Below are 107,745 nucleotides of genomic sequence, written 5' to 3'. Positions count from 1 at the left end.
AAATGTGGGAGCGGGCTTGCCCCGCGAAGCGCCGCGCGGGCGGCGCTCGATGTCTGCGACCATGCACCTCTCAAGTCGAACACCGCGAAGCCCCGCGCGGGCGGCGCTCGATCTTGAGAACGCAGCAAATCTCAAACCATGCACCAGAAATCCTAACCGCCCCCGAACCCTACCAATCCGCCCCCTGCCCCAGCAGCTCCAGCGCATGCTGACGCAACTCCAGCAACCGCGGGTCATCCCGCCGCCGCGGATAGGGCCGCCCGACCTTGAGCTCAGCGAGCACCCGCGCCGGCCGCGCCGAGAACACCAGCACCCGGTCACACAGCAGCAGCGCCTCTTCGACGTCATGGGTCACCAGCAACGAACTGTAGGCCTGTTGCTGCCACAAGCGGATCAGCTCGCTCTGCATGGCGATACGGGTCAGCGAGTCGAGCTTGCCGAGCGGTTCGTCGAGCAACAGCAGCCGTGGCTCGTTGATCAGCGCCCGGGCCAGCGCTGCCCGCTGCGCCATGCCCCCGGACAACTGCCGCGGATAGGCATCGCGAAACTCCAGCAAGCCGACCTTGCGCAACGTCTCGTCGACCCGTGGGCGCTGGGTCTTGAGCTGCCCACGGGCCTGCAGGCCGAGCGCGACGTTGTCCCAGACGCTACGCCACGGATACAGCGTGGGATCCTGGAACACCAGCACCCGAGAAGGGTGCGGGCCCTCGATGGCGCTACCATCGGCCAGCAGCTGGCCGTGTTGCAGGCCTTCCAGCCCGGCGACCAGGCGCAGCAGGGTCGACTTGCCACACCCGGACGGCCCGAGCAGGCCGACGCTTTCCCCCGGCTGCAAGTGCAGGTCGACGTCGTCGAGCACCGGCAGGCGCTGGTCGCCCAGTTCGAAGGCGTGGCTCAGGCCTCGGATATCCAGGGCCATGCCGCTTTCGCGAGGGACGGTGGCTTGGGCGGGGTTCACCATTTGACGGCTCCTTTCTGCCAGGACAATACCCGGTCGCGGACGATGAACAACAAGGTGATCAGGCCCGAGCAAAGCAGGGCCATCACCAGCAGCGCGGCGTACATGTTGGCGTAGGCCGCCCAGCCCTGAGCCCACTGCAGGTACCAGCCGAGTCCGGCCTTGACGCCCATCATTTCGGCTACCACCAGTACCGAGAACGACGCGCCCAGACCCATGAACAGGCCGACGAACACATGCGGCAGGGCGGCGGGGATCGCCACCCGCAAGACCAGGAAGCGTGAGTTGGCCCCCAGGGTCCGGGCCACTTCGTAGTAGGCCTTGTCGACACTGGCGACGCCCGACCAGGTCAGCACGGTGACCGGGAACCAGGTCGCCAGGGCGATCAGGAACACACTCGCGCTCCAGCTGGAGGGAAAGAAGAAAAAGCAGATCGGCAGCAGCGCCGTGGAGGGCACCGGCCCGAGGATGCGCAGCACCGGGTGCACCCAGTAACCGATGCGGTGTGACCAGCCGATGGCCACCCCGGCGATGAAGCCGGCGACGCCACCGAGCACCACGCCATTGAGCAGTAGCCACAGCGAGTGCAGCAGGCTTTCGCCCAGGCGCGGCCAGTCGTCGAGGAACACTTCGATCAGCGCCTGGGGCGGGGCGAAAAACGGCACCGGCAACAACACCACCTTGGCTGTCACCAGCAGCCACAGGCCCAGCAACAGCGGCAACGCCACCAGCCAGGCACCGGCCGGGCGCAGGCGTTGCACCACACGGCTGAACGGCCCCGGCAGCAGGGCGATCAGCACCAGCAGAGCGCCCACCGCCACGCCGGCGACGGCCAGCTCACGGGTGTAAGGCCAGGGCTTGCCGCCGTCCGGATACAGTTCGGTGAACAGGCCCAGGACGATCCAGGCCAGCGCAGCCAGCAGGCCCGCTCGCCATGCCGGCGCATGCGCCGAGGTGCCGGGCCGGGATTGCTCAAGCGAATACGTCGGCATGGACACCCTCCGCGAACGCCAGTGGGTCGGTACGGGGGCGCAGCACTTCGATGTTCTTCAGGTCGCGGGCATAGACCGCGATCTCCTTCACGAAGGTGTTGCCCACCGAGTAGTAGCCGTGTGTGTGCTCGGTGAGGATGGCATGCACCTCCTCGCGGGAGGTATTGACCGCGAACTTGAGGAACTCCTCGGCCACCGCATCGGGGTTGCGAGAGGCCCAGGCATGCGCCTGCAGGATCGAGTGGGTGATGGCCGCCGCCACTGGCGTGTCGTCGCGGGCCAGCTTGCCACTGACGCCGACCACGCAGCAGCTCATGTTGGCGTATTCCTCGACCATGTTGGTGGCCAATTCGGCGAAGCCCGGCTGTTGCTTGACCCGATACATCAGCGGGTCCGAACCGCTGGCGGCCTGGATCTCGCCTTTTTGCAGGGCGACGCTGAGCAGGTCGATCGGGTAGACCCGCCAGGTCACGTCACGCAGGGGGTCGACGCCGTGGCGCTTGAGCATCAGGGAGAAGAAGTTCTTGTCCGCCGCGGCCATGTCGGTGACGCCGATGGTCGCGCCTTTCAAGGCCTCGAAGGACTTCGGGCCGTTGTCCAGGGTCAGCAGGCGCAGGCAGCCGCCGTGGGTGCCTGCGGTGAGCTTGACGTCGAAGCCCTGTTCCAGCGCCTTCAGCCAGCGCAAGGCCATGCCGGTGGCGGCGTCGGCCTTGCCGGTGGCCATGGACTCGAGCAGCACTTCGGTGGAGTTGCCGAAATTGACGAACTCCACATCCAGGTTATGGCGCTTGAAGATGCCCTGGCTGTCGGCCACGGCCACCGGCGCCAGGCACACCGCATTGAGGTTGGTGGCCAGCTTGATCTTGCGTGGCTCGGGCAGCACCCAGCGCGTGCTGTCCAGGTCCAGGCCGCTGCCGACCGGTTGGCTGGCGTGGTCGGGCTGAGCGCCTTGATCGTGGCTGCCGTGGTCATGGTCGGCGAAGGCCAGGCGGCTGGCGAACGCGGCAGCCGTCGCGGTGCCTGCCAGGGCGATGAGTTGACGACGGCTTAACGAGGAGATGGGCATGGCGCCTCCATTGCGATAAAGGGGGCAGGCACCACGTGGTCGGGTAGCGTGCGCGTCTGGCGGTGAGGTTCCTGTTCAGAACCAAACGCTATGGGCGCTTAAGCTAGAGGCTTTCCGTCTTTCAGTGAAATTCAATTTAGGCATAACCTAATATGCGTAAAAATGATTTTATGCGGTGGCCGCCATTCCTCGGCAAACACCCCTGCGGTTGACCTGCCGGCGTTTTGATGGTCATCTGCGCGCCTGTTTCAGGTGCCCCCTGCCGCCGTGCATGGGGTGAAACGGGAAGCCGGTTCGTCATCGCGCGATGATCAGTCCGGCGCTGCCCCCGCAACGGTATGCGAGCGAAGCATTCGACAGACCACTGTGCCAAGGCATGGGAAGGTGAATGCTTCATGACCCTCGCGAGCCCGGAGACCGGCCTGAAGCATCGTTTGGCAAACCCGCGGTGGGCGGGCGCAGGCCGGTTTCCGTGGGCGCGTGCGCCTGCGATTTCCCTATGCGTTGTTCCCTCCGGGATTCATTCATTCCTGCTTCAAGTGGAAAGACATGTCCCGTTATTCAGTGTTCACCTCCCTGCCAGGCACGTACTTGCGTGCAAGCCTGGTGCCTTGTGTATTGCTTTCCTTCGCGGCCCAAGCCAACGACGATGACCAGGCGCTGGCATTGCCGGCGACCGCGATCACCGGCAATGCCGAGCAGAGTCCGCTGCTCGACCTGCATACACCCGGCAGCACAGCCTCGCGGCTGGGCCTGACGCCGCTGGAAACGCCGGCCAGCGTCACCAGCATCGGCAGTGAGGAAGTTCTTGCGCGCAACAACCCCAGCGTGCAGAGCGCGGTGACCCGCTCGGTTGGCATCACCTTTCTCGGCACCCCGGGTGACGGCGGCACCGGGCTTTCAGCGCGCGGTTTCAGCGGTCACAGCGCGATCATGCAGTTGTATGACGGCACCCGCCTGTACGTGGGCGCCGGCACCGTGACATTCCCGGTCGATACCTGGTCGGTCGAGCGCATCGATGTCCTGCGCGGCCCGGCCTCGGTGCTGTACGGGGAGGGCGCGACCGGCGCGGTGGTCAACGTGGTGCCGAAAAAACCGTTCGAAGGCGACATCCGCAACCACCTGCGCCTGGGCTACGGCTCCGACGACCGCCGGCAAATGGCGCTCGACAGTGGCGGCTCCTTGACCGATACCCTCAGCTACCGGCTCAACCTCAACAAGCAGGCCAGCAATGGCTGGGTCGACCGCGGTGACTCGCAGAGCCTTGCCGTGAGTGGCGCTTTGCGTTGGCAGCCCAGCGACGACCTGAGCTTCACCCTCAGCCATGACTACGGCGACCAGAACCCGCAGCGATATTTCGGTACGCCCCTGGTCGATGGGCACTACCGCGAGTCGCTGCGCGACCACAACTACAACGTCGACAACGCCGAGGTGCACTACAACGACCAGTCCACGCGCCTGGTCACCGACTGGGTGATCAACGACCACCTGACGGCCAGTAACCAGCTGTATTTCCTCAAGGTCCAGCGCCGCTGGCGTAACGCCGAGGCCTATACCTGGCTGCCGGGTGACCAGGTGCGACGCAGCAACTTCATCAGCATCAAGCAGACCGAGGAGCAGATCGGCGACCGCCAGACCTTCACCTTGCAGCACTCGCTGTTCGGCCTGGACAGCCAGACGGTGGTGGGCGCCGACTACAACTCGATTCGTTTCGTGCGCAAACACGACTTCGGCAACACCCACACCGATACCGTGCCATTGGCCGGCTCCGGTGGCGGCGGATACGTCAGCACCGACCCGTTCCGCTCGCGTGAGGCCAACCAGGCCAGGCAGTTCTCGCTGTTCGCCGAAAACCGCACGCAGTTAACCGAACGCCTGTCGCTGATCACCGGCGTGCGCCACGATCAGGTCCATCTGGACCGCACCGACCTGGATGCCGACTCGCGCACCGATCGCAGCCTGGATGGCAACAACTGGCGGGCAGGGCTGGTGTTCGCGCTGACCGAGGACCTTTCGCTCTACGGCCAGTACGCCACCAGCACCGAAGGCGTGGGCAACCTGTTGACGCTCAGTGCCACCCAGCAGCAGTGGGACTTGAGCACGGCGAAGCAGACAGAAGTGGGGATCAAGCAGATGCTGGCCGAGGGCCGGGGCGAATGGACGCTGGCGGCGTACCACATCGTCAAGAAGAAGCTGCTCAGCACCGACCCTGCCAACCCGACCCTCCAGCAGCAGGTCGGCCAGCAATCCTCGGACGGCCTGGAAGCCACCCTGGAGCTGCGCCTGCCCTACGACGTTCAGCTCTCGGCCAACGCCGCCTGGGTGCGCGCCGAATATGACGACTTCGCCAGCGGCAGTGACGACTTCAGCGGCAACCAACCGGTCAGCGTCCCGCGCCGCTCGGCCAACCTGTGGTTGAGCAAGGATTTCGCCCAGCGCTTCAGGGCTGGGGCGGGTGTGCGTTATGTCGACAGCCGATACGCCGACAATGCCAACACCGTCAAGGTGCCCGGCTACAGCGTAGTCGACGCAAGCTTCGACTGGCAGGTGCAGCCGGACCTCACCCTTGGCCTGCAGTTGAACAACCTGTTCGACCGCCAGTATGCCGTTACCACCGACAACAACGGCCTGCAATGGTACCTGGGCGAGCCGCGGTCGTTCTTCGTCACGGCAGACTACAGCTTCTAGTGGCTACGGCGTCACGCTCACCGTGGCGCCGCTTCCCCGTCAGCCAGGGCGAAAGCCACCGCTGCCCGCGCGTGTAGTTCGGTGGTGTCGAGCAGGGGCAGGGTGCTGTGCTCCGGTTTGATCAGCAGGCCGATTTCGGTACAGCCGAGGATGATTGCCTGGGCGCCACGTGCGGCCAGCGATTCGATCACCGCCTGGTAGAGTTTGCGCGATGCCGTGGCGATCACGCCGACGCACAGCTCGTCGTAGATGATCCGATGCACCCATTGCCGTTCGGCGGCCTCGGGCACCAGTACCTCCAGCCCCATGTTGCGCAAGCGCTGTTTGAGGAAGTCCTGCTCCATGGTGAAAGCCGTGCCGAGCAGGCCCACTTTCGTCGCCCCGATCTCGCGTGCCGCTTGCCCGGCTGGCTCGGCAATGTGCAGGAAGGGAATGGCCACCGCCGCCTCGATCTGCGCCGCGACCTTGTGCATGGTGTTGGTGCAGAGCACCACGCAATCGGCGCCGCCCGCCTCGAGTCGCCGCGCTGCATCCACCAGGATCGCCGCTGCATCGTCCCAGCGCCCGGCATGCTGGGCCTGCTCGACAGGCCCGAAGTCGACGCTGTAGATTAGCGTTTGCGCCGAACGTAGCGGCCCCAGGCGATCACGCACCTGCTGGTTGATGAGGCGGTAGTATTCGGCGCTGGACTCCCAGCTCATGCCGCCGATAAGGCCGATGGTGCGCATGCGGTGCTCCCGTTAGTGTCAATCGTTCACCAGGAAGTGTCCGGTGCCAGCCAACGACGGTCTATCAGGAAATTTCACATGCTGAGCCAGCGCCTGCTGGGCGATACGCTGTGCCTGCAACTTTTGCCGCGCGCGGCCTACAGCGCCAGTGACCCGGTGCGCTGGCATTCGCTGGGCATCACCCTGGAGCGTCAGCAGGGCGTGCATGCGATCGACTCCGACCGGCGTGTCGACTTCGACACCTTCGCCGGGGTGCTGGCGCAGACACCCGTTGGCGTCGATGTGTTTTCCGAGTCCGCCAAGGGGGGCGAATATCTGGTGCTGCGCCTGGAAGCCGCGCAGGCCCAGCGGCTGCTGCCGGCGATCGATCGGCGCGTGCAGTTCACCGGTCAGCGCCAGGCCCTGCAGCAGGCGATGCAGCTGCGGCGGCTGTTGCTTGCGCCGCAAGCCGACCGACTGGCACTGGAGGAGGGGACGATGGGCCTCATCGCACAGGCTGGGGCGCCGAGGGTGCAGGCCAAGGTCGAGGCCAAGGCGTTCACCCAGGTACTGGACCGGATCGGCGACGAACATCAGCAACCGTTGAGCCTGGAACAGCTGGCCAGCACCTACGGCCACAATGAGCTTCGCTTCCTGCGCGACTTCACCCAGGCCATTGGCCTGACGCCCCATGCGTACCTGGTGCAGATCAGGCTGCAAGCCGCTCGGCACTTGATCGAACGGACCACAAAGGACCTGGCCGACATTGCCCTGGAGGCGGGTTTTGCGCACCAGTCGCACATGGGCAGCGCGTTTCGCCAGCACCTGGGCATGACGCCTGGGCAGTATCGCCGGCAAGCTGACGCCTACCGTTAGGGCGCCGTTGCCTTCGGGCTCGGTTCGCCGCTGCGATTGCGCCGTTCGTTCAAGCGAGTAGCGTTTGTCTTGCGAACAATGGCGGCTCCAGTCTTAAGGAGTCTGTCATGCGCCTGCTCTACGCCCCTGTTTTCCTCTTTGGCTTCATCGCCACCGCGCTGTGGCTGGCAAACCGTCATGTCCATCCGGGGTGGCTCGCGCTGCTACTGGCGGGTGCGGTGTTGCTGTCCTGCCTGTGCGAACGCCTCATGCCATACCGCGCTGCCTGGAACGGATCGCAAGGCGATGCCAGGCGCGACCTGTGCCATGCACTGGTCAACGAGTCGCTGAACATCGCCGGCATCGCGGCGATCCCGTTGCTTGCCCATTGGCTGCCTGCTCTGGATATCTGGCCCGCCGACTGGCCGCTGGCGGTGCAACTGCTGGTCGCCATCGTGCTGGCCGACCTCGGCATCACCCTGGTGCACTACGCCAGCCACCGTAGCCCCTTGCTCTGGCGCCTGCATGCGGTGCACCACAGCGTGACGCGCCTGTATGGCTTCAATGGCTTGATGAAGCATCCCCTGCACCAGATGCTCGAGGCGCTGGGCGGGACCCTGCCGTTGATCCTGCTGGGCCTGCCGCTGGAGGTAGCGTTGTTGCTGGCCTTCAGTGTGTCGATCCAGCTGTTGCTGCAGCACAGCAACGTCGACATGCGCATCGGCTGCCTGCGGCATGTGTTCGCCTGGGCGCCGGTGCACCGCTTGCACCATCTGAAGTACGGCACCACGGGCGACGTGAACTTTGCGCTGTTCTTTCCGCTGTGGGATCGGCTGCTCGGCACGGCATTGCATCTGCCGGGGTATCGGCTGGCAGAGGATGATCTGGGCATCGGCGATCGCCCAGACTACCCGCAAGGCTATCTGGCGCAGTTGCGTGAGCCGTGGGTAAACGGCGATACCGAGGCGCCTGCGGTGTTGCCGGTGACCCTGCGCCAGGCGCTAGCCGAGCGTGCGTAGGCGCAACTGATGCAATGCATTGCCTGGGCTGAGGCCGAAGTGCCGGCGCACGCTGCGGGTGAAGTGCGCCGAGTCGGCGAAACCCGCTGCCAGCGCGGCTTCGGTCAGGGCCGCGCCTTCCAGCGCCAGTCGCAGGGCCACGCGCAGGCGCTGCCACAGCACCAGGCGGCGGATAGACAGTTCCAGGGTGCCGTTGAACAGGCGCTGCAGCTGGCTTATCGAGAGCGCAGCAGTGGCGGCCAGCTCGCGAGCCGACAAGGCCTGGTCGTCCAACGCGCGGATGCGTTGCACGGCTTTTGCCAGGCGTGGGGGGAGGGGGCGACGTGGCCATCGCTGCAGGCATTCGGCCAGGCGCTGCGGGGTTTGGCCTGCCTGCGCGTGGATTTCGTGGAAGTCGTGCAGGGTGAACGCCAGGGGTTCGGCGAACAGGGTCAGGCAGGGCACGCCGTGGCTGAGGATGGCGTGCGGCTGCTGTGATGGGATCAGCACCGCCGGGCTGCTGTGGTCCTGCTCGCCCAGGCGCACCTGCACGGGGCCGTCGAGACCGAGCAGCAACTGGTGGGCGTAGTGGCGGTGGCTGTCGGTGCGGCCCAGTGTGCTCAGTAGCACGCAGTGGTCGCTGCCCAGCCAGATTTCGCCTTGCCAGGGTTGGAGGGGGTCTTGTTGGAGCAACGTCGGGCCTCCTGAAGTCGAGGTAAGGCAGTACGGGCCAGTGTGCGCCATTCGCGGGTAAACCCGCTCCTACAGGGGGTCAATTTCTTACAGACCAATGGGGATCCTGTAGGAGCGGGTTCATCGGGGCGCCGAACCGCCGCGAAGGGGCCGGTCCAGGCAGTACAGCGCAAAAGCCTCACCTTGCCGGCAAGCCTGATTCAAAAAGAATGCACCGTAAAGGGTCGTCTGGTCATTTACCATACCCCCTCGTCACACTGCCCGCCGGAGCCAACCCATGACCACTCCCTCATTCCGCACCCCCGTCGCCCAGGACGCCGAGCGCTGCTACGCCATCGAAATCGGTGCCTACGAGGGCGACGAAGCCGCCACCCTTGAAAAGATCCGCACCCGGATCGCCCAATACCCAGACGGCTTCCTGCTGCTCGAAGCACAAGGCGGCATCGCTGGCTTCATCAACAGCGGCTGCGCCCATGAAGTGGTGATGTCCGATGAAGCCTTCAAGGAGCTGGTCGGCCACGATCCGCTGGCGCCGAATGTGGTGATCATGTCGGTGGTCGTCGACCCGGCCCATCAGGGCAAGGGCTACGCCAAGCAACTGATGACCGAGTTCGTCGCCCGCATGCGCGCCCAGGGCAAGGCCAGCATCCACCTGATGTGCAAGGAGCAGCATGTCGACCTGTACCGCAAGATGGGCTACCAGTACGTGCGCCCGTCACCCTCGGACCACGGCGGCATGGCCTGGCATGAAATGCTCATGACGCTTTAAACACCCAGGCGCGGTGTGTGTAGACTGTCGTCCTGATCCACGACAAGGAACTCGTCATGCTACCCACCCCGGCCGAAATCGACGCGCTGCTACGCTTCCTGCCGCTGCTGTATCCCGACGGAGTGGCCATCGAGGCCTATACCTTCCGGGAAAATCACCCTTATCCGATCTACGCCAAGGTGGTCGACGAGTTCTATGAGCAAGCGCGTCTGGACTGCTGGCTGGTCATCGACTACCGCGCCACCGGTGATCGCCTGATGAGCGAGCCGGGCGCCATCGAGCAAGCGAGCCTGGAGCAGTTGTGCAGCCTGGTGACCTATTACGTGCGCGGTGAGCGTTTTTGCGATGGGCACTGGGGCTCGATGATCGCCAAGGGCTATGTGAAGCGTCTGCTCCTGCGCTTGGCGCAACTGCGCGAGGCTATGTAAGTGAGCCGATTAGGGCCGCTACGCGCCCCAGACGTCTCAACTGACTTTTTGTACAAACCCCTTGGATCTGACGCCTGACGTAAAATAGAATCACTCCCATTTACGCCTCCGCAGAGCCTTCCCCATGACCGATGCCGCGCCGTCCCAGGAGCACAGCCTGCCAGCCCTCTATCGCGACCACCGCGGTTGGCTGGAAACCTGGCTGCGTCGGCGCCTGGGCAATGCGTGGGATGCCGCCGACCTCAGCCAGGACACCTTCCTGCGTGTGCTCACCAGCGCCCAGCCGTTGGCCGACATCCGCGAGCCACGCGCCTACCTGCTGACCGTGGGCAAGCGCTTGTTGAGCAATTTCCACCAGCGGCGCAGCCTGGAACAAGCCTACCTGGACGCGCTGGCGCAATTGCCCGAGCAGAGCCTGCCATCACCGGAGCAGCGCTGGATCCTGCTGGAAACCCTGCACGCGCTCGACGAATTGCTCGACGGCCTCAAGCCGCCGGTGCGCAGGGCGTTTCTCTGGAGCCAGCTGGAAGGGCTGGGGTACAGCGAGATCGCCGTGCGCCTGGCTGTGTCCGAGCGCACGGTCAAGCGCTACATGGCGCAAGCGTACGAACATTGCCTGCTGGCAGAACTGTAATGTCGGCCGTCAACGGTAATACTCGCGAAGTGGTACGCGCCGCCGCACGCTGGCTGGCGCTGGTGGAGTCCGGCGCGGCTGGTGACAGCGACCTGCAGCGCCTGGCCCAGTGGCGGGCCAGCGATGTCCAGCATGAGCAGGCCTGGCAAAAGGCGATGCAACTGCGCCAGCGCTTTTCCCAGTTGCCCGGCGAGCTGGCCCTGGCCGCCCTCGACCGCCCGCAGGCCAGCCGCCGGGCGTTGCTCAAGCAGGCATTGGCCGTGGCGGCATTGCTGCCCACGGGCTGGATGCTGGCGCGGCAGTTGCCGCTGGAAACCTGGACCGCCGATGTGCACACCGGGGTAGGGGAGCGCCGGCAACTGGCCCTGGCCGATGGCACCTACCTTGAGTTGAACACCGACAGTGCGGTCGACATCGACCTGGCGGCGCGTCGGCTGAAGCTGTTACGCGGCGAGGTGGCGGTGACCCTGCCGGCTGGCCTGGGCCTGGCCGTCGAATTGCCCTTCGGCCAGGTCGCGGTCAGCTCCGGCGAGGCCTGCCTGCGCTTGTTCGACGAGGCTTGCCAGGTTTCTCAGGTCAACGGCTCGGCTACCCTGCAACCCCTACGCGGTGGCGCCCTGGCGTTGCAGGCCGGCCAGCAGGCCAGGCTGTACGCCCAGGGCGCAGGGCCGGTAAGTACGCTGGACGAATGGCCGCTGGGCTGGCGCGATGGGGTGTTGCGCCTGGAAGACCGCCCCCTGGGCGACTTGCTGCGGGAACTGCGCCGTTATCGCCCTGGCGTGTTGCGCTGGGCGCCGGCGCTGGAGGCGTTGCGTGTCACCGGCACCTTCCGCCTCGACGAGCCCGATCGCGTGTTGGCCCTGCTGGCTGCCAGCCTGCCACTGCAGGTGCAGATGCGCACCCGCTACTGGGTCACCCTGGCGCCGCGAGAAAATCGTGCTTGAGGCTGTCCCCTTTTTTTTCCTCGCCGGTCATTACCGGTAGAGGAAAATCAAAGGAGCCTTGTTCAATGCCTGCAGTAAAGTCTTGCCGCCTGATGGGTGTCGGGTTCGCCATGAGCCTGTTGCTCAACGCACCCACCTGGGCCGATGAAAGCGTTCGCCGTAGCTATGAAGTGCCGTCTGGCAGCCTGGGCGCTGCGCTCACCCGCTTCGCCGACCAGGCTGGCGTCAGCCTGTCGCTGGACCCGGCCCTGGTCGGTGGCCGGCACAGTGGCGGGTTGTCGGGCCGCTACAGTGTCGATGAAGGTTTCCTGCTGCTGCTCCAGGGCAGCGGCCTGCAACTGCAGCCGGTCGGCGAGGGGGCGTTCACCCTGGTGCCGGCGCCCGAGGGGGCCAACGCCTTGGAAATTGCCCCGACCAGCATCGTCGGCGCCCAGGCCCTGGATAACGACGGCCAGCCCTACGCGGGTGGCCAGGTGGCGCGCAAAGGGTCGCAGGGCCTGTTGGGCTCGCGGGACTTCATGGAAACCCCGTTCAGCATGACCACCTACACCAGCGAACTGGTAAAGAACCAGCAGGCTCGCACCCTTGGCGACCTGGTCTCCAGTGATCCGTCGGTGCGCGCGACCAACCCGGCTGGGGGGCGCTTCGAGCAGTTCACCATTCGCGGTTTCAGCCTGTTCAACAGCGATGTGTCGTACAACGGCCTGTACGGCATCCTGCCCACCTATTCCATCGATATGGAGATGGCCGACCGGGTCGACATCATCAAGGGCCCCAGCCAGCTGATCAACGGCATCTCGCCACGCGGCAGCGTCGGCGGCGGCATCAACGTGGTGCCGAAGCGTGCCGGCCACAAGCCTCTCACCGAGTTCACCGGCAGCTACGCCTCGGGCAGCCAGGTGGGCGGCGCGGTGGATATCGGCCGCCGGTTCGGCGAGGGCGATCAGTTCGGCCTGCGCTTCAACGGCGTCAAGCAGTCCGGTGACACCGAGTGGGACCACCAGAGCGTCGACCGCGAGATGGCGGTGCTGGGCCTGGACTTTGGTGGCGAGCGCCTGCGCCTGTCGGCCGACCTCGGCCACACCGAGCGCGACACCGATGCGCCGCAGGAGCGGGTGCTGGTCGGCGCCAATGCCAAGGTGCCGGATGCCAATGACGTGCGCCACAACTACGCCCAGGCCTGGAGCAAGGCGCGCACCAACGACACCTTCGGCGCCTTGAACGCCGAGTACGACATCAGCGAATCGCTGCTGGCCTATGGCGCGGTCGGCGCGCGCAAGAGCCACCATGACTTCCTTCGCCACAACGTCTCGGTCGTCAACGATGCCGGCGACTTCACCGTGCAGCCGCGCGATTTCACCCGCGACGAAACCGTGCGCACCGCCATGGCCGGGTTGCGCAAGTGGTTTCATACCGGGCCGGTCAGCCATGAACTGAACTTGGCTGCCAGCTACTTCTACATGGACTTCACCAATGGCGGCGCGCGTTATGCCTCGGCGCCCAGCAACCTGTACGACCCGGTACCGACCCCGACGCCGGGCACGCCGACGCGCATCGATGCCGAGGTGTACACCGAAAACCGCTTTTCCGGCGTCGCCCTGGCCGACACCCTGGGCTTCTTCGATGACCGCCTGTTGCTGACCCTCGGTGCCCGGTGGCAGCGGGTCCAGGTCGATGACTGGAGTGACGGCGTGAAGGGCGACACGGCCTATGACGAGGAGAAGCTTTCGCCGTCGGCTGGCGTATTGCTCAAGGTCACCGACCAGCTGTCACTGTATGCCAACTACATGGAAGGCTTGAGCCAGGGCAAGATCGCCCCCTCGACGTCGATCAACGAAGACCAGATATTCGCCCCCTTCACCAGCCGTCAGGTCGAGGTGGGCGCCAAATACGACCTGGGGCGCGTGGCCTTCACCGCCAGCGCCTTCCGCATTCGCCAGCCGGCCTACGAGACCAACCCCGGGACCCGCGTGTTCGGCCCCAATGGTAAGCGCGACAACCGCGGCATCGAGTTGAGCGTGTTCGGTGAGCCAGTCGAAGGCGTGCGTTTGCTGGGTGGGGTGATGTACATCGACAGCGAACTGACCGACACCGTGGGTGGCGCCTACGATGGCAACCGCGCCCCGGCGACGCCCGAGTACAACGTCAACCTCGGTGCCGAGTGGGATGTGCCAGGTGTGAACGGGCTGACCCTGACGGCGCGTGGCATCCATTCCAGCTCGCAGTACCTGGACCAGGACAACAGCAAGCAGATCGATGGCTGGGAGCGGTTCGACCTGGGGGCGCGCTATGCCTTCAAGGTCGACGCCACCGAGGTGACCTTGCGCGCCAGTGTCGAGAACGTGCTGGATGACCGCTACTGGGCGTCGGCGGGGGCATCGGATGACAGCGAACCGGGGCTGACCTTGTCCACGCCACGGACTTATCTGCTGTCGGCCACAGTGGGTTTTTGAGGCGTACGGCGGGAGGGTAGTGGTGTTTTCGAGACCGAGCGCCGCCCGCGCGGCGCATCGCGGTGTTCGATTCGAGAGGTGCATGTTCGCTGACATCGAGCGCCGCGCGGGCGGCGCTCGATCTATATAACGCAGATAATCTTGCGGCGAACCCCAGGGAACTAACTACTTCCTTCAATAAAATAACACCGCCATCAATAATTTAATGATAAATCACCCTCCGGAAAACCCTCCCTGCGCGCCGGCTGTTTGTCCAATCGCGCCAGCGTTCGCATAACCAAAATTTATCGTTGACCCCCCAGAAAAGTTTCGTCTATGCTGCGCCGACAAATAGTAGACAAAGAGTAGACATTCTTCCTAGGCCCTATGAATCATGGGCTTAAACCTAGATTTGGCGCCCTAGGCCCAGGCCGTTCCGAGGGTCTGCTTGCCGTGGTCCTGCCACTGCGGGCAGCGCCCAATCATCGGTTTCACGCCAATGCCAATGGCGCAAAAACACAACATCCAAACATCCCGCACAGGTACGTGCGGCACATAACTGTGCGCGCTCGATGTTTGGCTGGCCGACTGTCTTTAGGCACTAAAAATAATTAATACCACAGGAGACTTTTCACGGTGAGCAACAATACTGTTTCCATCGAGGACGCACCGTTAAACAACTTCCACCAGTTGATGACGTTGTGTGCAGGCGGTGGCTGGATTCTCGACGGCTATATCCTCAGCATCATCGGTGTGGTGATCGTGCAGTTTTCCGATTACCTCAAGCTCGATTCGTTCTGGCAGGGCATGGTCGCGGCGTCGGCCATGCTCGGCACCTTCTTCAGCGGCTTCCTCGGCGGCTGGCTGACCGACAAGCTCGGCCGCCGCCGCCTGTTCTTCGTCGGCCCCATCCTGTTCATCGTCGGCTCGGTCGGCACCTTCTGGGTCGAGTCGGGCATCGCGCTGTTCATCCTGCGCTTTCTGGTCGGGATCGGCGTGGGCCTCGAATACCCGGTCGCCGGCTCGCTGTTGACCGAGTTCCTGCCGCAGAAACACCGTGGCCAACGCCTGGCCGGGCTGACCATCCTCTGGTTCGCCGGCGCCGCGTTGTCGTACATGGTCGGCAACTTCATCCTGGCCAACGGTGGCGATGAAGCCTGGCGCATGGTGCTGGCCAGCTCCGGAGTGCTGGGCGCGTTGCTGTTCATCATCCGCCTGCGCACGCCCGAGTCGCCGCGCTGGCTGGTGAGCAAGGGGCGCTTCGAGGAAGCCGAGCGCATCATCAAGCAGGTCTATGGCCCGTCGTACTCGCTGGCCAACATGCCCGAGCAGGCCGTGGAGAAAAAGGTGTCGCTGGGTGCGCTGATGCGTTCGGGCTATGGCAAGCGCATGCTATTCGTCGCGGTGTTCTGGAGCGCTGCGGTGGTACCGATGTTCGCCGTGTATTCCTTTGCCCCGGTGGTGCTGCAGGCTCTGCATCTCAAGGGGGACTGGGCGTCCTACGGCTCGGTGCTGATCACCTTGCTGTTCGTGGTCGGCTGCATCCTCGCCACGCGCATGATCGACTCGCTCGGGCGCCGCCCGCTGATCATCCACAGCTTCCTCTGGTCGACCCTGGCGCTGTTGGGCCTGGGCTTGTTCGCCGATGGCTCCGAGGTGCTGGTGCTGGCGTTGTTCGGTGCCTATGCGCTGTTCATCGGCGGAGCCCAGGTGCTGGAACTGGTGTACCCCAACGAGCTGTTCCCCACTGAGATCCGTGCATTCGCCGTCGGCATGGGCTCGTCGATGTCGCGTATCGGTTCGGCGGCGGGCACCTGGCTGGTGCCGATCTCGCTGCAGAGCATCGGCATCGGCAATACCATGCTGGTCGCGGCACTGGTGTCGCTGGCAGGCTTGGTGGTGTCGGTGTGGCTGGCCCCGGAAACCCGCGGCATGAGCCTGGAAATGGCGTCTTCGCTGGAGCGTTGAGGCGCGACGCCGCCGCAGGCGCGCTTGCGGCGGCGTGGCTTTCAAGCGGCATCGTGGCCCGTTATAGTCCTGCCATGGTCAGTACAGCCTCGTAACGGAAATACGCGCCTTGAGCCGAAGTTCGAACCTTCCAACCCCTGCCGACTGGGTCATCCGCAACGCCCAACCCGGCAGCGTCGAGCGCATCGAGGCCTGGTTCGGCAGCCACGGCTACGACCCACACCGGCACGACACCTATTCCATCGGCCGCACCCTGGCCGGGGTGCAGAGCTTTCACTACAAAGGCTCGCTACGCCATGGCGTGCCGGGCAACACCCTGGTGCTGCACCCCGACGAAGTCCACGACGGCATGGCCGGCACCGAGGCGGGCTTTCGCTACCGCATGGCCTACATCGATCCGGCGCTGATCCAGAACATCCTGGGTGGCCAGCCGCTGCCATTCATTGCCGGCGGCCTGTCGAGTGATCCGCGCCTGTACCAGGCCAGTGAAGCGTTCGTGCAAGCGATGGACGACCCGCTGGATGCGCTGGAAGAACAGGACGCCCTCTACGACCTGGCAACGGCTTTGCAGGCCGTGGCTGGCAAGCCCCGTGGCCGCAAACGCCTGGACTATCGTTCGGCCGAGCGTGCCCGGGGTTTCATCATGGAGCACCTGCACCTGGGCATTACCCTGGACATGCTCGAGCAGGCCAGCGGTCGCGAGCGCTGGAGCCTGTCGCGGGATTTCCGCACGCTCTACGGCACCAGCCCCTATCGCTTCGTGACCCTGCGCCGCCTGGACCTGTTCCGACGACTGATCGTCGATAGCTTTCCCCTGGTCGATGCCGCGCTTGCCGCAGGCTTTCACGACCAGAGCCACATGACCCGGCATTTCACCCGTTGCTACGGCGTATCGCCCCTGCGTTGGCTGGAGCGGCTGCGCGCCAGTCGCTAAACGTGCAGGATCGTACAAGAAGGCGACCAGCGCCGCTCTATAGGCTGACGGCTCCAACCATCGAGGAACCATCATGTCCAACCAGCAAACCCTTTCCAGCCCTGTCGACCTGCTGCACAAAGCCACGCTGATCGAGCAGCAGTGGAGCCCGCGAGTCGTCGCTGAAATGAACGACTACCAATTCAAGGTCGTGCGCATCGAGGGTGAATTCATCTGGCATGCGCACCCGGAAACCGACGAGGCATTTCTGGTGCTTGAAGGCGTGCTGCGCATCGACTTGCCCGACGGTTGCGTGCATGTGCGGCCAGGTGAGCTGTTCGTCGTACCACGCGGCGTCCAACATCGTACAGCGGCGCAGGGTGAGGCGAAGCTGATGATGATCGAGCCGAGGGGTGTGCTCAATACCGGTCACGAGGGTGGGGAGCGCACGGCGCAGAACGACGTCTGGATCTGATTTTTCCTTTCTGGTTAAGCGGGCAATAGAAAACCAATTATTAATTGAAATTTGGTATTAGATAGCGATCTTATTGGTTTTTGTGCGGAAGTAAGCGGGAATTGGCATAGATAGCGCGATATATTGGTTCGCTGGCGAAAGGGCCGGTAACTCCACCGAAGGCACAGGGCACCCACATGGAAGCATTAGGAATGGACTTCGCCCACGATGACGTGGTGCCCCGGCATTGCCATGCCCAGGACCAGCTCATCTACGCCGCCAGCGGTGTCATGCAGGTACGCAGCGACGCCGGCAGTTGGGTCGTCCCGCACCACCAGGCCCTGTGGGTACCGGCTGGGGTCAGCCATGAAATCCGCATGGTCGGCGAGGTGTCCATGCGCACCTTGCTGGTCGGCTCGCAGGTTGCCCAGTGCCAGCTGATCGCGGTGTCTGGCCTGTTGCGCGAACTGGTGCTGGCTGCCTCGAAGATGTTCGGCCAGCCCGACGACGCAGTGCATGTACGTGCGCTCATCCAACGCGAGCTGGACGCGGCAGTGAAGATCGAGGCCCATGTGCCGCTGCCGCAGCATGCCAGGCTGCGCGCCTGGTGCCAGCGGTTTCTTGCCGACCCGGCGCAGGAGCAGACCCTGGAGCAGTGCGGCGAACAGCTGAGCATGAGCGCCCGCAACGTCGCCCGATTGTTCCAGCGTGAACTTGGCATGTCCTGCGGTGACTGGCGCGCCCGTGCCCGGGTGATGCTCAGCCAGCAGCGCCTGGCCGAAGGTGTGCCGGTGATCAACGTGGCCCTTGAACACGGCTACCAGAGCGCCAGTGCGTTTTCGGCTGTGTTCAAGCGGATTCTCGGCCATTCCCCGAGTGACTGGCAGGCCAGGGTGCAGGGGGCCGCACACGCGCGGCGGCACTGAACCCAGGCTGCGCTTGTCCCGTTTGCGCGGGCGTTTGTCCCACTGGCGGCAGAAGGGCTGCGATCCCCTCTTTAAGCTTGCGTCACGACCCTTGAAGTGATGTGACGTGATGCATAACCCGCAGTCCCTTTCCTTGCCCAGGTTGCTCGGCGCGGTTGGCCTGTTGGCCGCGCTGTCCGCCTGCGCCGAACGAATGCCAATGGCGCCACCTGATGCGTTGACCTCCTTCGACGTGTTGTCCGACTTGCCCGCCGGTGTCAGTGATCGACCGCTGCCCGAGCGCTGGTGGGCGTTGTACCAGGAGCCGCAGCTCGACCGCTGGGTCGAACGAGCCTTGGCGCGCAACCAGGACCTGGCCCAGGCCGAAGCCAACGTCCGTGCCATGCTGGCCGGCATCGGCGAGTTCGCAGCCAGGCGTTGGCCCGGTACCGAGGTGAGCATGGCCGCTACCTACGGCAAGAGCGCCGACGACCAGACGCTGGCCGAAGCGACCGACAGCCATGCGCCGATGCAATGGCAATTCAACCCTGCCATCGAACTGGCCTACCAGGTCGATATCTGGGGGCAGGTACGCAATACCATCGAGCGTGCGCGGGCCGAGGCCGAGGCGAGTCGCGCGGCCATGGAGCAGGTGCGCTTGCAGGTCGTGGCCCAGACCACGCGGGCCTATGTCGACCAGTGCGTGTATGGCGCCCGCTTGCAGGCAGCACGGCAGTCGTTGCAGACGCTGGAGCAGAGCCTGCGACTCAGCGATCGTCAGCGCCAGGCCGGCCTTGCGACCGAACTGGACGGCGTGCGCCTGCTGGGCCTGCGCGACCAGGTGCAGGCACAACTGCCGGTGCTGGAAGCGCGCCGGCGCATAGCCCTGTTCGAGTTGGCCCTGCTCGGTGGCGAGGCGCCGACGGTGGTGACGGAGCAGGGTGATACCTGTCAGCACATCCCGACCCTCAAGTCGCCGTTGCCCGCGGGTGACGGCTGGCATCTGCTGGCGCGTCGCCCGGACGTGCGCCAGGCCGAGCGTGATTGGCAGGCGGCCGCCCTGGATGTCGATATCGCCAAGGCAGATCTCTATCCCAAAGTGAGATTTGGCGCATCGCTGAGCGCATCCGATCACCGCATTTCGCAACTGGGCGGCAGCCGATCGGTGATGGTCGGCATCGGCCCGCTGATCAGCTGGGAGTTTCCCAACATCAAGGCCAACCGCGCCCGCGTCGGCAAGGCGCAGGCATTGCAGCAGGCGCAAGTGGCGCACTACCGAAGCGTGGCACTGGCGGCGCTCAAGGATGTGCGCCAGGCCCTGGCCCGTTACGACGGCGAGCGCCAGCACAGCCAGGCGCTGGATGCCGCCCTGGCACACAGCCAGCGTGGCTTCGACCTGGCGCAAACGAGTTACCGCGCAGGTGCCGTCGATGCCCTGCAACTGCTCGATGCCGAGCGCGACCTGATCGCCGTGCGCGCTCGCCACGTCCAAGCCGAGGGCCGTCTGGCGCATGCGCAGATCGATCTGTTCCAGGCCCTGGGCGGGCGCTGGCAGGCAGCCACGACCGCCACATCGGGGTCATTCAACGAAACTGGAAAGCAACCATGAACGTAGCCGTTGAAAAGCCACTGCCCGCCGTAGGCGAGCCCGTTGACATGACGCCAGAGCGCAAGCGCGCCCGCCGCCGAGTGGCGCTGATCGCCGGAAGCGGCGCAGGGCTGTTGCTCCTGGCGGGGTTGGCCGGCTACTGGTTCAGTACCGGTCGCTACCTGGAGACTACCGACGACGCCTATGTCCGCGCCGACTGGGTGGCGATGAGTGCGCGAGTACCGGGCTACGTGGCCAAGGTCGAGGTCGACGACGATCAACCGGTCAAGGCCGGCGACGTGCTGGTGCGCCTGCAGGATCGCGACTACCGCGCCCGGCGCTTGCAGGCCGAGGCTGAGGTCGCCGAGGCGCAGGCGGCCCTGGCTGCCGCCCAAGCCCAACAGCAGGTTGCGGCCGAGCGTATCAACCAGCGCCGGCAGGCCATTGTTCAGGCGCAGGCGGCCGTGCAGAGCGCCGAGGCCGAACACCGGCGCAGCGACCTGGACAGGCAGCGCTACAGTGGCCTGGTGCGCGACAATGCTGCCACCGTTCAGCGCCTGGAAGCAGCCACCGCCAGGGCCGTCCAGGCACGTGCGAGCTGGCAGGGCGCCCAGGCCCAATTGCGCGAGCAGCGCTCGCAGCTGGCCATGGCCCAAGCCCAGGCCTTGCAGGCGGCCGCGACACTCAAGCAGCAGGGCGCCGCCCAAGCCCGCGCCCAGGCGCGACTGGCCCTGGCCAGCCAGGACGAGGAAGACACGCTGATCCGCGCGCCCATCGACGGTGTGGTCGGTCAGCGCCGGGTACGCGCCGGGCAGCATGTGGTCGCCGGCCAGCCGATGCTCGCCGTGGTGCCGTTGCGGCAGGCTTACGTGGTCGCCAACTACAAGGAAACCCAGTTGGGCCGGATGCGCGTCGGCCAACCGGTGCGGATCAGCATCGACAGTTATGCCGAGCACGCCCTGAGCGGCCACGTCGCCAGCTTTTCGCCGGCCTCGGGCAACGTCTTCGCCTTGCTGCCGTCGGACAACGCCACGGGCAACTTCACCAAGATCGTCCAGCGTTTTCCAGTGCGCATCCTCCTCGACCCCCCCGTGCAGGACTTGCAGATCCTGCCAGGCATGTCGGTGGTGACCACGGTCGACACCCGTGGTGCGGAGCGTGGCGATGAGCGCTGAACCTGCGGTATCGACGCGGGCCTGGGTGGCCGTGATCGGTGGTCTGTTCGGTTGCTTCATGGCCGGCATGAACGTGCACGTCACCAGCGCGGCGCTGCCGGAAATCCGCGGCTCGCTGGGGGCGAGCTTCGAGGAGGGGTCGTGGATCTCGACCGCCTACCTGGTGGCGGAGATCGTGATGATCCCGCTCACGGCCTGGCTGGTCGAGGTGTTCTCGATGCGCCGGGTGATGTGGACCGGCTCGTTCATCTTCCTGCTGGCATCGATCGCCTGCTCGTGGGCGCCCAACCTGGAGGCCATGATCATGATCCGGGTGGTCCAGGGTGCGGCTGGCGCCGTGCTGATTCCGCTGTCGTTCCAGCTGATCATCACCGAGTTGCCCGCCAGCAAGATGGCCATGGGCATGGCGCTGTTCAGCCTGGCCAACAGTGTGGCCCAGGCGGCTGGGCCGTCGATTGGCGGTTGGTTGACCGATGCCTATTCATGGCGCTGGATCTTCTACCTGCAGCTGTTCCCAGGCATCGCCCTGTTGGCGGCGATCGCCTGGTCGATTGACGCCAAGCCGCTGAAGCTGGCGTTGCTGCGCCAGGGCGACTGGCTGGGCATCGCCGCCATGGTGATCGGCCTTGGCGGTCTGCAGATCGTGCTGGAGGAGGGCGGGCGCCTGGACTGGTTCGCCTCGCCGCTCATCCTTGGCATGTCGCTGGTCGCCGCCATTGCGCTGATGGTGTTCGTCGTCACCCAGTTGCTGGGCAAGCGCGCCTTCATCAACCTGCGCCTGCTCGGCCATTACAACTTTGGCGTTGCCAGCGTGGCCATGTTCATCTTTGGCGGTGCCACGTTTGGCCTGGTGTTCCTGGTGCCCAACTACCTGTCGCAGATCCAGGGCTTCAGTGCCCGCGATGTCGGCGTGGCGCTGATCGCCTACGGTGGGGTGCAGCTGTTGCTGGCGCCGCTGATGCCGCGGCTGATGGCCTGGACGAGCGCCAAGTTCATGGTGGCCAGCGGCTTCCTGATCATGGCCCTGGGCTGCTGGCTGGGCGCGGGCCTCACGGCGGACAGCGCCGACAACGTGATCATCCCGTCGACCGTGGTACGGGGGATCGGTCAGCCATTCATCATGGTGGCGTTGTCGGTGCTGGCCGTCGCGGGGCTCGACAAGCGTGATGCGGGCTCGGCGTCGGCGGTGTTCTCGATGTTGCGCAACCTTGGCGGGGCGGTCGGTACGGCGGCGTTGACCCAGCTGGTGGCCACCCGCGAGCGCTACCACAGCGAGCGCGTCCATGAACACATCACCGCGTTTTCACCGGCGTTGCACGAACGTCTCGGACAAGCGATGCAGACCTGGCTGCCACACCAACAGCAGATGCTCGAGGCGCTGGCGGCGACGGTGCGGCGGGAGGCGTATCTGATGGCGTACAGCGATGCGTTCTATCTGTCGTGCCTGGCGTTGCTCGGGTGTGCGCTGGCGGCGTTGCTGCTGCGAGCCAAGCGGAGTGGGTAGGGCGTATAGGCTACGTTATTTTCAGACGCGTCCTACACGCTCATGGTGGCGAATCCCTGGTTGGAGAAATATCCTACGAGTCGTGTCGATGCGCGTCTGATTGTGCCGGGAAACATGGCCCCCTAGGCTTTCTCGGTCGCTGGCAATTCAGCGATCGGGGTGTGGAAACCCTGGCAATTCCTGAGAATGCGGCTGTCGTCATGGCGGTTGTACGCGGAAGGCCGCATGGCCTACCGGGGTTCTCATGGCCTGGTTTTCCACTCCGTGTACAACTGCCACCCTTACGTGTGGAAACGAAGGGGTGCGGTAATTCCATGAGAAGCCGACAATGAAGAAAATCGTCCCCGACCCACCGCAACTCCACGATCTCCCCGACGGCAAGACCCTCAGCAACGCGATCATCGAACGCCTGGTGCCGATGGATCATGTGGTGTTGAACATCACCCACTACCTGACGTTGGCCTACAATCACAGCCGCTATGCCATCGAGTTCATCGAAGACCCCGCCATGCGCGAATCGATGACCAACGGCCTGCGCGCCATGCAGCTCGCCTGGGCCCAGGCCGATGCCCTGGCGTTGGCGCTGGAGCGTAATCCCAGCCTGCATTGAGGCAGGCCTCACCGGCCTATTCGCGGCGCGGCGCCCCGATAAACCCGCTCGTACAGGCACATCACCCTCTGTAGGAGCGGGTTCACCCGCGAACACCGGCAACGCCGGTGCCATCCACCACCGTATTCACGGAATCGAAACGGAGAACCCTAAGATGATCGATGACATCACCCGCGCCAGAACGGCAGGTATCGAAACCTTCGACCTGTTCCGCATGCAACCCGGCATTCCCTTCGAGCACGCCATGAACCAGCTCTCGGTGCTACTCGGCTGCATCCGCCACCTGACCACCGAGGCCGAGATGGAAGGCGACCGCATCGCCGGTAGTGCCGCACGCATCCTCAGTGAGCTGGCCAAGGCTCTGGTTGATGACCTGGAGCGAGGAATACCCCCAAAGATGACTTCCCCAACCCCATAAGGGCCCGGAATCCCGGATCGTACGTTAGTTCTGATGGCAAGCCAGGCCCCCGTTATCCCAGCCAAAAGCCAGAGCAGCAGCGGTGGGGGAGTCGGCTTGCCGGCTGTCAAGCCGCCCAGATCAACGCATCAATTCATCAACCCCAACCCACCCCCCTTCAAACTCCTCCATCGCATCCAGCATCGCTTCGCGAAAGTAAGCCCGTGAAGCCCGGTCGAACAGCAAGTAGAACCCCGGCGACTCCTCACTCCCGACATTCACCACGATCACGTTGATCCGCGCCGCCGAGGTCTGCGCCACGGCCCCGACCGGAAAGGCCTGGGCGCGCAAATCGACCCCGCACAACTTGGCCATCACCGCACTGCACTGCTGCCCACTCAATTGCAGCCAGGCATGGCTGTCCTGGCGTGGCAACAGGTAGTTGCGCGAGGCATCCTGCACCCACTGCGCTTCCTCGGCGGCCACCGCAGCGCCCACGTCGGCGAGGCTGCCCAGCAGCAGGTACTCACTGGCCGACAGACGTGCGACCCAGGCACCGTCATCCTGGCGCAAGGCCTGGTTGGGCTGGGGCGGCAACTGGTAGCCACGCTGGTGCAGGTAGGCGCCGCTGTCGCCGCCGCGGAAACCGACCCGCGCCAGGTCGGTCAGGTCGCTGAGGGCGCAGGTCTGCAGCAGCTCGGCGCGTGGGCTGCGGGGAATGTAGGCTTCGGCTTTCAGGCTGGTCATACTCAGAGCTCCTGGCGCGCGTTGTCGGGATCGAAGAAGGGCAGTTGCACCACCTTGGCATTGACCATCTCGCCGCCTTCCACGCGGATCGGGATGTGCATGCCGGGGGTGGCCTGGTGGGCGCCGGCATAGGCCAGGCCGATGATCTGCCCGAGGGTCTGGGAGTACTCGCAGGAGGTGACGTTGCCGGAAATGTCCGCGCCATCCAGCACCAGGTGGCCTTCCAGGGGTTGCTTGCTGCCCTTGGGCAGGGTGAAACCAACCAGCTTGCGCTTGAGCGGCTGCGCCTCGAGGATCTCGATCGAGCGCTTGCCGACGAAGAACGGCTTCTTGCGGCCGATGGCCCATTGCATGTCGATTTCCGCCGGATGGGTCATGCCGTCGGTGTCCTGGCTGATGATCACGTGGCCTTTTTCCAGGCGCAGCAGGCGCTGGGTCTCGACTCCGAACGGGCGGATGCCCAGCCCGGCGCCGGCCTGCATCAGCGCGTCCCACAGGTGCTCGGCATGGCGTGCCGGGACGTGCACTTCGTAGCCCAGTTCGCCGACGAAGCCGACGCGCAGGATCCGCGCGGCGATGCCGGCCACCTTGCCCAGGCGCACGCCCAGGTAGGGGAAGGCTTCGGCCGACAGGTCCACACCTTCACAGACCTTCTCCAGCACCTGGCGCGACAGCGGCCCGGCCAGGTTGACGGCAGCGAGGGCGGCGGTGACGTTGGTGATGTCGACGTCCAGGCGCCATTGCGCATTCCACTTGAGCATCTGCTGGTAGATGCGATCGACGCCGCTGGTGGTGGCGGTGACGTAGAAGTGTTGCTCGGCCAGGCGTGCGCAAACGCCGTCGTCGATCACCACGCCGTGCTCGTTGGTCATCAGCGCATAGCGGGTCCGGCCGATCGCCAGCTTGGCGAAGCCGAAGGTGTACAGGCGCTCGAGCAATTCGGCAGCATCCGGGCCGCGTACATCCAGCCCGCCGAGGGTGGAGACGTCGATCAGCCCGACCTTTTCCCGCACATGGCGGGCCTCTTCCTGCATGCAGCGCTCGCGCTCGCTGGCTGCGCCGTAGTAGGCCGGGCGCTGCCAGATACCGGCGGGCATCATCTTCGCACCCGCCTGGACATGGCGCTGGTGCATCGGCGTCTGCCGGTAGGGATCGAAGGCGCGCCCGGCGACATGGGCGAGCTTCTCCGCCTGGAACGGTGGGCGGGCGGTGGTCACGCCGGTCTCGCCGATGCTGCGGCCAGTGGCCTGGGCTACCAGGCGGGCGGTCGGCAGGGCCGAGTGGCGGCCCTGGGACGGGCCCATGCCGACGGTGGAGAAACGCTTGACCAGTTGCACGTCGCGGTAGCCGCTGCGGGTGGCGTTGACGATATCGCGCACTTGCAGGTCTTCGTCGAAGTCGACGAAATCCTTGCCCTTGGGGTGCGGGAAGATCGGCCAGGGGAAGTTGACCCGGGCCTCTGCACGTAATGCCGACACTTGCGGAGCCGGCAAGCCAAGGGCGCCCAGTGCCTGGGCTGCACCACGGGTGGCATCGGCGAGCACGTTGTCGAGATGGTGGTGACCATTCACCGAGCCCGCGATGTCGAGCCCTTCGGGCAGGTTGCCGAGGGTGAATTCGTCGCGGTTGACGTCGTAGGCAAGCTTGCCGCCCGCCTGGCACAACAACTGGTACACCGGCATGTAGCCAGCCGACATGCACAGCAGGTCGCAGGCCAGGCGCAGGCCATGGTCAGCCACTTTGCCCTGGCCGGTGATCGGGCGGATGTCGACGCCGCTGACATGGCGCATGCCTGCCTCATGCAGGGCTTCGTACACGGTGCTGCCCAGGTGCAGGGGGATGTCGCGGCGCTTCAGCTCGCTGGCCAGGTTGGCATCGGCGGGCGCGGCGCGCATGTCCACCAGCGCGGCGATGGCTACGCCTTGCTCTTGCAGGTCCAGGGCGGCCAGGTAGCCGTCATCGTGACCGGTGAGGATCACCGCACGCTGGCCCGGTTTGACCGCATACAGCTTCATCAGCCGCTGGGCGGCGCTGGTCAGCATCACGCCGGGCAGGTCGTTGTTGCGGAACACCACCGGCTGGTCGAACGATCCTGCGGCTACCAGGCAGCGCGTGGCGCGGACTTTGTACAGGCGGCGATGCTGGATGACTGGCAGGTAGTTGTCGGTGAACCAGGCATTGCAGGTGGCCTCCAGCAGTACCTGGATGTTCGGGTGGCCTTCGATCTCGGCCAGCAATTGTTCGCGAAGGCGTGCGGCGCGGGTGCCGGCGACGTCGAAGCGGGCGTAGGTCAGCGAGCCGCCGAGTACCGGCTGTTGCTCCACCAGCAGCACCTTGGCCCCGGCATTGGCGGCATCCAGGGCGGCGCGCAGGCCGGCCGGGCCGCCGCCGATGACGGCCACATCAACGAAGAGGTAGGCCTTGTCGTAGTACTGCGGCTTGAAGTTCAGGTCGAGCACGCCGAGGCCGGCTTTCTTGCGGATCAGCGGCTCCCACACCTTCCACATGCCCTTTGGCTTGTAGAACGAGCGGTAATAGAAGCCCACTGGCATGAACCGCGAGAACTTGCCCAGGTAGGCGTCGCGGTCGTTGCTCAGGCTGCCATTGAAGTTCTGCCCCTCGACCACCTGGCCATCGCAGGCGGCTTGCATGTCGGCCAGTACGTTGGGCTCGTCGGGCAGCTGCACCAGGGTATTGGCATCCTGCCCGGCCAGGCTCAGCGGCCCGCGTGGGCGGTGGTACTTGAACGACCGCGACAGCAGCCAGCGGCCGTTGCCGAGCAGGGCGCTGGCAATACTGTCACCGGCATAGCCCTGACAGGGCTGGCCGTCGAAGGAAAACTGCACGGGGCGCTCGCGGTCGATCAGCAGGCCCATGGGCGCGGGGAGGCGGGTAAGGCTGTTCATCCGGCGATCTCCGGTGTGGCGGCGGGGGCGAAGTCGACGCGTTGGTGGAAGAGTTCCTTGGGGTCGAAGGTGCGCAGTACCTGGTCGCTGACGGTATGGCGTTCAGCCAGGAACCAGTAGCTGGAGGCGTTGTGCAGCCACCATTCGACAACCACGCCTGCGTGGTTGTCGCTGTTGAACACATAGTCGGCCCACTCGGCGTCGCTGCAAGCGGCCGGGTCGGGCATGTGCTTGAACTCGCCGCCGTAGGTGAACTCGCTGATGTTGCGCGGGCCGTTCAAGGGGCAGGTCAGGATCTTCATCGTGCAGTCCTCTAGTGGCTGGCCGCGGTGGCGCCCATCTCGTTGACTTGCTGGAAGCGGCTGAAGCGCTCCAGGGCGAAGGGGGCGATCATCTCTGGCACCTTGCCGCCGCTGGCCACCAACTCGGCCATGGTCTTGCCGCAAATTGGCGTGGCCTTGAAGCCCCAGGTGCCCCAACCGGCGTCGAGGTAGTAGTTGTCGACCGGCGACAGGCCCATGATCGGGCTGTAGTCCGGGGTCATGTCGGTGATCCCGGCCCACTGGCGCATCAGCTTGGCGTTGGCCATGAACGGGAACATCTCGATGGCATGGGCCAGCAGGCTTTCCTTGAGGTCCAGGGTCGAGCGCGTGTTGTACAGCGGGTAGGGGTCGGAGCCACCACCGAAGACGATCTCGCCGCGGCTGGTCTGCTGCACGTAGCAGTGCAGCGCCGACGAGCTCACCAGCGGATCGAGGAACGGCTTGAACGGCTGTGTGACCATGGCCTGCAGCGGGTAGGTGTGGATCGGCGCACGGATGCCGGCCTTGGCCATCAGCAGCGAGCTGGCACCGGCCACCGCCTGCACCACGCACCCGCACTGCACGGTGCCGCGATTGGTCTTGACCGCTTCGATGCGGCCGTTGCGGATCACCAGGTCCTGCACTTCGGTCAGCTGATGGATTTCCACACCGCGCTTGGCGGCCTGCTTGGCATAGCCCCAGGCCACGGCATCATGGCGCGCGGTGGCGCCGTCGATGTGCCAGAGCCCGGCCAGCACCGGCAGGTGGCCGGGGTCCAGGTTCAGGCTCGGGACCAGTTCGCGGATCTGCTGGCGGTCGATCATTTCGCTGCGCCCGCCGAAGTGCTTGTTGACCTCGGCTCGTTGGCGGAACGCGCGCACGGTGGCGTCGGTGTGCGCCAGGGTGAGCTGACCGCGCTCGGAATACATGATGTTGAAGTCGAATTCGTTGGACAGGCCCTGGAACATCCGCACCGACTCTGCGTAGAAACGCACCCCCTCGCTGGTGAGGTAGTTGGAGCGAATCACTGCGGTGTTGCGCGCAGTGTTGCCGCCGCCCAGATAGGCTTTTTCCAGTACCGCGATGTTGCTGATGCCGTGGTACTTGGCCAGGTAGTAGGCGGTGGCCAGGCCATGGCCGCCACCGCCGATGATCACCACGTCATAGCGTGGCTTGAGTTCGCACGGTGGCGGCAGGTCGACCTCCACCGGGTAGTCGGCGCTCAGGCCGTATTTCAGCAGGGCGAAAGGCATGCGGTGCGCTCCTGGTGGGCGGCCTGTTGCTGCAGGTCGAGGGCGATCAGGGTGTTTTTCATCAGGTAGGCGATGGTCATCGGCCCGACGCCGCCGGGCACCGGCGTGATGGCCGCGACCTGCGGCAGGGCGGCAGCGAAATCGACGTCGCCGACCAGGCGGCTGTGGCCGGCCTCGGTGATGCGATTGATGCCGACGTCGATCACCACCGCGCCTGGCTTGAGCCAGTCGGCACCGATCAGCCGAGGCTTGCCGACGGCGGCGACGAGGATGTCCGCCTGGCGGCACAGCGCCGGCAAGTCGCGGCTGAGCGAGTGCACCACGGTCACCGTGCAGTCCGCCTGCAGCAGCAGGGCGGCCATCGGTTTGCCGACGATGTTCGAGCGGCCCACCACCACCGCATGCTTGCCGCTCAGTTCGCCACAGGCTTCGCGCAGCAGGCGCATGCAGGCGCTGGGCGTGCACGGCGTGAGCACATCGCGGCCCTGGGCCAGGCCGCCGACGTTCGCGCTGTGGAAACCGTCGACGTCCTTGAGTGGGTCGATCGCCTGGAGGATGCGGTGTTCCTCGATATGCGCCGGCAGAGGCAACTGGACGAGGATGCCGTTGACCGCCGGATCCTGGTTGAGCCGGTCGATCAGGGCCAGCAGTTCGTCCTGAGTGGTGTCGCTCGGCAGGCGATGCTCCAGGGAGCGAATGCCCACTTCTTCGGCGCGCAGCACCTTGTTGCGCACGTAGACCTGGCTGGCCGCGTCCATGCCCACCAGCACGACCGCCAGGCCCGGTTGCACACCGCGCTGGCGCAGGGCCTGGACCTGCTCGCGGACCTCGGCCAGCACCCGCATCGCGGTGGCCTTGCCATCGATCAGCTTGAGGGTGGGGATGGCGTTCATTTGAAGATCACCGTGCGGTCATGGTTGAGGAACACCCGGTGCTCGAGGTGGTACTTGACGGCGCGGGACAGGGCGATGGTCTCGGTGTCGCGGCCGATCGCCACCAGGTCGTCGGGGGCGTAGGCATGGTCCACGCGCTGCACTTCCTGCTCGATGATCGGGCCTTCGTCGAGGTCGCTGGTCACGTAGTGCGCGGTGGCACCGATCAGCTTCACCCCACGCTGGTACGCCTGGTGATAGGGCTTGGCACCCTTGAAGCCGGGCAGGAACGAATGGTGGATGTTGATCGCCCGGCCCGACAGCTGGCGGCACAGGTCGTCGGAGAGGATCTGCATGTAGCGCGCCAGCACCACCAACTCGGTGCCGGTTTCCTCGACGATGCGCATCAGCGCTGCTTCCTGGTCGGCCTTGGTCTCCTTGCTCACCGGCAGGTAGACGAAGCGAATGCCCTGGCGTTCGGCCATGGGGCGCAGGTCGAGGTGGTTGGAGACCACTGCGGTGATCTGCATGTCCAGCTCGCCCTTGGCATGGCGATAGAGCAAGTCGGACAGACAGTGGTCGAACTTGCTGACCATCAGCAGCACGCGCATGGGGCGTGCACTGCTGTGCAGGCTCCAGTCCATGTCGAAACGCTGTGCCACATCGGCGAAGCCGGCTTGCAGTTGCGGGGTGTCACCGGTACAGCCGGTGTTGTAGCGGAACACGGCGCGCATGAAGAAGCGGCCGTTGTCCTCGTCGTCGAACTGCGCCATTTCGCTGATGTAGCAACCTTGCTCGGCCAGGTAGGTGGTCACCGCCGCGACGATGCCGGAAACGGCCGGGCAGCTGACGCGCAGGATGAATTGGTCGGGAGCGGGAAGCATGTCGGGGTGGCCTCGTGGTGAAGTGGGGCAGGTCGGCACAAGGGCGAAAGACTTCGCGACAGGCGAAGGTGTGTTTCTTGTTAGGAATATAAATTTCCTTTAGGCGTTTTATAGGCGATGACGAGGGTGGCGGTCCAGAGGTTTATGAAATTTTTTATCCTGGCAGGAATATTTCTGTTGGCCGCAAGGCCTCATTGCCAGCGACCTGACGTGTGCAAGGGGCAGTGCAGGGCGTGTGGGCAGGCTATGCTTGGCCAATGAGCACACCACTTCCACCATGGCGTCAGCCCTGTCCTCCGGGTGCGTGCGATTGCGGCCGCGAGTCCCTGGTCGAGCAGTCGGCGGCCGCCCAGCGCATCCTCCTGCTGACCCGCCAGGAGGAAAAACGCCTGCTCGAACGCCTGGAGAACCTCAAGGACCTGGAAGACCTGCAGCGCCTGCAGTTGCGCATGTACGAGAACCTTGGCATTCGCGTGCATGTCTCGCCCGGCTACAACGAAGTGCGCACCATGCGCGGCATCGTCATCGAACTCGAGGCGCTGCCAGGGCTGTGCCGCAAGACCCGGCAGTCGATCCCGGCGGCCATTCGCCGGGGGCTGGAGCGCAATCCGCAAGTGGCCTATCGCTTGCTGGATGCGCATGACTTGTTGCGGGACGCTTGAGATCGTCGGTTCAGCCCTAATTTTTTCAATGTTGCCTACGTCTACCTGAGAGCCTTCCTACACCAAGCGTGTGACGGCATCTTTCACTCAAGGAGACAGGCAATGACTTCCGTTTTCGACCGCGACGATATCCAGTTCCAGGTAGTGGTCAACCACGAAGAGCAATATTCCATCTGGCCCGACTACAAGGCGATCCCCAATGGTTGGCGCGCTGTGGGCAAGAGCGGCCTGAAGAAGGAGTGCCTGGCCTACATCGACGAGGTGTGGACCGACATGCGCCCACTCAGCCTGCGGCAGAAAATGGCAGAAGCCGCCGCACAGTGAGCACGCTGAACCTGCTGTGCCTGCCGTACTCCGGTGCCAGCGCCATGGTCTACAGCCGCTGGCGGCGCAAACTGCCGGCCTGGGTGCAACTGCGCCCGGTCGAGCTGCCTGGGCGCGGCGCGCGCATGGGCGAGCCCCTGCAGACCGACATGCGGGCCCTGGCCCGGCAACTGGCCGGCGAACAGCGTCTGGCGGCCAGTACGCCTTATGCCTTGTTGGGGCACAGCCTCGGTGCGTTGCTGGCGTTCGAACTGGCCCATGAGCTGCAAGCGTTGGGCTGCCCGGCACCGCAGGCATTGTTCGCCTGCGGCACGGCAGCGCCGACACGGCGTGAGGACTATGACGGCAACGACTGGCGCGAGCCCAAGACCGACACGCAATTGATCGCCGAACTGCGCGAACTCAATGGCACGCCCGAGGAGGTGCTGGCCAGCGCTGAACTGATGGCCTTGACCTTGCCGATCCTGCGCGCCGATTTCCTCCTCTGCGGCCGCTATGCCTACCGGCAGCGACCGCCGTTGACGTGCCCGCTGCATGTGCTGGGCGGTGACGCCGACCGAGCCAGCGAAGAGCAATTGCTGGCCTGGCGCCGGGAAACCCGCGGTGCGTTTTCGCTGCATCGGTTCCCCGGTGACCATTTTTTCATCCACGAGCATGAAGACCACGTGCTCACCACCCTGGTCGGCGCGCTCGAAGGCTATCGGCTGAGCGCCTGATTGACGTCACCGCCTGCCTGGGGGAGGCTAGGCCTTTTCCCAGGCAAGGGGCAGGCAATGCTGATCGATCCACACAAGGCCACGCTGCTGGTCGTCGACATCCAGGAAAAACTCATCGGCGCCATGAGCGACCCGGCGGGCACCCGTGCTCGGGCCCGCTGGCTGGTGGCCGCCAGCAGCCAACTGGAGCTGCCGATCGTGATTTCCGAGCAGTACCCGAAAGGCCTCGGCCCGACCCTGGTGGAGCTGATTGCCGCTGCCCCTGCGGCCGAGGTGGTAGAAAAGACCCACTTCTCCTGTGTTGCCGCGCAATGCCTGCCCGCCAGCCTGCTGGCGCGCGACCAGGTGATCGTCTGTGGCATGGAAACCCACGTCTGCGTGCTGCAGACGGTGCTCGGCCTGCTGGAACTGGGCAAGCAGGTGTTCGTTGTCGAGGATGCCTGCGACAGCCGCACGCCTGCGAGCAAAGCGGCGGGCCTGGCGCGCATGCAGGCGGCCGGCGCGCAGGTGGTCACTCGCGAGATGGTGTTGTTCGAGCTGATGGGCAGCGCGGGGCATCCGCTGTTTCGCCACATCAGCAAGACCTACCTGGTCGGTGAGCAGCCCTGAACGGCCGGCTGCTGGCGCTCGGCCTGCTGGGCCTGGCGCTGTTGCAAGGGTGTACCAGCCGTCAACAGGAGCAGCCCGAGGCCGATCCGGCCAAGGTGCGTGCCCAGCTGATGCGCTTGTTACCGGCCCAGGCCAAGGACCGCGCCGGTTGGGCCGAGGATATCCAGGTGGCTTTCGCAGCCCAGCGCATTGCGCCGAGCAAGAGCAATCTCTGCGCGGTGCTGGCGGTTACCGAGCAGGAATCGACGTTCAGCGCTGACCCACAGGTGCCCAACCTGGGGCGCATCGCCCGCGCCGAGATCGACCGGCGTGCTGCGCGCCTGCACGTCCCCCGCCTGCTGGTCGACGGTGCGTTGAACACGCCCTCGGGCAATGGCCAGACCTACCAGCAGCGCTTGCTGGCGGTACGCAGCGAGAAGCAGCTGAGTGCGCTCTACGACGAGTTCATCGCCCGCTTGCCCTTGGGCAAGACCCTGCTCGATGGGCTCAACCCGGTCCACACCGGCGGGCCGATGCAAGTGAGCATCGCGTTTGCCGAAAAACACGCCAAGGACTACCCATACACCTACGACGGCACGCTCCGCCAGGAGGTCTTCACCCGGCGTGGCGGCATGTATTTCGGTATCGCGCATCTGCTGGGCTACCCCACGCATTATGAGCGCCAGCTGTACCGGTTCGCCGATTTCAACGCCGGCTGGTACGCCAGCCGCAATGCCGCGTTCCAGGCGGCGCTGAGCAAGGTGACCGGGGCGAAACTGGCACTCGATGGCGACCTGATCGCGCCGGGGGCGATCCTGCCGGGTACGACCGAGCGGGCAGCGCGTACGCTGGGGGAGAAGCTCGATCTGCGCAATCCGCAGATCCGTAACCAGCTGGAGTTGGGGGATAGCCTGGCGTTCGAGGATAGCAAGTTGTACAGCGGGGTGTTCGCTCTGGCTGATGGCGCGGCGGGTAAGCCGTTGCCGCGTGCGGTGTTGCCGGGGATCAGGCTGGAAAGTCCGAAGATCACCCGCAAGCTCACCACGGCGTGGTTCGCGGGGCGGGTGGATGAGCGTTATGAGCGGTGCATGAAGCGGTGATCAGGGGTTGCCTGTGCCGGCCTCTTCGCGGGTAAACCCGCTCCTACAGGGATCGTGTGAACGCTGTAGGAGCGGGTTTACCCGCGAAGAGGCCGGCACAGACACCATCAACCTTCGGCCAACGCCCCGACAATCTGCTCGACACTGGCCTTGAGCCCCGCCACCGCATCTTCAGGATCACTCTCGACCACCAGCATCTTCGCCCCGGCGGCCTCGATCACCTTGGCCACTGCCGCATCCGGTTGCCGATGATCGAGCACCAGCGCCACGTCCTGGTCCTTGAGGGTCTGGCCCAGGGCCCTGAGCGCGGCCTCGTCCCATTTGCCATCGGCCGGCAAGGGCTGGTCCACCACATCCAGGTTCATGCCGCTGGCCAGGTAGCCCAGGCGCTCCGACAAGCTGACCACGGTCAGGTTGTCGACCTCGGCCAGGCGCGTCTGGCTGCTGGCGCTGAGCGCTAGCAATTGGCGTTTGAGCCCGGCCAGGTTGCCCTGGATCCTGGCCTTGTCGGCCGGCGCCAGGCGTTCCAGGTCGTTGGCCAGAACATCGGCCATGCGCCCCAGGTTGGTCGGGTTCAGCCAGGGGTAGGCGTCATAGGCGTCCTCGCCGCTCACTGCGATCCCTGGCAAGGCGCCATCGACCGGGCGCGCCGCATCGATTTCGACGATGCGGATGTTGCTGCGCCGCGCCATCGGGTACAGCGGGTCGTCACGCCAGATCGAGCGCACGCCGATCACCGCGTCGGCCTGGCTGGCAGCCTTGGCCAGGCCGGCGCCGCCGCGGCTACTGAAGTACGACGGTTGGCGGCTGGCCGGCAGGTTGGCCGGGGCGGCGCGCTTGAGTTCGACCGAGGTGCCTTCGAGCAGTGTGCTGGCCAGGCTGTGGGTGACCGGCAGGGTGGTCAGTACCTGGGTGGCGAAGGTCAGTGACGGCAGGCCAGCCAGGGCCAGCGCCAAAGTAAGACGTTTGAGGTTCATGCCGGGTTTCCTTGCAGGCGTGGGACGAGGGCGCGGGCCAGGGCGGCGAGGGCGAAGCAGATGCCGGCGACCAGGATGATCGCCGCGCCCGACGGCACTGGCAGGTCCAGCACGATCGGCAGCAGGATGCCCAGCAGCGTGCTGACGGTGGCGATCGCCACCGAGATGAAGAAGAAGCCTTTGAGCGACTGGCTGACCAGGCGCGCGGCGGCTGCAGGGATGACCAGCAAAGCGCCGACCAGGATCGCCCCGATGACCTTCACCGAAGCCACGGTCACCAGGGTCACCAGCACCACGAACAGGTAGTCCAGGGTCTTCACCGCGACGCCACGCACCGCTGCCAGTTGTGGGTTGAAGCTGGCCAGCATGATGCGGTTGAACAGCGGCAAGGCCAGCGCCAGCACCAGCGCCGCGACGATGCCGAGCACCACCAGGTCCTGGCCGCTGACGGTCAGCACCGAACCGAACAACACGTTTTCCAGAATGTGCACATTGATCTTGCCCGCCAGCATCAACAGCAAGCTCGCGCCAAGGGCCAGGGACACCGAGAGGAACACGCCAATCAGTGTGTCCGGCGACAGCCCGGTGCGGTTGCGCAGGAAGTTGAGCAGGATGCCGAACAACAGGCAGTAGCCGAACAGGCTGCCATAGGGGCCGGTATAGGGTTCGCCGAGCAGGATGCCGATCGCCACCCCGGTCAGTGCCGCATGGCCGACGGCCTCGGAGAAGAAGGCAAAGCGCTTGACCACCACCAGGGTGCCCAGGCCGCCCAGCACCGGGCCGATCATCAAACCGGCCAGCAGGGCATTGATCACGAATCCGTAGGCCAAGGCCTCGGGCAGGTAGCCAGCGCCGGCCCATTCCTGGACCAGCTGGCGGAAGGCTTCATAACTCATCAGGCGAGGCTCTCGCTGCGCGGGTGAACGGAGAACAGGCCGAGCAGGCGCTCCGGGGTCAGGGCTTGGGCGGGTGGGGCGTCGAACAGCACCCGGCGGCTCAGGCCGGTGACGCGGTCGGCCAGGCGCAGCACGGCGGCCAGGTCATGCTCGATCCACAGCACCGTGGTGCCGGCCTGGCGCCAGCTGTGCAGCAATTGTTCGAATACCTGGATGCCGGCTTCGTCGAGCGCCGACATCGGCTCGTCGAGCACCAGCAGCTGCGGTGCCGGGATCAGCCCCTGGGCCAGCAGCACGCGCTGGCGCTCGCCGCCGGACAGTGCACCCATGCGCCGCTTGCGTTTGTCGAGCATGCCCACGCGCGCCAGCGCGGCGTCGATCGCCGGCTGTACGCGGCGCGACAGGCCGAGGAAGGCCGGGCGCTGTTGGCACATGGCCGCCATGAAATCGTCCACGGTCATCGGCAGGCCACGGTCGAACTCCAGGGCCTGCGGTACGTAGCCGATCACTTGCTGTTCGCCGGGCCAGTGCAGGGTCAGCTGGCCATGGTGTGGCATCTGCCCGAGCAGGGTCTTGATCAGTGAACTCTTGCCACCGCCGTTGGGACCGACGATGGCGTGCACGCTGCCGGCTGTCACGCTGAACTCGACCTGTTCGAGGATCCGCGTGCGGCCCAGGGTCAGGTCGATGCCGGCGAAGTCGATGCGTGGCCCGCAGGGCGCGGCCAGGTTGGCGGCGGCGGTCATGCGCGGTTCTCCTGGATGGCACGTACCACGGTATCCAGGTTGCGCTTCATTTCCACCTCGTATTTGTCCTTGGTGTACTCGCCATAGGAGATGTGCGTCAGCGGGTACAGGCGCACCCCCGACTCGCGCTGGATGGTTTCGACGTAGGCGGAAGGGAAGTCCATTTCCGAGAAGATCACCTTCACGTCCAGCGCCTTGAGCTGATCGATGGTTTTCTTCAGCTGCGCCGGGCTGGGCTCGATGCCATGGGCGGGCTCCACCACGGCCGTGACCTCCAGGCCGAAGTCGCGCACCAGGTAGTCATAGGCGGCATGAATGGTCGCCACGCGGAAATCGGCGCCCGGGGCCTCGGTCACCTTGGCCAGGGCCTCGGCGCGCAGGGCTCGCAGCCGCTTGGCATAGGCGCGGGCGTTCTGCGTGTAGAGCTTGGCGTTGTCCGGGTCGAGCTTGCCCAGTTCGCGGGCGATGTTGTTGACCTGGGCGATGGTGGTACTGATCGACAGGAAGGTGTGCGGGTTGACCACCTTACCGGCGCCGCGGGCGGCGATACCGGTGGCTGCCAGCAATGGCACGTTCTGGTTGGCCTCGATGGTCTTGATCTGTGGTTTTTCGCTGGCGGCGATCATGCGGTCGGCGAAGTCGTCATGGCCCACGCCGTTGAGCACCACCACATCGAGGGTGCCGATGCGCTTGATGTCTTCGGCCCGCGGTTCGTAGGCATGGGGGTTGAACCCGGCGGGAATCAGCGGAACCACTTCGGCCTTGTCGCCGACGATGTTGGTCACGTAGCTGTAGTAGGGGTGCAGGGTGATGCCGATGCGCAGGGGCTTGCCGTTGTCGGCCAGGGCCAGGGCCGGCAGGGCGCAGGCCAGGAGCAGGGCGAGGGCGGTGCGGAACATGGAGGGATTCCTTGGGTTCAATGACGGTGTTCGCGGGTGACCCCGGCGTCGTAGTGGCTGACGACCTGGCGCCAGCCGGCAGCGATCAAGTCTTCTGCGTCCAGCTTGGCAGGAATGGCCACGACGCTGTCGCGACGCAACCAGACGTCGGCCTGGCCGGCGGCATCGGCAGGCAGGATCAGCAGGAAGCTCCCGGCGACCTCGTTGGCCTGGCTGCTACCCAGGTACGCGCCGGCGGGCAACCACTGCCAGCGATGGGCGCCGCGCCCCTGGCTGCCGGCGTCCACCACGAACGGCGGCAGGCCTTCCTCGGCCAGGGTCGCCACGCCCGGCGCAGCGGCGTTCTCCTCGCGCAGCAGCTGGATCTCGTCGAAGGCCACGCGCAGGTCGGTGTAGATGCCCTGTTCGGCGGCAGTCAGGTCGCGGCGCGCGTCGATCTGATGACTGGCGATGGCCTGTTCGTCCTCGCGCTCGCCACGCAACAGCACCACGGTCGCGGCGAGGGCGACGATCAGCAGGCTGACCAGCAGCACGTAGAGGGTCTCGTGGCCGGCACCGGCCGGGCGTACCACCTGGGCACGGTTGAGGTTCGTGCTGCTCATGGCTGGGCGATATCGGCGTAGTCGACTTCCACCACATGGCCGGGGCCGGCGTCGAACAGCACGTAGAACTCGCCGTCCGGGCGCTTGAAGGTCAGGGTCGAGTCATCGCCCAGCTTGCCGCCTACCAGCACCTGCTCGTCGTAGCCGATCACGTCGAGGGTCACGCCGGCCGCACCACTACCGTCGGAGAAGCCTCCGGTGCATTTGACCTGGCCGCCAGCGACCTCTTCGCATTCGCACATCGGGTTGTGGGCCAGCGCGGGCCCAGCGGCCAGTACCAGCAAGGGCAGGGCGAGCCTGCGCATCAGGTGCTTCATTTCTTGCCTCCTTGTTGCTTGAGCCAGGCCACGGTAGCCGGCGATGCGCTGGCCAGGGCGACTGAGCCCTGGTGCATGCTGCCGTCCCAGCCTTCGATGGTGATCCAGATCTGTGCGTCCGGGCGGGTGCGTGGCGGCACCGGCAGGTTGGTGATCATGCGATAGGGCGCGCCGAAGAAGATCGTGCCCGCAGCGCGCAGGCTGCGGGGTTTGCCGATGCGCAGATAGACTGCCTTGACCTCGCCGATGCAGGCCTTGCACAGGGCGGCATTGAAGCTCTTGAAGTGCCCAGCCGGGCCGTCGGGCCGCGGCGCCTCATTCCGTAGCTCGGCGAGGTCGAGGGTATAGGGCCCGACCTGGATACCGCTCTGGATGTTCGCGCCCAGGCCAGCATCGCCGCGGAACAGCTTGGCGTCGGCGAAATACTTGGGCATGAACCCTAGGGGAATGAGGATCAGCAGGATGTTCAGGTGAAAGCGCCACTTCAGCCAGAACTGCTTCAGGGCGCTGGGTTGCAGGGCGTGTGCCTGGCTCATGAGCGGGCCTCCATCGGGTTTTCGGCCGCCACCTGGCGTGGTTTGGCGCTGCGTTCGCTGCGTTTGAGGGCCGCGGCGGTGGCCTGGGCGGTACGCTTGGTCCAGATCAGCAGGCCGCTGAACACCATCAGGGTGAGCACCAGGCCGAAGAAGAACCAGATCAGTTTGATCGGAAGGCCGCCGAAGTCGCCGGTATGCAGTGGGCGCATGGACTCGGTGACGAACTCCAGGCCCGAACGGTCGCTGATCAGGAACTGGCTGTCGACGCCCCGGGTGTAGGGGTTGACCGCCGCGCTCTGGAACATCAGCGGATACCAGCCACGCCCGCCCATGTCGACGTGGCTGTAGGCGGTGGCGGGCAGCGAGATGAAGGTGATCTCCAGCCCCGGAATCGCCAGGCCGGCGATACGCGCGGCCTCGTCCAGGTCGATGCGTGGTGCCGGGCTGCCGTCCTCGCTCTGCGGCACGTCCTCGCGGGCGATCACCGGGACGACCGGCCGGCTGGAGATGGTGATGTGGTTGTCGGCGAGGATCGCCTGGATCAGGAACCAGGTGCCCGTGATGGAAATGACCGCGATGAACCAGATCGACCAGACCCCTGCCAGGCGGTGCAGGTCACCCCAGAAGATCCGTGCGCCATGCCCGGTGCGCACCGGCTTGAAGAAGCCGCGCCAGAACTTCTTGTAGACCACCAGGCCGGTCACCAGCGAGGCGAGCATCGGCAGGCCGAGCAGCGACACCAGGTACCAGCCCCAACTGAAGCCATTGGTGAACGGCACCAGCCACCAGCCGTGCAGGGCACGGGTGAAACCCTCGAAGTTGAAGTCCGGCCGCTTGCCCTGGATCGCCCCGGTGTAGGGATTGACGTAGAGCGTCGGGCTGGTGCCGTCGGGGAAGGTGACGGAGGCGTTGAGCGCGAAATGCGAGCCATCGGGTTGGCTCAGCGTGCGCACGATCATGTCGGGCTCGGCTTTGTGCAGGGCATCGAGCACCTGCTGGAAGCTAAGGCGCTCGGCGTCGCCGTCAGGCTTGCTGGCGCGCACGTCGGGGTTGGCGAGCCAGACGATCTCCTGGCTGACCACGGCGAGCATGCCGGTGAAGCAGACGATCAGCACGAAGAACCAGATCGGCAGGGCCAGCCAACTGTGGACCAGGAACCACAGCTTGGACTTGGATTTTTTCGGTGATTGGGCCATGTGGGTCATTCTTCTGAAAATGAGCGGTCGAGACTAAGCCCAACCATGGAGGCTGCATTGATAAAGACGAATGAGAAAGGAAATCCTGCGGGTTTATATGCAAGCAAATGTTTCAGAAAGCACAAGCCGGCAGGCGCGGGTCAGGCGCCATGCCGGCTTGGAGGAGGCGGGGTGATGATCAGGCGCTGGTCAGGGCGACAGCCGGTTGGCTTCGGCCCTGCTGGCGGGTGAGGTCGAGATACAGCGCCTGGCTGATTTCCGCGGCGCGTGCCGGCAGGACCGACAGCAAGGTGTCGCTGAGGCCATGGCTGTTTTCACAGAAGCCTTGCAGGTACACCGAGGCTTGCAGGTCGTCGCTGGCCAGCATGCGGTAGTTGCGGTCGACGCTGAAGTCTTCGAGATAACCGGCCAACGGCGCCAGCAGGTCGCGGTGCGAGCGGCGCTCGTAGCCGGTGGCGAGGATCACGGCATCGTAGCGGTGGGTCTGTTGCTGACCGGTGGCCAGGTCGCGCAGGGTCAGCTCGATGCCGTCGCGGGTCGCGACCACCGCTTCGACTTGGCGGCGGCAGAGCACGTTGTGGCGGAACTGGTGGGCCACTTTCTGGCGGTAGAGGATGCCGTAGATACGCTCGATCAGGTCGAGGTCGACCACCGAATAGTTGGTGTTGTGGTATTCACCGAGCAGCTTGCTGCGCTGGTCGGCCGGCTCGTTGTAGACCAGGTCGGTGTAGTCGGGCGAGAAGATCTCGTTGACGAAGGGGCTGTCGTCGGCCGGCTTGAGCGCCGAGCCGCGCAGGACCATGTCGACCTTCACCGAGGGGTAGCTGTCATTGAGGTCGATGAACGCCTCGGCGGCACTCTGGCCCGAGCCGATCACCGCGATGCGCATCGCCTTGCCCTCGTTGCAGGGCAGCTTCTTCAAGCTGCTGAGGTACTGGGAATGGTGGAACACCCGCGGATCGTCCTTGAACGCACCGAATTTCTCGGGAATCTTCGGTGTGCCGCCGCTGCCCACCACCACCGAGCGGGTGCGGCGGCTGTATTCGCGGCCTTGCTGGTCGCGCGAGACCAGGCGCAGGTGCTCGACGCGTCCGCCTTGCAGTTCCGGTTCGATGCGCAGCACTTCTTCGCCGTACACCGCCTGGCTGGCGAAGTGCTCGGCCGCCCAGCGCAGGTAGTCGTTGTACTCCAGCCGGCAAGGGTAGAAGGTGCCGAGGTTGATGAAGTCGGCCAGGCGCTGCTTCTGGTGCAGGTAGTTGACGAAGCTGTACGGGCTGGTGGGGTTGCGCAGCGAGACCAGGTCCTTGAGGAAGGAGATCTGCAGTTCGCTCTGGGTGGCCAGGGTCTCGCCGTGCCAGCGGTAATCCTTCTGCTTGTCGATGAACAGCGCGTCGAGTGCGTGGCCCTGGCTCTGGGCGAGTTCTTCCAGGGCGATGGCCAAGGCCAGGTTGGAAGGGCCGAAGCCCACGCCGATCAGATCTTTGATTGTTTCCGTGTTTGAGGACTGGCTCATGGCTGCGATTCCATAATGGTCGAATGTGGACGCCCGCCGGGGCTCCGGCTCCTGCGCAAGTACATTGGTTGGAACGAGCCAGGGGGTGGGGAATTTACCGGGGCGTTTTGCAGCGCTTTCGCCTATGCGGCTAAAGAAGTGCGTTGTCCGGCCGATAGGAGGGACAGGTCAAAATCCCCATGGACGCGCTTCAGGTAGGAAAAAATGGTAGGAATCAGTTCGGTCACGATCCACGCGGCGGCTACCCAGGCACAGGTCGCGAACACCGATGTGGCGGCCAGCGAAGGCGCCCAGGACAGCACAGAGACCGCCCAGGCGGGCACCTCGACCACCCAGGCCGCTGGCCAGGCGCAAGGTGCCGGTGGTGCTGGTGGCGCAGCGGGCAGCGGTGACAGCAGCAGCGAGAGCAGCGACTCGTCGGCTGTCAGCGAGTTGAAGGAGATGATCAAGGAGCTGCAGAAACAGCTGGCCGAGCAGCAGAAACAGTTGGCTGCACTGCAAGCCAAGAACATGGACGAGTCGGCCAAGGCCGCAGCAGTGAGCGCCAAGCAGGCCAGCATCGCCACGCTCAGTGGGCAGATCCAGGCGGCGACCGCGCAGTTGCTGCAATTGCTGACCGAAGAGGGTGGCAGCGCCACCGGCAGCATCGTCAGCACCCAGGCCTGAGGGTAATGCCGTTCACTCAAGAATGCCGGGGCCGCAGAGCGGCCCCCCAGGTCTGAGCCTTTCGGCTCAATCCGTGGCCAGGCGGGCCTTGTTCTGGCGGTCCGACTTGTACTGCATCGCCACGGCCGGTGCCGGCTTGGCCGCGCCGGTTTCCAGCCATTGGCGCATGCGGCTGGCATCGGCGAAGTGGGTGTACTTGCCGTAGGCGTCGAGGATCACCATGGCCACCGGGCGGTTGTCCATCCGGGTCAGCAGGACCAGGCAGTGGCCTGCTTCGTTGGTGAAGCCGGTCTTGGTCAGCTTGATGTCCCAGTTGCTCTTGTTCACCAGGTGGTCGGTATTGCGGAAGCCCAGGGTGTAGTTGGGCTTGCGGAATGCCACGGTCTTTTCGCGGGTGGTGGAAAGTTCGCTGAGCATCGGGTACTTGCGCGACGCCATCAGCAGCTTGGCCAGGTCACGGGCGGTGGAGACGTTCTGCGTCGACAGGCCGGTCGGCTCGACATAGTGCGTGTGCGTCATGCCCAGGGCGCGGGCCTTGGCGTTCATGGCCTTGATGAATGCCGGATAGCCGCCCGGGTAGTGGTTGGCCAGGGTGTTGGCGGCGCGGTTCTCCGAGGACATCAGGGTGATCAGCAGGGTTTCGTGGCGGTCGAGCTGGCTGCCCAGCCGTACCCGCGAATACACGCCTTTCATCTCGGGGTTGCCGGCGATGGTCATGGTCAGCATCTCGTCCATGGGCTGCTTGGCGTCCAGCACCACCATCGCCGTCATCAGCTTGGTCACCGAGGCAATGGGCACCACGCGGTCGGCGTGGCTCGAATACAGTTCCTGGTTGGTGTTCAGGTCGATCAGCAGGGCGCTGCCGGAAGCCAGGTGCAACTTGGGAGGGTCGTTCTTCACCTGGGATGGGGGTTGTGCAGCAGCGGTCGACGGGAGGGTCGCGGTACCTGTGAGCAACAGCAGCAGGCTGAGGATGGACAGGGATGTTTTCACGTTGAGGCTCACTAAAAGTTGGTATGTCGTTGGCTGTGCAAGGGTTTTCCCCCTCGAAACCGTTGCATTCTGGAGTATGGCTCAAGCGCTGTCGATTGCTCGTTTAGCGGCATCCAACTTATGAAAAAAGCTTCATGCTGGAACGGTTTTTCAGCCTCCGTTCGTCGGGGGGGGGCAAGGCCGAGCCTGCCAGGGCGGTGTCAGGGGGCCGCATAGCGGCCCCCTTGCGGCTTACCAGCGTGGCGGGCCGTAATACACCGGTGGCGGGCCGTAGTAGCGGTATGCCGGTGGCGGCGGGGCAGGTGCGTAGTAGGGCTGGTAGTACCCGGGAGGTGGCGGCGCCTGCACGTACACTGGCGCTGGTGGGTAATAGACGGGTTGCGGCTGGACATACACGGTACGGTCACGACCGCCATAGACCGCGGCGCCCACCACGGCGCCGACCACGGCCGCGCCGAGTACCGGGCCGGGCCCATGCCAGCCGCCACCGCCGCCATGGGCAGAGGCCTGCCCGCTGGCGGCCAGGGCGCCGACCAGCAGGGCGATTCCGGGGATAAGACGGTTCATAGGGATGTCCTCACAGATGACCCCGCACTGGGGCACTACTACTATGACTGCGTGGACGGTCAGCTGAGCATGGGGAAACGGTAAAGGTTGTGTAAGGACGACCAGTGGAGACCTCTGGTACCCTGCACAAACGTTTCAGTTGCAACCAAGGAGCAGTTCATGGCGACTACCCCAAGCAGAGACACTGTGCTGTGCATTTCCCTGGCGGGCCGGCCCGGTACGTTTGGCGTGCGCTTTCATAATCATCTCTACCAGCAGTTGGGCCTGGACTATTACTACAAGGCCATGACCACCGACGACCTGCCTGCAGCGGTGGCAGGTATCCGCGCATTGGGCATCCGCGGCTGTGGCGTGTCGATGCCGTACAAGGAAGCCTGCATGGCACTGGTGGACGAAATCGACCCATCGGCGGCAGCCATCGAGTCGGTCAATACCCTGGTCAACGACCAAGGCTGGCTAAAGGCCTACAACACCGATTACCTGGCAGTGCGCCAACTGCTCGAACAGCATCGGGTCGACCCGGATACCGCGTTTGCCCTGCGTGGCAGTGGTGGTATGGCCAAGGCCGTGGCCAGCGCGTTTCGCGATGCCGGTTTCGCCGAAGGCCTGATCGTCGCGCGTAATGAACAGGCCGGGCGGCAGTTGGCCGATATGTGCGGTTATCGCTGGGTCGACGACCTGGGCGACCTGTGTCCGCCGATGCTGGTCAACGTCACGCCGATCGGCATGGCTGGAGGGCCCGAGGCCGATCACCTGGCGTTTTCCGAGAATGCCATCGATGCTGCCGAGCGGGTATTCGACGTGGTCGCCATGCCGGCGCGCACACCCTTGATTCGGCGTGCCGAGGCACAAGGCAAGCCGGTGATTACCGGGCTCGACGTGATCGCCCTGCAGGCGCTGGAACAGTTCGTGCTGTATACCGGGGTGCGGCCGACGCGGGCGCAGGTGGATGCTGCGGTGGCGTACGCGCGGGCCTGACCGGCACTGTCGCCGGCTGGCCGGCGACAGGAGCCTGAACTACTAGGTCAGAAGGCCTTGTGCCCCTTGTCCAGCCGCTCGTCGACCAGCGCACGGCCATGGGCCATGGACACATGCTGGGCATTTTCAAGGCTGGAGAAGAACTTCATAGGCATCGGGATGCGCTTGCTGACATGCCCCTGAGGGTCGGTGATCAGGCAGCCGGCGGCATAGGGCAGGGGAGAATCGGGGTGGGGCATCACACTGGCGGTGATGGTGTGCTCGCGGTATTCACAGTGAAGAGATTCCATCGTCCTTACCTCGCTGTGGTTTGGAAGCTGTCATTTCCATATACCACAGCGAGGGGCCAGGAGTTCCCGGCCCGACGAATGCGCAAGACTTGCGGTCAGCCTTTGAGCTCGGCTGGCTGGATCACCTCGACCCAGTAGCCGTCCGGGTCCTTGACGAAGGCCAGGTGGTTCATGCGGCCATCTTGCAGGCGCTTCTGGAACGGCACGTCGAGGGCCTCGAAGCGTGCGCAGGCAACGCGCACGTCCGGCACCGAGATGCAGATGTGGCCGAAGCCGCGAGGGTCGGTGTTGCCATTGTGATAGGCGAACTCCGGGTCGTTCTCGGTACCGTGGTTATGGGTCAGTTCCAGTACGCCGGGGATCGACTTCATCCACTGGTGGCGCTCGGCGTCATCGGCAGGGATCTGCGCCGGGTCGACGAGGGCCAGGAAGTACAGGCTGAACGCGGCTTCCGGGAAGTCGCGCTTGTCCACCAGGCGGAAGCCCAGCACGCGGGTGTAGAAGTCCAGCGACTTCTCGATATCCTTGACCCGCAGCATGGTGTGGTTGAAGACGAATTGCGCGGTGGCGGTGTCCGGCTGCGCGGTGACGCCAGGCAGGGTTTGCAGATCGTGCAGGCTCATGGGTGCTCCATCAACGGGGGCCGAAGCGCGAGGCTCGGCGAAACAGACAGGCCGCCCATGATACGGCAGTGAAGTGATTGCGCAAATGAAAGCGCCCTGCTCGATGCGAGCAGGGCGCTGGAATTAGAGGCCCGCATGTGCGGGCGCGTGATGGGGTCGCTAGTCCTTTAGCTGTTTCGATACTGCCGTGATCCTTGTGAAAAAAGTGTGAAGTCTGCGTTGATGTTTCATCAGCGCACCCAACTTTCCACGGTGCTGGCGCCGTATTGTTCCTTCCAGGCCTTGAGGCCGCGGTGGTTGCCGCCCTTGGTCTCGATCAGCTCGCCGGTGTGCGGGTTTTCGTAAACCTTCACTACCCGTGGCCGGCGTTGTTGCTTGGCGGGCGCGGCGGACACTTTCGAAACCGCCTTGGGGTCGAGAATGGCGATGATGTCGCGCAGGCTCTTGTCATAGCTTTTCATCAGGCCGACTAGTTTCTGCTCGAATTCGATTTCGCGTTTCAGGCCGGAGTCCTTTTTCAGCGCCTCCAGTTGCGCGATCTGTTCCTGGAGCGCTTTTTCGGCAGCACGAAACTCTGCAAGTCTGGACACTGTAATCACTCCTGTCTGGCGTCCGTGGCATGGCGTGACGAACATTGGAGAGAATTAACGCCGGCCACGCGGGTGGGTAAGGCTGTTCGCTAAGCACGAGTGTAGTCCTTGAACTAAACTAGGTAAACCGCAACTTTTTATATATAACGCCGGAACTTTCCAAGTTTCTCGCGCGATCGTTAAAAGGCTTGCAAAGGTTTCCCAAGGTACCCGGCTGTTTCGCTAGACCAATGTCCAATGGTGCGTCCCAGAGCCGTTGCGGGATCATTTCAGATGATGGTCGGCTGTTCCCGATCCTGTCGTCTCGGCGCCGGCGAACCTTGCTGGCGCAGTGTTTTCTTGTCTTTTATCTGGACTTCTTTTGCATGTTTGCCCCTTTTCCACTCGTTCCAGGTCGCCGTGTTGCAGGCCTGTTGCTGTTGTGCGCCGGTGCCCAGGCCCAGGCCGGCGGCTTTATTGAAGACAGCAGCGCCAAGCTCGAGGCGCGCACGGTCTACTTCAACCGCGACTTCCGCGATGGTCACAGCAGTTCCAGCCAGGGGGCATCCAAGCGCGAAGAGGCAGCGCAAGGTTTCATTCTCAATGTGCAGTCCGGTTATACCCAAGGCCCGGTGGGCTTTGGCGTGGATGCGCTGGGCATGATCGGTTTCAAGCTCGATTCCAGCCCGGCCGACAGCAACAGCGGCCTGTTGCCGTCTTCGGGGCACGACCCGCGTGGCTCGGCCGACCAATATGCGAAGATGGGGCTGGCGGCCAAGGTCAAGGTGTCCGACACCGTCTTCAAGTACGGCTCGATGATGCCGGACGTGCCGCTGCTCAAGTACAACGACGGGCGTCTGTTGCCGACGATGTTCCACGGCGCCTGGCTCACCTCCGAGGAAGTGCACGACCTCAAGTTCACCTTGGCCCGTCTGAACCAGTACACCGCGCGCGATTCCACCGACCGCCAGGACATCCGCGTGCACTGCAAGAACAAGCGTTATGCCTGCGACATCGAGGCCGATCATTTCGACCTCGCCGGGCTCGACTACCGCTTCAACGACCGGGTCAGTGCCCAGTACCAGGTGGCCAAGCTCGAGAACATCTATCGCCAGCACTTCCTCGGCCTGGTCGCCACCCAGCCGCTGGCGGTGGGCAGCCTGTCGGCGGACCTGCGCGTCATCAAGAGCGATGACATCGGCAACGCCCGCGCCGGCAAGATCGATCATCGCGCCTTCAGCGGCATGCTCGGCTACAGCCTGGGCGGTCACAAGATCAGCGCCGGCTGGCAGCGCATGTATGGCCAGAGCGCCATGCCCTATCTCGATGGCAGCAACCCGTACCTGGTCAACTACGCCCAGGTCAACGATTTCGCCGCGGCCCAGGAGCGCTCGTGGCAGCTGCGCTACGACTACGATTTCAAGGCGCTCGGGGTGCCGGGGCTATCGTTCTTCACCCGCTACATCAACGGTGACCACATCAAGGTCCCGGGCAGCCCGGACCAGGGCAAGGAATGGGAACGCGACACTGAGCTCAAGTACCAGGTGCAAAGCGGTACCTTCAAGGATGTCAGCATACGCCTGCGCAACTCCACCTACCGCAGCAACTACGAGAAGTGGGCGCGGGACATGGACGAAAGCCGGGTGATCGTCAGCTACAACTTCTCGATCTTCTGAGGCGCTTTGCCAAACGCCTGCACTCGGCCGAGAATGGCCGGGGATTGGAGTAGGGCAAGATGATGAAAGATCTGTTGCTGATTGGCATCGGTCCAGGCGATCCACGCCAGGTCACCTACGAGGCGGTCGATGCGATGCGTCGCGCCTCGGTATTCTTCGTGCTCGACAAGGGGCAGGGCAAGGACGAACTGGTGCAGTTGCGCAAGGCGATTCTGGCCCGTTATCGCCCCGAAGGCGGCTACCGGCTGGTGCAGGTGGCCGACCCCAGGCGCGAAGCGGGGGCGCTCGATTATGTCGCGGCGGTGCGGCAATGGCATCGCCAGCGTGCGGCGCTCTATGCACGTCTGCTCGATGACCAGCTAGCGGCCGGCGAAGTCGGCGCCTTTCTGCTCTGGGGCGAGCCTGGGCTGTACGACAGCACGCTGCGCATACTCGACCTGGTCCGCCAGGGGGGCGCGTCCTTGCGCCTGGAGGTCATTCCGGGGATCAGCAGCGTGCAGGCCCTGGCGGCACGTCACCAGGTGCCACTGAACCGCATCGGCGAGCCGCTGACGGTGCTGCCGGGGCGGCGCCTGGCCGGGCATGGGCGGATCGACAACGTGGCGGTGATGCTCGACGGGCAGTGCGCGTTCGCCGAACTGGACGACCCAGGACTGGTGATCTACTGGGGCGCCTACCTGGGCACCGCGGACGAGGTGCTGATCACCGGACCGTTGCCGACGGTGAAGGCGCGGATTCTGCAGGTGCGTGAGCGGGAGCGGCGGCGCAAGGGGTGGATCATGGACAGCTATCTGTTGCGTCGGGAGCTGAAGTAGGAGCGGCGGTTCGCCGCTGCGATTTACCCGCGAAGCAGGCGCCGCCTCTCTCAGGCCGTACCCAGAATCGCCAACACCTTTTCGCGCAATTGATCGATGCTGAACGGCTTGCCGATCAGGTGCATCCCCTCGGGCACGTTGACCGTTTCGGCGTAGCCGCTGGCGAACAGGATCGGCAGCAGTGGGCGGATCTCGCGGGCTTTGCCGGCCAGCTCCTCGCCGCGCATGTCGGGCAGACCGACGTCGGTCATCAGCAGGGCCAGTTGCTGGGTGGGGTCTTGCAACACGCCCAGGGCGACGCTGGCGTTTTCCGCTTCGATGGCCTTGTAGCCCAATTCGTCGAGTACCTCGACCATCAGCATGCGGACGATGTCGTCGTCTTCGACAACCAGAAGGTGCTGCATGGTTCGATCCTGTACAGAAATGAATGTCTTTCTTCTGTGCGCCGGAGCACGGCAGAAGTTCCGTCAGGATACAGATCGTCGTAATCCGATGGAACGATTGGCGCATGCCCGCTTCAAATACTGGCTAAATGCCCTGCCGAAGCCGGCAAAGTCTGGTTAGACTCGCAATAGGCCAAGCAGCAGTGGCATACAACAACAGGCACTGTCAGCCATATCGATCAATGGATTTTTTTCGCTCGGGCGTTACTACATGATTCAAGCAGCCTCGATGGATCAACAGAGCTTTCGCAAGCTGTTGAGCCGAAACATTGGCTTGCCCTTGGGAGTGGGCTTGCTGGGAGCCGTGGCATTCGTCGCGGTCGTTTATTACCTGCTGTCGGCCATGCAATGGGTTGAGCACACCGATCGAGTGATCGGTAACGCCAACGAAACCGTGAAGCTGTCGATCGACATGGAAACCGGCATGCGCGGTTTTCTCATCACCGGCGATGAACGCTTCCTCGACCCCTACGAGGTGGCCAAGCCGCGCATCTTGAGCAGCCTGAACAGCCTGCGGGCGATGGTCGAAGACAACCCCCCGCAGGTCGATCGCATCGACCGGCTGATCGGCTTGCAGCGAGCGTGGAACGACTTCGGTAGTGAGATGATCAAGCTGCGCCGCAGCCAGGGCGATTACCAGGCATTGATCGGCAATGGCCGGGGCAAGCGCATCACCGACGAAATCCGCAAGGAGTTCGACGATTTCGTGGCGGCCGAGCAACAGTTGCGCACCTCGCGCAACGATAACGTCAGTTCGGTCACGACTCTGATCATCTCCGCGTTCGTGTTGTTCATCGTTGGGCTCACCGCATTGCTGGCTTATCTTGGTCGCCGTGACCTGCTGGCCTTGTCCAACAGTTACGTCGACAACCTGCAGGCTCAGCAACGCGCCGCCGAGCGTCTGGAGCACCAGGCCTGGCTGCGCAACGGCCAGACCCAGTTGGCGCAACAGGTCTTGGGGCAACTGACCTTGCCGATGCTTGGCGACAATATCCTGCGCTTTTTCGCCGGCTACCTGGGCAGCGTGGTCGGCGCGTTCTACGTGCGCGACGAGCATGGCCGCCTGGTGCGGGTCGCCAGTTATGGCCTCGATGCAAAGGAGCAGGCGCGCGAGCAGGTGCTCGCTGAGCATCACGGCCTGCTGGCCCAGGTGGTACGCCAGGGGCGGGTGATCAGCCTGGATGGCTTGCCAGAGAATTTCTATCCGATCAGTTCGGGGCTGGGCAGTGGCTTGCCGCGCAGCGCATTGCTGGTCCCGGCTGCTCATGACGAACAGGTCAACGGTGTGGTCGAGCTGGGCTTCCTGCGACCGTTGGCGGAGCGCGATGGCGAGCTGCTCGAGCGGATCGCCGAGAACCTGGGCATTTCCATCGAAACTGCGCGCTATCGCCAACGCCTGCAAGAGGTGCTGGCCGAGACCCAGCAGCTCAACGAAGAACTGCAGGTGCAGCAGGAGGAGCTCAAGACCGCCAACGAGGAACTGGAGGAGCAGTCCCGCGTGCTCAAGGAGTCCCAGGCACACCTGGAGACCCAGCAGGCGGAATTGGAGCAGACCAACGAACAGCTGGCCGAGCGCACCGATGCCCTGGACCGCAAGAATGGCGAACTGAGCCAGGCCCAGGAAGAACTGCAGGCTCGCGCCGACGACCTGCAGCGCTCGAGCAAGTACAAGTCGGAATTCCTCGCCAACATGTCCCACGAGTTGCGCACGCCGCTCAACAGCTCGCTGATCCTGGCCAAGTTGCTGGCCGAGAACGGCGAGGGCAACCTCAGTGACGAGCAGGTCAAGTTCGCCGAATCGATCTACTCGGCCGGCAACGACCTGCTCAACCTGATCAACGACATCCTCGACATTGCCAAGGTCGAGGCCGGCAAACTTGAAGTGCGCCCCGAGACCACCCAGCTCGAGCGCCTGGTCGAGGGCCTGCGGGGCATGTTCCTGCCGCTGGCCGAGCAAAAGGGGCTGGCCTTCGAACTCAAGGTCGAGCGCCAGGTGCCCGCCACTTTGTTCACTGACCGCCAGCGCCTGGAGCAGATCCTCAAGAACCTGCTGTCCAACGCCATCAAGTTCACCGAGCGTGGCCAGGTCAGCCTGTCGATCAGCTTCGATCCCGCCAGCGGTATCGTGTTCGCGGTGCGCGACAGTGGCATCGGCATCGCCGCCGACCAGCAGCAGGCGATCTTTGGCGCCTTCCACCAGGTCGACGGCACCAGCAACCGCCGTTATGGCGGCACTGGCCTGGGCTTGTCGATTTCCCGCGATCTGGCCCACCTGCTCGGCGGGCAGATCAGCGTGCAGAGCGTACCTGGCCAGGGCAGCGTGTTCAGCCTGGTGCTGCCTGAGCGCTACGAGGCCCAGGACGAGGAAGTCGAAGCACTCAGCCTGCGCCCGGCCGTCGACAGCCTGCCGCCGCCGCCCCAGGCCGCACCGGCGCTGCCGGCGCGCCTGGCCCCGGCGTTCGACGACGACCGCGACCGCGCGCCGTTCGGCAATCGCTGCATCCTGGTGATCGAGGACGAGCCGAACTTCGCCCGCATCCTCTACGACCTGGCTCATGAACTGGGCTACAGCTGCCTGGTGGCGCAAGGCGCCGACGAAGGTTTCGCGCTCGCCGCGCAGTTCGTCCCCGACGCTATCCTGCTCGACATGCGCCTACCCGACCATTCCGGGCTCACCGTGCTGCAGCGCCTCAAGGAGCAGGCGGGCACCCGGCACATCCCGGTGCACATCATTTCGGTGGAGGACCGGGTCGAGGCTGCCATGCACATGGGCGCCGTCGGTTATGCGGTGAAGCCCACCAGCCGCGAAGAGCTCAAGGAAGTGTTCGCGCGCCTGGAGGCCAAACTCACCCAGAAGCTCAAGCGCATACTGCTGGTGGAGGACGATGACCTGCAACGCGAAAGCATCGCCCGCCTGATCGGCGACGACGATGTCGAGATCACGGCGGTGGCCCTGGCTCAGGATGCCCTGGCGCTGTTGCGCGAGAACATCTACGACTGCATGATCATCGACCTGAAGCTGCCCGACATGCTCGGCAACGAGCTGCTCAAGCGCATGACCGCCGAGGACATCCGCTCGTTCCCGCCAGTGATCGTCTACACCGGGCGCAATCTCACCCGCGAGGAGGAAGCCGACCTGCTCAAGTACTCGCGCTCGATCATCATCAAGGGCGCGCGCTCGCCCGAGCGACTGCTGGACGAAGTCACGCTGTTCCTGCACAAGGTCGAGTCGCAGCTGTCGCACGAGCGCCAGCGCATGCTCAAGACCGCACGCAGCCGCGACAAGGTCTTCGAAGGGCGGCGCATCCTGCTGGTCGACGACGATGTGCGCAACATCTTCGCCCTGACCAGCGCCCTGGAGCACAAGGGCGCGATCGTCGAGATCGGTCGTAACGGCCGCGAGGCCATCGAGCGCCTCGAGCAGCACGAAGACATCGACCTGGTGCTGATGGACGTGATGATGCCCGAGATGGACGGTTTCGAGGCTACCCGCCTGATCCGACAGCAACCACGCTGGCGCAAGTTGCCGATCATCGCCGTGACCGCCAAGGCGATGAAGGACGACCAGCACCGCTGCCTGCAAGCGGGCGCCAATGACTACCTGGCCAAACCGATCGACCTGGACCGCCTGTTCTCGTTGATTCGTGTCTGGCTGCCGCAACTGGAGCGAATTTGACTAGCGAACGCAACACCGACATCGAGATCCGGCTGCTGATCGAGGCGATCTACCTCAAGTACAGCTACGATTTTCGCAACTACTCCGGCGCTTCGATCAAGCGCCGGATCGCCCACGCCGTGCGCCAGTTCGATTGCCGCACGGTCTCGGCGCTGCAGGAGCGGGTGTTGCACGACCCCGGCATGTTCATGCAGCTGCTGCAGTACCTGACGATCCCGGTCAGCGAGATGTTCCGCGACCCCAGCCACTTCCTCGCGCTGCGCAACGAAGTGGTGCCGTTGCTGCGCACCTGGCCGTCGATCAAGGTCTGGATCGCAGGTTGCAGCACCGGCGAGGAGGTCTACTCGATGGCCATCCTGCTGCGTGAAGAAGGCCTGCTCGAACGCACCATCATCTACGCCACCGACATCAACCCCAGTTCGCTGGACAAGGCCAAGCAAGGCATCTATTCGATGCAGAGCATGCACGAATACGCCGAGAACTATCGCCTGGCGGGTGGGCGGCGCGACTTCGCCGAGTACTACACCGCCGCCTACGGCAGCGCCATCATGGACAGCAGCCTGCGCGACAACGTGACCTTCGCCGACCACAGCCTGGCCACCGACAGCGTGTTTTCCGAAACCCAGCTGGTGTCTTGCCGCAACGTGCTCATCTACTTCGACAAGGCGCTGCAGGACCGCGCCCTGGGTCTGTTCCACGAGTCGCTGTGCCATCGTGGTTTCCTCGTCCTCGGTAGCAAGGAGTCGCTGGACTTCTCGGCGTACCATGATCGCTTCGAGCCGCTGGTCAAGCCCGAACGGATCTTCCGCAAGTCATGAAGGGTGTACGTGCGGTGGTCATCGGCGCCTCGGCGGGCGGCGTCGCGGCGCTGTTCAAGGTGCTGGGCAGCTTGCCCGGCGGGCTCGCCTTGCCGGTGGTGTGCGTGCTGCACTTGCCTGACGACCGGCACAGCCAGCTCGCCGAGGTGCTGCAGCGGCGCCTGCGCCGGCCGGTGCGCGAGGCCCGCGACAAGGAACCCCTGTCGCCAGGTTTGATCTATGTGGCAGGCCCGGGCTATCACGTGTCGGTGGAACACGACCTGACCTTTTCATTGAGCCAGGAGGACCCCGTGCATTTCTCCCGACCGGCCATCGACTTTCTCTTCACCTCGGCGGCCGATGCCTATGGCGACGGGCTGCTAGGCGTGTTGCTCACCGGTGCCAACGAGGATGGCGCCGAGGGCCTTGCCTACGTTCACAAAAGCGGGGGCCGGACCGTGGTCCAGGACCCCCGCGACGCACAGGTTTCGCTGATGCCGGAGGCCGCCTTGGCCCTGCACCGGCCCGACCTGATCCTGACCCTTAGCGGAATCGAGCGATTGCTCTCGACCCTGGAATCCAGCGCATGCCAAGCCACATCATCGCCAAACTGCTGATCGTCGACGACCTGCCGGAGAACCTGCTGGCCCTCGCCGCCCTGATCCACGGCGACGACCGCGAGGTACACCAGGCGCAGTCGGCCGAGCAGGCCCTGTCGCTGCTGCTCGAGCATGAATTCGCCCTGGCCATCCTCGACGTACAGATGCCAGGCATGAACGGCTTCGAGCTGGCCGAACTCATGCGTGGCACGGAAAAGACCCGGCACATCCCCATCGTCTTCGTCACCGCCGCCGGGCGTGAAATGAACTACGCGTTCAAGGGCTACGAAAGCGGCGCGGTGGACTTCCTGCACAAACCGCTGGAAACCCTGGCGGTCAAGAGCAAGGTCACCGTGTTCGTCGAGCTGTACCGCCAGCGCAAGGCCCTGGATCGCCAGTTGCAGGCGCTGGAACAGAGCCGCCAGGAGCAGGAGCAGTTGCTCGTCCAGTTGCAGGTGGCACGTTGCGAACTGGAACATGCGGTGCGCATGCGCGACGATTTCATGTCGATCGTCTCCCACGAAGTGCGCACGCCACTGAACGGCCTGATCCTGGAAACCCAGTTGCGCAAGATGCACCTGGCGCGGGGCAACTTCGACGCCTTCAGCGAGGACAAGCTGCATGCCATGGTCGAGCGTGACGAGCGACAGATCAACAGCCTGATCCGCCTGATCGAAGACATGCTCGACGTCTCGCGCATCCGCACCGGCAAGCTGTCGATACGGCCCAAGGCCTTCGACCTGGCGCAGCTGGCGCGCAGCCTGGTGGAAAACTTCGCGGCCCAGGCCACGGCCCTGGAAACCCATATAGAATTGCACCCTTGCGAGCCTGTGCTCGGCGAGTGGGATGAATTCCGCATCGAGCAGGTGCTGGCCAATCTGTTGTCCAATGCCTTGCGCTACGGCGAACGCAAGCCGATCCACGTGCGGGTGTTCGAACGCGACGCCATGGCCTGGGTGCAGGTGCAGGACCAGGGCATCGGCATCAGCTCGGCAAACCAGCAACGTATCTTCCAGCAGTTCGAGCGGGTTTCGGCGCAGCAGGCCAGTGGTGGCCTGGGGTTGGGGTTGTATATCTCCGAGCAGATCGTCCAGGCCCATGGTGGTTGCATTCGGGTCGACAGCGCGGAAGGCGAGGGCGCCACGTTCAGCATCCAGCTGCCGTTGGCGGGTAGGACCGAACAAAACGACCAGCTGCGGGCAACCTCTGCCTGAGGCTGGGGTCAGATGGCCAACTTCAAGATTTTCAAGGCGTTATCATGAGTGAAGATGCACAAGACGTGGTGCTGGTGGTCGAGGATGAACCGGCCATTCGCATGATCCTGCGGGACTACCTGGCAGGCGAGGGCTACCACGTGCTGGTGGCCGAAGACGGTGAACAGGCGTTCGCGATTCTGGCCAGCAAGCCGCACCTGGACCTGATGGTCACCGACTTCCGCCTGCCGGGTGGCATTTCCGGGGTGGAGATCGCCGAGCCCGCGGTGAAGCTGAGGCCTGACCTGAAGGTGATCTTCATCAGTGGCTACCCGGCCGAGATCCTCGAGTCCGGCAGCCCCATCGCGCGCAAGGCGCCGATCCTGGCCAAGCCATTCGATCTCGATACCCTGCACGAGCAGATCCAGGCATTGCTACGTTGAACCTGTAGGAGTGGCTTCAGCCGCGAACACCGGCGTCGCCGGTGCCAGGCACCGCCTCGCCTGGTTCGCGGCTAAAGCCGCTCCTACAGGTATCGCTAGCGGCCCAGGGTGCGCTCGATACCGCCGCACAGTAGGCTCTCCATCAGCCCCAGTGCCTGCGCCTGCGGTAGTGCCCGCAGCATTCCCGGCAACTGGTTCAACAGCGTTGCCAATACGTGCGCGGTAGCCTCCAGCGTCTGCGCATCGAGGGTGGCGCGTGGCGCGACCAGGCGTAACAGCCCTGCCTCGTAGCGCTTGCGCTGCACGCTCAGGCGCGCCTGCTGCGCCTCGCTCAGGCAGCAGAAGTCGCGTTCGGCCAGGCGAAACTGCAGCGGCCGCTCGGCATGCAGCTGCCAATGCCCCGCAATCAGGCACGAGATCGCCGAGCCGCCCCGGGCCATGGCCCGGCGGCCAAGCTCCAGGGTGGCCTGCAGCTCTTCGTAGAGTTCTTCGATCAGGTCGAACAGCAAGTCCTGCTTGCTGGGGAAGTGGTGGTACAGCGACCCGGGCGTCAGCCCAACATGCGCCGCCAGCTCGCGCATGCTGACCTGGCCGAAACCCTTCTCGGCGAACAGCGCCAAAGCCCGGTCACGTCGCTCCTCGAAGTTGGCACAGCGCATTGCGGTATGGGCGGCGGGCATGGCGTTCGCTCCTCAGTAGGTGAAAAAACCACGGCCGCTCTTGCGGCCAAGCCAGCCGGCCGCGACCATTTCCTTGAGCAGCGGAGCAGGGCGGTACTTGCTGTCGTTGTAGCCCTCGTGGAAGGCCTCCATGATCGCCAGCAGGGTATCCAGGCCAATCAGGTCGGCCAGGGCCAGCGGGCCGATCGGCTGGTTGCAGCCCAGGCGCATGCCGGTGTCGATGTCCTCGGCACTGGCCAGGCCTTCCTGGCGCACGAAGATCGCTTCGTTGATCATCGGCACCAGGATGCGGTTGACCACGAAGCCTGGGCGGTTACTGGCGGTGATCGGCGTCTTGCCCAGCTTCTCGGTCACCAGCAGTGCCTGGGCATACGTCTGGTCGCTGGTCTGCAGGCCGCGGATGATTTCGACCAGCGCCATCATCGGCACGGGGTTGAAGAAGTGCACACCGATGAAGCGCTCGGGCTGCTCGATGCTCGCGGCCAGCTGAGTGACCGACAGAGAAGATGTATTGGTGGCGATCAGGCACGCGGCGTCGACGTTGGCCGCGACCTGCGCCAGGATGCGCTGCTTGAGCTGCAGGTTTTCCGTGGCAGCTTCGATCACCAGTTGCGCGCCCGTCAGCTCGGCGTAGTCGGTGCTGGTACGGATTCGCGCCCTGGCCGCGTCGGCGGTTTCTGCCGAGAGCGTGCCCTTGTTGACCTGGCGCTCGAGGTTCTTGCCCAGGGTGGCGACACCACGCTCCAACGCTGCGTCGGATACGTCCACCAGCAGCACCTGGTAGCCGGCCACCGCACAGACCTGCGCGATGCCGTTGCCCATGGTACCTGCGCCGATCACGGCAATCTGTTCAATGCTCATGTCGATGGCTCCTTCAGACCCGTTCGAAGACCACGGCGATGCCCTGGCCACCGCCGATGCACATGGTGGTCAGGGCGTAGCGACCCTGAATGCGCTGCAGTTCATGGATGGCCTTGGTGGCGATGATCGCGCCAGTGGCGCCGACCGGGTGGCCGAGGGAGATGCCAGAACCATTCGGGTTGACCTTCTGCGGGTCGAATTCCAGCTCGCGTGCCACCGCGCAGGCCTGGGCGGCGAAAGCTTCGTTGGACTCGATCACGTCCAGGTCGTTGACGTTCAGGCCGGCCTTCTTCAGTACCGCACGGGTCGCCGGGATCGGCCCCAGACCCATCAGGCCAGGCTCGACGCCGGCATGGGCGTAGGCCACCAGCCGCGCCAGCGGCTTGAGACCCAGGCGGCGTACCGCTTCACCGCTGGCCAGCATCAGCCCGGCGGCGCCATCGTTGATGCCGCTGGCGTTGCCGGCGGTCACGCTGCCATCCTTCTTGAACACGCTCTTCATGCCAGCCAGTTGCTCGGCGGTCACGTCGCCACGCACGTGCTCGTCGACGCTGAACTGCACGGTGCCTTTACGGCTTTTCAGTTCCACCGGCACGATCTGGCTGGCGAAGCGGCCTTCGGCGATGGCGCGGGCGGCGCGGCGCTGGCTGGTCAGCGCCAGTTCGTCCTGCATCTGGCGGGTGATGCCGTGCTTGGCCGCGACGTTTTCTGCGGTGATGCCCATGTGGAAGTGCTCGAAGGGATCCTGGAGAATCCCGACGGTGTAGTCGACGCCCTGCAGGTCACCCATGCGCGCGCCCCAGCGCGCCTGGGGCAGCAGGTAAGGGCCACGGCTCATGGACTCGGCGCCGGCGGCCAGGGCCACCTCGGCATCGCCCAGCAACAGGCACTGCGCCGCCGAGACGATCGCCTGCAGGCCCGAGCCGCACAGGCGGTTGACGTTGAACGCGGGGGTTTCCTTGGGAATGCCGGCATTCATGGCCGCGACCCGGCTCAAGTAGGCATCGCGGGCCTCGGTCGGGATCACGTTGCCCATCACCACGTGGCCCACCTGTGCGGCCTCGACGCCTGCGCGCTCGATGGCGGCGCGGACCACGGTGGTGGCCAGGTCTGCCAGGGGCAGGTCCTTGAGCGAGCCGCCAAAGCCGCCAATGGCGGTGCGCACGGCACTGACGACGTAGATTTCTGGGTTGTTCATAAGGGCTCCGATTGCGAAGGCGTGGCGGGACCGGCCCAGGCTCTGCGAGAATGGTTTGCGTCCCGGAGTGGTCTGAGTCTAGGCAATGCCCTGGCTTGCGCCTATGTCGTATCTGTTCAGCCATCCTGGCTTTTTTTGCCACCCAGCCCAGACAGCGAAACCTGCCATGCGCGAAAGCGATTCGGTCGCCGTGTACTTTCTCAATGCCATGCTCCACGCCTTGCGCGACCGTCCCGAGGTCCGCGATGCGCGCCTGCGCGCCGTGGGGATCGACCCGGCCGTGATGGCCGAGCCCCAAGGCCGGGTACCGGCCCAGGCGTTCGCCCGGCTGTGGCTGGACATGATCGAGCTGCTCGACGACGAGTTCTTCAACCTCGACAGCCACGGCATGCCACTGGGTAGTTTCGCCCTGATCTGCCGGGGCCTGGTCCAGGAGCCCAACCTGGAAAAGGCCCTGCGCCAGTGCATCGGCTACTTCGGCCTGTTCCTGCGCGACCTCGAGGCTGGCGTCGCGGTGCGCGGCGGGCGTGCGGTGATCAGCGTGCAGTCGACCATCGCCGACCCGCTGACTCGGGTGTATGCCGAGGAAACCTACCTGGTGTTGATCATTGGGCTGCTGTGCTGGCTGGCCGGGCGACGTATCGCCATCGACCGTACCGAGCTGGCCTTGGCCCGCCCGTCCCAGGAGGACGACCTGCTACTGTGGGGGCCCGACCTGCGCCTGGGCAGCGGCCGCACCGAGGTGGAGTTCGACAGCGCCTACCTGCGCTTGCCGGTGGTGCAGGACCTGGCGGGTCTGAAAACCTTCCTGCGCAGTGCGCCGCAGGGCCTGGTGATCCGTTTTCGCAACCAGAACGATCGGGTGGCCGAGGTGTACCGCCACCTGCGCGCGCGGCGCTACGGCCAGTGGCCGACCCTGGCCGCGCTGGCCCAGCAGCAGGGGCTCAGTGCCAGCACCTTTCGCCGCCAGCTGGAGCGGGAAGGGCGTTCTTACCAACAGATCAAGGACGAAGTGCGCCGCGCCATGGCCTTCGAGCGTCTGCGCGAAGGGGTGCTGAGCATCGCCGAGATCGCCGAGCAGACCGGCTTCCAGGAGCCCAGCGCATTTCACCGGGCGTTCAAGAAATGGACGGGGCAGAGCCCAGGTAGCTACCGGGCTCGGCTGGGCGGGCGTTGAGCATTCGCTGGGCCACTGAAGGGCATGCGATCTCTTCATTTCTACCTGGGCGGGCAAGACGGGATAATCAACGTTTGTTGCCTCAGGAGTAACCCGATATGTCCAATCAACGCTACATGCGTGAAGCCCTCGAACTGGCCCGCGCCAATATCGACGCCGGCGGCCGCCCGTTCGGCGCCGTGCTGGTGTATCAGGGCCAGGTGATCGCCCGTGCGGTCAACGAGATCCACAGCACCCAGGACCCCACCAGTCACGCCGAGATGCAGGCTATCCGCAAGGCCGCCCACGCCCTGGGCCGCCCACGCCTGGACGGTGCGGAAATCTACGCCAGCGGCCACCCCTGCCCGATGTGCCTGGCGGCCATGCACTTGTGTGGCATCGAGCGGGCCTGGTTCGCCTACGACAATGACGAAGGCGAACCCTATGGTTTGTCGACTGCCGCAGTGTATGCCCAGATGGCCCGCCCGCCGCAGCAGCAGAGCTTGCCGCTGCGCCCACTCAAACCCGAGGGCGAGGCCGATTTGTACCGGCAGTGGCAGCAGGCCAATGCGCAGGCCAAATGAAGGACCTGTTCAGAAGCGCGTGGTGCTGACCGTGATATAGCCCTTGTCGGCGAGGGTGATGTGGATCACCGTCTGGTCGGCCGGGCGCTTGCGTTTTTCCTTCACGCAAACCCTGTCTACCGCCAGGGCACGAAGGCGCTGGCTGATGGCCCGGCCGCAGCTATCGAAGAAGACTTCGCTGGCGAGCAACTCGATGCGCTCGATCAACTGACGGGTTCGCTCGTCGGTGGCGCAGAAGAACATCACCCCCGACCAATGAGGATCTTCATCGGGGTTGACGACCTCGTGGGTCAGGAGTTCGCGCAAGACGCTGCGCAGTTCGGCGATAAGGCGAGTGTGGGGGAACATGCAGCCTCCTCTGGCGACGTCCAGAGGAGATCTTGTTTTCCGCAGCTTTTCTCGGCAAGTAAGTCGTTTCCCAAAACCGGGTAGGAAAACTCCGAGATTGTTCCAGGTGAGGGCAGCGGCTACGGTCGAGCCACCTCGCTGCCCCATTGCCTGGCCAAAGACGAAGCTCAGTGATCAGCCACTGGGTCTTCCTGAGACAGAATGGCCCTGGCGAGTTCTTCGTCACTGGCTTGCAACCCCGGATAGTCCTTGCGGACCTGCTCCAGCGCAGATTCGACGTAGGCTCCTCGGATGGCACCGCCACTGGCCACGAACGCCGAGAGCTCATCGTTGGCGGGGATGATGCGTTTGTCGTCCTTGAAGGTCGAGTACAGCGAAGCGGAAACACCGGCCGAAGTAGCGACGTCGCCCGCATCGACGCGGGCCAGAGCGGCACCGGCAGGCAGCAGGAGCAGCAGTGCGGGGGCGAGGAATAGCTGGCGCATGTTGGAATCTCCGAAAGCATGAAGCCCAAAGAAATGACCACTCAGTGTTTCAGAGGGCCAAGCTGCGCTGGTAGTTCCCGAAATTTTCGACCGCAGGTCCGGCCTGGAGACTGGGTGGCGCCACAAGCCGCCCCGACCTGAACTTGGCGTCCACAGCAGGCCTCGCGTGGCAGAAATTGCATCAGCTCTATAAATCAATTAATACATTTTATTGAAGTGTTAGAAAGTTTAACGAAAGTTTTCTCATGGAGTTATTTCCTACCTAATAGAACTATGAGGTCTCTCCTCTTTTCGCTCCCATTACCATTGATCTCGCTATCGCCATTTTCGCTAGCGATCACTAAGTATGGTTGAGTCAATAAGAGGAACGATGATGAACAAGCGTTGTTTAGCTGCGCCAGACGAGTTGATAAAGAAGGCCGGTTTCAGCTCGCTCGCTGCTGCGGGTGAGTTGTCCTGCGAGGAGTTGCGCGAGGCGCTCGAAGACGAGATTAGCCCGTCGCAGACAGAGGAGTTGCTGGCGATGGCTCAGTCTGCTCACCACGAGGCGCTCTTGCAGGAGAAGCGAATACTGACCCATTCATCGCCACTGTTGCCTGCCGCCATCGAGCCACCCTCAGAGCCCAATGCTGGCGGCTATCAGCAATGGTTCGGCGAGCGTGCCGGGCGCTACGCGGCACCGGGTGACGTGGCTTCGATGTTTTCACCGGCGGCCTACTTGGTGCAGTTGTACCACCATGCGCAAAACCTCTACCCGCAGGACAGCCCCTGGCATATCGATGCCCGGCGTCCGGATCTCAAGGCCTTGGTGCTGAGCCAGGCCAACCTCGACACACCCGTGAGCGCGTTGAGCCTGTCCAACGAGATCCTGCTGAGCAAGGCAGGGCAGGGCAGCGAGCCCACGGAAACCGTACTGCAGCGCCTGGCCGATCATGTGGGAAGTCGCAGCACGCCGCATCATCACCACTACAGCCGGTTGCGTGAACTGCTGCTCGGCAAGGACCCCCACTTGGCTTGCCTGCGGGCCGCGCCCGAGGTGGTCGCGCCGTTGGGGGGCGATGCCTGGGCAAGCCTCCACTACGATATTCCGCCGGCCCTGCAGCGGCTGCTGGTGGACCCCATCGACGAAAACAACGCCGAGGAAAAATTCGCCACGTATTTCCCCGGCAAAACGCCTGAGGCGATGCTCAGCCCGCAAGCCCTGCGTGCCTGGTCTGGCCTCGGCGATGAAGACTTGCAAGCCTTGATGGGTAAGCTGGACGAGACGCAGTTCCTGGGCAACTCACTCACGGCGCGTGCGGGCAACCAGTTTTTCAGAGTGACCGCGACTAAGTCTAATGGCGTTGATACCATCGAAACGTTCTACTTGCTGCCAAAGGGCGACGATCAATGGGAGATCCGGGTCAAATACAAAACGGTTCCCCACGCATTTAACCGCCATACGATCAAGAGTTTTAATGATGAGCGCCTATCCGGTGTCGAGATCGATGCCAGGCAACAAGGCGACCAGCAGTTCGTCCGCGGCAAGGAATACGTCGTCCAGTTCAAATATCCCTACGCAAAGCTGAAGGAGGGATTTTCCGTCAACTCTTACCAGCACGCCGGTGCCGGATATTACAACTATTGGCACAGCGTCAAGTTCGAGCGCTTGAGCCCAGCGCTTTATCTCTTGCGTTTGAATAAACTTATTCGCCTGCATAAAGCGACTCAACTGCCCAGGCGTGTCCTGGAAGACATCATCGATAGTGTGAATCCCCTCGAGATAAACCACGAGACCTTGGCGGTGTTGTCCCAGGTAGCCCAGATCAGCGAGCAGTACGGCATCGAGCATGAGGAGGCCCTGCTCACGGCCAAAGGGCTGATCTCGCAAAAAGCCCGGCCAGGCGAGAAGAGCCATTTCGATCGCCTGTTCAACGACCCCACGCTCGCTGGAACCGGGTTCAGGCTCGATGGCAAGCCTACCCCATTGAATCCGGCAACGGTTTCCGACCGTGGCGATGTCCTGGCGACCCTCAAACGTGCCTGTCAGACGGATCATGAGGGCTTGTATGAGCTGGGGCGTTGCCTCGCGGCCAATCAGGGAGAAGCGGTTACTGTGCGCTCCAATCTCGCTCAGGTTTCCGCCCTCTACACCCTGAGCTTGTGGGCGCGACTGCACGGTCTGGCTCCCGCCGAACTGCGCCAGCTGCTGCAGTTGATCGGCCTGCCTGACGCGCTGCACCAGGCAACGAGCGATGACTGGTTGAAACTGTTGCGCAGGCTGTCTGACACGGTCGGCTGGTTGCACGCACGTAACTGGCGCGTGCATGACCTGTGGCTGATGACACGCGATGTGAGCGACATTCCCGCCGGTGCCGAGATCGATAACCTGCGTAAGGTGATGACTACTGCGCTGGATGGGCTCAAGCAGCTGACCCTGGACGATTGCCTTGGCGCGTTGGCGCCGTCCGTGGCTTCGGCCTTCGGTCTGGGGGGAGAGGCTGCCGCCACGGCGTTGCTCATCTGGGCTGACCGGGCCAAACCGGGAGACATCGGCCTGCTCGCCGCCTGCCAGATACTGCAAATGGATACCCCGGACGCTGCGCAGATGAAGCAGGTGACCGGGTTTGCCTACGGCCTGGCGCAGATGGCGCTGATCATCCATGGCAGTGACGCGCCCACCGATGTCATGGCGTCGTTGGTGGTGCGTCCACAGTGGCTCGCCAGCGACGCCGTGCAGGGCTCGGACTCGGACTCGGACTCGCCATCGACAGTGACACTCGCCCGTTCTCTGCCGACGATCATGGCCCTGGCGGAGCTCAGCGACTGGTTGAAACACCTGCCCGATTTGCAGGGCGCTGGGGGCGCGCTGTTGACGGCGATGGCTGCTGGGCAGGGCATTTCCCTGGCGACCCTGGCAACGGCCAGCGGGCAAGCCCCGGCCGCGCTTGCGCAGGCTGGCGCGCAGGCCAAGCGCCTCGGACATCTTGCCGATGCCACCCAGGTGTTCAATTGGCGGGAGATCGAGGTGTTGCGCCGGTGGACAACGCTGGCCGATGCGCTCGATGTGATGCCTGACGACCTTGGCCGATTGGCCAGGCTGCCCTTTACCGGAAGTGACTCCCAAGAAACCGACTTGGCCGCATGGCGCGAGGTTGCCAATGCGTTTCTGGCGGGGGTTACGCCCACGCGGATGGCGCAGGTCGAAGATGGCGTCCAGGCGCCGTTGAGCCAGGCGTTGGCCGGCATGATCAATTCGCGCGACAACATCACCCAGGAACGGCTCGACCAGCAGTTGTTGCTCGATGCCGCAAACGGTCCGCAAGTGATGACCTCGCGCATCGCCGAGGCGACCTCTGCCCTGCAGATGTTCATACATCGCTGCCAGACGCAGCCGGAGGATAAATACACACTGCACAAGGCAACCCTGGATCGCCCGTTCTTCCGTGACTGGACACGCTGGAATGCCCGTTACGCCAGTTGGGCCGCCGGCCAGATGTTGATGTTCTACCCGGAAAACTACATCGACCCTACCGTACGTCTCGGGCAGACCAAGGCCATGGACGACATGTTGCAGGCCTTGGGCCAGGCGCAGATCAATGGCGATACCGTGGGCGATGCCTTCCATGGCTATCTCAGCGCCTTCGAGGAGGTGGCCGACCTGGAGACGGTCAGTGGCTATCACGATAGCCGGAAGGAGAACAGCGGCAAATCCTGGTTCATCGGCCGCAGTCGGGGGGGGATCGGTGAGTACTGGTGGCGTACGGTCGACGAGAGCAAGCGTGGCGTGGACGGTGTGTTGCCGGCCAACGCCTGGAGCAGTTGGACCCGTATCGACCTGGCGCCGAAGGTCGAGGGGCGTTTGATCCGACCTGTGGTGTTCCGCGAGCGCCTGTACCTGGGGTGGATCGAGCGCCAGGAACAGGGGGTGCCTTACGATGCCCAGGGTAAACCAGGGACCAGTAAATCGCGTTGGGTGTTCAAATTGTCCTGGCAGCGCTACGACGGCAACTGGAGTGCACCGCAGGACTACGACCTGGCTCTGGGCGGCTCTCCTGATCCTGAGCAGCTTGCGCTGTTCTTCGCCGCCCGGCCGGGACGTAACTCGGTGGTGATGAGCATCTATGACCCGAGTAGCCACAGCCCCCTGAAGGTCCATGCGGGCTTGGAGGTTTTCGAAGACCTGACGGCCACTGCGGGTGGCACTGCTGCGGTGTTGGAGCAGGTCTCGCACTGGCTGGACACGAAGGATCACAAGGGCATGTGCGCAGTGTTCGACGACAGGGGCCAGCCAGTCAGCGAAAACAGCCTGTCAGTCAGCGCCGGCTCGGGACTTCCGACCGGGTTCGCGACGTTCGAGCCGATTGACGTGCGTGCGCGGGTGCAGCTCATCGGTGACGGCCAGCCTGGGCGCTACAGGCTGCAACTCGATAGCAGGTTGAACGTGCAAGGCAAGTCTGCGACGCGTCCCAACCGATGGGCAAAGGCACTGGTCAGGCATTATGCGGACCTGGCCAATGAGCAGCGCCGGATCCCCATGCTGACCAGGGGCCACCGAGGCGCGCATATGCAACGCTCGGCAGACGGCAGCTTTTGGGGCTACTTCTGCCTCGATGCCGCCCACCTGCAATCCTTGGTTCCGCGCGCCGATGACATTCGCTACATCGCCGACCCGGACTTCCCGGACAAGAAAGGCGAGGTCGAGAAGATATGGACACCCACAGGGGACTGTTATGTCGGGCGCTACAGCAGTGGCTACGATAACCCCCTGTACGGCATCAAGGTCATTTTCCTCGATGCGGCGAGCCGGCAGCTAACGCCTGCTTGCGAAGTCATCGACCTCATCGGGCAGCCGGCCAACCTGAGCAACCCTGATTTGAGCCCTCAGGAGTACGTGAGTGCACCGGATACGGTCCTGGCGGCAGAGGTGACCTGTGAAATCCACGGGATAGATGGTAAGGGCAGCGTGGTAACGTCCGCCATGCGGGATTATGCCCTGCACAAGGGCGCCAAGCAGATCCCTTTGAGCATCACCGCCGATGTGGGTGATACCGCGCATTGGAACGGCGAGGCTGAGGCCTTCCACCTGATCCGCTACCAATGCGGCCGTGGCAATACCCGTGACTACGTACTGAGGGTGTACAAGGTCGCCGATACCTTGCGTACCGCAGTCATCGGTTCGACAAACGCCGGTGCGCAGTACCTCGAGCGAAACGGCTGGGTGACGCGACTCAATACGTTGTTCGCCCGCCAGTTGACCGAGCGGGCGGTCTCGGGGCTGGACACCATCCTCAGCTACGAAACCCAGCACCTGGCCGAGCCCGCGATCGGCATCTCCGTGAACCTGGCCTTGCCGGTCTACGACCCGAGTTACCATGGTAACAATCGTAACGCCGAGGTGTGGCTGGCGACATCCCCGACAAACCGCTCGATGCTCTGGCGCGGCAGGTTGAGCGAGCAAGAGAAGACCGCGGTCGCCGTGACATTCGCCGCAGGCGCCAAGTACTTGGAGACCGGTCACTACTACCTGGAAACCGCCTACCAGAAAGTCCATTACCAGGGGCCGACGCGTTCGGTCATCATCGATGGCCAGACCCTGAAGGTGCTGCTCAGCGCCGACGCGGCGCCCGGCTCCCAGGCCAAGCTCGACAAGAGAAACGTAGATGCGGTGGTGGTCCGCGACCCCAAAGGCACGACGCCGATGGATTTTTCCGGCGCCAACGCACTGTATTTCTGGGAGTTGTTCTACTACACGCCGATGATGGTCATGCAGCGCTTCCTGCAGGAGGAGCGTTTCGAACTGGCCGAGCAGTGGTTGAAGTACGTCTTCAACCCGGCCGGCTACACCGTGGGCGGTCACTACACTGCGCGCCTGTGGAACGTACGCCCCTTGGCGGATAACACTGCCTGGAACAGCGAACCGCTGACATCCAGGGATCCGGACGCCGTGGCGCAGAACGACCCGATGCACTACAAGCTGAATGCGTTCATGCGATTGTTGGACATCACCATCGGCCGAGGCGATGCTGCGTACCGCAAGCTCGAACGCGATACGTTGAGCGAAGCCAAGGTCTGGTACCAGCGTGCCCTTGACTTGCTCGGCGAGGCGCCGTGGGTCCCGCCGGCCTCCGGTTGGGACGACCCACGGTTGGGCGAGTCAGCATCGACGGGGGCGTTCAACAGCCATTTCCACGCGATCGAGCAGCTCATCGCCGGTCAGAGCCCCGCACAACAGCAAAATCCCGCCTACCTGGACTTCCTGCCCGAGGCCAACCGGGTGATGCTCGGCTATTGGGAAACCTTGCGTCTGCGGCTGTTCAACCTGCGCAACAACCTCACGTTGGATGGACAGCCGTTGAACCTGCCGCTCTATGCTAAGCCGGCCGATCCCAAGGCGCTGCTGGCAGCAGCAGTGGCGGCGCAGGCCGGGCGCGAGGCACAACTGCCCGACTACCGCGACGTACCGGCTCTGCGTTTCTCCGCGCTGCTCGACGGCGCACGGAGCATGGTTTCGCAGCTGATCCAGTTCGGCAGCACCATGCAAGGCATTCTCGAGCGCCAGGATGCCGAAGCATTGGCGGGTTTGCTGACCTCCCAGGGGGCCGAACTGGCCAACAGCAGCGTAGCGTGGTTCAAACAGACACTGAATGAACTCGCTGCCGAACGCATCACGTTGGAGAAGTCGCTGGAGGCCGCCACGCTGCGTCGTGATCACTATCGTCAGCTGTTCGACAATGACATCAGTGCGCGTGAAATGCAGGCTTTGAACATGAAGACTGCGGCGGCGGTGATCACTGCAAAAGCGCCGATCCTCGAGGGCGTGGGTGCAGCCCTTGACCTGATACCGAACATTTTCGGGCTTGCCAACGGTGGGCATCAGCCGTCGTCGCTACCGAAAGCCGCAGGAAAGATGGCAGAAGGCGCGGCGAAGATCATGGCGATAGCCTCCGATCGGATCAACCAGGAGGAGATCTATCGACGTCGACGCAGCGATTGGGAGTTCCAGGCGAAAACGGCGGAACAGGATCGGTTGACGATTCAGGCCCAGATGGAAACCTTGGCCGCACGTACGACCTCCGCCCAGATGCACCTGGAACATCTGGGTACCCAGGCTGCCCACGCCCAGGCGCAACTGGCCCTGCACCAAGGCAAGTTCACCGGCAAGGCCATGCTCAGCTGGTTGCGGGCACGCCTGGCAAGCATCTTCTACACCTACTACGACCTGGCTGCGACACGCTGCGTCATGGCCCAGAAGGCTCTGCAATGGGAGATGAACGACACCACCACCTACCTGCGCACCGGCACTTGGAATGGCGCCTGGGCCGGGCTGTTGTGCGGCGAGGGGCTGATGTTGGCCCTGGGGCAGATGGAATCGGCCTGGGTCAAATGGCATAAGCGCGAGCTGGAAGTGACGCGCACGGTGGACCTGGACAAGGTCTTTGCCGGCAATCTGAAGATGGATGACCAGGTCGTGACGTTGAGCGAGGCGGTCAGGGCGGTCCTCGCCAGCAAGGAGGTGAAGATCGATTCGGACAAGCTCGACGCCAGCATGGAACTGGCTATCAACGGCACCTTGTCGATCCGCTTCGGGCTGAAAGCGTTGGGCTTGGCGACAGGCTTCGAAAATGCCCAGGCACGTCGTGTGCGCAGCATCGCGGTCAGCATGCCTTGCCTGCTGGGTCCGTATCAGGACGTGCATGCGCGGCTGCTCACCGATGCCCCTGGCCTGCCGCTGGGGTGCAACCAAGCCGCCATCTCGCACGCCACCAAGGACAACGGTCTGGTCATACCCCCCAACGGCTATTCGCCGCAGGTCTCGGGCATGCAATTGCTGCCGTTCGAAGGGCTGCATATCCCGAAGTCGGACGATGACGACAAGACCAGCCTGACCCTGAACTTCGCCAATGCCAACGGCGAACAGAGGGCACTCCTGGAAAGCCTGAGCAACGTGATCCTGCACGTGCACTTCACCGTTCGCTGAGGCTGGGGAGGGCGGCGACGCCCTCCTTGGAACCCATTTCCCATTCGACCGCCGGCCTTTCGCCCGACGGTTATCGAGGAGCAAGACATGACCGATATGCCTGACACCGCGCCCGGTGCCAGCCGCGAGCCGGTATTCATCCCGCCATCGCTGCCCAAGGGCGGCGGTACGTTGATTCCCGGCAGCGGCATGCTGTCCGTCGGCGGCGCCGATGGCAGCGCCGGCTGGACGCTGCCTTTGCCCTTGCCGATGGGGCGCGCGCTATCCCCTTCATTGGCCCTGAACTACAGCTCCAGCGGCGGCAATGGTGCCTTCGGTGCCGGTTGGCACTGTGCACCGCCGAGCATCAGCCGCATGACCCGCCTCGGCATCCCACGCTACGACGATAGCGATCGCCTGTGGGCGGGCGATGGCGAGGAAATCCTGCCAGACGCCGGTGGCCCTCGGCAGGCGCCACACCTGCCGTTCGCCAGCGAGCCTGCCGTCCACATCGTGACCCCCTGGACGCGCCGCAGCGGCGGTCGCGACGAGCGCCTGGAACACTGGCGCGCCGAGGCGCAACCTGACTCGCCGGGGTTCTGGCTGCAATACCATGCCGACGGCAGTATCACCTTGTTCGGTTGGTCGGCCTCCGCCCGTTTGTGCGCGCCGGGGAACCCAGCCCACGTGGCGTGCTGGTACGCCGAGGAAACCGTCAGCGCCACTGGCGAGCATGTGCTGTACGTCTACCGCGAGGAAGATGAAGCCGGCTGCGATGCTGCCGAACTGGCGGCCCACGGCCAAGTCTCGGGCCTGTACCTGAGCGCCGTGTACGCGATGAACGCGACGCCCTGCGCATCGTTTCTGGTCCCGGCAGGGGCATTTGCCCCAGACGACTTCATGACCCTGATGCTGTTCGACTACGGCGAACGCAGGGGCGAGATAGGCACGGTGCCGCCCTTGCTGGCCAGCGCCCCCTGGTCGCGGCGCGAGGACTGCTTCTCGTACTGGCGCTGGGGGTTCGAGCAGCGGGTGCGAAGGCTGTGCCACGACGTGTTGCTTTGGCACCGCACACGGATGCTGGCAGGGGAGTCCGACCCGACGCCCACGCTGGTCAGCCGCCTGCACCTGACCTACCAGCAATCGGCGGTCACGTCGCTGCTGGTCGCGGCCCGGCAGGCCGCCTATGAGCCCGATGGCACGCCGCTGCTGCTGCCGCCCGTGGAGTTCGAGGCGAGCCGCCCTGGGCGGGCCGCGCTGGGCTGGGAGGCACTGCCGGCGCTCGATGGCTTCCATGCACCGCGCTGGCAGTTGGCCGACCTGTATGGCGAAAGCTTGCCTGGCCTGTTGTACCAGGATGCCGGTGCCTGGTGGTACCGCGCCCCCCAGCGTAACGTTCAGGAAGGCGCCGATGCGGTCAGCTGGGGGCCGCCGCAGGCACTGCCCATGAACCCCAGTACGGCGTCCGGAGCCGGGCTGCTGGCCGACCTGGAAGGGAGTGGGCGGCCAAGATGGCTGGTCAACCTGCCAGGGTTGCGTGGCAGCTTCACCCTGAAACCGGACGGGCAATGGAGCGAGTTCATAACCTGCGATGCTTTCCCGGCCGAACTGTCCCACGATGCCGCGCAGCTGGTCGACCTGAGCGGTGACGGTGGCCAGGATCTGGTCATGATCGGGCCGCGCAGCGTGCGCATCAGCGCCAGGGACCGCCGCGCCGGCTGGCAATCGCAGCGCGAGGTCATGCACGATGGCCGGCTGCCGGTGGTCGGCGGCGAACAGTGCCTGGTGGCATTCGCCGACATGGCCGGCAGCGGTTTGCAGCAGATGGTCCAGATCGGCGCCGACGGTGTGCACTACTGGCCAGCCGCTGGCCATGGCCATTTCGCCGCGCCGATCCACATCCCGGGTTTTGCAATGGATGGCTTCGCGGCCAGTCGGGTGCTGCTGGGCGATACCGACGGCAGCGGCACCAGCGATCTGCTGTACGTGGAGCGTGACCGTATCCGGGTGTTCGTCAACCAGTGCGGTAACCGTTTCGTCGAGAGTGACTACGTGCCTGCGCCAGAAGGCGTCACCCTGGACGACACCTGCAGGTTGCAACTGGTCGACCTGCATGGCCAAGGCTCTGCGCAACTGGTGTTGACCCAGCCGCACCCGGTGCCGCGCAGCTGGGCCTATCGCTTCAACGAGCGGCGCCCCTGGTTGTTGGCCGAGGTCTGTGGCAACAGTGGCAGCCGGGTGCTGTTCTACTACCGCAGTTCGGCCCAGGGCTGGCTCGACGAGAAAGCCGAACTGCTGCGCCAGGGCAAGCCGGCGATCAGCCACTTGCCGTTCCCGGTCCATGGTGTGTGCAAGGTCACCACCATCGATGACATCAATGGCCTTCGCACGGTCAGCGGCATGCGCTACCTGCGGGGCGTATGGGACAGCCAGGAGCGCGAGTTCCGGGGTTTCACCCGGCTGATCCAGACCGATACGCTGGAAGATGCCCAGGGCACAGCGGCGGAGCGCTCGCCACCGGCGCAGGTGCATACCTGGTATCTCAGTGGCAGCGACGCCGATGACGTCGGCACCCCTGAAGCGTTCGCCGCGGCCGATAGCGCGGAAGCAGCCTTTGCCACCAACGCGTTGCGTTTCACCCGCCTGGAGGGCGAGCAAGAGGTGGCCTACGAGCCCGAGGGGGCAGTGCGCCGCTGGCTCTTGCGCGCCGTGAAGGGTGTCGCGCTGCGCACCGAAACCTATGGCCTCGATGGCAGCAACCAGGCAGCGGTGCCTTTTGCCATCGAACGCCAGCGGTGGCAGGTCCGGGTCTACCCGACGGCCGATGCCGCACGGCCCGCGGCTCTGGTGACTGCCGTGGAGACCCTGACCCTCGCCACCGAGCGTATCGTCCAGGACCCGGTCGTCAGTCAGACCGTGGTGCTGGCCCAGGATGCGCACGGTCATGTCCTGAGCAGCGTCGAGTTGAACTATCCGCGCCAGCCGCCGAGCCTGGTCTCGCCCTATCCCGACAGCCTGCCCGATGGGCTGGAGGTCGCCAGCCGTGACCCTCAGCAGGACACGCTATGGCTGAGCCTGGAGCGTTCCAGGGTGCACAACCTCACGGCAGGGCCCTGCCATGTCTGCGGCTTGGCCGACACCCAGCGTACCGACGTACTGGCGCTGCCAGCCCAAGCCGTGCCCGAAGGCGGCTTCAGCGTGGAAAGCCTGCAACGGCCCGACAGCCCTCTGGCGGGCCTGGAAGGCGCGACGCTGGCCAGCTATAGCCGTACGCGATGGTGCGATGCCCAGGGCGAGTTGATCGAGGTGCCGCTGCGCCAAGCCCTGGTAGCATTCACCGAGATCGCCATGCTCGATGGTGCGGCGCAGGATGCGCTCGCGGCCAACCTGCCGGCGCAGGCATTGGCGCCTTGGCTGAGCGCCTGCGGCTACCACCGTGTGGAGCTCGCCGAGGACGGCAGCATCGTCCATGTCGGCCGTCACGGCCTGGCCAGCTATCACGGCTCGCAGTCGTTCTATCGACCCGCCAGTGTCCGAGACAGCGAGATGGTCGGGCAGACCGCGCTGCAGTGGTCCGCACACGCCGTCGCCCTGGCCAGCATGATCGACGCCGTGGGCCTTGAGAACCACATTGAGCATGACTGGCGTTTCCTCACGCCGGTATCGATGACCGATCCCAACCGCAAGGTCCAGCGGGTCGCCCTGGATGCCTTGGGGCGAGTGGTGCAATCGCGATTCCATGGCTTCGAGCACGGTGCGCCGGCCGGTTACCACCCCACCCAGGTATTCGTCATGCCGCACACCGTGGAGCAGATGCTCGCGCTGGAGGCCGGCAAGGTGCCGGTGGCCAGTGCCCAGCGCCTGGTGAGCGACAGCTGGATGCCACTGGCGCGCGACAGCCAAGGGCGTTTGCTGGACACGCGCATGGGGGAGCTGGCCTGGCGCCGCTTGGCAGCGCTGCACGGCTGGCCACTGACGAACCTGGCCGAAGGTCGCCAGCCCCCGCATGTCATCACCTTGCAGACCGACCGCTACGACGGCGACCCGGCACAGCAACTGCGGGTGCGCGTGGACCATGGCGATGGTGCTGGCCGCCTCTTGCAAAGCGCGGTGCTGAGTGCGCCGGGCGACGCCCTGGTGCGCACGGCCGAAGGTAGCCTGGCGGTCGATGCCCAAGACCGGGCACTCAGCGCGCCCGCTGCGGTGCGCTGGGCCGTGAGCGGCAGGACCGAATACGACAACAAGGGGCAGCCTGTGCGCACCTGGTTGCCGTTCTATCTCGACGACTGGCGCCCGGTGCGCGATGCCCGCGCCCGCGACGGCCTGTACGCCGATACCCACCTCTACGATGCCCTGGGCCGCGTGTACCGCGTACTCACAGCGGCGGGATGGGAGCGGCGCACGCACTTCTACCCCTGGTTCACCGTTTCGGAGGACGAAAATGACACAGCACGATGAGCAGGCCGGCCAGGGTAGCCTTGCGCTGCCGGCCAGCCCGCATGACGACGTACACCGCAACACGCCAGAGGTGCTGGTGACCGACAATCGCGGCCTACCCATCCGCGAGATCCGTTATCACCGCCACCCCGACGACCTGCAGCAGACCGACACCCGCATCACTCGGCATCGCTTCGATGCCAGGGGCTTTCGGGTGCAGAGCAGCGACCCGCGTCTGGGCGCGGCGGGGCGGATGAACTTCACCTGGCTGAACGATCTAGACGGCCGGCCGCTGCGCACCCATGGGGTCGATAGCGGTATCGCCTATCACTTCACTGATGCGGCCGGCCGGCCCAGGTTGGCCGTGACCGATGTGACCGAAGATGAAAACGGCGTGCAGCGGCGCGAGCAGGCAGTGACCCGTCGCTGGCTGTATGAGCCCGCTGGCCGGGCAGGGCGGTTGCTGGGTCTTGTCGAGCAGGTCGCGGGGCAATCGCCTCGTTGCTTGGAGCGCTTGGTCTACGGTGGCACGGGGGCTGACGAGCTGGCCTGCAATCTCGCAGGCCAGGTGAGCCAGCACTACGATACCGCCGGCCTGCTGCAAACCCATGGGTACAACCTTGCCGGCGGCGCGCAGCGGGTTACCCGGCGGCTGCTGGTCGGCGCGGATGACCCGCAGGTCAGCGCGGACTGGCAAGGCGAGGAGGCCGCGCAGTGGCAGGCGGCGTTGCAGCCGCTGGCCGAGGGCCACACCAGTACCACCCTGGTCGATGCCACGGGGGCGGTGCTGGACAGCACCGATGCCGCCGGCAATGTGCAGCATCACACCTATGATGTGGCTGGCCGGCCCAATGGCAGCTGGTTGACCCTCAAGGGGGGACGCCGGCAAGTCATTCTCAAGCAACTGGACTACTCGGCGGCAGGCCTCAAGCTGCAGGCCGTACACGGCAATGGCGTGGTTACCCGCTACCGCTACGAGCCCCGCACCCAGCGCCTGGCCGGCATGCGCACCGAGCGCCCGAGGGGGCATGCGTTGGGCGCCAAGCTGCTGCAAGACCTGCACTATGCCTACGACCCGGTGGGCAATCTGCTCAAGGTCCGCGACGAAGCCCAGCCCGTGCGCTACTGGCGCAACCAGCAGATCGAGCCCGAAAGCCGCTATCGCTACGACAGCTTGTACCAACTGGCGTCGGCCAGCGGGCGCGAGATGGCCAATGCCGGCCGACAAAGCCAGCGACTACCGGCGCGCGGGGTGCTCGACAGCGTCGCCCAGAGCGCTTACACACGTACCTATCGCTACGACCGCGGGGGGAACCTGACGCGTATTCGCCATAGCGCACCGGCCAGTGGCAATAACTACACCCTCGATATCACGGTCAGCGACCGCAGCAACCGTGCTGTATCGAACGCCTTGGCCAGTGACCCGGCGCAGGTCGATGGGCTGTTCAGTTCCGACGGGGAGCAGCTCGTCCTGGCGCCGGGGCAAGCACTGCAGTGGACGCCGCGTGGCGAACTACAGAGTGTCAGCCCGGTGCAGCGCGAGGGCGGCGTGGACGACTGCGAGAGCTACCGCTACGACATCGGCAACCAGCGGATTCTCAAGGTCAGCTCGCTACGACACGCGGGTACGGTTGGACGACAGCGTGTTGTGTACCTGCCAGGGTTGGAACTGCGCGGCACCGACAATGGAGCACAACTCGTCGAAGACCTGCGGGTCGCCTTGGTCAGCCTACAAGGCGTTGCCCAGGTCCGTGCACTGCATTGGGCGGCGGGCAAACCCGACGACATCGCCAACGATCAGCTGCGCTACGCCTACAACGACCACCTGGGCAGCGCATGCCTGGAAGTCGACGGGGAGGGCGCGATCATCAGCCAGGAGTCCTATTACCCGTTCGGAGGCACCGCTGCATGGTCCGCCAGCGGCGAGGTACAGGGGCGCTACAAGACTCATCGCTACAGCGGCAAGGAGCGCGATGCCAGCGGGCTGTATTACTACGGCTTCCGCTACTACCAGCCGTGGGTCGGGCGTTGGTTGAGCGCGGACCCCGCCGGGACGGTGGATGGGCTCAATCTCTACGCCATGGTGGGTAATAACCCAATGGCGCTGGTCGATGATGATGGGTTGATGTTCAGATCAGTGCTGAGCGCACTTGGTTTAGGTGGCTCTCAGGAGCCCTCGGTCGAACCGGATGCGCAGGGCAAAGAGCCAACCGCATCGCCTGCAGCATCACCGCCCCCCTCACCATCACCCTCTCGTGTATCGGACTCGCCGGACGAGCCTGCCCAGCCCAGCCAGCCCGAGGCTCCTGGACAGGACGCTAGCGCCAAGAAGAAAAAGAAATCGAGCGGTCAGAGAAAGCGGGAGAAAGACGCCGCTACCAAAGCCACCGAGCATGTCAAGAGCAATCAGAAGCCGGCCGGAGCGAGCGCTCAGCGCGAAGCGAGGCAATTTGCCGAGGCTGTCGCATTGAATGGCACTTGGGGGCTGCCCGGTTCCGATGTACACAAGCAACTCAAACGCCAGCGCGGCGATCTGCCTGGAGACCTTGTCGCGGTAGGCCAGAAAAACAGCGCAGAAGGCATCGGCGCCCTGGTCTATCTGACTGAAGGCTATGACAACGGAAATCATAAAGGAGAGGGCTACAAGCACATCCAGGCGGAACACAAAGACGACTTTGCCAAGGCCGGCCTTGCCGAGGAGAAGATAGTTCCATTGATCATGACTGCGTTGGTGACAGGCAAGGTCGTGGGTATCAACAGCGCCGCTGCGGTCAATCGGCCGGTCTACAAAGTTGATTTCGAGACACAGACCTGGTTTGTCACCATCCAGCAAAAAGGTAATTCGGTGCTGAGCGCGCACCCGTTCACCAAGCGACTGCCGTTCCCGATGCCGCATTTCCGCCAATAGATGGGGATGCGTGTCTCGAATGTTCTATTTTGCGTGCTTTGTATAATAGGCCGGACGCCGCAAGCGGCATAGAATGACGTCATCGCAGACTGTGATGAGACGCAAGCCATGGTTGCTGAACAACAATCAACACAGCGCCAACTTCTCGAAGCCGACCCGCAGGTCAAGCCTGAACTGCGGGTCGGTTTCGTCCTGCTCAACCAGTTCACCCTGGTGCCGGTGGCCGGCCTGGTCGACTCGCTGCGCTTCGCCGCCGACAAGTCGTTCCGCAGCCAGCAGGTGTACTGCCAATGGGACTGGATGACCCTCGACGACCGGCCGATCAGTGCCAGCTGCGGCATGCCCATTTCGCCGACCAAGCCCCTCAACCTCTTCGCCCAATACGACTACATCGTGCTGGCCGGCGGCCTGCTGGGCGAAACCCGCAATCCTCCGGACTGGTTGCTCGACGCCCTGCGCGACGTGCACGCGGCCAACATCCCGATCATCGCCCTGTGCTCGGGCTCGTTCGTGCTGGGCAAGGCCGGGCTGCTCGATGGCCGCCGTTGTGCGGTGCACTTCACCTTGCGCGACGAGTTCAAGGAGCGCTTCCCGCTATCGACCATGGTGATCGACAAGAGCTACGTGGACGACCGCGGCATCATCACCTGCCCCGGTGGTACGGCCATCGACCTTGCCGCCAACCTGATCCGCCGGCATTGCGGCGCGGTGCGGGCGCAGAAGGGGCTGGAGTACCTGCTGGTGGACGAACGCGCCGAGCAGGAGGACGAGCAGGCAGCGTCCGAAGGGCTGTACCAGAACGACCGGGTACAGCGGGCGATCACCTTCATGCGCGCCAACCTGGACGCCTCGATGACCCTCAAGGCGGTTGCCGAAGCGGTGGGCACCCACCCGCGCCAATTGCACCGCGAGTTCGTCGCCAATACCCAGGAGCCACCGGCCAACTACTGGCGCAAGCTGCGCCTGGAGCATGCGCGGCGATTGCTGGTGAACACCAGCCAGAACATCACCTCGATCGCTCTGGCCTGCGGCTTTTCCGATGCCTCGCACTTCATCCTGTGGTTCCGCAAGCAATATGGCGAAACCCCATACAGCTTCCGCAAGCGCCGCCATGAGGTGGAGCGTTTCGACTGGCATGGCGACAAGGTCGGGCTGGACCCTGAGTTGTAACACGGCCCCAGATTCACCACACCCCCTGTAGGAGCGGGTTTACCCGCGAAGCAGGCAGCGCGGAGCCTGGCACGGGCTTCGCCCGTGTTCGCGGGTAAACCCGCTCCTACAAACGCGAGCGCGTCAGCAACCCATCCAGCACCACCTCGCATGCCGCCCCCCAGGTCGCGCTGACCGGCTGGTGCATCAGCACCGCCAGACCATCGGCGGTGAACGTGCCCGGCGTGGCGATCGCTTCACCCAGGGCTTTCAGGCTCTGCTCCGGCTGCCGTTGCGCGGCGCTGATGCAATCCTGCAGGTTGCCGAGCACCAGCGCCCGTGCCTGCTCCGCGGGCAGGCCCTTGTCGCTCAGCCACTGCTGCAGGTCGTGCAGCAGGAAGTAGAACCAGCCATTCATGCAGGCCGCCACGGTCGCCAGTTCGAACGCCGACTCGTCCGCCAGCACCACCAACTTGCCCAGTGGGCCAAGGCACTGCTCGGCCTGTTCGTCCGCCGGGCAGATCGCCACGGTGGAAGCGTTGTATTGCGCACTGTACGAGAGCATGGCGCGTACGCAAGAGGCGCCAGGGAAGGCGACCGCCAATTGCTCCAGATTGATGCCGGCGACCACCGACAACAGGCGCTGCCCCGGCCGCAGGCGCACCTCGCTGGCCAGTTGCGGCAGCGCGTCGGGGCGTACCCCGACGATGAGCTGCTCGGCCTGGTCGACCACCGCCTGGTTGCTCGTCAGCACCTGGCAACCGTGTTCGGCGGCCAGCGCCTCGGCGCGTGCGGCGTTGCGTGGGGACAGCAGGATGGCGCCGGCGAAACCACTGCGGCGCAGGCCATGCACCATTTTTTCGGTCAGTTCGCCGACCCCGAGGATGCCCAGGCTGCGCATGTTGCCTCCTTGTTCAGCTTTCCAGGCCAGCGCGGCGCTGGCCCCAGTGCAGGTTGAGGTTGACCCCCAGGCTCAGCAGCGGTTCCGGTGGGTTGCGATTGGGGCCTTCGGCGCCCAGCAGGAAGTCGATCAGCTCGTCGCGCTCGCCACATAGCCAGTCGGCGAGCAGGGTGCCGGTGGCGGTGCCACGGGTGATGCCCAGGCCATTGCAGCACAAGGCCGCGTGGATATTCGGCGCCAGGCTGCCGAAGTGTGACAGGTGGTTGCGCGACAGGCACATCGAGCCGCCCCAGGTGTATTCGAACGGCATGCCCGCGAGCATCGGGAAGCGGCGTTCGAACGACGCCCGGTGCTGGGCCTCGGCGCGACGCAGGTGGCGCGGATTGGCGCGGCCGTCGGCATTGAAGCTGAAACTGTTACGCACCAGCAGGCGCTGGTCCGGGGTGCGCCGCAGGGTGCTGCCGAACGGGTCGGCGGGGATGATGCCCCAGGTCGCCTTGCCGCCCAGGCGCGCCTGCTCGTCCTCGGTCAATGGCCGGGTCATGCTGGCGTAGGTGAAGATCGGCAGCAGACGCCCGGGGAGGAAACCGAAGTACGAGGCGAAGGCGTTGTTGGTCAGCAGCAACCGGTCGGCGACGATCTGCCCGCTAGCATGGTGCAAGGTGATGCGCTTGCCCTGTTCGAGGCGGGTGATGGTGGTGTGCTCGTGCAGCGTCACGTTGTTCGGCAGGCTGTCGGCCAGGCCCTTTGCCAGCGCCGAAGGTTGCAGGAGCTGGGTGCCCGGGGTGTACAGCGCCTTGCGGTAGAACGGCGTGCCGAAATGCTCGGGCAGGTCGCGGGCGTCGATCATCTGGTAGGGCTGGTCGAGCTTGTCGAGGCCGCTGCGGTAGGCCTCGAGCACGGCCAGCCCCTTGTTCTCGACCGCCGCCTGGTACTTGCCGTCGGGGCGCAGTTGGCAGTCGATGCCGTGCTGGCGGATCAACTGGCCGAGGATCGCCTGGGCCCGCAGGTTGAGCTTGAGGTTCATGCGCGCGGTGGCCAGGTCGCCGATGTAGTCCGGGGCGCCGATGTCATGGGGCAGGTCGATGGCAAAACCCGAGTTGCGCCCCGAGGCGCCGAAGCCGACTTCCTGGGCCTCGACCAGCAGCACTTCGTCGTCCGGATGGTGCAGGGCCAGTTGCCGAGCTGCGGCAAGGCCGGTAAAGCCGGCACCCAGCACGACCCAGCGCGCCTCGCTCCGCCCCTGGTGCGCGGGACGAGGCTGGCGCTGGGGGCTGAGGTGGAACCAGCCGCACCCATTGTCGTCCGCGGGGGTAGAGGTGTTTCTGTGCATGGGGCTTTATCCGTGTTGTTTTCGCGCCACTATCGCACCGGCGTCGAATACACGGATATAACGGAAGGGACGGGTCATGGGAGGTTTGGTAGCCCCGCGCCTCTCCCGCGCCTTCAATGCAAGCGCTTGCGCAGGCGCTCGCAGGCCCGGGCCTGCTCGGCCAGGGCGTCGAGGTGCTCGTCGCGCTGCTGCTCGGCCTCGAGCATGGCGTCCTCGCCCTGCTGGTTGAGTAGGTAGGTATGGATCTGCATGACCTCGGCGCTCTGGTAGATCGGCGTGATGTCCAGGCGACCGATCAGTGCGCCGCTGGCTTGGCCGGTGCTGCTCATCAGTACCTGCGGCCCGTTGGCGGCCACCACCTGCAGGCCGAGCGCCTCGAACCAGGCCACTTGCCCGGGCAGTGGATTCGCCTCGATGCAGGTATAGCGCGCCTGCAGGTCACCGACCAATGCGCGGGCGATGCCCTGGCGACGGTGCGCGGGCGACACCACCAGGAATGCCAGAGCGCACGCCTGCGGGTCATCCTCGGCCGGCAACGCCAGGGCGAAGCCGAGCAACTGCTCAGGGGCTTCGGCGTCCAGTGCCAGGGTCAGCTCCACGTGCAGTCCACGGGTGCCGTCCAGGGCTTGCAGATATTGGTGCACCTCCATGCCGACGCCGTACTGGTACAGCGGGTAAAGGGCGTTGTCCGGGCTGATGGCGACGCTGCTCAGGGTGCTGACGTGGTGGATGACCAGTTCGCGGATCTGGTTCTGGAAAGACTCGGGCGGCACGCTGTCGAGGCGGCTCAGGATAAACATCGCTAGAAAGGCTCCGGGACGGGGGAAACACGGCGCGCCGGTGGGCACGCGGTGTCTAGTCTAACCGGTTTTACCGCTTCAGCCTTGCCTGAGCGCATCGCACTTAAGGGCTCAGAACCAGCGGTCGTTCTTCTTGCGACCACGGCTCAGCGCCGGCAGGATCAGGCCCGCCAGCAGGCCGGCACCGGCGATGCTGCCGCCGTAGACCATGTAGCGCATCATCACCTGCTTGTTCTCGTCGCCCAGGCGCGCCTGGGTGTCGCGCAGGGCGGACTGGCTCTGGTCGAGCTGTTCACCGAGGGCCTGGTTGCGCGCTTCCAGCTCGTCGATCAACTTCTTGCGCGAGTCGAGGGTTTCCTGCATGCCCTGCACGCGGTTCTTCCAGCTGTCGTCGATGGTCTTGAGCTGCCCGGACAGTTCGGCCACCTGGGCGTCGAGCTGGGGCAGACGCTCGCTCTGCCCGGGGACCGACTGCAGGTCGTTGCTGAGGATCCACACCAGGTCGCCGTTTTGCCCGCGCACCTGGCTGTAGTTGCCCTGGGTGCCGACCAGGGTCAGTTTTTGCCCGGACTTGAGCGTGCCGACGATCCGGTGGCCATCGGTGGGGCCGCTGCGGACGTAGGTGCTCAGGCTGTCGCTGACCCAGCGCGCGTCGCTGGCCGGCTCTTCGGCATGTGCCGGGATGGCGAGGGCCACCAGGGCGGCAATGAGGCTGCCACGCAGCACGGGGAGGGCGGGGGAAGCTGGGCGGGATTCAGGCATGTGGGGTCTTCGCTGCAACAGGACAAAAATAGGCCCGATGATTGGGCCGACGAACCGGTCGATGGATTGACCGCCAGGCAAAGACCGTTTTTTTGTAAGCAGGTTCACTGCTTAATGTCGGAAATGTCTGCAGGATATTGCAGGGGCTTGGCAATGTGGGGGAGCACCACATCCGCTTGGCGAGGGAGTTTGTCCCAGCGTTGGGGGCGTCTGGCAAGGCAGCGCAACAGCCCGTGCCAGGTGGCTGCAAAGCCCACCAGGTTGATCGGAAGCAGTCCATCGAAACGTCGCGCAGGGATCGCCAGCCCGCTCTTCAGTCGACCGCGGGCTTCCAGATCGAAAGACGCTCGATAGCGCGCATAATGTACGCCTTGCTGGAACAACAGCACCAGCATGCAGGCCCACCACCCAGGATGTCTGCCGGCTTGCAGCAGGCCCTGCGCGGCGTAAATGCCGACCGACGCTTGCAGGGGCAAAGACAAGAGCGGCATGAATGATTCGTTGAAAAAGTTGAACAACCAGATCCAGCGGGCCTTTGACCCTCGTTCGAGCAGTGCCGCACGATGTTTGATCAGTACCTGCCACTTGCCGGTAGCCCACCGCAGTCGCTGCCGGTAGAGCAAGTGCAGGGTGGCGGGAGCTTCCGTCAGCGCCCAGGCCTCCGGTGCATAGCGCACGGTCTGGCCACTGAACAGTAACGCCAGCGTCAGGTCCTTGTCTTCGGCGAGGGTATCCTTGCTGTAGCCGCCAAGGTGCCGCACGGCGTCGGTGGAAAACAGGCCGATCGGCCCAGGCACCACCGGCGTCATCTTCAGCGTGGTCAGGGCGCGACGTTCGATATGGTTGGCAGTGGCATATTCGAGCAACTGGCCAAGATGCAGCAGGCCGGGGCGTTGCGCCCGGTCACCCACCGCCAGGTGGCCGGATACCGCTACCACACCGCGCTCTGAGAATGCCCTGGCCAGGTTGTGCAACGTCGCCGCAAGCAACTGTGTATCGGCGTCGATGCACGCGAAGCTGGCGGTGGTCACATGGGCCAGCCCGTGGTTGAGGGCTGCTGCCTTGCCAGCGTTGGCCTGCCGCAGACACGTGACCACTTCCCCGTACTGACGTTGCAACCTGTGGATCACCTCCGCCGTGCGGTCCGTAGAGCCATCGTCGATACAGATGATCCGTGCGATGTGCACGTTGCTTGAGTTCAGGACACTGGCCACGGTGGCTTCCAGTACCCGCTCCTCATTGAAGCACGGGATCAGCACCGAAACGGCCGCCAGGGCCCGGTCACCGGGCGAAGGTTCAGGCAAGGAAATGTACCGGGCTCGCCACATCAGCCACAGGGCTTGCAACGATGCGAAGGCAAGAATGCTTGTGGCGATGGCCAACAGTGCGCCCATTGTATGTCAGCTCCGCTGGACCGGTAGGTGAGTGACGAGGTGTGCCAGGCCATGGTCGCCGACGGACGTCGTCGGGAAAACTGGCAGTTTTACCAGGTGGGCTGCGCCTTGCGCCTAGACTGAGTGTTCGACCTCATTCATGGAGCCCTACCATGACTGCCAAGAATACGATCTGCCTGTGGTACGACCAGGACGCCGAGGAAGCGGCCCGGTTCTATGCCAAGACCTTCCCCGGCAGCCGTGTCGTGGCCGTGCACCCCGCACCCAGCGACTACCCCTCTGGCAAGCAAGGCGATGTGATCACCGTCGAGTTCGTCGTCATGGGCATTCCTTGTGTCGGCCTCAACGGCGGCCCCACGTTCCGACACAGCGAGGCTTTTTCGTTCCAGGTCTGCACCGAAGACCAGGACGAAACCGACCGCCTGTGGCACGCGATCGTCAGCAACGGCGGCCAGGAGAGCCAGTGTGGCTGGTGCAAGGACAAGTGGGGGGTGTCGTGGCAGATCACCCCGCGTGTGCTCCTCGAGGCCATCGCCAACCCCGACCCGGCTGCCGCCAAGCGCGCCTTCGCGGCGATGATGGACATGGGCAAGATCGACGTGGCGCGAATCGAGGCGGCGTTGCGCGGCTGAGTCGCAGCGCTCACGCGCCGGGTTCGGCGTCGACATCCTCGTGCAACGACCAGTCGAACTGATCCAGCAGCCATTCGCGGACGATGGTGCAGCTCGGGTCGTGGCTCTTCGCTTCGTGCAGGCTCAGGTAGTGCAGGGTATCGCGGTGCACCAGGGTTTCGTCGACCGGACGTACCAGCACGCCTTGCTCGACCAGTGGCGCGACCAGGTAGTGCCAGCCCAGTGCCACGCCCTGGTGTTGCTGCGCCAGTTGGATGAGCAGGCTGTAGTCGTTGGCGTTGAATAGCAGCGGTGCCTCGGCGTCGCGCCGTTGCAGGTCGATATCCTGGTAGCCGAACCAGACTTTCCAGTCGACATGCTCGGCCACCTGCGAGCGGCCGAACGGGCTGAGGTTGAGCAGCGCGGTGTCGCGCAGGCCCTCGAGGGTCCGGATCTGTGGGTGCCGTTCGAGGTACTGCGGCGTGCACACCGGGTAGATCACGTCGCACACCAGCGGCTGGCTGACGTAGCCCTGGCCGCTCTTGCTGACCTTGCAGATGAGTATGTCTGGGGTCAGGCCGTTTTCCAGGGTCAGGAAGTTCTGCGTCACTACCACGTTCAGGTCGATTTGCGGGTGGGCGGCAAAGAAGATCGGTAATTTCGGCCCCAGCCAGAAATTGGCGAAGGCCGGCGAACAGCACAGGGTGACGCGCTGCCTGGGCGTGTCGGTGTGGCGGATGCGTTCGGCGGCCTGGGCGATGTTGGTGAATGACAGCTGCACCGCGTCGAAGAAGATCGCCCCGGCCGGGGTAAGCTCGACGGCGCGCCCGGAGCGGTTGAACAGTTCGGCGCCCAGGTGCTCCTCGAGGTCGCGGATTTGCCGGCTGATGGCAGCCTGGGTCACGCACAGGGCCTCTGCCGCGCGGGTGAAGTTCTGGTAGCGGGCCGCGGCGACGAACGCCTTCACCGCGCGCAACGACGGCATCTTGATCAGGGTCTGATCGGGTTCGGTGTGTTTGACCATACGTTTTTGTAATCGATTAGCCTGCGAAAATGTCATGCCTGGCCTGGAAAGGCTCGCTCTAGACTGTGATCAGACCGCAGGGCGGGGCGGGTTGGCAACACTTCGCCACTGAGTGTCAGACGTTTTCCCAACAATAAGACCAGGGACAACCCCCAGCCATGATGAATTCGCCGTTCTCGATTCCCGCCCATGCCCGCCGTATCGACCCTGCCCGGCAACGCGCCACCGCGCTCAAGGCCGACGGCTCGGTCGACGACAACGACCGCACCGAAATCGGCCCGACACCGCTGGCCTTCGCCGAGTGGTCGGCGCTGGGCCTGCAAGCCCCGCACCTGCCGACGATGCGTGAATATCGCCTGCAACGCCTGGTACAGCAGCTCCAGGCGCGCGACCTGGCCGGCATCCTGCTGTTCGACCCGCTGAACATCCGCTACGCCACCGACACCACCAACATGCAGTTGTGGACCACCCACAACCCGGCCCGGGCGTGCTTCGTCGCCGCCAGCGGCCATGTGGTGCTGTGGGATTTCCACGGCTGCGACCACCTCTCGGCGCACTTGCCGCTGGTCACCGAACTGCGCAGTGGTGCGTCCTTCTTCTACTTCGAGACCGCTGACCGCACCGAGGAACACGCCAGGCATTTCGCCGCCGAGGTCGACGCCTTGTTGCGTACCCATGCCGGCGACAACCGACGCCTGGCCGTGGACCGCATCGAGGTCGCTGGCCTGCGTGCCCTCGATGCCCTTGGCGTGCAGGTGCACAACGGCCAGGAAGTGACCGAGTTCGCCCGGGCCATCAAGGGCCCCGACGAGATTCTCGCCATGCGCTGCGCAGTGGCGTCCTGCGAGGCCGCGGTGGCGGAAATGCGCCAGGCCATGTGCGCCGGGGTCACCGAAAACGATGTCTGGGCGGCCCTGCATGCCGGCAATATTCGCCGTGGTGGCGAATGGATCGAAACGCGCATCCTCAGCTCTGGCCCGCGCACCAACCCCTGGTTCCAGGAGTCCGGCCCGCGGGTCCTGAGCGATGGCGACCTGCTGTCGTTCGACACCGACCTGATCGGCGTCTACGGCTTTTGCGTGGACATGTCGCGCAGCTGGATCTGTGGCGACCTGCAACCCACCTCTGAACAGAAGCGCCTGTACCGCATCGCCCATGAGCACATTTCTCGCAACATCGAGATGATCGAGCCCGGCGTGCGCTTCACCGAACTCACCCGCAACGGCCACCGCCTGCCCGAGAGCTGCCGGGCACAGCGCTACGGTGTGATGTTCCATGGCGTCGGCTTGTGTGACGAATACCCGAGCATCCGCTATCCGGAAGATCTGGAGTCCTATGGCTACGAAGGGGAACTGCAGGCAGGGATGGCGCTGTGCGTCGAAGCCTATGTCGGCGAGGTGGGCGGGCGCGACGGGATCAAGCTGGAGAACCAGTTGCTGGTGACCGAAGACGGCTATGAGCTGTTGACCCATTACCCGTTCGAGGACAGTTTCCTGCGGGATTGATGGCGCGCCTTCGCGGGTCAATCGCAGCCTGGCGGGGAGTGCCCCGACTGCAGGCTGACCTGCAGTCGGGTTGGCCGATCAGAAGTCGATGCTGCCGGAGAACTTGACCAGGCGCGGCTCGCCCTGGGTCAGGTAGCCGCCGTTGGCCGAGGCCCAGTAGTTCTTGTTGGTGAGGTTCTCGACGTTCACGCGCAAGGTGATGTCCTTGTCCCAGCCCTTGAATGCGTAGCGGGCACCGGCGTCGAAGCGGTTCCAGGCCGGCAGCTCGAGGTTGTTGGCCTGGTCGGCGAACTGGCCGCCGGTGCGCAGCATGCGGGCGTTGAGCGCAGCGCCTTCGATGCCAGGGATGTCCCAGTCGATGCTGGCGTTGAGCTGGAAGGTCGGCACGCCGATGGCATGGTTGCCGTCATTGGCGCCGCCCTTGGTGTTCTTCAGCTCCGAGGTCATCCGGGTGCCGCCGGCCATCAGGCGCAGACCGTGGATCGGCTCGCCGAACACGCTCAGCTCGATACCCTTGTTGACCTGCTGGCCGTCGTGCACGAAAACGTCGCCATCGACGTAGCCATCTGTGGGCTTCTCGATGCGGAACACGCCCAGGTTGGCGCCGAAGGTCTGCAGGTCCAGCTTGACGCCTGCTTCGAGCTGTTTGGTGCGCCCTGGCGGAAAGGCCTGGCCGGCGTTGGTGATACCGCTGCCCGAGGCGGTCGGGCCCTGGGCCAGGCCTTCGATGCGGTTGGCATACAGCGACACCGATTCGGTCGGCTTGTAGACGATGCCGTAGACCGGGGTGGTGATGCTCTTGTCGTAGAGCGCGGTGCGGCTGCCGTCGGAATCGTCGAAGCTGGTGCCGTCGTAGCTGTAGCTTTCCACGCGCAGTTGCTGGCGACGGATGCCGTAGGTCAGCAGCAGGCTGTCGTCGAACAGGCCGACTGTGTCCGAGATGGCCAGGCCGCGGTTGCGCGTCTTGCCGGTCACGCCTGGGTCGCCGAGGTCGCCGCCGGTCAGCGACACGTCGGTGGGTTTGGGCAGTTTGGTCCCGTGATAAATGTCGGTATTGCCCGCCGTGGACTTGTAGAACACATAGGCGTTTTCCTGCTGGGTCCAGATGGTCGTGGCACCGATCGCGATCTGGTGGCTCAGCGGCCCGGTCTGCAGGCGGCCGTTGAGGCCGGCGGCGAAGCTCACGTTGTCTTCGTTGTGCGGGATCTCCGAGCCGCCGATGGTCGCGGTGCCGTCGTTGCCGACCAGTTTCGGCGTACCGTACACCCCGGTCTCACGGGTGTGCTTGGCGCCACCGGCGAGGTACGCGGTCCAGCTGTCGTTCAGGTCCCAGTCGCCACGGAGCATGCCGAAGGTGTCTTCGGTTTCGGTGTAGGTCCAGCTCTGTCCATAGTTATGCTTGGCGTCCGGAGCGGTCGGAATGGCGGTGGCGGTACCCAGCTGCACGCTGTTGCGCAGGTGGTTGACGCGCTGCTTCTGGTAGCCGAAATCGGTGGAAACGCGGAAGTCGTCGCCACGATAGTCGAGGCCTGCGACGAACAGCTTGGTGCGCTGGCTCTGGTCGTCGACGGCGGTGTCGCCTTCACGTTGGCTGAGGTTGACCCGTGCGCCCCAACGGTTGTCCTCGCCGAAACGCTGGCCGAGGTCCAGGTGTTCGCCAATGCGACCGTCGGTGCTGATGTCCTGGGTGTAGCGGCGGGTCGGGGTGTCGCCGGCGCGCTTGGCCACCAGGTTGACGCCGCCACCGAGGCCACTGCCGGTGGGCGATGCGCCGTTGATGAAAGCGCTCGGGCCCTTGAACACGTCGACGCGCTCAATGGCGTCGGTCGAGAGGATCTGCCTTGGCAACACGCCATACAGCCCGTTGTAGGAGATATCGTCACCGCTTAACGGCAGGCCACGGATCACGAACACCTGGGACTGGTTACCAAAGCCGAACGACTGGCGTACCGACGGGTCGTTGAGCAGCACGTCGCCGACATCCTCGGCCTGCTGGTCCTCGATCAGCTTGGAGGTGTAGCTGGTCATGGTGAACGGCACGTCCATCATGTCTTGGTTGCCCAGCACACCCATCTGCCCGCCCCGGGCTACCTGGCCGCCGCTATAGGCCGCGGGCAGGGTATTGGAGTTGACCTTTTCGGCGCTGGCGGAAATGTCGGTGGCGCCCAGCTCGATGACCGGGTCGGCGGCATGGGCCACGAAAGGCACCGAGCAGCACAAGGCCAGCAGGGTGGGGCGGGACGGAAAGGGAAAAACCATGGGCGGCACCTGTGAAAAGTTGAGTGCCACCCTGGCGATGAGATCCATTTGCAGGTGCGGATACTATCAGTTGTGATTGCGAATTAGTATCAATTGCTAATGAAATTTTCACATTTGATCTGTTGCACGTTCGACCTGTGTCCAACGAATGATTTGTCTGGCGCAGTACGCCCCGGTGAGGATGACCCCGAACAGCCGAAGCGTCTGCATCGCCAGCACCAGGCCGACATCGGCATGGGTCTCCACCGCGATGATGGCCATGGCATCCAGGCCCCCGGGGCTGGTGGCCAGGTACATCGACAGGAAGTCAGTGCCCATGGCCAGGGCCAGCCCCCACGCACAGGCGGCGCACAGCAGGATCAGCGCCACCGCTCCGGCAATCATGGTCGGCAGGCGTTTCCAGACATAGCGCACGGTGTTGCGGTCGAAACGCAGGCCGATGTAGCAGCCGATGGCGCCGTAGGCACAAGCCAGCAGCGGTTCGGGCAGGGCGATGGTGAGCAGGCCGCTCAGTTGCAGTGCACCGCCGATCAGTAACGGCGCAAGCAACGCACCTGCCGGCAGGCGGTGACCGACGACGATGCCGACCAGCACCACCGCCAGGCTGGCCAGCACATTCATCAGGTGCGGTCCGTCCCCCAGCGCTGGCGCAGTGGCCACAGCGCCTGCACCCGGCGTGGCGCCGAGCAGATGGCTGACCAGCGAGCCGATCATCACCACGCAGACCACGCGCACGTATTGCATGGTCGCCACTACCCGAGCGTCGGCGCCGTTTTCTTCGGCCATCGACACCATCGCCGAGGCCGCACCCGGCGCGGTGCCCCATGCGGCGGTGCTACCCGGGATACCGCCGAAGCGCACGGTGCCCAAGCCGACCACGGCGCTGAGCAGCACCGTGATCAAGGTCGCCACCAACATCAGCGGCCACGACTGCGCCACTGCCACCAGCACCGCCCAGGTGACCGAGTGCGCCACCAGCAGCCCGACGCAGCCCTGGCCGAAGCGAAATACCTGGCGGTGCAGGTTCAGCCGCGCACCCGATACGCCAAAGAGGATGGCCACCAGCATCGGGCCGAGGAACAACCCGGCCGGTACGGCCAGGGCATGCAGCAGTTGGCCGAAGCCTGCCGCGCAGAGCAGCAGGGCGGGCCATAGGAAGAGGGGTCTGGAGAAGCCGGAAGGGGCAGTCTGCAACGTCGATACTCCTTGTGTTGCGATAACACGGGCAGCGGGTGCCAGCGCGGAAAATTATCGACGGCGCAATCGATCAAGTCTATTTTCTACTTTTGATGAATCCATAACTGAAATTCATGAATCATGGACCTGCGTGACCTCACCTATTTCGAAACCATCGCCGAGCTCGGCCACCTCGGGCGCGCCGCCGAACGCCTCAATCGCAGCCAGCCGGCACTGAGCAAGAGCATCCAGCGCCTGGAGGAGTCGTTGGGCACGCGCCTGTTCCAGCGCGATGGTCGACGCATCAAGCTGACCGAAGTCGGCCAACTGCTGCTGGCGCGGGGCAAGCAACTGCAATTGAACATCGCCGAAACCGAGCGCGAGGTGCGCGACTTCGCCAGTGGGCTGGTGGGCAACATCCGCCTGGGCTGCGCGGCCAGTATGGCCGACCACCTGCTGCCGCACCTGACGGCGGCCCTGCTGGAGCGGGCGCCAGACGTCACCTTGAAGCTGTCGATCGCCCAGGACGACGTGCTCAAGGCGTCGCTGCGGGCCGGGCGCCTGGACGTGATCATCTCGCCGCAGATCGCCGACGATCCTCAGTTCACCACCCACGCCATCCTCGAGGATGAAGCCATCGTGGTGGCCAGCGTCGACCACCCGGTGTTCGCCGGGCCCGTGGCGCTCAAAGACCTGTGTCAGTACCGCTGGGTGCTCGGAGGCCCGACGGTGATGGCCCGGCGCTGGATCGACAACGTCTTCATCGCCCGGCAGTTGCCGGCACCGCAGGTGCAGATCGAAACCAACGCGCTGTCGCTGTTGCCCCGCCTGATCGCCCGCACACAGCTGCTCAGCTTCGCCGCACGGGAAACCCTGGCCTATGGCATCGGCCAATCATGGCTACGCGAAGTGCCGCTGGAGGAAACCACCATGCGCCGCACCGTGGCGGTTTCGGTGCGTACCGAGGGTTACCTGCCGCCAGCGGCGGAAGCATTGGTGGCGCTGCTCAAGGAGCAGGGGCGCAGCTTCTTCGAGCGAGATTGATGTCGGGCCACGCCCCCCGAGGTATCAGAGCTGCGCAAGCAACGCCAGGCTACGCTCGACCATCGGGCTGGCATCGCCCTTGCGGCGGCTGAGGATGATCGGGCTGACCGCGCTGCGGTCGAGCAGGCCGACATACTCGATATCCGGGCGATGCTGCTGCTGCACCGACTCCGGCACCAGGGTCACGCCAAGGCCCACCGCCACCAGGCCGATGGCGGTCTGCAACTCGTTGGCCCATTGGCTGACCTTGAGGCTCAGGCCATGGTGGGCGAACAACGCCAGCACGTGATCGGCATAGCTCGGCCGTGGGTTGGCCGGGTAGAGGATGAACGGCTCCGAGGCCAGTTGCTCCAGGGTCAGCGCAGCACCGGCCAAGGCATGGCCCTTGGGGAGTACCGCCACCAACGGGTCTTCGCGCAGTACCTGCTGGACGATCGCTGGGTCGTCCACGCGGATACGCCCGAAGCCAATGTCGATACGGCCATTCTTCAACGCTTCCACCTGTTGCACGGTGGTCATCTCGTTGAGGCCGAGTTCCAGTTCGCTGTCTTTGCGCAACTCGCGGATAAGCTCGGGCAGCACCGTGTACAGGGTCGAGGGCGCGAAGCCGATGCCCAGCCACTGGCGCTGGCCTTGACCGATGCGCTGGGTGTTGTCGCTGACCGTCTGCAACTGTTGCAACAGCGTGCAGGTCTGCTCGTAGAAGTAACGCCCGGCCTCGGTCAGGCGCAGCGGACGTTCACGCACCACCAGCAAGGTCCCGAGCTGCTCTTCGAGCTGGCTGATCTGCCGGCTCAATGGCGGCTGGGCGATATGCAGCAGTTCGGCGGCACGCGTGAAGTTCAACGTTTCCGCCAGGACCTTGAAGTAGCGAAGGTGACGCAGCTCCATCAGACCTCCAGGGTATCGTGGGAGATTCATTTGATATTGGACGACGGCCAGGGTCTCGCGCAATGCTTGAATTATCAAGTAAATGTAGTGGCGGCTGCGCAGTGTGCGCGCCGACTAGCCTGGACCTGCGAACCATGACTCACGCCCTCATCGAGCGAATTGACGCGATCATCGTCGACCTCCCGACCATCCGCCCGCACAAGCTGGCCATGCACACCATGCAGCAGCAGACCCTGGTGGTCTTGCGCCTGCGCTGCAGCGATGGCGTCGAGGGCATCGGCGAGGCGACCACCATCGGCGGCCTGGCCTACGGCTACGAGAGCCCCGAGGGCATCAAGGCCAACATCGACGCGCACCTGGCGCCAGCCCTGATCGGCCTGCCGGCGGACAACATCAATGCCGCCATGCTCAAACTGGACAAGCTGGCCAAGGGCAACACCTTCGCCAAGTCGGGCATCGAGAGCGCCTTGCTCGACGCCCAGGGCAAGCGCCTGGGCCTGCCGGTCAGCGAGCTGCTGGGCGGCCGCGTGCGCGACAGCCTGGAAGTGGCCTGGACCCTGGCCAGCGGCGACACCGCCCGCGACATCGCCGAGGCCGAGCACATGCTCGAGGTGCGCCGTCACCGGGTGTTCAAGCTGAAGATCGGCGCCAACCCGGTCGAGCAGGACTTGAAGCACGTGGTGGCGATCAAGCGCGAACTGGGCGAGCGCGCCAGCGTGCGTGTCGACGTCAACCAGTACTGGGACGAGTCCCAGGCCATCCGTGCCTGCCAGGTGCTGGGCGACAACGGCATCGACCTGATCGAACAGCCGATCTCGCGCATCAACCGTGGCGGCCAGGTACGCCTAAACCAGCGCAGCCCGGCACCGATCATGGCCGACGAATCGATCGAAAGCGTCGAGGACGCCTTCAGCCTGGCCGCCGACGGCGCCGCCAGCATCTTTGCCCTGAAAATCGCCAAGAACGGCGGCCCGCGTGCGGTGCTGCGCACCGCGCAGATCGCCGAAGCAGCCGGCATCGCGCTGTATGGCGGGACCATGCTCGAAGGCTCGATCGGCACCCTGGCCTCGGCCCACGCCTTCCTCACCCTGCGCCAGCTGACCTGGGGCACCGAGCTGTTCGGGCCGCTGCTGTTGACCGAGGAGATCGTCAACGAGCCGCCGCAGTACCGCGACTTCGAACTGCACGTTCCACGTACCCCGGGCCTTGGCCTGACCCTGGACGAGCAGCGCCTGGCGCGCTTCGCCCGGCGCTGAACCCAAATGCAACCCCGTGTAGGAGCGGCTTTAGCCGCGAAGCAGGCGACGCGGTGGATGGCACCGGCATCGCCGGTGATCGCGGCTGAAGCCGCTCCTACACGGGCCGAGCCCGATTTGAGAAAGGAGATGACAGCATGCTGTTCCACGTGAAGATGACCGTGAAACTGCCGGTCGACATGGACCCGACCAAGGCCGCACAACTGAAGGCCGACGAGAAGGAACTGGCCCAGCGCCTGCAGCGCGAGGGCACCTGGCGTCACCTGTGGCGCATCGCCGGGCACTACGCCAACTACAGCGTGTTCGACGTGCCGAGCGTCGAGGCGCTGCACGACACGCTGATGCAACTGCCGCTGTTCCCGTACATGGACATCGAAGTGGACGGCCTGTGCCGCCACCCGTCGTCGATCCACGCCGACGATCGTTGATTCGCCCTGGCCCAACGACTACCTGACAAGAACAATTCGAGGTAAGCACCATGACCGTGAAAATTTCCCATACCGCCGAAATCAAATCCTTCTTCGAGGAGGTGGCGGGCCTTGGCCATGCCGAGGGCAATCCACGCTTCAAGCAGATCATCCTGCGCGTGTTGCACGACACCGCGCGCATGATCGAAGACCTGGAGATCACCGAGGACGAGTTCTGGCACGCCGTGGACTACCTCAACCGCCTGGGCGGGCGCAACGAGGCCGGCCTGCTGGCCGCAGGCCTGGGCGTCGAGCACTTCCTCGACCTGCTGCAGGACGCCAAGGATGCCGAGGCCGGCCTCACCGGCGGCACCCCGCGCACCATCGAAGGCCCGCTGTACGTGGCCGGCGCGCCGCTGTCCGAAGGCGAGGCGCGGATGGACGACGGCACCGACCCAGGTGTGGTGATGTTCCTCCAGGGCCAGGTATTCGATGCCGATGGCAAGCCGCTGGCCGGGGCCACCGTCGACCTGTGGCACGCCAATACCCAGGGCACCTATTCGTACTTCGACTCGACCCAGTCCGAATACAACCTGCGCCGACGCATCGTCACCGACGCCGAGGGCCGCTACCGCGCCCGCTCGATCGTGCCGTCGGGCTACGGCTGCGACCCGCAGGGCCCGACCCAGGAGTGCCTGAACCTGCTCGGCCGTCACGGCCAGCGCCCGGCGCACGTGCACTTCTTCATCTCGGCCCCTGGCTACCGTCACCTGACCACGCAGATCAACTTCGCCGGTGACGAATACCTGTGGGACGACTTCGCCTACGCCACCCGCGACGGGCTGATCGGCGACCTGCGTTTCGTCGAGGATGCCGCAGCAGCGCGCGACCGTGGCGTGCAGGGTGATCGTTTCGCCGAGCTGGCGTTCGACTTCCACCTGCAGGCGGCCAAGGCGCCCGAGGCCGAAGCGCGCAGCCACCGTCCACGCGCCCTGCAGGACGCGTAAGCAATACCCGTTGTAGGAGCGGGTTTACCCGCGAACACCGGCATAGCCGGTGCCATCCACCAAGGTGGCTGGTTCGCGGGTAAACCCGCTCCTACAGTGGCTGTGGAACACCCGATAGATCGCCATACCACCATTCCAATAACAATAAAGGTCTTTGGTCATGCCTACATTCGCCGAGCGTGCGCTCGCCTGTTGCTGACAGGTCACTGCCTTGTAAATCCCTTTCAGGCTGTCCCTCACCAGGAAACAAGCGAGCATGACGAATCTTTCCCAAGCGCAACCTATCAAACAGCGCGAAAAGCGCTATATCTACGAGTGGTATGTGGTCCTCCTGTGCATGGTGGCCTACATCTTCTCCTTCGTTGACCGGCAGATCCTGGCGCTGATGATCGAGCCGATCAAAGCCGACCTGCAGCTCAGCGACACCCAGTTCAGCCTGCTCCATGGCCTGGCGTTCTCGCTGTTCTACGCCTTCATGGGCATGCCCATCGCCTACCTCGCCGACCGTTTCTCGCGCCCACGCATCATCGCCGTGGGCGTGATCTTCTGGAGCATCGCGACCGCCGCGTGCGGGCTGAGCAAGAACTTCCTGCAGATGTTCCTGGCGCGCATCGGCGTCGGTGTCGGCGAGGCGGCCCTGTCGCCCTCGGCCTACTCGATGTTCAGCGACATGTTCCCCAAGGAAAAACTCGGCCGCGCCGTGGGCATCTATTCGATCGGCTCGTTCGTCGGCGGCGGCATCGCCTTCCTGGTCGGTGGTTATGTGATCGCCTTGCTCAAGGACGCGCAAACCTTCGAAGTCGCCTTCCTGGGCGCGATGAAGGCCTGGCAGCTGGCGTTCTTCATCGTTGGCCTGCCGGGGGTGATCGTCGGCCTGCTGATCTGGCTGACCGTGCGCGACCCCGAGCGCAAGGGGGCCCAGCTGGATGCCGACGGCAAGGTGCGCAAGGTGCGGGTAACCGATGGCCTGCGCTTCATCGGTCGCCACCGGGCGACCTTCGGTTGCCACTACCTGGGCTTCTCGTTCTACGCGATGACGCTGTTCTGCATGATGAGCTGGTCGCCGGCGCTGTACATCCGCAAGTTCGGCATGAGCCCCGAGCAGGCCGGCTTCATGCTCGGCGCGGTGTTGCTGGTGGCCAACACCACCGGCGTGGTGTTCGGTGGCTGGCTGATCGACCACCTGGCCAAGCGCGGGCACAGCGATGCAGCGATGCGCACCGGAGTGATCGGCGCCGTGGGCATGATCGTGCCAGCCGTGCTGTTTTCGCAGGTCGACACATTGTGGCTGTCGGTGGCCTTGCTGGTGCCGGCGATGTTCTTCGCTTCGTTCCCCATGCCGGCCTCCACCGCCGCGATGCAGATCCTCTCGCCGAACCAGGTGCGCGCCCAGGTATCGGCGGTGTTCCTGCTGATCAGCAACCTGCTGGCCCTGGGCCTGGGCACCACGCTGGTGGCGCTGATCACCGATCGCTACTTCGGCGTGCCGGCGGCGGTGGGCTCGTCGATGTCGATCGTCAGCTGCGTGGCCTCGCTGCTGGCTATCGTGCTGCTGGCCAAGGGCTGCAAGTGCTTCCGCCAGAGCATGCAACGCGAACACCCAGGCACCGCTTGAAATGCTCGCCGACATCCGCTTGCTCGAGCGCTTCGTGCTGGTCGACTCGCATGATGTCGCCGACATGCAGGCACAGCTGGCCCGCTACCTGTGCCCGCACCGTCTGCGCCTGCTCGATGACACGCCGCCGCACCTGCAGGTCAGCGGCGTGGAGTTCGGTGGCGCGCGGCTGCTGGAGCTGCACTACGATGCACCGGTGGAGATCAGCCTGGAGGGCAGCGGCGAGCATTACCTGTTTCGCGGTACCCTGCAGGGCCGTTGCCAAGTTACCCAGGGGCGCCAGCATGCGGCAGTGGCGGCGGGTGGCCTGAGCATCAGTTCGCCGTTCGCCGCCAGCCGCATCGTCACCGGTGGCGGCTGCCGCAACGCGGTACTGAGCCTGCCACGCGAAGCCCTGGAGGTGCATCTGCAGCGCCTGCTCGGGTGTAGCCTGCGCCGGCCCCTGGCGTTCGACGTGCCGCTCGCCGCCAACCACCCCGGCGTGCACGCGTTGGGGTTCGCCTTGGACTACATCTGCCGGCTGTTCGCCCTGGATCTGAACCTGGCTGCGCTGCGGGGTGGCCTGTCCGACCACCTGGCGCAGCTGCTGCTGACCCAGTTGCCGCACAACTACAGTGGCGAGCTCGACCGCGCGCAGACCCCCTTGCCCAGCCATGTGCGCCGCGCTCGCGATCATATCGAAGCGCACCTGGACCACCCCCTGACCCTGGCCAGCCTGTGCGCGCTCAGCGGCGTTTCGTTGCGCACGCTGCAAAACGGCTTTCGCCAGTTCCTCGGGCAGACCCCGGTCGAGTACATCCGCGAGCGCCGCCTACTGGCCGTGCAGCGCGCGCTGGCGGCGGGCGAGGGCAGTGTCACCGACGTGCTGCTGCGCCATGGCATCAACAGCCCGGGGCATTTCACCCAACAGTACCGGCGCCGCTTCGGCTGCCTGCCCTCGGCCACACTCAAGGGTTGAGTCGTTGCGCAATCGGTAGGGTGCCTGCGTGATCCGCAGCGCCGCGTGAACGCCTGCTGGCTAGCATCGGCGAACCCTCACACGCGGAGCAATGCCCATGAACATCACCATCCTCGGAGGCGGCCACGGCTGCTACGCCGCTGCTGTCGAAATGGCCGAACGCGGCCACGCCACACGTTTGTGGCGACGCGACCAGGCGGCGCTGGACGAACTGCAGGCCATCGGCGCGCTGACCGTGCGCGACTATCGCGGTACCCGCCAGGTGGCCCTGGGCGAGCAACTGACCCTGGTGGCCGATCTGGCCCAGGCCCTGGAAGGCGCACAGCTGGTAATCATCCCGCTGCCGTCGACCACCCACCTGGACCTGGCCGCCGAAGTGGCGCCGTTGCTGCGCGATGGCCAGGTGGTGTTCCTGCCGCCGGGCACGTTCGGCAGCTATGTGTTCGCCAAGGCCATGCACGATTGCGGCAACCACGCCGAAGTGGCTTTCGCCGAAACCGGCACCCTGCCGTACCTGGTGCGCAAGCACGGCCCCGACCAGCTGGTGATCAGCGCCTACGCCACGCGCCTGCCTACCGGCGTGCTGCCCAGCCGCCTGGCAGCCCGGGCCTTTACCGTGCTGCGCGAGGCCTACCCCAGCGTCGAGCCCATCGAAGATGCCTTGAGCGGTGCGTTGATGAACGCCGGGCCGATCATCCACCCGCCGCTGATCATGATGAATGCCGGCCCGCTGGAGCACTTCGAAGCCTGGGACATCCACAACGAAGGCACCCAGCCGTCGATCCGCCGGGTCACCAACCAGCTCGATGCCGAGCGCATGCGCGTGCGCGAGGCCCTGGGCTACCCGGCGCCGCACTTCCCGCTGGCTGACCACTACAACACTGACCAGGGCGAGGAATGGATGTACGGCCGCGGTGCCCACGGCAAGCTCACCGACAGCGGCGACTGGCGCGAGAAGATCGACCTGCAGCAGCACCGCTACATGCTCGAGGACACCCGCCTGGGCCTGTCGCTGCTGGTCTCGGTCGGCCGTTGGGCCGGGGTGCCGACGCCAGTGGCCGAAGGCTTGCTGGCCCTGGCTTCGGCGGTGATCGGGCGCGACCTGTATGCCGAGGGCCGGACGTTGGAGAACCTGGGCATCGCCCAGCTCGACCGCGCCGCCATGGGCGCACTGCTGCAAGAGGGAGTGGCGGCATGAGCGAGCCAGTGCGGCACATCGCGGTAGCGGGCGCCGGGCGCATGGGCGAGGGCATCGCCCTGGCCTTCGCCCAGGCGGGTCTTCAGGTCAGCCTGATCGACCTGAAGGCCCGTCAGGCGCACGCGCAAGCCGACTACTTCGCAACCGTGGGCCGCAACCTGGAAGCCGAGGCTGGCAACCTGGTCGCCCTCGGGCTGATTGGCGCGCAGCAGGTCGCGCCACTGCTTGCGCGCATTCGCCTGCTGCCGCTGGGCGAGGGCGGTCAGGCGCTGGAAGGCTGTCGCCTGGTGTTCGAGGCGGTGCCGGAGGTGTTGGAGGCCAAGCGCGAGGCCTTTGCCTGGATCGACCGCCTTGTCGCGGCGGATACGATCATCGCCTCGACCACCTCGACCTTCCTGGTGACCGAGCTGGCGGCCATGGTCAGCGCGCCGCAGCGCATGGTCAACGCCCACTGGCTCAACCCCGCGCACCTGATGCCCTTGGTGGAGGTTTCTCGCAGCGAGCAGACCAGCGAGGCAGTGCTGGCCGAGCTGCTGGCGACCTTGCGCGGCATCGGCAAGGTGCCGGTGGTGTGCAACGCCGTGGCAGGCTTCATCGTGCCGCGCCTGCAGGCGCTGGTGATGAACGAGGCGGCGCGTATGGTCGAGGAGGGCGTCGCCAGCGCCGAGCAGATCGACCAGGCGGTGCGCACCGGGTTCGGTCTGCGCTTTTCCGTGCTGGGCCTGCTTGAATTCATCGACTGGGGCGGCGGCGACATCCTCCACCACGCCTCGGCGTACCTCAGCCAGCACCTCGGTGAGCGCTACCAGGCGCCGCAGTCGGTGCGCGACAACATGGCTGCCGGGCGCAACGGCCTGCGCGACGGCATCGGTTTCTACGACTACCGGGACATGGATGTGCCGGCGTACCGCCAGGCGCGCCTGGCGGCACTGGTCAGGCAACTGCACAACACCGGCCTGGCCCCGCGCCTGGCCGGGGATGCACCGGTCAGGCCTTGAAGCGCTGGATCAGGTTTTGCTGACGGACCGCCAGGCCGTTGAGCTGCTGGCTGATGGCCGACGACTGCTCGGCCTGGCCAGACAGTGTGGTGACCACGTTGCGGACCGCCTCGACGTTGCGGTTGATCTCCTCGGCGACGCTGCTCTGTTCCTCGGCGGCGCAGGCGATCTGCACGTTCATGTCGGTGATGATGGCGACTGCCTGGCGGATCTCTTCAAGCACCGCCAGCGCCTGCTGGGTCTGCTCGACGTTGTGATGGGCCTGGTCGTTGCTGTGCTGCATGGCGGCGGTGACATCGCGCGTACCTTCGCGCAGGTTGTCGATGACCACGGCAATTTCCTCCACCGACGCCTGGGTGCGTTGGGCCAGTCCGCGCACCTCGTCGGCTACCACCGCGAAGCCGCGCCCGGCATCGCCGGCGCGCGCGGCTTCGATGGCCGCGTTGAGCGCCAGCAGGTTGGTCTGCCGGGCGATGGCGAGGATCACATCGAGCACCGAACCGATCTGCTCGCTGCTCGCCGCCAGGGTCTGCAGGCGCTGCATGGCGTCGCTCATGCCAGTGGCCAGCTCGCGGATGCCTTGGGTCGATCGCTCGATCACCTGCACACCGTTGCCGGTGGCGCGCTCGGCGTGGCGCGCTGCATCGGCCGCCTGTGCCGCACTGTGCGCCGCGGTCTGGGCGGTGGCGGACATCTCGTGCAGGGCCGTGGCCATCTGTTCGATTTCGCCCACCTGCTGCTGCATGCCCTGGCTGGTCTGGCTGGCGATGCGCTGGGATTGATCGGCGGAATGGTGGGTGTCGTGTACCGCCTGTTGCACCTGCCCGATCACCGGCTGCAGGCGGTCGAGGAAGCGGTCGAAGGCGGCGCTGAGCCGGCCGAGTTCGTCACGTCGCGGGTAAGCCAGGCGCCGGGTCAGGTCGCCGTCGCCATCGGCGATTTCATCGAGCAGGGCGGCCACGCGCTGGATCGGCCGGGTCACGCTGCGTGCGGCCCAGGCCATCATGGCGATGCCGGCGACCGCCAGCAGCAGGCCGAGGGCCACCTGCATGGCCAGGCTGCGCATCTGCTGCGCCTGGACCTGTTGCTGCATGCGCAGCACCGGCGCATCGAGCACCTGTCGGGGCACGGCCACCTCGATGCTCCAGGGCCTGGCGTCGGCGATCGGCTGGATGGGCACCTGCACGGCGAGCTGCGCAGCGTCCGCGGCCGGCTGCCCGCTGGCGGGCTTGCCCAGGCGCTGCGGATCGGCGCTGTCGGCGGCCACCATGCCCGATGCGCTGATGATCGACAGCGAGCCCTGGCCGTCGTACAGCGAGGCACTGGCTGCCTTGGCGTTGTCCTGCAACGCATCCAGGCCGATATCCAGGCCTAGCACGCCAATCACCCGGCCGTCGACGATCAAGGGCACGGTCACGCTGGTGACCAGGTGGGCGGTGCCGCTGGAATCGTCCAGGTAGGGCTCCAGCACACAGGGCCGGGCACTGTCCCGCGAGCAGGTGAAAAAGGCATTGAACGGCGCGCCGGTGGCGCCGGGGGTGTCGTTGGCCAGCAAGGCTTCGTTGCCCGGTACGGCTTGCAGCTGGCCGGGTTGCGGTTGCAGCCAGTACAGGGTGAAGCGGCCGCTGTCGTTGCTGCCCAGTGCCGGTTGGTCGACGAAGGCCGCGTCATGCCCGTCCAGGGCATCGCGATCGAAGGCGACGAACAGCCCGAGCAGGTCGCGGCGCTCGCCGATCGCCTCGCGCAGCACTTGCGCCAGGGTCTGACGCAGCGCATGGGACGCGGCGAGGTCGGGGTCGTGGCCGGCCTGGGCGCGCAGGTGCAACACCTGGCGGGCCATGCCCTGGGCGAATTCGTGGGCCTGGCCGAAGCGTTGCTGGATGTGCAGCGCCTGGGCCTGGCCTTCGGCCTGCAGGTTGTCCCGGGCCGCTGCGCGCAGCAGCTCGCTGGAGCTGTCGACGAGGGTCTGCGCATCGCTGCGCCGCTGCTCCAGCGACAACCCTGCCAGCAGGCCGACGACCGCGACCAGGCAGGCGCTGGCCAGCAGGGTGATCTTGTTCTGGATGTTCAATGCCGAGGTTCCTTTTGTTGTTCTGGGCAGCGCCGGGCTGGGTTGTCGCAGGCTACCGGGGCCGGGCGGCAAACCCCATCACCCCAGGTGCTTTTGGCAGCCCTGCACAAGTGTTCGGCACGCTTGGACAAATCTGCCTGTGGTGATTGCCTGACACTGGCTAGTGGAGACCAACGATGATGAGGCGACCCATGAAGATTGCTGTGATCGGGGCCGGGGCGATGGGCAGCCTGTTCGCTGCCAGGCTGCTCGATGCCGGGGCCGAAGTGACCCTGGTGGATGTCGACTCGCGGCTGCTCGAAACCCTGCGCACCCAGGGCTTGTGCCTTGAGGATGAACAGGGGGCGCGGGTGTTCTGGCCGGAAGCGGCACGGGCCGAAGACCTGCGAGGGGTGGTCGATGCCCTATTGATCCTGACCAAGAGCTACCACACCCGTCAGGCCATGCAGGCCTGCCGGCACCTTATCGGCCCGCAGACGCTGGTGTTGACCTTGCAAAATGGCCTGGACAGTGTGCCGGTATTGCGTGAGTACGTGGCCGACCACTGCCTGGCCATCGGCATGACCCTTTACCCGGCCGATGTGCTGGCCCCAGGCGTGGTGCGCAGTTGCGGGGGCGGCGAGGTGCGTTTGCGCGGGTTGCTGGCTGCGCCGGAGCACGCCAACTTCGCGCCGTTGCGCGGTTTGGTCGACGCCTTGCGGCGTGCTGGGATGCGCTGCATCGAGGACCCGCATATCGAGGTCAGCATTTGGGAAAAGGTCGCCTTCAATACTGCGCTGAACTCGCTGTGCGCCCTGAGCGGTAAAAGCGTCGGCGAGGTTGGCCGATGTGCGCGGGGGCGCGAACTGGCGTTCGCCCTGGTGACGGAGGCCGCCACGATCGCCGTGGCATCGGGCGTGGCAGTGGACCGCGAGGGGATCGTGCAGGCGGTGGAGCAGGCGTTCGTCGTGCATGCCGGGCACAAGCCCTCCATGCTCCAGGACCTTGAGCACGGCAGGCGCATGGAAGTCGATGCCTTGTCCGGGGCGCTGCTTTTTCATGCTCGACAATATGGTGTGCGGGCGCCGGTCATGGCGGCGATCGACCGGCTTTTACGGCGGGTGCAGCGGCGGGAGGGGTTGGCTTGAGAGATGTAGTGTCGCTGATACTGGCCCTTCAGAGCTTGCGTCGACAATTCCTACAGCTATTTAGGACGCGCTCAACTTCTCGCTGAAGTGCTTCCTCGCTAGTGTTCGGCGTCAGGCCGCTGCCTGTTAGCGAGGATCTTTCTTTGAGCATCAGCAAAGCCATCCGTATCGCCATGGCGGAAGAAATTCCCAATCCATATGGCACCTGTAACGCTTGCGAGCGCTCCGGCCTTCCCATCCTCCTATTGCGTGAGGCCTATGCCCCGCATCCCCGTGACACCCAGTCCTATCTGGTCGCGCATGGCAGCGAAATCACTCATGTGAAGATGCGCAGTGATCAGTTGCGCACCTTGCGCCAGGGGTATGTCTACATCTTGCTCGACCAGGAAATCTGGCAGGCCTACCAGGTCACACCGGAAGGTGCGCTTCGGCGGTTTCCCGTTTCCCAACCGCCGCGAGTGCCTGGCAGGCCGCTGGCAAAAGTGTGTCGAACGAAGAACCACGATGTCATCGCCTCGTTCATCAATATCGATACCACGCTCTATCAAAAAGCCTGGATCGCCTTCGCCAACGACCCCTGGCCCCGCGATGTGCTCGATTGCTACCGGGACGGTATCGTCAAACAGCGCCCCGACTTCATCGACCGCTTCGTCGAACTGGACCTGAACACCGCCCGCAACGACCCAGCCAGCCTCGGCATCGCCATGACCGCAGAGGACCTTGGCCTGGATGAAGTTCTGGAGTACGGCGCGCCCTACCCCGGGAAGTTCACCAGCGCCCATGGCTTCTATCCCCGCATGGCTCGCCTGGCCGCCACACGAGGCTTCGTGCGCAACACGGTGTTGCAAGAGCAGTTGCCCAACGGTGTGCTGGCCCTGACCGTGCCGGACCCGGTCGGCCTGGCGATAGAAGCCAATGCGCAACGCACCCAATGGTTCCAGCGCATGCAGGAATGGCGCGCCGAGCCCCAGCGGCACTTCGAATACTTCACCTCCCAGGCCTTGCTGGGTATTCGAGAGCTGAACGAGGCCAGGGCGGCTGCTCAAGCGGTCGTGGACACGGCAGAAGAGGTTCGGCAAAGGGAGCAGTGGAACAACAGCGCAATCCGCTTCAAGGCGCCTCGCCCGGCGGTGGACGTGGAGGCTCATACCGAGCGGACGACCGACACCAAGCAGCAAGAAGCGCGGGAGCGGCTGGAAGAACGCTACGATGAGAAAGCCCGTGCCGCCTTCCAGGCCTACTACGACAGCGAAGTCGGGCATTGGCAGAGGATGATCGACAAGGTCGGGGAGTTGTACGCCAATTTCTATGGCCACCGCGCGTTCCAGCGTATCGGCTATTTCGACTACAGCGCGACGGACCCTCTTTCAATCGCATACTTCATCCAGATGCTGTCCGCCTGCCTTGCCGGTGGCCCGACCGAAAGAGTGCCCGAGGAAGACGCGCCATTGGGTCCTACCCAATACCTCTGGCAGCAGTTGCTGGAGGATCACGATAGCCTGCTGTACCGGGCTTTGACGGCCAAGAATCAAAGTTTGCAGCAGCAGTTGGTGAAGGCGCTGTCGGGTAATGACCTGACCTACGTCTATCACGCGGTAAAAGGCATGGCCACCAGCCCAGAGGGCGAGCGGCTGATGATGGAGCCAGTGCAAGATGCCATCGGCCTGCTTCTTGCCGGCATGGCCAACGCAGGTAACTCGCTCGGAAAACAAGTCACTGAGCGAACGCGGTCTTTGATCGGTCATGTCCATAGCTCGGCGTTCCTGCTCTTCGCTGGCCAACCGATCACCCAGGTCAGGCTTTCGCTCACCTTGGGTGAGTACATGAGCCTGCTGAACGAGGCGCTACAGGAGCGGACCGACGCTTTCATCGGGCACTTGGACAAAGACTTTCGAAGACCTGCCGGGCGCAAGGTAAGGGCCATGGTGCTCAGCGGGGCTATCCATCTGGCGGCAGCAGGCAATCGCAGTCAATTGATCGAGGTAATGGTCTGGACCCTGGAGAGCGCTGAAAGTCTGCAGGCGAGGCTGGCGCAATTGCGGGACAGTGCGGCAGGCGGAGCGGAGGCGCTGATACGTAACGTGTCAATCGGGGCCGATACGCTGCGGTTCAGCCTCGCTTCTGCGGCCGATGATGTGAAGATCGGTGCCGCAGCCGCGCGCGCCATTGCGAGTGATGGACTGCGCGGTCTCCGAACTTCTGCTTCCAGTCCCAACAGCCCGAAGCTGTTATTGGCCTTGGGAAGCCTGTGGTTCCAACAAGAAACGCTTCGTAAGAATTTCGAGATGCTTCTGGAAACAATCCCGAGCAATCCGGAAGCGCTCGCTGCAATCGGCTCTTCCACGCTTGGCGTGGTGGGTGTGGGTATTGAGGCAACGGGGCTGGTGATGGACCTGCTTCGGCCAGGACAAATTGTGGTCGGACCGAACGCAACGGTATCCGCCGGTCAGACTGTCGTTAAATTTGGAGGCGCAGTCACCGCACTGGCTAGCTTGATGGATGCCGCACAATATTTTCAGGCCATCAAACGGGTCGCCGCGAACGGAGACTTATCCTCTGCTCGAAGTTTCTTCGCTGCAGGAGGGTTCGCGACGTTGTCGGCGGCTGCTGGAGTACACGCGGCCATTTATTCCTCCGCTCTGCTAGGGCCGCTAGGCTGGGCTATCACTTTGGGTTTGGTTGCGTATGTATTCGCAGTCAATGCTAGAAAACAAGAGTCTTCTCTATTAGAACTATGGGCACGGCGATGCATATGGGGAGTGCCAGCCCAAGAGCGACGCTGGATACGATCAGAGCATTTCGACACTTCTATCGGAGAGCTAAATGCCGCAGCCATAGGCCTATGTGCAGAGGTTTCAGTCGCCGTGAGACTTCAGTCCCCGCAGCAACAAGCGTCTGAAGGGCCACTATTCAATAGTGAAGCTGTTAGGTTTGGTTTTTTCTCGATTTGAACATTTTTTTGCCGGGCTTCAACGCCGAACTGTCAAGTGTCAAGTGGCAGCTGGATTTACACAGAGCCGGAGGCAGTAGGAAAGACGTCTCACTATGGGGTGGCGACCAGTTTGAAGAGATACAGGGGTTGAACTCGGAGATTGAGGATGTATTGGCCGACTCTTCGCCGCAGTTGAAATTCACCATTCAAGACCAGGGGTTCAGAATGCAGGGGGGGCTCGCTCTCGAGGAAAATCACGGTGTAACGGCAGTCCAGCTGAAAGTTGAGTATTGGCCTGACAAGAATGACGATACAGGATTGGCTATCGCAACCGTTAGAGAAGATAAGTTGGCAACGAAATTAGGGATTATGTGATGGTTCTTCCGCTTTTGAAGCCCCCATGTGCTGGGTGGCAAGAAGATTTACCTGGTCCTGACGAACTAGTCGCTGTTGAGCCATCTCTTGGTGGAAGGACACCTAATCATCTCGACACTACTTACTTAGAGGTTCCGCGGTCTTCTATCTCGGTGCGTAGCATATTCATCTTCTTCTCCTTGATGATGACGTATTCCACTTTGCGGATGCCTTTTCACGTAGTGGATGCCTACCTCGAAGGTGATATGGATTTCGTTTTTACTGGTAGCTTGGCATCTTTTGTTTTTGTGTGGGGCGTGGTGTTTTGCTTCAAAGTCGCAGCCTGCCCACCAAGAGATGAACCTCTCCGTTTCAACCGGATCCGGCGAAAAATATACGCCTATAATTTCAGACACCGATGGTGGAACCCCTTCGAGCGTTGGAAAGTAGTACCCGTGAGTTACGACTGGTCGCAGGTAAGAGCCGAACGCTGGTCGCAGATGGGAGCGTTGCCTAATGGCGGCTTCATCTACAAAACCGGCGTAATGCTTTCCATCGTAGAGCCAGGCACGAACAAGGTAATCGATCGATTCCCGCTCGGCACCATGGGCGCCGATGAGCATGCCTGGGCCTACATCTGCACATACATGCAACAAGGCCCCGCTGCATTGCCAGTTCCAGGCGAACCCAAAGACCACAACGATGTGCTGTGGTGTGAATTCGGACTTCTTTTGGCCCCAAAGGTGGTTTGGCCTGCCGATATGGACCTGGAGTCTAGAACCGCACTCTAACGCCTTTGCAGCGGCGCGCGGGGCAGGCTTCAGTTCAGCGGTGAGAAGGGGGCCGGCAGATAGACCACCGAGTTCATCTTCTGCAATTGCGGGGCAGAGTTTTCCGGTGGCCACACTCCGTCGCCGACCGCGCGGGTGCGCACATCCAGACGCTGCTCGAGGCTGGCGTACGGCCAGATGTGCAGGTAGCGCGGCACCCGGCCACTGGTGGCATAGAACGCCGCATACACCTGGGAATAGCGCTCGCCTGTACGCGGCCCGACCGCCTTGCGCCAGCCGGCCAGGGTCGGTGCCAGCCCGGAGGTGACCAGGTCGTATTCTCGCAGCTCGTAGAACGGCCCATGCTTGCCGGGTGCCAGTGGTTCGAGAAAGGGGAACAACCGGTAATCGTCCATGTGCTGTTCGAGCACGAATTCGCCAATGCCGAAAGCATCGCTGGCCAGCAGCACGCGCTCGCGCTCGGCGGCCTGGACCTCGACGCTGGCGAAGCGGCGGAGCACGGCGATGGTGTTCTGCGGGCCGATCTCCGACACCCAGCAGCCGATCAGCTCGACGCCTTGGAGGGCGGCCTGCAAGGCCTCCTGGAGGCGTGGCAGGGCCTGGGCGGGAGTGCGTACACGCAGGGTGAAGCGAAGTAGTTCGTAGTGGTTGGACATGAAGTGTATCTCTGAAGTGAAGAAACCTATGTCGGAATAGAAGGTTCTTCATGGATTGTCGGGAAGGTGCGTCTGGAGAGATGGGGCGCTCGATATCCGCCGCGCTACAACTATCAAGCCAAGCCAATAAAAAGCCCGGACCCTCCCCGCACGGAAAGGCCCAGGCAAAAACACAACGGATCTAGGGTTGCAACTGCCGCGCCTGCGGCTTGATCGACAGCACCGCCAGGGTGGTGATCGCGCCCATCACCATGAGCATCACCGACACCGGCCAGGCATCCTTGTAGAGGCTGAACAGCGCGGTAGCCGCCAGCGGCGCCAGGCCACCGGAGAAGATCGAGGCGATCTCGTGGCCCATGGCCAGGCCCGAGTAGCGCACCTTGGGCGGGAACAGCTCACCCATCAGCGCCGGCTGGGTGCCGATCATCGCGCCATGACAGAACGCCATGCCGAGCAGCGCTGCCAGGTACACCCACAGCGGCGAATGGGTATCGAGCATCCAGAAGAACGGGAAGGCCAGCACCATCAACCCGACCGAGCCGATGGCGTACACCACGCGGCGACCGATGATGTCCGACAGCCAGCCCCAGAACACGATGGTGCCGGCCTCGACGATCATCGCCACCATCACGCTGGCCAATACCAGCTGGGTATCGAGGCCGGTGAACTTGGCGTAGGCGATGGTGAAGGCCAGGAACAGGTAGGCGCTACCGTTCTCGGCGATGCGGATGCCCATGGCCTGGAGCACGGCCTTGGGATGGTTGCGCAGCACTTCCATTGCCGGAATGTGCTCGGGCTTGTCCTGTTGCGCCTGTTCCTCGACGAATTCCTTGCTCTCCGGCAGGGGGGGGGGGGGGGGGGCCCCCCCCCCCCCCCCACCCCGGGGGG

Annotated in this window: 94 protein-coding genes, 1 pseudogene and 1 riboswitch; of the genes and pseudogenes, 51 read left to right on the top strand and 44 right to left on the bottom strand. The window is 64.6% G+C overall.

The genetic code is table 11. The features are described 5' to 3' along the window. Positions 1-169: 169 nt before the first annotated feature. From IAE37_RS17585 to IAE37_RS17575, 3 genes are read right to left on the bottom strand one after another with little or no spacing between them, the layout of a single operon-like run. The gene (locus IAE37_RS17585) at positions 170-961 is read right to left on the bottom strand and encodes an ABC transporter ATP-binding protein (protein ID WP_201175584.1); all 792 of its coding nucleotides are present in this window, start codon (positions 959-961) and stop codon (positions 170-172) included. Further along, entirely contained in the window at positions 955-1,950 is a 996-nt protein-coding gene (locus tag IAE37_RS17580; RefSeq protein WP_201175582.1) for an ABC transporter permease, read from the bottom strand. Before IAE37_RS17580 ends, IAE37_RS17585 begins: the two co-directional genes overlap by 7 nt. Beyond that, the gene (locus tag IAE37_RS17575) at positions 1,931-3,016 is read right to left on the bottom strand and encodes an ABC transporter substrate-binding protein (RefSeq protein ID WP_201175580.1); all 1,086 of its coding nucleotides are present in this window, start codon (positions 3,014-3,016) and stop codon (positions 1,931-1,933) included. Before IAE37_RS17575 ends, IAE37_RS17580 begins: the two co-directional genes overlap by 20 nt. A gap of 233 nt (positions 3,017-3,249) precedes the next feature. Beyond that, positions 3,250-3,456, top strand: a riboswitch (cobalamin riboswitch). A 109-nt stretch (positions 3,457-3,565) separates the two neighbouring features. Here IAE37_RS17575 and IAE37_RS17570 point away from each other — a divergent pair. Further along, entirely contained in the window at positions 3,566-5,704 is a 2,139-nt protein-coding gene (locus IAE37_RS17570) for a TonB-dependent receptor (protein WP_201175578.1), read from the top strand. A gap of 17 nt (positions 5,705-5,721) precedes the next feature. Here IAE37_RS17570 and IAE37_RS17565 read toward each other — a convergent pair whose 3' ends face one another. After that, positions 5,722-6,432 carry an aspartate/glutamate racemase family protein gene (locus IAE37_RS17565; RefSeq protein ID WP_201175575.1) on the bottom strand — a complete coding sequence of 237 codons (711 nt, stop codon included), beginning with the start codon at positions 6,430-6,432 and terminating at the stop codon, positions 5,722-5,724. A gap of 78 nt (positions 6,433-6,510) precedes the next feature. On the opposite strand from IAE37_RS17565, the gene IAE37_RS17560 reads away from it, so the two are divergent. Further along, on the top strand, positions 6,511-7,287 hold the full coding sequence (locus tag IAE37_RS17560) for a helix-turn-helix domain-containing protein (RefSeq protein ID WP_201175573.1): 777 nt from the start codon (positions 6,511-6,513) through the stop codon (positions 7,285-7,287). A 107-nt stretch (positions 7,288-7,394) separates the two neighbouring features. Then, positions 7,395-8,285: a sterol desaturase family protein gene (locus IAE37_RS17555; RefSeq protein ID WP_201175572.1), complete on the top strand. Its 891-nt coding sequence runs from the start codon at positions 7,395-7,397 to the stop codon at positions 8,283-8,285. On the opposite strand, the gene IAE37_RS17550 is transcribed toward IAE37_RS17555, so the two are convergent. Next, entirely contained in the window at positions 8,268-8,957 is a 690-nt protein-coding gene (locus IAE37_RS17550) for an AraC family transcriptional regulator (RefSeq protein ID WP_236410023.1), read from the bottom strand. The two genes, IAE37_RS17555 and IAE37_RS17550, sit on opposite strands and share 18 nt — an antisense overlap. Before the next feature lie 277 nt (positions 8,958-9,234). Between IAE37_RS17550 and IAE37_RS17545 the strand changes: the two genes are divergently transcribed. From IAE37_RS17545 to IAE37_RS17480, 14 genes are all read left to right on the top strand, one after another. Further along, positions 9,235-9,726 carry a GNAT family N-acetyltransferase gene (locus tag IAE37_RS17545; protein WP_201175570.1) on the top strand — a complete coding sequence of 164 codons (492 nt, stop codon included), beginning with the start codon at positions 9,235-9,237 and terminating at the stop codon, positions 9,724-9,726. A 56-nt stretch (positions 9,727-9,782) separates the two neighbouring features. Next, positions 9,783-10,154: a DUF6508 domain-containing protein gene (locus tag IAE37_RS17540; RefSeq protein ID WP_201175569.1), complete on the top strand. Its 372-nt coding sequence runs from the start codon at positions 9,783-9,785 to the stop codon at positions 10,152-10,154. A gap of 124 nt (positions 10,155-10,278) precedes the next feature. Further along, entirely contained in the window at positions 10,279-10,788 is a 510-nt protein-coding gene (locus IAE37_RS17535) for a sigma-70 family RNA polymerase sigma factor (RefSeq protein ID WP_201175568.1), read from the top strand. Continuing rightward, entirely contained in the window at positions 10,788-11,732 is a 945-nt protein-coding gene (locus IAE37_RS17530; protein ID WP_201175567.1) for a FecR domain-containing protein, read from the top strand. Before IAE37_RS17535 ends, IAE37_RS17530 begins: the two co-directional genes overlap by 1 nt. 65 nt (positions 11,733-11,797) lie before the next feature. Next, complete coding sequence (locus tag IAE37_RS17525; protein WP_201175566.1) at positions 11,798-14,185, top strand: TonB-dependent receptor; 2,388 nt, start codon at positions 11,798-11,800, stop codon at positions 14,183-14,185. Between the two features lie 615 nt (positions 14,186-14,800). Next, the gene (locus IAE37_RS17520) at positions 14,801-16,132 is read left to right on the top strand and encodes an MFS transporter (protein WP_201175565.1); all 1,332 of its coding nucleotides are present in this window, start codon (positions 14,801-14,803) and stop codon (positions 16,130-16,132) included. 109 nt (positions 16,133-16,241) lie between these two features. Further along, positions 16,242-17,066 (top strand): AraC family transcriptional regulator, encoded by an 825-nt coding sequence (locus IAE37_RS17515; RefSeq protein WP_201175564.1) that lies wholly within the window; start codon positions 16,242-16,244, stop codon positions 17,064-17,066. A gap of 73 nt (positions 17,067-17,139) precedes the next feature. Next, positions 17,140-17,520, top strand: a complete 381-nt coding sequence (locus tag IAE37_RS17510; protein ID WP_201175563.1) for a cupin domain-containing protein — start codon at positions 17,140-17,142, stop codon at positions 17,518-17,520. Positions 17,521-17,696: 176 nt separating this feature from the next. After that, entirely contained in the window at positions 17,697-18,425 is a 729-nt protein-coding gene (locus tag IAE37_RS17505) for an AraC family transcriptional regulator (protein ID WP_201175562.1), read from the top strand. Positions 18,426-18,624: 199 nt separating this feature from the next. Further along, positions 18,625-20,013, top strand: coding sequence for an efflux transporter outer membrane subunit (locus tag IAE37_RS17500; protein WP_236410022.1), 1,389 nt, complete (start codon positions 18,625-18,627; stop codon positions 20,011-20,013). Further along, on the top strand, positions 20,010-21,167 hold the full coding sequence (locus IAE37_RS17495) for an HlyD family secretion protein (protein WP_201175560.1): 1,158 nt from the start codon (positions 20,010-20,012) through the stop codon (positions 21,165-21,167). The genes IAE37_RS17500 and IAE37_RS17495 overlap by 4 nt, the downstream gene beginning before the upstream one ends. Then, on the top strand, positions 21,157-22,671 hold the full coding sequence (locus tag IAE37_RS17490; protein WP_201175558.1) for a DHA2 family efflux MFS transporter permease subunit: 1,515 nt from the start codon (positions 21,157-21,159) through the stop codon (positions 22,669-22,671). Before IAE37_RS17495 ends, IAE37_RS17490 begins: the two co-directional genes overlap by 11 nt. A gap of 328 nt (positions 22,672-22,999) precedes the next feature. After that, complete coding sequence (locus IAE37_RS17485; protein ID WP_201175556.1) at positions 23,000-23,281, top strand: hypothetical protein; 282 nt, start codon at positions 23,000-23,002, stop codon at positions 23,279-23,281. A 154-nt stretch (positions 23,282-23,435) separates the two neighbouring features. After that, positions 23,436-23,699: a DUF3077 domain-containing protein gene (locus IAE37_RS17480; RefSeq protein WP_201175554.1), complete on the top strand. Its 264-nt coding sequence runs from the start codon at positions 23,436-23,438 to the stop codon at positions 23,697-23,699. Positions 23,700-23,819: 120 nt separating this feature from the next. On the opposite strand, the gene IAE37_RS17475 is transcribed toward IAE37_RS17480, so the two are convergent. From IAE37_RS17475 to purU, 6 genes are read right to left on the bottom strand one after another with little or no spacing between them, the layout of a single operon-like run. Continuing rightward, positions 23,820-24,425, bottom strand: coding sequence for a sarcosine oxidase (locus IAE37_RS17475; RefSeq protein ID WP_201175553.1), 606 nt, complete (start codon positions 24,423-24,425; stop codon positions 23,820-23,822). Between the two features lie 2 nt (positions 24,426-24,427). Then, positions 24,428-27,331 (bottom strand): FAD-dependent oxidoreductase, encoded by a 2,904-nt coding sequence (locus tag IAE37_RS17470; protein ID WP_201175551.1) that lies wholly within the window; start codon positions 27,329-27,331, stop codon positions 24,428-24,430. After that, positions 27,328-27,633, bottom strand: coding sequence for a sarcosine oxidase subunit delta (locus IAE37_RS17465; protein ID WP_201175549.1), 306 nt, complete (start codon positions 27,631-27,633; stop codon positions 27,328-27,330). The genes IAE37_RS17470 and IAE37_RS17465 overlap by 4 nt, the downstream gene beginning before the upstream one ends. Positions 27,634-27,644: 11 nt before the next feature. Beyond that, entirely contained in the window at positions 27,645-28,886 is a 1,242-nt protein-coding gene (locus tag IAE37_RS17460) for an FAD-dependent oxidoreductase (RefSeq protein ID WP_201175547.1), read from the bottom strand. Beyond that, positions 28,868-29,779, bottom strand: coding sequence for a bifunctional methylenetetrahydrofolate dehydrogenase/methenyltetrahydrofolate cyclohydrolase FolD (gene folD / locus IAE37_RS17455; protein ID WP_201175545.1), 912 nt, complete (start codon positions 29,777-29,779; stop codon positions 28,868-28,870). The genes IAE37_RS17460 and folD overlap by 19 nt, the downstream gene beginning before the upstream one ends. Beyond that, a complete protein-coding gene (purU, locus tag IAE37_RS17450) occupies positions 29,776-30,642 on the bottom strand; it encodes a formyltetrahydrofolate deformylase (RefSeq protein ID WP_201175543.1) in 867 nt (288 codons plus the stop codon). Before purU ends, folD begins: the two co-directional genes overlap by 4 nt. A 257-nt stretch (positions 30,643-30,899) precedes the next feature. On the opposite strand from purU, the gene IAE37_RS17445 reads away from it, so the two are divergent. The 5 genes from IAE37_RS17445 (at position 30,900) to IAE37_RS17425 (ending at position 34,032) form a co-directional block, all read left to right on the top strand. Next, positions 30,900-31,304: a hypothetical protein gene (locus IAE37_RS17445; protein WP_201175541.1), complete on the top strand. Its 405-nt coding sequence runs from the start codon at positions 30,900-30,902 to the stop codon at positions 31,302-31,304. Positions 31,305-31,406: 102 nt separating this feature from the next. Beyond that, positions 31,407-31,628 carry an MbtH family protein gene (locus tag IAE37_RS17440; RefSeq protein WP_016711157.1) on the top strand — a complete coding sequence of 74 codons (222 nt, stop codon included), beginning with the start codon at positions 31,407-31,409 and terminating at the stop codon, positions 31,626-31,628. Then, complete coding sequence (locus IAE37_RS17435) at positions 31,625-32,344, top strand: thioesterase II family protein (protein WP_201175540.1); 720 nt, start codon at positions 31,625-31,627, stop codon at positions 32,342-32,344. Before IAE37_RS17440 ends, IAE37_RS17435 begins: the two co-directional genes overlap by 4 nt. Positions 32,345-32,401: 57 nt before the next feature. Then, complete coding sequence (locus IAE37_RS17430; protein WP_201175539.1) at positions 32,402-32,953, top strand: hydrolase; 552 nt, start codon at positions 32,402-32,404, stop codon at positions 32,951-32,953. Positions 32,954-32,985: 32 nt separating this feature from the next. Next, a complete protein-coding gene (locus IAE37_RS17425) occupies positions 32,986-34,032 on the top strand; it encodes a DUF1615 domain-containing protein (RefSeq protein WP_328822752.1) in 1,047 nt (348 codons plus the stop codon). A 107-nt stretch (positions 34,033-34,139) separates the two neighbouring features. Here IAE37_RS17425 and IAE37_RS17420 read toward each other — a convergent pair whose 3' ends face one another. From IAE37_RS17420 to IAE37_RS17380, 9 genes are all read right to left on the bottom strand, one after another. Further along, positions 34,140-35,009 (bottom strand): metal ABC transporter substrate-binding protein, encoded by an 870-nt coding sequence (locus IAE37_RS17420; protein WP_201175538.1) that lies wholly within the window; start codon positions 35,007-35,009, stop codon positions 34,140-34,142. Continuing rightward, the gene (locus tag IAE37_RS17415) at positions 35,006-35,905 is read right to left on the bottom strand and encodes a metal ABC transporter permease (protein ID WP_201175537.1); all 900 of its coding nucleotides are present in this window, start codon (positions 35,903-35,905) and stop codon (positions 35,006-35,008) included. Before IAE37_RS17415 ends, IAE37_RS17420 begins: the two co-directional genes overlap by 4 nt. Beyond that, on the bottom strand, positions 35,905-36,651 hold the full coding sequence (locus IAE37_RS17410) for a metal ABC transporter ATP-binding protein (protein WP_201175536.1): 747 nt from the start codon (positions 36,649-36,651) through the stop codon (positions 35,905-35,907). Before IAE37_RS17410 ends, IAE37_RS17415 begins: the two co-directional genes overlap by 1 nt. After that, a complete protein-coding gene (locus tag IAE37_RS17405) occupies positions 36,648-37,550 on the bottom strand; it encodes a metal ABC transporter substrate-binding protein (protein ID WP_201175534.1) in 903 nt (300 codons plus the stop codon). Before IAE37_RS17405 ends, IAE37_RS17410 begins: the two co-directional genes overlap by 4 nt. A gap of 17 nt (positions 37,551-37,567) precedes the next feature. Then, the gene (locus IAE37_RS17400) at positions 37,568-38,152 is read right to left on the bottom strand and encodes a DUF6162 family protein (RefSeq protein WP_201175532.1); all 585 of its coding nucleotides are present in this window, start codon (positions 38,150-38,152) and stop codon (positions 37,568-37,570) included. Continuing rightward, the gene (locus IAE37_RS17395; protein WP_201175531.1) at positions 38,149-38,469 is read right to left on the bottom strand and encodes a hypothetical protein; all 321 of its coding nucleotides are present in this window, start codon (positions 38,467-38,469) and stop codon (positions 38,149-38,151) included. The genes IAE37_RS17400 and IAE37_RS17395 overlap by 4 nt, the downstream gene beginning before the upstream one ends. Beyond that, the gene (locus tag IAE37_RS17390) at positions 38,466-39,005 is read right to left on the bottom strand and encodes a thiamine pyrophosphate-binding protein (RefSeq protein ID WP_201175529.1); all 540 of its coding nucleotides are present in this window, start codon (positions 39,003-39,005) and stop codon (positions 38,466-38,468) included. The genes IAE37_RS17395 and IAE37_RS17390 overlap by 4 nt, the downstream gene beginning before the upstream one ends. Next, positions 39,002-40,201, bottom strand: a complete 1,200-nt coding sequence (locus IAE37_RS17385; RefSeq protein ID WP_201175527.1) for a PepSY-associated TM helix domain-containing protein — start codon at positions 40,199-40,201, stop codon at positions 39,002-39,004. Before IAE37_RS17385 ends, IAE37_RS17390 begins: the two co-directional genes overlap by 4 nt. A 178-nt stretch (positions 40,202-40,379) precedes the next feature. Beyond that, complete coding sequence (locus IAE37_RS17380; protein WP_201175525.1) at positions 40,380-41,714, bottom strand: lysine N(6)-hydroxylase/L-ornithine N(5)-oxygenase family protein; 1,335 nt, start codon at positions 41,712-41,714, stop codon at positions 40,380-40,382. A 204-nt stretch (positions 41,715-41,918) separates the two neighbouring features. Here IAE37_RS17380 and IAE37_RS17375 point away from each other — a divergent pair, with 204 nt between their 5' ends. Next, complete coding sequence (locus IAE37_RS17375) at positions 41,919-42,380, top strand: hypothetical protein (RefSeq protein ID WP_201175523.1); 462 nt, start codon at positions 41,919-41,921, stop codon at positions 42,378-42,380. A gap of 66 nt (positions 42,381-42,446) precedes the next feature. On the opposite strand, the gene pbpG is transcribed toward IAE37_RS17375, so the two are convergent. Together pbpG and IAE37_RS17365 are read right to left on the bottom strand one after the other, a co-directional pair. Beyond that, positions 42,447-43,373, bottom strand: a complete 927-nt coding sequence (gene pbpG / locus IAE37_RS17370; protein ID WP_201175521.1) for a D-alanyl-D-alanine endopeptidase — start codon at positions 43,371-43,373, stop codon at positions 42,447-42,449. Between the two features lie 231 nt (positions 43,374-43,604). Beyond that, positions 43,605-43,940, bottom strand: coding sequence for a hypothetical protein (locus IAE37_RS17365; protein ID WP_201175519.1), 336 nt, complete (start codon positions 43,938-43,940; stop codon positions 43,605-43,607). Between the two features lie 159 nt (positions 43,941-44,099). Here IAE37_RS17365 and IAE37_RS17360 point away from each other — a divergent pair, with 159 nt between their 5' ends. Beyond that, positions 44,100-44,918 carry a shikimate 5-dehydrogenase gene (locus IAE37_RS17360; RefSeq protein ID WP_201175517.1) on the top strand — a complete coding sequence of 273 codons (819 nt, stop codon included), beginning with the start codon at positions 44,100-44,102 and terminating at the stop codon, positions 44,916-44,918. Positions 44,919-44,965: 47 nt separating this feature from the next. On the opposite strand, the gene IAE37_RS17355 is transcribed toward IAE37_RS17360, so the two are convergent. From IAE37_RS17355 to IAE37_RS17345, 3 genes are all read right to left on the bottom strand, one after another. Next, on the bottom strand, positions 44,966-45,208 hold the full coding sequence (locus IAE37_RS17355; protein WP_201175514.1) for a hypothetical protein: 243 nt from the start codon (positions 45,206-45,208) through the stop codon (positions 44,966-44,968). Positions 45,209-45,303: 95 nt separating this feature from the next. Further along, complete coding sequence (gloA, locus tag IAE37_RS17350) at positions 45,304-45,831, bottom strand: lactoylglutathione lyase (protein WP_201175512.1); 528 nt, start codon at positions 45,829-45,831, stop codon at positions 45,304-45,306. Between the two features lie 230 nt (positions 45,832-46,061). Beyond that, the gene (locus IAE37_RS17345) at positions 46,062-46,421 is read right to left on the bottom strand and encodes a histone-like nucleoid-structuring protein, MvaT/MvaU family (protein ID WP_136914254.1); all 360 of its coding nucleotides are present in this window, start codon (positions 46,419-46,421) and stop codon (positions 46,062-46,064) included. Between the two features lie 365 nt (positions 46,422-46,786). Between IAE37_RS17345 and IAE37_RS17340 the strand changes: the two genes are divergently transcribed. Further along, positions 46,787-48,076, top strand: a complete 1,290-nt coding sequence (locus IAE37_RS17340) for an OprD family porin (protein ID WP_201175511.1) — start codon at positions 46,787-46,789, stop codon at positions 48,074-48,076. Positions 48,077-48,138: 62 nt separating this feature from the next. Next, positions 48,139-48,891, top strand: coding sequence for a precorrin-6A synthase (deacetylating) (cobF, locus tag IAE37_RS17335; protein WP_201175587.1), 753 nt, complete (start codon positions 48,139-48,141; stop codon positions 48,889-48,891). A 50-nt stretch (positions 48,892-48,941) separates the two neighbouring features. Here the strand turns inward: cobF and IAE37_RS17330 are convergent, their stop codons facing one another. Further along, positions 48,942-49,295: a response regulator gene (locus IAE37_RS17330; protein WP_201175510.1), complete on the bottom strand. Its 354-nt coding sequence runs from the start codon at positions 49,293-49,295 to the stop codon at positions 48,942-48,944. Between the two features lie 250 nt (positions 49,296-49,545). Here IAE37_RS17330 and IAE37_RS17325 point away from each other — a divergent pair, with 250 nt between their 5' ends. The 5 genes from IAE37_RS17325 to IAE37_RS17305 are packed head-to-tail and all read left to right on the top strand — an operon-like array spanning position 49,546 to position 56,042. Continuing rightward, complete coding sequence (locus IAE37_RS17325) at positions 49,546-53,010, top strand: response regulator (protein WP_201175509.1); 3,465 nt, start codon at positions 49,546-49,548, stop codon at positions 53,008-53,010. Continuing rightward, positions 53,007-53,828 carry a CheR family methyltransferase gene (locus tag IAE37_RS17320; RefSeq protein WP_201175508.1) on the top strand — a complete coding sequence of 274 codons (822 nt, stop codon included), beginning with the start codon at positions 53,007-53,009 and terminating at the stop codon, positions 53,826-53,828. The genes IAE37_RS17325 and IAE37_RS17320 overlap by 4 nt, the downstream gene beginning before the upstream one ends. Further along, a complete protein-coding gene (locus tag IAE37_RS17315; RefSeq protein WP_201175507.1) occupies positions 53,825-54,424 on the top strand; it encodes a chemotaxis protein CheB in 600 nt (199 codons plus the stop codon). Before IAE37_RS17320 ends, IAE37_RS17315 begins: the two co-directional genes overlap by 4 nt. Further along, positions 54,394-55,620: a hybrid sensor histidine kinase/response regulator gene (locus tag IAE37_RS17310; RefSeq protein WP_201175506.1), complete on the top strand. Its 1,227-nt coding sequence runs from the start codon at positions 54,394-54,396 to the stop codon at positions 55,618-55,620. Before IAE37_RS17315 ends, IAE37_RS17310 begins: the two co-directional genes overlap by 31 nt. A 44-nt stretch (positions 55,621-55,664) precedes the next feature. After that, complete coding sequence (locus IAE37_RS17305; RefSeq protein WP_023629509.1) at positions 55,665-56,042, top strand: response regulator; 378 nt, start codon at positions 55,665-55,667, stop codon at positions 56,040-56,042. Positions 56,043-56,137: 95 nt separating this feature from the next. Here the strand turns inward: IAE37_RS17305 and IAE37_RS17300 are convergent, their stop codons facing one another. Genes IAE37_RS17300 through IAE37_RS17290 form a run of 3 tightly spaced genes read right to left on the bottom strand, consistent with a single transcriptional unit; the run spans position 56,138 to position 58,781 of the window. Continuing rightward, positions 56,138-56,722 carry a TetR/AcrR family transcriptional regulator gene (locus IAE37_RS17300; protein ID WP_201175504.1) on the bottom strand — a complete coding sequence of 195 codons (585 nt, stop codon included), beginning with the start codon at positions 56,720-56,722 and terminating at the stop codon, positions 56,138-56,140. Between the two features lie 12 nt (positions 56,723-56,734). Then, the gene (locus tag IAE37_RS17295) at positions 56,735-57,583 is read right to left on the bottom strand and encodes a 3-hydroxybutyryl-CoA dehydrogenase (protein WP_201175502.1); all 849 of its coding nucleotides are present in this window, start codon (positions 57,581-57,583) and stop codon (positions 56,735-56,737) included. Between the two features lie 13 nt (positions 57,584-57,596). Beyond that, positions 57,597-58,781: an acetyl-CoA C-acyltransferase family protein gene (locus IAE37_RS17290; RefSeq protein WP_201175500.1), complete on the bottom strand. Its 1,185-nt coding sequence runs from the start codon at positions 58,779-58,781 to the stop codon at positions 57,597-57,599. Between the two features lie 166 nt (positions 58,782-58,947). On the opposite strand from IAE37_RS17290, the gene IAE37_RS17285 reads away from it, so the two are divergent. Both IAE37_RS17285 and IAE37_RS17280 read left to right on the top strand, forming a co-directional pair. Further along, the gene (locus tag IAE37_RS17285; protein WP_201175498.1) at positions 58,948-59,958 is read left to right on the top strand and encodes an AraC family transcriptional regulator; all 1,011 of its coding nucleotides are present in this window, start codon (positions 58,948-58,950) and stop codon (positions 59,956-59,958) included. 98 nt (positions 59,959-60,056) lie between these two features. After that, positions 60,057-60,521 carry a nucleoside deaminase gene (locus IAE37_RS17280; RefSeq protein ID WP_201175496.1) on the top strand — a complete coding sequence of 155 codons (465 nt, stop codon included), beginning with the start codon at positions 60,057-60,059 and terminating at the stop codon, positions 60,519-60,521. Between the two features lie 9 nt (positions 60,522-60,530). Here IAE37_RS17280 and IAE37_RS17275 read toward each other — a convergent pair whose 3' ends face one another. After that, the gene (locus IAE37_RS17275) at positions 60,531-60,869 is read right to left on the bottom strand and encodes a hypothetical protein (RefSeq protein ID WP_201175495.1); all 339 of its coding nucleotides are present in this window, start codon (positions 60,867-60,869) and stop codon (positions 60,531-60,533) included. A 167-nt stretch (positions 60,870-61,036) separates the two neighbouring features. Beyond that, positions 61,037-61,354 carry a DUF2388 domain-containing protein gene (locus IAE37_RS17270; protein WP_201175493.1) on the bottom strand — a complete coding sequence of 106 codons (318 nt, stop codon included), beginning with the start codon at positions 61,352-61,354 and terminating at the stop codon, positions 61,037-61,039. Positions 61,355-61,724: 370 nt separating this feature from the next. Here IAE37_RS17270 and IAE37_RS17265 point away from each other — a divergent pair, with 370 nt between their 5' ends. The 4 genes from IAE37_RS17265 to IAE37_RS17250 all read left to right on the top strand — a co-directional run bounded on the left by IAE37_RS17265 (position 61,725) and on the right by IAE37_RS17250 (position 77,808). Further along, positions 61,725-69,314, top strand: coding sequence for a neuraminidase-like domain-containing protein (locus IAE37_RS17265; RefSeq protein ID WP_201175491.1), 7,590 nt, complete (start codon positions 61,725-61,727; stop codon positions 69,312-69,314). 87 nt (positions 69,315-69,401) lie between these two features. Then, positions 69,402-73,751: a SpvB/TcaC N-terminal domain-containing protein gene (locus IAE37_RS17260; RefSeq protein ID WP_201175490.1), complete on the top strand. Its 4,350-nt coding sequence runs from the start codon at positions 69,402-69,404 to the stop codon at positions 73,749-73,751. Further along, complete coding sequence (locus tag IAE37_RS17255; protein WP_201175488.1) at positions 73,735-76,638, top strand: RHS repeat-associated core domain-containing protein; 2,904 nt, start codon at positions 73,735-73,737, stop codon at positions 76,636-76,638. Before IAE37_RS17260 ends, IAE37_RS17255 begins: the two co-directional genes overlap by 17 nt. 108 nt (positions 76,639-76,746) lie before the next feature. Continuing rightward, the gene (locus IAE37_RS17250) at positions 76,747-77,808 is read left to right on the top strand and encodes a GlxA family transcriptional regulator (protein ID WP_201175486.1); all 1,062 of its coding nucleotides are present in this window, start codon (positions 76,747-76,749) and stop codon (positions 77,806-77,808) included. Between the two features lie 106 nt (positions 77,809-77,914). Here IAE37_RS17250 and IAE37_RS17245 read toward each other — a convergent pair whose 3' ends face one another. The 5 genes from IAE37_RS17245 to IAE37_RS17225 all read right to left on the bottom strand — a co-directional run bounded on the left by IAE37_RS17245 (position 77,915) and on the right by IAE37_RS17225 (position 82,977). Further along, positions 77,915-78,688, bottom strand: coding sequence for a pyrroline-5-carboxylate reductase family protein (locus IAE37_RS17245; RefSeq protein ID WP_201175484.1), 774 nt, complete (start codon positions 78,686-78,688; stop codon positions 77,915-77,917). A 13-nt stretch (positions 78,689-78,701) separates the two neighbouring features. Then, positions 78,702-80,021 carry an NAD(P)/FAD-dependent oxidoreductase gene (locus tag IAE37_RS17240; RefSeq protein ID WP_201175482.1) on the bottom strand — a complete coding sequence of 440 codons (1,320 nt, stop codon included), beginning with the start codon at positions 80,019-80,021 and terminating at the stop codon, positions 78,702-78,704. Between the two features lie 113 nt (positions 80,022-80,134). Next, the gene (locus IAE37_RS17235; protein WP_201175480.1) at positions 80,135-80,821 is read right to left on the bottom strand and encodes a GNAT family N-acetyltransferase; all 687 of its coding nucleotides are present in this window, start codon (positions 80,819-80,821) and stop codon (positions 80,135-80,137) included. A 111-nt stretch (positions 80,822-80,932) separates the two neighbouring features. Further along, positions 80,933-81,583, bottom strand: a complete 651-nt coding sequence (locus IAE37_RS17230; protein WP_201175477.1) for a TIGR04211 family SH3 domain-containing protein — start codon at positions 81,581-81,583, stop codon at positions 80,933-80,935. Positions 81,584-81,687: 104 nt separating this feature from the next. Then, entirely contained in the window at positions 81,688-82,977 is a 1,290-nt protein-coding gene (locus IAE37_RS17225) for a glycosyltransferase (RefSeq protein WP_201175475.1), read from the bottom strand. Between the two features lie 152 nt (positions 82,978-83,129). Between IAE37_RS17225 and IAE37_RS17220 the strand changes: the two genes are divergently transcribed. After that, positions 83,130-83,609 carry a VOC family protein gene (locus tag IAE37_RS17220; protein WP_201175474.1) on the top strand — a complete coding sequence of 160 codons (480 nt, stop codon included), beginning with the start codon at positions 83,130-83,132 and terminating at the stop codon, positions 83,607-83,609. Positions 83,610-83,619: 10 nt separating this feature from the next. Here IAE37_RS17220 and IAE37_RS17215 read toward each other — a convergent pair whose 3' ends face one another. Continuing rightward, a complete protein-coding gene (locus IAE37_RS17215; protein WP_201175472.1) occupies positions 83,620-84,612 on the bottom strand; it encodes a LysR family transcriptional regulator in 993 nt (330 codons plus the stop codon). 158 nt (positions 84,613-84,770) lie between these two features. On the opposite strand from IAE37_RS17215, the gene dddP reads away from it, so the two are divergent. Then, positions 84,771-86,117, top strand: coding sequence for a dimethylsulfonioproprionate lyase DddP (gene dddP / locus IAE37_RS17210; RefSeq protein ID WP_201175471.1), 1,347 nt, complete (start codon positions 84,771-84,773; stop codon positions 86,115-86,117). Positions 86,118-86,195: 78 nt separating this feature from the next. On the opposite strand, the gene IAE37_RS17205 is transcribed toward dddP, so the two are convergent. Together IAE37_RS17205 and IAE37_RS17200 are read right to left on the bottom strand one after the other, a co-directional pair. After that, the gene (locus IAE37_RS17205) at positions 86,196-88,376 is read right to left on the bottom strand and encodes a TonB-dependent receptor (RefSeq protein WP_201175469.1); all 2,181 of its coding nucleotides are present in this window, start codon (positions 88,374-88,376) and stop codon (positions 86,196-86,198) included. Between the two features lie 108 nt (positions 88,377-88,484). Then, the gene (locus IAE37_RS17200) at positions 88,485-89,570 is read right to left on the bottom strand and encodes an AbrB family transcriptional regulator (RefSeq protein WP_201175468.1); all 1,086 of its coding nucleotides are present in this window, start codon (positions 89,568-89,570) and stop codon (positions 88,485-88,487) included. A 123-nt stretch (positions 89,571-89,693) separates the two neighbouring features. Here IAE37_RS17200 and IAE37_RS17195 point away from each other — a divergent pair, with 123 nt between their 5' ends. Then, complete coding sequence (locus tag IAE37_RS17195) at positions 89,694-90,596, top strand: LysR family transcriptional regulator (RefSeq protein ID WP_201175467.1); 903 nt, start codon at positions 89,694-89,696, stop codon at positions 90,594-90,596. Between the two features lie 24 nt (positions 90,597-90,620). Here IAE37_RS17195 and IAE37_RS17190 read toward each other — a convergent pair whose 3' ends face one another. Next, entirely contained in the window at positions 90,621-91,487 is an 867-nt protein-coding gene (locus IAE37_RS17190; protein ID WP_201175466.1) for a LysR family transcriptional regulator, read from the bottom strand. 134 nt (positions 91,488-91,621) lie between these two features. Between IAE37_RS17190 and IAE37_RS17185 the strand changes: the two genes are divergently transcribed. The 7 genes from IAE37_RS17185 (at position 91,622) to IAE37_RS17155 (ending at position 98,926) form a co-directional block, all read left to right on the top strand. Further along, positions 91,622-92,743, top strand: coding sequence for a muconate cycloisomerase family protein (locus tag IAE37_RS17185; protein ID WP_201175465.1), 1,122 nt, complete (start codon positions 91,622-91,624; stop codon positions 92,741-92,743). A gap of 137 nt (positions 92,744-92,880) precedes the next feature. Then, positions 92,881-93,171 carry a muconolactone Delta-isomerase gene (gene catC / locus IAE37_RS17180; RefSeq protein ID WP_201175464.1) on the top strand — a complete coding sequence of 97 codons (291 nt, stop codon included), beginning with the start codon at positions 92,881-92,883 and terminating at the stop codon, positions 93,169-93,171. 50 nt (positions 93,172-93,221) lie between these two features. After that, entirely contained in the window at positions 93,222-94,157 is a 936-nt protein-coding gene (gene catA / locus IAE37_RS17175) for a catechol 1,2-dioxygenase (RefSeq protein ID WP_201175463.1), read from the top strand. Between the two features lie 256 nt (positions 94,158-94,413). Then, positions 94,414-95,772 (top strand): spinster family MFS transporter, encoded by a 1,359-nt coding sequence (locus IAE37_RS17170; protein WP_201175461.1) that lies wholly within the window; start codon positions 94,414-94,416, stop codon positions 95,770-95,772. Between the two features lies 1 nt (position 95,773). Beyond that, positions 95,774-96,730 (top strand): helix-turn-helix transcriptional regulator, encoded by a 957-nt coding sequence (locus tag IAE37_RS17165; protein WP_201175459.1) that lies wholly within the window; start codon positions 95,774-95,776, stop codon positions 96,728-96,730. 97 nt (positions 96,731-96,827) lie between these two features. Beyond that, the gene (locus tag IAE37_RS17160; protein WP_201175457.1) at positions 96,828-97,928 is read left to right on the top strand and encodes an NAD/NADP-dependent octopine/nopaline dehydrogenase family protein; all 1,101 of its coding nucleotides are present in this window, start codon (positions 96,828-96,830) and stop codon (positions 97,926-97,928) included. After that, positions 97,925-98,926 (top strand): 3-hydroxybutyryl-CoA dehydrogenase, encoded by a 1,002-nt coding sequence (locus IAE37_RS17155; RefSeq protein ID WP_201175455.1) that lies wholly within the window; start codon positions 97,925-97,927, stop codon positions 98,924-98,926. The genes IAE37_RS17160 and IAE37_RS17155 overlap by 4 nt, the downstream gene beginning before the upstream one ends. Here the strand turns inward: IAE37_RS17155 and IAE37_RS29250 are convergent. Continuing rightward, complete coding sequence (locus IAE37_RS29250) at positions 98,916-99,641, bottom strand: methyl-accepting chemotaxis protein (RefSeq protein WP_442967831.1); 726 nt, start codon at positions 99,639-99,641, stop codon at positions 98,916-98,918. The genes IAE37_RS17155 and IAE37_RS29250 overlap by 11 nt on opposite strands. A gap of 132 nt (positions 99,642-99,773) precedes the next feature. After that, positions 99,774-99,929 (bottom strand): annotated as a pseudogene (locus IAE37_RS29245) (HAMP domain-containing protein); the annotation flags it as partial. A gap of 1,259 nt (positions 99,930-101,188) precedes the next feature. Between IAE37_RS29245 and IAE37_RS17145 the strand changes: the two are divergent. The 4 genes from IAE37_RS17145 to IAE37_RS28840 all read left to right on the top strand — a co-directional run bounded on the left by IAE37_RS17145 (position 101,189) and on the right by IAE37_RS28840 (position 106,201). Next, the gene (locus IAE37_RS17145; protein ID WP_201175453.1) at positions 101,189-102,124 is read left to right on the top strand and encodes a ketopantoate reductase family protein; all 936 of its coding nucleotides are present in this window, start codon (positions 101,189-101,191) and stop codon (positions 102,122-102,124) included. Positions 102,125-102,267: 143 nt separating this feature from the next. Next, on the top strand, positions 102,268-105,075 hold the full coding sequence (locus IAE37_RS17140; protein ID WP_201175451.1) for a T6SS effector BTH_I2691 family protein: 2,808 nt from the start codon (positions 102,268-102,270) through the stop codon (positions 105,073-105,075). Then, complete coding sequence (locus IAE37_RS17135) at positions 105,072-105,431, top strand: hypothetical protein (protein ID WP_201175450.1); 360 nt, start codon at positions 105,072-105,074, stop codon at positions 105,429-105,431. Before IAE37_RS17140 ends, IAE37_RS17135 begins: the two co-directional genes overlap by 4 nt. Beyond that, entirely contained in the window at positions 105,431-106,201 is a 771-nt protein-coding gene (locus IAE37_RS28840) for a DUF6708 domain-containing protein (RefSeq protein ID WP_236410019.1), read from the top strand. Before IAE37_RS17135 ends, IAE37_RS28840 begins: the two co-directional genes overlap by 1 nt. A 29-nt stretch (positions 106,202-106,230) precedes the next feature. Here the strand turns inward: IAE37_RS28840 and IAE37_RS17125 are convergent, their stop codons facing one another. Next, positions 106,231-106,857 (bottom strand): NIPSNAP family protein, encoded by a 627-nt coding sequence (locus tag IAE37_RS17125; RefSeq protein ID WP_201175449.1) that lies wholly within the window; start codon positions 106,855-106,857, stop codon positions 106,231-106,233. A gap of 181 nt (positions 106,858-107,038) precedes the next feature. Beyond that, positions 107,039-107,745: MFS transporter (locus IAE37_RS17120; RefSeq protein WP_201175448.1), on the bottom strand; the 707-nt coding region annotated here is incomplete at its 5' end.

This window comes from Pseudomonas sp. S31 (genome assembly GCF_016648105.1).
GTDB lineage: Bacteria > Pseudomonadota > Gammaproteobacteria > Pseudomonadales > Pseudomonadaceae > Aquipseudomonas.
This window is presented reverse-complemented; position numbering and strand designations above follow the sequence as displayed.

Bases quoted from the DNA above. Each gene is read 5' to 3' on its own strand.
- IAE37_RS17465 (WP_201175549.1), bottom strand. From the start codon at position 27,633: ATGAAGATCCTGACCTGCCCCTTGAACGGCCCGCGCAACATCAGCGAG.
- IAE37_RS17415 (WP_201175537.1), bottom strand. From the start codon at position 35,905: ATGAGTTATGAAGCCTTCCGCCAGCTGGTCCAGGAATGGGCCGGCGCT.
- IAE37_RS17575 (WP_201175580.1), bottom strand. From the start codon at position 3,016: ATGCCCATCTCCTCGTTAAGCCGTCGTCAACTCATCGCCCTGGCAGGC.
- IAE37_RS17125 (WP_201175449.1), bottom strand. From the start codon at position 106,857: ATGTCCAACCACTACGAACTACTTCGCTTCACCCTGCGTGTACGCACT.
- catA (WP_201175463.1), top strand. From the start codon at position 93,222: ATGACCGTGAAAATTTCCCATACCGCCGAAATCAAATCCTTCTTCGAG.
- IAE37_RS17205 (WP_201175469.1), bottom strand. From the start codon at position 88,376: ATGGTTTTTCCCTTTCCGTCCCGCCCCACCCTGCTGGCCTTGTGCTGC.
- IAE37_RS17295 (WP_201175502.1), bottom strand. From the start codon at position 57,583: ATGAGCATTGAACAGATTGCCGTGATCGGCGCAGGTACCATGGGCAAC.
- IAE37_RS17195 (WP_201175467.1), top strand. From the start codon at position 89,694: ATGGACCTGCGTGACCTCACCTATTTCGAAACCATCGCCGAGCTCGGC.
- IAE37_RS17405 (WP_201175534.1), bottom strand. From the start codon at position 37,550: ATGTTCCGCACCGCCCTCGCCCTGCTCCTGGCCTGCGCCCTGCCGGCC.
- IAE37_RS17505 (WP_201175562.1), top strand. From the start codon at position 17,697: ATGGAAGCATTAGGAATGGACTTCGCCCACGATGACGTGGTGCCCCGG.
- IAE37_RS17375 (WP_201175523.1), top strand. From the start codon at position 41,919: ATGGTAGGAATCAGTTCGGTCACGATCCACGCGGCGGCTACCCAGGCA.
- IAE37_RS17445 (WP_201175541.1), top strand. From the start codon at position 30,900: ATGAGCACACCACTTCCACCATGGCGTCAGCCCTGTCCTCCGGGTGCG.
- catC (WP_201175464.1), top strand. From the start codon at position 92,881: ATGCTGTTCCACGTGAAGATGACCGTGAAACTGCCGGTCGACATGGAC.
- IAE37_RS17565 (WP_201175575.1), bottom strand. From the start codon at position 6,432: ATGCGCACCATCGGCCTTATCGGCGGCATGAGCTGGGAGTCCAGCGCC.
- IAE37_RS17475 (WP_201175553.1), bottom strand. From the start codon at position 24,425: ATGACCAGCCTGAAAGCCGAAGCCTACATTCCCCGCAGCCCACGCGCC.
- IAE37_RS17440 (WP_016711157.1), top strand. From the start codon at position 31,407: ATGACTTCCGTTTTCGACCGCGACGATATCCAGTTCCAGGTAGTGGTC.
- IAE37_RS29250 (WP_442967831.1), bottom strand. From the start codon at position 99,641: ATGGCCACGGCCCTGCACGAGATGTCCGCCACCGCCCAGACCGCGGCG.
- IAE37_RS17165 (WP_201175459.1), top strand. From the start codon at position 95,774: ATGCTCGCCGACATCCGCTTGCTCGAGCGCTTCGTGCTGGTCGACTCG.
- IAE37_RS17360 (WP_201175517.1), top strand. From the start codon at position 44,100: ATGGCGACTACCCCAAGCAGAGACACTGTGCTGTGCATTTCCCTGGCG.
- IAE37_RS17530 (WP_201175567.1), top strand. From the start codon at position 10,788: ATGTCGGCCGTCAACGGTAATACTCGCGAAGTGGTACGCGCCGCCGCA.
- IAE37_RS17400 (WP_201175532.1), bottom strand. From the start codon at position 38,152: ATGAGCAGCACGAACCTCAACCGTGCCCAGGTGGTACGCCCGGCCGGT.
- IAE37_RS17185 (WP_201175465.1), top strand. From the start codon at position 91,622: ATGACTCACGCCCTCATCGAGCGAATTGACGCGATCATCGTCGACCTC.
- IAE37_RS17525 (WP_201175566.1), top strand. From the start codon at position 11,798: ATGCCTGCAGTAAAGTCTTGCCGCCTGATGGGTGTCGGGTTCGCCATG.
- IAE37_RS17300 (WP_201175504.1), bottom strand. From the start codon at position 56,722: ATGCCCGCCGCCCATACCGCAATGCGCTGTGCCAACTTCGAGGAGCGA.
- IAE37_RS17260 (WP_201175490.1), top strand. From the start codon at position 69,402: ATGACCGATATGCCTGACACCGCGCCCGGTGCCAGCCGCGAGCCGGTA.
- IAE37_RS17190 (WP_201175466.1), bottom strand. From the start codon at position 91,487: ATGGAGCTGCGTCACCTTCGCTACTTCAAGGTCCTGGCGGAAACGTTG.
- purU (WP_201175543.1), bottom strand. From the start codon at position 30,642: ATGCTTCCCGCTCCCGACCAATTCATCCTGCGCGTCAGCTGCCCGGCC.
- IAE37_RS17225 (WP_201175475.1), bottom strand. From the start codon at position 82,977: ATGGGCGCACTGTTGGCCATCGCCACAAGCATTCTTGCCTTCGCATCG.
- IAE37_RS17330 (WP_201175510.1), bottom strand. From the start codon at position 49,295: ATGCAGCACCTTCTGGTTGTCGAAGACGACGACATCGTCCGCATGCTG.
- IAE37_RS17570 (WP_201175578.1), top strand. From the start codon at position 3,566: ATGTCCCGTTATTCAGTGTTCACCTCCCTGCCAGGCACGTACTTGCGT.
- IAE37_RS17485 (WP_201175556.1), top strand. From the start codon at position 23,000: ATGAAGAAAATCGTCCCCGACCCACCGCAACTCCACGATCTCCCCGAC.
- IAE37_RS17305 (WP_023629509.1), top strand. From the start codon at position 55,665: ATGAGTGAAGATGCACAAGACGTGGTGCTGGTGGTCGAGGATGAACCG.
- IAE37_RS17365 (WP_201175519.1), bottom strand. From the start codon at position 43,940: ATGAACCGTCTTATCCCCGGAATCGCCCTGCTGGTCGGCGCCCTGGCC.
- IAE37_RS17545 (WP_201175570.1), top strand. From the start codon at position 9,235: ATGACCACTCCCTCATTCCGCACCCCCGTCGCCCAGGACGCCGAGCGC.
- IAE37_RS17160 (WP_201175457.1), top strand. From the start codon at position 96,828: ATGAACATCACCATCCTCGGAGGCGGCCACGGCTGCTACGCCGCTGCT.
- IAE37_RS17535 (WP_201175568.1), top strand. From the start codon at position 10,279: ATGACCGATGCCGCGCCGTCCCAGGAGCACAGCCTGCCAGCCCTCTAT.
- IAE37_RS17390 (WP_201175529.1), bottom strand. From the start codon at position 39,005: ATGAGCCAGGCACACGCCCTGCAACCCAGCGCCCTGAAGCAGTTCTGG.
- IAE37_RS17420 (WP_201175538.1), bottom strand. From the start codon at position 35,009: ATGAACCTCAAACGTCTTACTTTGGCGCTGGCCCTGGCTGGCCTGCCG.
- IAE37_RS17145 (WP_201175453.1), top strand. From the start codon at position 101,189: ATGAAGATTGCTGTGATCGGGGCCGGGGCGATGGGCAGCCTGTTCGCT.
- IAE37_RS17155 (WP_201175455.1), top strand. From the start codon at position 97,925: ATGAGCGAGCCAGTGCGGCACATCGCGGTAGCGGGCGCCGGGCGCATG.
- IAE37_RS17170 (WP_201175461.1), top strand. From the start codon at position 94,414: ATGACGAATCTTTCCCAAGCGCAACCTATCAAACAGCGCGAAAAGCGC.
- IAE37_RS17430 (WP_201175539.1), top strand. From the start codon at position 32,402: ATGCTGATCGATCCACACAAGGCCACGCTGCTGGTCGTCGACATCCAG.
- cobF (WP_201175587.1), top strand. From the start codon at position 48,139: ATGAAAGATCTGTTGCTGATTGGCATCGGTCCAGGCGATCCACGCCAG.
- IAE37_RS17245 (WP_201175484.1), bottom strand. From the start codon at position 78,688: ATGCGCAGCCTGGGCATCCTCGGGGTCGGCGAACTGACCGAAAAAATG.
- IAE37_RS17280 (WP_201175496.1), top strand. From the start codon at position 60,057: ATGTCCAATCAACGCTACATGCGTGAAGCCCTCGAACTGGCCCGCGCC.
- IAE37_RS17270 (WP_201175493.1), bottom strand. From the start codon at position 61,354: ATGCGCCAGCTATTCCTCGCCCCCGCACTGCTGCTCCTGCTGCCTGCC.
- IAE37_RS17385 (WP_201175527.1), bottom strand. From the start codon at position 40,201: ATGGCCCAATCACCGAAAAAATCCAAGTCCAAGCTGTGGTTCCTGGTC.
- dddP (WP_201175471.1), top strand. From the start codon at position 84,771: ATGATGAATTCGCCGTTCTCGATTCCCGCCCATGCCCGCCGTATCGAC.
- IAE37_RS17510 (WP_201175563.1), top strand. From the start codon at position 17,140: ATGTCCAACCAGCAAACCCTTTCCAGCCCTGTCGACCTGCTGCACAAA.
- IAE37_RS17410 (WP_201175536.1), bottom strand. From the start codon at position 36,651: ATGACCGCCGCCGCCAACCTGGCCGCGCCCTGCGGGCCACGCATCGAC.
- IAE37_RS17460 (WP_201175547.1), bottom strand. From the start codon at position 28,886: ATGCCTTTCGCCCTGCTGAAATACGGCCTGAGCGCCGACTACCCGGTG.
- IAE37_RS17380 (WP_201175525.1), bottom strand. From the start codon at position 41,714: ATGAGCCAGTCCTCAAACACGGAAACAATCAAAGATCTGATCGGCGTG.
- IAE37_RS17555 (WP_201175572.1), top strand. From the start codon at position 7,395: ATGCGCCTGCTCTACGCCCCTGTTTTCCTCTTTGGCTTCATCGCCACC.
- IAE37_RS17250 (WP_201175486.1), top strand. From the start codon at position 76,747: ATGGTTGCTGAACAACAATCAACACAGCGCCAACTTCTCGAAGCCGAC.
- IAE37_RS17500 (WP_236410022.1), top strand. From the start codon at position 18,625: ATGGCGCCACCTGATGCGTTGACCTCCTTCGACGTGTTGTCCGACTTG.
- IAE37_RS17340 (WP_201175511.1), top strand. From the start codon at position 46,787: ATGTTTGCCCCTTTTCCACTCGTTCCAGGTCGCCGTGTTGCAGGCCTG.
- IAE37_RS17215 (WP_201175472.1), bottom strand. From the start codon at position 84,612: ATGGTCAAACACACCGAACCCGATCAGACCCTGATCAAGATGCCGTCG.
- IAE37_RS17355 (WP_201175514.1), bottom strand. From the start codon at position 45,208: ATGGAATCTCTTCACTGTGAATACCGCGAGCACACCATCACCGCCAGT.
- IAE37_RS17325 (WP_201175509.1), top strand. From the start codon at position 49,546: ATGATTCAAGCAGCCTCGATGGATCAACAGAGCTTTCGCAAGCTGTTG.
- IAE37_RS17585 (WP_201175584.1), bottom strand. From the start codon at position 961: ATGGTGAACCCCGCCCAAGCCACCGTCCCTCGCGAAAGCGGCATGGCC.
- IAE37_RS17255 (WP_201175488.1), top strand. From the start codon at position 73,735: ATGACACAGCACGATGAGCAGGCCGGCCAGGGTAGCCTTGCGCTGCCG.
- IAE37_RS17580 (WP_201175582.1), bottom strand. From the start codon at position 1,950: ATGCCGACGTATTCGCTTGAGCAATCCCGGCCCGGCACCTCGGCGCAT.
- IAE37_RS17560 (WP_201175573.1), top strand. From the start codon at position 6,511: ATGCTGAGCCAGCGCCTGCTGGGCGATACGCTGTGCCTGCAACTTTTG.
- folD (WP_201175545.1), bottom strand. From the start codon at position 29,779: ATGAACGCCATCCCCACCCTCAAGCTGATCGATGGCAAGGCCACCGCG.
- IAE37_RS17285 (WP_201175498.1), top strand. From the start codon at position 58,948: ATGCGCGAAAGCGATTCGGTCGCCGTGTACTTTCTCAATGCCATGCTC.
- IAE37_RS17235 (WP_201175480.1), bottom strand. From the start codon at position 80,821: ATGTTTATCCTGAGCCGCCTCGACAGCGTGCCGCCCGAGTCTTTCCAG.
- IAE37_RS17275 (WP_201175495.1), bottom strand. From the start codon at position 60,869: ATGTTCCCCCACACTCGCCTTATCGCCGAACTGCGCAGCGTCTTGCGC.
- IAE37_RS17395 (WP_201175531.1), bottom strand. From the start codon at position 38,469: ATGAAGCACCTGATGCGCAGGCTCGCCCTGCCCTTGCTGGTACTGGCC.
- IAE37_RS17315 (WP_201175507.1), top strand. From the start codon at position 53,825: ATGAAGGGTGTACGTGCGGTGGTCATCGGCGCCTCGGCGGGCGGCGTC.
- IAE37_RS17490 (WP_201175558.1), top strand. From the start codon at position 21,157: ATGAGCGCTGAACCTGCGGTATCGACGCGGGCCTGGGTGGCCGTGATC.
- IAE37_RS17540 (WP_201175569.1), top strand. From the start codon at position 9,783: ATGCTACCCACCCCGGCCGAAATCGACGCGCTGCTACGCTTCCTGCCG.
- IAE37_RS17220 (WP_201175474.1), top strand. From the start codon at position 83,130: ATGACTGCCAAGAATACGATCTGCCTGTGGTACGACCAGGACGCCGAG.
- IAE37_RS17240 (WP_201175482.1), bottom strand. From the start codon at position 80,021: ATGCACAGAAACACCTCTACCCCCGCGGACGACAATGGGTGCGGCTGG.
- gloA (WP_201175512.1), bottom strand. From the start codon at position 45,831: ATGAGCCTGCACGATCTGCAAACCCTGCCTGGCGTCACCGCGCAGCCG.
- IAE37_RS17230 (WP_201175477.1), bottom strand. From the start codon at position 81,583: ATGCCTGAATCCCGCCCAGCTTCCCCCGCCCTCCCCGTGCTGCGTGGC.
- IAE37_RS17495 (WP_201175560.1), top strand. From the start codon at position 20,010: ATGAACGTAGCCGTTGAAAAGCCACTGCCCGCCGTAGGCGAGCCCGTT.
- IAE37_RS17470 (WP_201175551.1), bottom strand. From the start codon at position 27,331: ATGAACAGCCTTACCCGCCTCCCCGCGCCCATGGGCCTGCTGATCGAC.
- IAE37_RS17480 (WP_201175554.1), top strand. From the start codon at position 23,436: ATGATCGATGACATCACCCGCGCCAGAACGGCAGGTATCGAAACCTTC.
- IAE37_RS17290 (WP_201175500.1), bottom strand. From the start codon at position 58,781: ATGAACAACCCAGAAATCTACGTCGTCAGTGCCGTGCGCACCGCCATT.
- IAE37_RS17265 (WP_201175491.1), top strand. From the start codon at position 61,725: ATGATGAACAAGCGTTGTTTAGCTGCGCCAGACGAGTTGATAAAGAAG.
- IAE37_RS28840 (WP_236410019.1), top strand. From the start codon at position 105,431: ATGGTTCTTCCGCTTTTGAAGCCCCCATGTGCTGGGTGGCAAGAAGAT.
- IAE37_RS17310 (WP_201175506.1), top strand. From the start codon at position 54,394: ATGCCAAGCCACATCATCGCCAAACTGCTGATCGTCGACGACCTGCCG.